Here is a 115,343-nt window from a genome sequence, read left to right on the forward strand (position 1 = left end):
ACGGGCCTGTCCGGCGAGCAGACCACCAACCTGCAGGTGTACCAGAACGGGATCTCCACGCAGGGGATCCTGTTGGCGGGCTTCATCATCGGCGCCCTCGGCGTGCTCAACGACGTCACCATCACCCAGGCGTCGGCGGTGTTCGAACTCGCCGCCGGTGGACGGAGTCGACGGGCCACGTTCGCGGCGGCCATGCGCGTGGGCCGCGACCACATCGCCAGCACCGTCTACACGCTCGTGTTCGCCTACGCGGGCAGCGCACTACCGCTGCTGCTGCTGTTCTCCGTGGCCGGGCAGTCGTTCTCGAACCTCGTCACCACCGACACCGTGGCGGTGGAGCTGGGCCGGTCGTTCGTCGGCGGGATCGCGATCGCGTTGTCGGTGCCGCTCACCACGGCCATCGCCGTCGCCCTGGTGCACCGCCACGAACGTCCCGACAACGTCCGGGCGGGCGAACCCCACGTCCCGATCCACGTCGGTCACCGCGACGAGAAGCCGGGCAGACACTCGCGCGCCGACTGACATCTGTGCGGTCCGGTACGTCCAGGGAACTGCTCAGGCCGGGGCGACCACGACGAGCCCGATCTCGCGAGCGGCCTCGGCCATCCGGAGGTCATAGGTGACCACGCAGTCGGCGCCGGTGCGGACAGCGGTGGCGAGATGGAGCGCGTCGAGCGATCGGAGACGGGTTCCCGGCAGCAACCCTGCCTCCCGGAAGAGGGTCGGCGGAACCCGGTACAGGCCGACGTCGGTCAACAGGTCCGTCACGAGTTCCTGGGTCAGCGCTGGGGCTCGCTGAGCGGCGCGGCGGAGTTCGGTCTCCAGAAGCCAACTCGCCACCAGATCGGGCCGACCGTCGTCGACGGCGCGGGCCAAGGCTTCGGACTCGGGCTCGGCGACGAGAAGTTTGAGAGCGGCAGATGTATCCAGGTACCAGCGGCTCAACGATCGCCCCGGAGGTCATCGATGATCTCGCCGGTGGACACCGGCAGGACGACTCGCTTCCGGTCGGCCCACCGATGGCGCGTGGTCGCGGGTCGGTCGCACGGGAAGTCGGTGTCGGCATCGATCGGGACGAGTCGAGCCACCGGGACGCCGCGGCGCGTGACCGTGTACGACTCCCCGTCCTCCACACCCCGAACGATCTCGGCGTTGTCGTTACGGAGCTCACGCTGGGTGATCACCTTCATGGCCCCGAATGTAGCACCACGTAGCACAACGGGCCCTCCGCGGCGGGAGCGCCGGCAGGCACGGTCAGTTCGCGGTGACCGCGACCCCGATGGTTGAACTCTTGCCCTTGAACAGGCTGCTGGCGGTGGTGGCGAAGCGGCCGACGAGACCGTACTTGCGGTTGATCGCGTCGCGGGTGCGAGCGGTACCGGCCTCGTCGAGGACGCGGGCGGTGGCCTCCATGGTGGGGCCGACGTTCTTGCCCGCGCGGTCACAGGTCGCGAGCAGGACCCGTGGAGTGTTGCGGATCCGCTTGACCTTCCACGACGACGCCTGGGTCCACATCAGGAGTTCCCCCTTGTCCAGGGCCGCCCAGATGGGGAGTGGCTTCGCCTCGCCGGACTTCGTGAACGTGGTGAGCTGCACGTACTTCGCCGTGCCGATGTCGCCGAACGGGTTCGCGCCGCCGCTGCTCATCTCCGTGCCCTACTTCTTCTCGAGCGTGGACTCTTTGTGGGCGGCCTTCGCACCGCTCTTGGCCGACTCGACGATCCAGTACGGCTCGTCGTCATCGGCCTTGAACTTCTGGCCGTCGAACTCGAATTCCTTCGTGCGCTTCTCGACGGCTTTCCCATGGGTCGGGCCCTGCGGGGTGTTCCAGGAAACCGCGTCGCCCTTGCTGATCGACATGGTCTCGAGGTTACCCGCAGGGCCCGTGGAGGAACTGCGTGTTCGGCAGGCTCAGGTCAGGCGGGTGCCTTCGTGATCGACACCGACTCGACCTTGTCGAAGTCGTGCGAGTCGACCATGTTGATCTCGTCGAACGGATCGTCACCGGCGAGAACCGACTTCACCTTGGCGTCGTCGATCGTCTTGGTCCACGTACCCACCAGCAGCGTGGCGACGGCGTTACCGGAGAAGTTGGTGACCGCGCGGGCCTCCGACATGAACCGGTCGATGCCGACGATGAGTCCCAGGCCGTCGAGCAGCTCGGGACGGTGGCTCTGCAGGCCGCCGGCGAGCGTGGCCAACCCGGCGCCGGAGACACCGGCCGCACCCTTCGAGGCGATGATCATGAACACCAGGAGGCTGATCTGCTCGCCCAGGCTCAAGGGGTTGCCCATCGCCTCGGCGACGAACAGCGACGCCATCGTCAGGTAGATCGCGGTGCCGTCGAGGTTGAACGAGTAGCCGGTCGGGACGACCACGCCGACGGTCGACTTCTGCACGCCGAGGTGCTCCATCTTCGCGATCAGGCGCGGCAGGGCCGACTCCGACGACGATGTCGCGACGATCAGCAGGTACTCCCGCGCCAGGTAGCGGACCAGCTTGAAGATCGAGACGCCGGCGACGAAGCGCAGCATCGTGCCGAGGATCCCGAACACGAACACCAGGCAGGTCAGGTAGAAGGCGACCATCAGCATCAGCAGGTGGGTGACCGCGCTCCAGCCGGTCTGGCCGACGACGTTGGCGATGGCGCCGAACGCGCCGATCGGGGCCAGCCACAGCACCATCGACAGCACCTTGAAGATGACCTTCTGGATGCTGGCGACACCGCGCAGCACAGGCTCACCCTGGGCGCCGAGGGCCTGGATCGCGAAGCCGACGAGCAGGGCCACGAACAGGGTCTGCAGCACGCTGCCCGCGGTCAGCGACGACACGAGGGTGTCGGGGATGATGCCCTGGATGAAGTCGAGCGTGCCGCCGGACTCGTGGGCCTTCTCGGCGAGATCGGCGCCCTTGCCCGCGACCTCGGGGGTGATGTTGAGGCCGTTGCCGGGCTGGATGAGGTTGCCGACCACGAGGCCGATTCCCAGTGCCGCGGTGGACATCCCGAGGAAGTAGGTGAAGGCGAGGCCGCCGACCTTGCCGACCGTGGCGGCCTTGCGGACCGAGCCGATACCCAACACGATCGTGCAGAAGATCACGGGGGAGATCATCATCTTGATCAGATCGATGAACATGGTGCCCAGGACGCCGATCTCCTTGCCGAAGGACGGCGCGAGCAGGCCGACGGCCACACCGGCGACGACGGCGACGATGACCGCGATGTAGAGCCAGTGCGTGCGATCGCGCTTCGGCTTGGTCGCGGTGTCCGCCGGCGGATCGGGGATCGTCGGGGGTCGGTCGTCGGTCGCGGTCATGGAATCCTCCAGGTGGTGATGTCGTCACGGGTGGCGCCCGGAACGGTCTGTGAGGATCATGGACTGTCGATGTGACTGGCGTCACCATTAGTTTCATTACGTTCAGGAGAGGGTGTCGGTGAAACGCTGGATCCCGCGCACTCTCGCTGGTCAGGCGTTCGTCCTGCAGATCGTCGCGATCCTGGTGCTGGTGGTCGTCGCGGGGTCGTTGGCCGCCTACGACGCCCGCCGCGACTCCGAACGCGCGGCCCGCGACCAGGTGGTGGCGATCGCCGTCGCGCTCGCCGACTCGGCCTCGACGGCCGACGCCATCACCTCGGGTTCGGCCACCGCGCGCCTGCAGCCGGTCACCGAGGCGGTGCGCGCCGACACCGATATCGCGTTCATCACGATCATGGCGCCCGACCGCACCCGCTTCACCCACACCGATCCGGCGCGCATCGGCGGGAAGTTCGTCGGCACCATCGCTCCCGCGCTGGCGGGTCGGGTGTTCACCGAGACCTACACCGGCACCCTCGGGCCCTCGATCCGCGCGGTCGCCCCCGTACGGGCCTCCGACGGTCGCATCGTCGGGCTGGTCTCGGCCGGGATCACGCTGTCGGGACTCGCCGATCGCTGGCTCGGGCAGTTGCCCACCATCGCCGTGGTCACGGTGATCGCACTGCTGCTGTCGGTGGCGGGCACCTGGGCGGTGCGCCGCCGCCTGCTGCGACAGACCCGTGGGCTGCGACCCGAGGAGTTGCGCGTGATGTACGAACACCACGACGCGGTGCTGCACGCGGTCCGGGAGGGGCTGATCGTCATCGACGACGGTCATGTCGCCCTCGTCAACGACGAGGCCCGCCGCCTGCTCGATCTCGGCGACGGCCCGGTCGCGATCGCGGATCTCCCCGAATTCGCCCGCAGTGCCGACGAATTGCGCGACGAGCTGTATCTCGCCGGGGATCGGGTGCTGGTCGTGAACCGCTCGATCGTCGATCGCGACGGTCACACCGCCGAATCGACCGAGTCGCCGGCGCCGGCGGGACCGCCGGCCGGCGCGGTGATCACCCTGCGCGACCGGACCGAACTGCAGGGCGCGATGGGGGAACTCGACTCGATGCGACTGTTCGCGGAGTCGCTGCGCAGTCAGGCACACGAATCGGCGAACCGTCTGCACACCGTGGTGGGGCTCGTCGAGATGGGCCGCGGCGACGAAGCGGTGCGGTTCGCGACCACCGAACTCGAACTGTCCCAACACCTCGTCGACCGGTTGACCGCCGCGGTCGCCGAACCCGCGCTCGTCGCACTGCTGCTCGGCAAGAGCGCGCAGGCCAACGAACGCGGGATCGAGTTCACCGTGACCGACGATTCGAGTCTGTCGGAGATCGACACGGTGCTGCGCAGCACCGAACTGGTCACGGTCGTCGGCAATCTGATCGACAATGCACTCGATGCCTGTGATCGCGACGACCCGTGGGTGGAGGTGACCGTGCACGAAGACGCCTCGGGTCTGCTGATCCGCGTCGCCGACAGCGGGCCGGGCATGGACGCCGAGGAGTTCACGCGCGCGCGACGGCGGGGGTACTCGACGAAATCGGTGGCCGAGGGTGCCGTCGATCCCGGACGTGGTCTGGGCCTGGCGCTGGTGTCGCAGACGGTGCAACGCCACGGTGGCAGCATCACCGCCGAGGTCACCTACGGATCGGTCATCACCGTGACGGTGCCGTACATGCGGGATGCGGACGGCGCGGGTCGCGACGAGACGGTCGACGCGTGACGACGCCCGATGGTGCGCAACCGATCTCGGTTCTCATCGTGGAGGACGAGCCGCTGATCGCCCAGGCGCACGAGGAGTACGTCGGCCGCATCCCCGGTTTCGAGGTCGTCGGGATGGCCGGTACCGCGCAGGCCGCCCTGCGGATCGTGGCCGGTCGCGCCGCCGACGGCGAGCCGGTCGACGTCGTGCTCCTCGACATCGGGCTCCCCGACGCCAGCGGCATCGAGTTGGCGTCGGCGCTGTCGGGTCAGCGACCCGAGCCCGACGTCATCGCGATCACCTCCGAGCGTGACCTGTCGGTGGTGCGATCGGCCGTGGCCCACGGCGTGCTGCTCTACCTGCTCAAGCCGTTCACGTTCGCCGCCTTCCGCGACAAACTCGAGCGCTATCGCGAATACCGCGAGGCGCTCCCCGCGGGGACCGACGCGGCGGGGCAGGCCGAGGTCGATCGCGCGATGGCGGTACTGCGAGGATCCGATGAGAAGGCCGCCGCGCCCGCAGGGGCGTCGGCGCACACCACCGAACAGATCGCACGACACATCCGCGACAGCGGCACCGGCCTCACCGCGGGCGAGGTGGCCGCGGCGGCGGGGGTGTCGAGGGTGACGGCGTGGCGGTATCTCGAGCGTCTTGCCGACGACCGGGTGCTCGATCGGACCACCGAATACGGCCGCGCGGGACGCCCGCAGGTGCGCTACACCTGGCCGGTCCGCGGACCTGGCTCGCGAACGCAGTGAAGTCGCTAGCCTGACACCCATGACTCCCTCGGTGGCGATGATCGACCTCAATTCCGGTACATCCATCCCACAACTGGGGCTGGGTGTGTGGCAGGCGGAGAACGACGAGACCGAGCACGCGGTCGCCCACGCGCTCGATTCGGCCGGGTACCGCCACATCGACACCGCCGCCGCCTACGGCAACGAAGAGGGTGTCGGCCGCGGCATCGCGGCGTCCGGGGTGGCGCGCGAGGAGGTGTTCCTCACCACCAAGCTGTGGAACGCCGACCAGGGATACGAGTCGGCGATCGCGGCGTGCGACACCAGCCTGGGCAAGCTCGGCGTCGAGTACGTCGACCTCTATCTCGTGCACTGGCCACTGCTCGACAGTGACCGGATGAAGCGCACCTGGGAGGCGATGGAGGCCATCGCCGAATCGGGCAAGGCGAAGGCCATCGGCGTCTGCAACTTCGAGCCGCATCACCTCGACACGATCTGCGGGCACGGGGAGACGGTGCCCGCGGTCGACCAGGTGGAGCTGCACCCGCATCTGCCGCAGCACGATCTCCGCGCGTTCGCCGTCGACCGCGACATCGCGGTCGAGTCGTGGAGCCCGCTCGGGGGCACCAGCAACTCGGGATGGGGTAAGGCGTCGAAACCCAACACCTTGCTCGACGCCCCGATCCTGGCGGCCATCGGGGAGAAGTACGGCAAGTCGATCGCACAGGTCATCATCCGGTGGCACCTGAGCAACGGGTTGATCGTGATCCCGAAATCGGTCCACGCCGAACGGATCTCGCAGAACATCGACGTGTTCGACTTCGATCTCGACGGCGACGACCTCCTGGAGATCTCGCGGCTGGCCGACCCCAACGGCCGCGTCGGTGCGCATCCCGACGAAATGAACATCGGCGCACCGGAATAGTCTGCGCCCATGTTCTCCAAGGTGTTGGTGGCAAACCGTGGCGAGATCGCGATCCGGGCGTTCCGCGCCGCCTATGAACTCGGGGTGGCGACGGTCGCGGTCTATCCGTTCGAGGACCGCAACTCGGTGCACCGGACGAAGGCCGACGAGTCGTATCAGATCGGCACCGAGGGACACCCGGTGCGGACCTATCTCTCCGTGGAGGAGATCGTCGACGCGGCCCGGCGTACCGGCGCCGACGCGATCTATCCCGGCTACGGATTCCTCTCGGAGAACCCCGATCTCGCCGGCGCGTGCGCGGATGCGGGCATCACCTTCGTGGGTCCCTCGGCCGATGTCCTGGAGCTGACGGGCAACAAGGCGCGGGCGATCGCGGCGGCGAAGGCGGCCGGGTTGCCGGTGCTGTCGTCGTCGGAACCCTCGACCGATGTCGACGAGTTGCTCGCCGCCGCGGAGTCGATGACGTTCCCCGTGTTCGTGAAGGCCGTCGCCGGTGGCGGCGGGCGCGGCATGCGCCGCGTGAGTGAACCGGGGGCATTGCGGGAGGCCATCGAGGCGGCCGCTCGCGAGGCCGAATCGGCGTTCGGCGATGCGACGGTGTTCCTCGAGCAGGCGGTGATCGAGCCCCGCCACATCGAGGTGCAGATCCTCGCCGACACCCAGGGCAACGTGATGCACCTGTTCGAGCGGGACTGTTCGGTGCAACGACGTCACCAGAAGGTCATCGAACTCGCACCGGCGCCGAACATCGATCCCGCTCTGCGCGAACGTATCTGCGCCGATGCCGTCGCGTTCGCGAAACAGATCGACTACTCGTGCGCAGGCACCGTGGAGTTCCTCGTCGACCGCGAGGGTCGGCATGTGTTCATCGAGATGAACCCGCGCATCCAGGTCGAGCACACGGTGACCGAGGAGATCACCGACGTCGATCTCGTGCAGTCGCAGCTGCGGATCGCGGCGGGGGAGTCGTTGGCCGATCTCGGTCTGCGCCAGGAGGACATGGTGATCCGCGGTGCGGCGATGCAGTGCCGCATCACCACCGAGGACCCGGCCAACGGCTTCCGTCCCGACACCGGGCGCATCACCGCCTACCGCACGCCCGGCGGTGCGGGTATCCGCCTCGACGGCGGCACCACCCTGGGCGCCGAGGTCTCGGCCTACTTCGACTCGATGCTGGTGAAGCTGACGTGTCGCGGGCGGACGTTCGAGGGTGCGGTCGCGCGAGCGCAGCGGGCACTGGCGGAGTTCCGGATCCGTGGCGTGTCGACGAACATCCCGTTCCTGCAGAGCGTCCTCGACGACCCGGATTTCCGGGCGGGGAAGGTGACGACATCGTTCATCGAGGAGCGTCCGTCGTTGCTGACCGCGCACGCCTCGAGTGACCGCGGGACGAAGATCCTCACCTACCTCGCCGATGTGACGGTGAACAAGCCACACGGGGAACGACCCTCATCGGTGTATCCGAAGGACAAGCTGCCCGACATCGATCTGTCGGTCCCGCCGCCCCCGGGCAGCAAACAGCGGCTGACCGAATTGGGTCCGGAGGGTTTCACCCGTGCGCTGCGTGAGCAGTCGGCGGTGGCGGTCACCGACACCACCTTCCGTGACGCCCATCAGTCGCTGCTCGCGACGCGGGTGCGCACCACCGGGCTGTTGGGTGTCGCAGGCCATGTCGCGCGGCTCACGCCGGAGCTGTTGTCGATCGAGGCGTGGGGTGGCGCGACCTACGATGTGGCGCTGAGGTTCCTGCACGAGGACCCCTGGGAGCGGTTGGCGGCGCTGCGCGAGGCGGTGCCGAACATCTGCCTGCAGATGCTGCTGCGGGGGCGCAACACCGTGGGCTACACCCCGTACCCCGACACCGTCGCGTCGGCGTTCGTCTCCGAGGCCGCGGCCACCGGGGTCGACATCTTCCGGATCTTCGACGCACTCAACAACATCGAGCAGATGCGTCCGGCCATCGACGCTGTGCGCGAGACCGGCACCGCGGTCGCCGAGGTCGCCATGAGCTACACCGGCGATCTCGCGAATCCGGGCGAAGATCTCTACACCCTCGACTACTACCTGCGCCTGGCCGAACAGGCCGTCGAGGCCGGCGCGCACATCCTGGCGATCAAGGACATGGCCGGCCTGTTGCGGGCACCGGCGGCGACGACGCTGGTGTCGGCGTTGCGATCTCGCTTCGACCTCCCTGTGCACGTACACACCCACGACACCCCCGGCGGACAACTCGCGACCTACCTTGCGGCGTGGCAGGCAGGTGCCGACGCCGTCGACGGCGCGAGTGCCGCGATGGCGGGCACCACCAGCCAGCCCGCGTTGTCGGCGATCGTGGCCGCCGCGGCGCACACCGACCGCGACACCGGGCTGGACCTGGCAGCGGTGTGCGACCTGGAACCGTACTGGGAGGCGCTGCGGAAGGTGTACGCGCCGTTCGAATCCGGGCTGCCGTCACCCACCGGCCGCGTGTACACCCACGAGATCCCCGGTGGGCAGTTGTCGAACCTGCGCCAACAGGCCATCGCACTGGGTCTCGGTGACAAGTTCGAACTCGTCGAATCGGCCTACGCCGACGCCGACCGCCTGCTGGGGCGGGTCATCAAGGTGACGCCGTCGTCGAAGGTGGTCGGCGATCTCGCGCTGCACCTCGTCGGCGCCGGGGTGTCGGTCGACGAGTTCGCCGCCGACCCGGGGCGCTTCGACATTCCCGACTCGGTGATCGGTTTTCTGCGCGGTGAACTCGGCACCCCCGCCGGTGGGTGGCCCGAGCCGTTCCGCACCAGGGCACTCGAGGGCCGCGGCAAGGCCCGCCCGGTGGTGGAACTCTCCGAGCACGACCAGCAACTGCTCGGCGCCGACTCGACCGGACGACGGGCCACACTGAACCGGCTGCTGTTCCCCGGACCGACGTCGGAGTTCCTCGCCCACCGCGAGCAGTACGGCGACACGTCGTCGCTCTCGGCGAACCAGTTCTTCTACGGTCTGCGCCAGGGTGAGGAGCACCGGGTGTCGCTGGAGCGCGGAGTCGAGTTGCTGATCGGTCTCGAGGCCATCTCCGAGCCCGACGAGGCCGGTATGCGCACGGTGATGTGCATCCTCAACGGCCAGTTGCGTCCGGTGTCGGTGCGGGATCGGTCCATCACCGCCGACGTCCCGACACTCGAGAAAGCCGACCGCACCGACCCGTCGCACGTCGCGGCACCGTTCTCGGGCGTGGTGACGCTGGTGGTCGGCGACGGCGACAGCGTCGAGGCCGGCGCCACGATCGCCACCATCGAGGCGATGAAGATGGAGGCCGCCATCACCGCCCCACGCGCCGGCACGGTGACCCGAGTCGCGATCAGTGGGGTCACGCAGGTCGAGGGTGGTGACCTCATCGCCGTCGTCGCGGTCGGAGACCGCACGGAGGTGTGAGGGTCGGCGACCGCACGGAGGTGTGACCCCCTCCGTCAGTTGGGCCGTCGTTTGCGCCAGTTGGGCCGTTGTTCCCGTCAGTTGGGCCGTCGTTCGCACCAGTTGGGCCATCGTTCCCGTCAGTTGGGCACGTGATGACCGCAGTTGGGCAGGTGGCGACCGCAGTTAAGCACCGTGCGGCGATAGGCTGCCCGCATGACCACGCCGACGACGTCGCCACACTTCCCCGACCAGATCCGCAACGCCGTGCGCGCCGGACTCATCTCGACCTCGGTGCTCGGCATCGTGCTCGGCGTCATCGCGCTGGTGTGGCCGGGCCCCACCCTGCTGGTGGTGGCGGTGCTGTTCGGCATCTCGCTGATCCTCACCGGCGCCTACCGGTTGTCGATCGCATTCTCCGCCAGGGGGCTACCGACCGGACTGCGTGTCGTGTTCGGTGTCGTGGGCGCGATCATCCTCATCGCGGGCGTCCTGTGCCTCTTCGACCCGGCCGAGTCGCTCGTGTTGCTCGCCATCGTGATCGGCGTCGGCTGGATCTTCCAGGGCGTGCACGACCTGATGTCGGATCGCGCGGGAACCCACAACGTGCCGCGCTGGGTGCTGGTGCTCTCGGGCATCGTCTCGATCATCGCCGGCATCGTCGTGATCACCCTGCCGGGCCTCGCCATCAGCACGTTCATCACCTTCGGCGCGATACTGCTCATCATCGTCAGCGTCGTTAATCTCCTGACCCTGCCGCGCAAGGTCTGACACAAGGGCCCAGCGGACGCGAACTACGGCCCATTTGGCGGGAACGACGGCCCAACTGCGGTCGTTAGGTGCCCAACTGACGCGAATTGCGGCCCAACTGGCGGGAACGACGGCCCAACTGGCGGGTCAGGGGTGCAGGGCAGCCCACACGCGGGCTGGGTTCATGGGGAGTTCGTACACGCGGACCCCGATGGCGTCGCGGATCGCGTTGGCCAACGCCGGGGCCACCGGGTTGTACGGCGACTCGCTCATCGATTTCGCGCCCGACGGTCCCAGTCGGTCGTGGGTGTCGGCGAAATAGACCTCGGTCTCGGGTGCATCCGACAGTCGCGGGATGTGGTAGTTCCGGAACACGCGCGTGGTCACGACACCGTCGTCGAGGAGCATCTGTTCGAACAGTGCCGAGCCGATCGCCTGTGTCGCACCACCTTCCACCTGACCCCGACACTGCGCGGGGTTGAGAACGACACCGGCGTCGGCGGACTGGATCGACTGCAGGATCCGCACGCGACCCGTGGGCAGGTGCACCGCCACCCGGAAGGCGTGCACGTTGAAGGCGACCGACCGCGGCGTGCCCTCATGCCGACCGACCGCTGACAGGCCACCGGTCACGCGTCCGATCGCGACGGGATCGTCGGCGTCGACGCCGTTCTCGTGACCGGCGGCCACCACCGCGGCCCGGAGATCGACGCATGCGCGCTGCAGTGCGGCACCGGCGACGACCGTGCCCGCCGACCCGAACGCGCCGGTGTCGTAGGCGACGACGTCGGTGTCGCCCTGGCGTACGACGATCGTTCCCGGCGGGACCCCGAGCGCCTCGGCGGCGATCTGGGTGTGCACCGTGGTGGTGCCGTTGCCGAACTCCGCCGTCCCCACCGACACCACGTAGCGTCCGTCGGCGGTGAGTTCGGCACGTACGTCGGCGAAGTGGCCACGCGGTGGGATGGTGGCGATCATCGCCGGCGCCATCCCGCATCCGACACGCCACTCGGGTTCGCCCTCGTACTCACTGCCGTTGCGGGCCGGATCGCCGGCGCCAGCGGCGGCCAGTGCCTGCTGGGCGAGATCCAGGCACTGGTCTAGGCCGTAGCTGCCGAACTCGAGGTCGGACTCCTCGACCTCCCAGCTCACGAAGTCGTCGCCGGGCACCACCACGTTTCGGCGGCGGAAGTCGAACGGATCGATCCTGAGTTCGCGGGCCAGATCGTCGAGCGCGGACTCGATCCCGAAGATCACCTGGCCCAGGCCGTACCCCCGGAAGGCACCGGACGGCAGGTTGTTGGTATACGCGCACCGGGCGTCGACACGTTTCGCGGTGCACCGATAGAGGGCCATCGACTCGCTGCAGCCGTGGAACATCACACCGGGACTGTGATTTCCGTACGCTCCGGCGTCGGAGACGACGTCGATCGCGAGCGCGGTCAGCGTGCCCGACGCATCGGCCGCGGCGGTGACCTCCACCCGCATCGGGTGACGACACGGTGCGATCGTGAACTGATCGGTACGCGACATCTCGTACACCACAGGACGTCCGGTGCGGATCACCGCCAGCAGCACCAGGTCCTCGGTGATGAGTTCCTGCTTCGCGCCGAAGGCACCGCCGATTCGCGGCGCGTACACGCGCACACGGTCGGACGGCAGGCCGAAGATGTGGCACAGCTCGTCGCGGACCAGGAACGGCACCTGCGAGCTGGACCGGATGACGTAGCGGCCGTCGTCGTCGAGACTCCCGACCGCGCCGTGGGTCTCGAGATGGGCGTGTTGCACTCGCGCGGTCTGCCACACGCCGTGCACCACCGCGCCCCCCGACGCCCGGGCCGACTCGACCGCGGCGTCGACGTCACCGACCCCACCGTGGAGTTCGGCGACGAGATTCCGGGTCGGATCGGCGATACGTGACGCGGGGCCGTCCTTGTCGCCGTGGACCGTCGGTGCGCCCTCGGCGAGCGCCTGCACCGGATCGAAGACCGCAGGAAGCTCCTCGTAGGTGACGTCGACGAGATCGATTGCGCGCCGGGCGGTACCGAGATCGTCGGCGACGACGGCGGCGACCCGCTGCCCGACGAACCGCAGCCGGGTGTCGAACACGCGGCTGTCGTCGGGGTCGTCGACGCGTTCTCGGTGCCGAGCGGTGGAGAACGCGACGCCGGGGTCGTCGAGGTGGGTGAGCACGGCGCGCACCCCCGGCAGGGCCAGCGCGCGGGTGGTGTCGATCGCCGTGATCACCGCATGCGGGTACGGACTCCCCAGGACCGCGACGTGGCCTGCGTCGGTGGGGATCTCGTCCATCGTGTAGCGCGCGGTACCGGTGGTGACAGCGGGTCCCGCGGGTGCCGGTGCGGACCGCGGGTCGCGTGTCTCGTCGTCACCGTCCTCGATCGCGGTGCGGATCGGTCGATACCCCGTGCAGCGACAGAGGTTTCCCTTGAGGGAGGAGTCGAGATCGTCGATGTCGGCGGTCTCGAACGCCGACGCGGTCACGATCATGCCTGCGGTGCAGAAGCCGCACTGGAAGCCGGCGGCGGCGACGAACCTCTCCTGCAGGGGATGGGGATCGTCGACGGTGCCGAGTCCGGCGACGGTGGTGATCTCGGCGTCGGTGGCGCGGAAGGCCGGGACGAGGCAGGAGTGCGCGACACGGCCGTCGACGACCACGGAGCACGCACCGCAGTCACCGGAGTCGCACCCCTTCTTCACCTCGACGTTGCCGTGTTCGCGCAGGTAGGTGCGCAGACACTGTCCGGGACGTGGGGTGTCGTCTATGTGGATCCCGTTCACCCTCATGCGATCACGTCTCGTACGGCCTGGGCGACGAGGTACTCGACGACCGCAACGCGCCATGTCGCCGTGCCGTGGGCATCGGTGTGGAAGTGCTCCGTCGGGATGCGTTCGAGCACGGTGCGTGCCACCCGATCGGGATCGGTGGAGGCGACAGTGACCACCTCGGGGACGATCGTGGCAGCGGTGACCGTCACGACGACCGTCTCCCCGTCGGTGCGGGCCACCACCACCGCCCCGCTGCGCCCGAGGTGGGCGTAGGAGGCCTTCCGTAGCGACACTCGCTGCGTGAGGGTCTCCGCGGGTAGATGGATCGAGCGCAGGACATCCCCCACGCCGAGGGAGTTCTCCGCGTTGCCGACCACGACCTCGGTCGTCGTGAGCAGGTCGTCGGTGCCGTCGGCACGCCACACGAGCAGGCGCGCGTCGAGGGCGGCGCACATCGCGGTCATCGCACCGGCGGGCAGTGCGAGGCACACGTTCCCGCCCACGGTGGCCGAGTACCAGATCTTGTACGACGCGAGCAGCGCACGCGCCGAGGCCTCGAACAGTGGTGTGGCGGTCCATGTCCGGGGGAGATCGGCGTGGGCGAGGGTGTCGATGGTGCAGGTCGCCGCGATCTCGAGACCCTCATCCCGGGCGATGAGGTCGGGCCAGTTCAGCACGGTCAGGTCGATCAGCCGCGTCATCCCCGGATTCGGTTCGCTCATCAGCGAGGTCCCGCCGGCGAGGACGCCGTCGCTCTCGACGATCCCGGCGAGGTCGGCGCGTGTGCGGGGCGCGACGACCTCGGTCACCCAGTGCTGGTCCATCAGCCCGTCACCGATCAGCCCTGGCCAGAAGCTGTCGGTGCGCCACCGCCACATCGCGGGCGACCGCATCGGCGTCGACGGTGACGCAGTTCCCGCCGTCGACGACGACCCGTCCATCGACCCAGGACCGGCGGATCGGCGGCTGTGCACCGAGCACGAGGGCCGCGACGGGGTCGTCGATCCCGCTGTGCGCCAGGGTGGTCAGGTCCCACAGCACCAGATCGGCCAGCTTGCCGACCTCGATCGACCCGACGTCTGCGTCGCGTCCGAGCACCCGCGCCCCGCCCATGGTGGCCAGGCGTAGTGACTGGCGGGTGGTGAGTGCGGTGGGTCCACCGGTGGCCCGGGCCATCATCACCGCCATGTGGGCCTCCTCGAGCATCCGACACGACTCGTTCGACGCCGCACCGTCCACACCGAGCCCCACGGGCACACCGGCCGCCAGGAGGTCGCGTGTGCGGGCGACACCGGCGCCGAGCCGCGCGTTCGAGGTGGGGCAGTGTGCGATCGCCGTCCCGGTACGGGCGAGGTCGGCGATCGCGTCGTCGGTGAAGTGCACCCCGTGGGCGAACCACACGTCGTCGCCCAGCCAACCCAGCTCACCCATGTACTGCAGCGGTGTGCAGCCGAAACGCTCGGCGCAGAAGGTGGTCTCGTCGTCGGTCTCGGCGAGATGGGTGTGCAGGCGTACCCCCAGCTCGCGCGCGAGTGCCGCCGAGGCCACGAGCAGATCCGACGTCACGGAGAACGGCGAGCAGGGCGCGAGGCCGATGCGCAGCATCGATCCCGGGGACGGGTCGTGCCAGCGCGAAACGGCATCCGCGCTCGCGGTGAGGATCTCGTCGATCGACTCGACCACCTCGTCGGGCGGGAGTCCGCCGTCGCGCCGACCGAGATCCATCGACCCCCGCGTGGGATGGAAGCGCAGCCCCACCTCGGCCGACGCCTCGATCTCGGCCGCGAGGAGGTCCCCGGCGCCGGTCGGGAACACGTAATGATGGTCGGTGGAGGTGGTGCACCCCGAGGATGCGAGGACCCCCAATGCGCCACGTGCGGCGGCGTTCACGCCCGCGGCATCGATACCGGCCCACACCGGATACAGCGTGGTGAGCCATTCGAACAGTGTGTGATCGGCGGCCAGACCCCGGGTGATCCACTGATAGAGGTGGTGGTGGGTGTTCACCAGGCCGGGGGTGAGCACGCAGCCGCGGCCGTCGACGTGCACGGCGTCGGGCCACGTCGTCGCGTCGACCTGACCGCTGTCGCCGACGGCCACGATCCGGTTGTCGCGCAGCACCACCGTCGCGTCGGTCCACTCGCGATCCGCGGCGTCCATCGTCACCACGTGGGCGTGGGAGATGACGGTCGGAGCACCGGACGGGTCCATCTGCTCACCGTACTTCCGATGCGTTCTCGGGGCAGGATGGATACTCATGCGAACCGAACCCGGCGTGATCCACCGGGCGCACCTGTTCCACATCGGCGGTGCGCCGACGATCGAGGCCGCGCGCGAGCACCTCGTGTCCGTGCCCGACGGCGCACTCGCGGTCGGGGCCGACGGGCGCATCGTGTACTCGGGTGGCTTCGCCGATCTGCCTGAGCCGCAACGGCAGTGGCGAATCGTCGATCACCGCGGCGGCTTCATCGTGCCGGGTTTCGTCGACACCCACATCCACTTCCCGCAGACCTACGCCACCGACGCATACGGAGGCGGCCAACTGCTCGAGTGGCTGGAGAACTGCATCTTCCCGGCCGAGGCCCGCTATCGGGATCCGGTATACGCCGAGCGCGCAGCCGGTGACTTCTGCCGTCGTCGGATCGCCGCGGGGACGACGGCGGCGATGGTGTTCGGATCGGCATTCCCCGCCGCGCAGGAGGCGTTGTTCACCGAGACCGAGCGGGTCGGTCTGCGCATGGTGTCGGGGAGGGGGATCCAGACGGTGGGGAGTGCCGCGGCCGCCGATCTCGTCACCGACATCGACACAGCCATCGAACTCAGTGTCGGGGAGATCGACCGCTGGCACGGTCGTGATCTGGTGGATGTGGCTCTGATTCCACGGTTCTCGCTGTCGGTCACACCCGACACCTTCGTGGCGCTCGGTGAGCTCTACGACGACGTCCGCGACCGCGGCGTCTACTTCCACTCGCACCTCAACGAGAACGCCCGCCCCGGCACCGGCGAGGTCGACGCCACCAAGGCCGCCTACGGCACCGACAGCTACCTCGACACCTACGACGGCCGGTTCCTGCCGGGTTCGGCCCGCGGGGGTTCGTCGTTGCTCGGACGCCGCAGCATCCTCGCGCACGCCGTGCACTGCACCGACACCGAACTGGCACGCATGGCCCAGACCGGGACCTCGATCGCGCACTGCCCCACCTCGCAACTGTTCCTGGGGTCGGGCACGATGCCGTGGCGTCGCACCATCGCGGCGGGGGTGACGGTCGCGCTCGGCACCGACATCGGCGCAGGCGACGAATGGCTGATCCCTCAGGTGGCGTCGGACTGTTTCGGGGTCCACATGTCGGAGCCGGGGGACGCGGGGGTGTCGTTGCACCCTGCCGAGCTGCTGTTCAGCGCGACCCTGGCGGGGGCGCGGGCGCTCGACCGCGAGGACACCTTCGGCAACCTCGACGCCGGCAAGGACGCCGACTTCGTTGTCATCGACCCGCAGCGGTGGGAGCCCCTGGCGTTGTCGCTCGAGCACGGGATCCGCGCCGACGACACCGAGATCGCTACCGCGCAAACGCTGTTCGCCCTGATGATGGGTGTTCGCGAACCGGCGATCTCCGAGGTGTACGTCCGCGGCCGCCGCGTCGTCGCCTGAGGTGCCCGACTGCGGTGGTCACGTGCCCAACTGGCGGGAACGATGGCCCAACTGGCGGAAACGACGGCCCAACTGGCGGGAACGACGGCCCAACTGGCGGGGTGGGGTCAGGCAGTGTGGGGGCGGCGGGGGAGTCGAGCTCAGGCGAGCCAGCCGCGCTGCATGGTCCAGGCGGGTCCGGCGTCGGGGGCGTCGTCGCGGATCACCGACGCCTGGATGAGGCCATAGGGGCGGTCGTCGGCGTGGAACACCTCGTTGTGGTTCTCGATGCCGAAACGCCCCAGGTCGTAGACGAAGTGGTGCTTGTTCGGCGCCGACAGGCGCACCTCGGCGACCTCCGGGTGCGCTTCGAGGACAGCGGTCCCCATGGCGTACAGCGTCTGCTGCAGCGCCAGGGACTGCAGGTTCGCGAACGCCGCGACCATCAGCTGTTTCACGTCGTCGTACACCGCGTCCCAGTCGACATCGGTGGTGGTGAACCGCCACTTGGCGACGAGCGACGTCGCCATCACGCGGTCGGTGGTCGGTTCGAGGATCGTGTAGCGATCGGTGGGGAAGCCGTGGAACTCCGACCCGGTCGATTTGAGGATCGTGAGGTCTTTCAGACCGCCGATCACCCACGTCCGCTGATCGGATCCCTTGCCCTCCAGGGTGATGTCGGCGGTGCGCACCTCTGTTCCGCTGCGCACCCAGGTGTGGTCGTGCTCGGCGCCGTCGACGGTCGCGCGATCCCAGCCGTACCGTTCGACCTCGATCCGGGCACCATGCACCGGGTCGTTCTCGTCGACGAAGTGGCGGCCGAGATCGAGTGCGTACTGCTCGATCGTCGCGATGCCCTTCTCCTTGGCGAAGGCGTAGCAGGTCTGTTTCTGGGTGTCGGTGGGCAGCACCGAGCCCTGGTCGCCGACGGTATGTGCGGCGGTGAAATCCCCACGCAGGGCGGTGCCCACGTTGATGTCGACGATCTCGTGGCGCGGTGTGTCGCGATAGATCCGCACCACACGGTTCTCGGCCTTCCCGTACTGGTTCTCGCCCAGGCGGATTCCCATGGTGTCCCTCTCAGCTGCCGCGGTAGGTCGAATATGCGTACGGGCTCACCAGCACCGGCACGTGGTGATGCCGGGCGGTGTCGGCGATGGTGAAGCAGATGACGATCTCGGGGTAGAAGCCGTCGACCCCCTCGGCGGCGAACCACGCGCCGGTGTCGAACGCGATCCGGTACACACCGGCGTCGAGGTCGTCGGCGAGGGTGGCGATGCGTCCGTCGGAATCGGTGACGCCCGAGGCGATCTCGTTCCCTTCGGCATCGGTGAGGGTCACCGCGACACCCGCTGCGGGCAGGCCGCGGACCGCGTCGAGGACGTGGGTGCTCAGCGTGCTCACGACAGGCTGCTCTCCGACACCGGGCTCAGCATCCTCGTCAGTCGACTCCGGTTGATCTTGGCGAGTTCCCCGCGCATCACGCGTCGTTCGGTCTCGGGATCGTTGCACAGTCGCTGCCGCAGGATGTCGAGCAGTACCTCGGCCGGACGGCCGTCGGCGAACACGAGATAGACGTGACCGAAACGGTTCTCGTACTCGGCGTTGGATGCACGAAGGTCCTCGAGAACGTCGGCGTCGGCACCGACGACCCCGGACTGCTCGCGGGTCGACGCCACACTCGTCGACCGCTCACCGATACGCGGATGGCCCTCGAGGGCCTCGTCGAGGTCGGTGTCGGTGAGTTCGGCGAGGATGAGGTCGGCCTCGTCGAGGAGGCTCTCGGCATCCGGGAACGGACGGGCGGCCGCCACCCGGATCGCCCAGATGCGCGACGAGCAGCACTCGTAGAGCGAGTGCACCGCCTGTGCCTGTGTGAGCTCGTTGAAGCTGTCGATCCCACGCCAGTTGGGTCGACGCATCCTCAGCGCACCAGTTCGTCGAACCGACTGAACCGGGCGGTGGCGATGGGGTTGGCGTCGGCCACGAGGTCGTCGAAGCGACGGTTGGCGATCTTCGCGATCTCGATCAGCGCGAAGGCGCGTTCGCCGGCCGGCGAGTTGTCCATGCGTGTCCATCCGTTCCGCAGCACCCTCTCGTACCGTTCGGCCTCGCGGGCGAAGATGACGAGCGGGAAGCCGAACTGCTCACGATAGGCGCCTGCCAGCGCGACCACGTCCGCGTGGTCGGATTCGTCGAGATGCGACAGCCCCGTGTGGTCGACGGCCATCGGATCGCCCGACTCGTCCTCGGCACCGAGATCGGGGAACGCGTTGATGAGCGCCAACTGCTCGTCGTCGCTGCCGGTCAGCATGGCCTCCTGGAACGAGGCGCGCAGTTCGTTGACCGTCTCGAACGGACGCTGTGCGTAGGCGCGGTCGACCACCCAGCCCGCCCCCTGGACCACCCCGCCGAACGTCGACCGGAACTGTTCGATGGTCATCTCGTTGACCTCGGCCAGGCGGATCGATCCGCGTCCGGCGACGGCGGGACCACGACTGCCGGTGTGGAAGAACAGGAGATTGAGCAGGATCGCGGTGATCGCACCCATGGTGATGCCCGTGCTGAACGGGATCTGCAGCAGACCGGGCACCGCCTCGTCGACACCGGGCAGGGCGGGCACGTTGACCACCTCGCCCTTCTCGAGCACCGTCGCCGGCGCCGCGGCCTGCGAGAACTGGACGTAGAGGCCCATGGCGACCGAGGTGCTCGCGATGATGAGGTTGCGGTGGTCGGTGAAGTCGACGGTAGTCAGCGTCTGGATGCCGACGATCGCCACCGTCGCGAACATGATCAGCGCCGCACCACCGAGGACCGGCGACGGGATCGACTCGACGATCTTGGCCGTCTTGGGCAGCACGCCGAGCACGATCATGATGCCGCCCGCGGCGGCGACCACCCAGCGACTCTTCACCCCGGTCAGTCGTACCAGTCCGACGTTCTCCGAGAACGCGGTGTAGGGGAACGAGTTGAACGAGCCGCCGATGATGGTGGCCAGACCGTCGGCGCGCACGGTCGCGGCGATGTCCTCCTTGCGGATCCGCTTGCCGACGATCTCGCCGGTCGCGAAGACCGAGCCCGTCGACTCGACGGCCACCACAAGCAGCACCACGATCATCGAGACGATCGCGATCACATCGAACCGCGGCCAGCCGAAGGCGAACGGGTTGGTGAAGCCGATCCAACTCGCCTCGCCGACCTTGTCGAAGTTCGTGTCGCCCACACCCCACGCGATGACGGTGCCCACGCCGAGGCCCAGCAGGATCGAGATCGTCGCCCAGAACCCGCGGAAGAACCGCTGCATCAGCACGATGATCACGATGGTGCCGATCGCATAGAGCAGCCACCGACCGTTGCCGGGGTCGGGGTTGTGGCTCGCCGGGTCGCGCGTGGCGTCGCCGGCGCCGACCGGGATGAGGCAGATGCCGATGATGGTGATGAGCGTCCCGGTCACCACCGGCGGGAAGAAGCGGATGAGTCGGGCGAAGAACGGCGCGATGAGGAACGTGAAGACGCCTGCCGAGATCACCGCGCCGTAGACGGTGAGCAGTCCGACTCGACCGCCGCCGTTGTCGTTGGCGATCTTGATGACCGGTGCGAGGGTCGCGAAGGTGATGCCCTGCAACAGTGGGAGCCGGACGCCGATCTTCCAGATCCCGACCGCCTGCAGCAGCGACGCGATGCCGCAGGTGAAGAGGTCGGCGGTGATCAGCATGGTGAGTGCCTCGCCGTCGAGATCGATCGCGTTGGCGATCAGCAGCGGCACCAGCACGGCGCCCGCGTAGAACGCGATGACGTGCTGCAGTCCGAGGGTGAACAGTTTGCCCGCGGGGGGCACCTGATCGACCGGGTGCACGCGTTTGTTGCGTGTGGCCGTCTTCGTGTCGGCACCGGATCTGCTCATGGCCGCACCTCCCGATCTCGTGACGCACCCCTGACGTCACCGTGGCTGAGGATCAGGATGGACCGAACACCGCGGTCGCGCGCGGTGGGCGGCACAATGGGTCGGCATGACGACCCGCGTGTTAACTCGCCGCGGGCCTTCTCCACGACCGTCGGTGCCGCACTGCCGGCGATGCCGCGCGGAGGCGTCGTGACCGCACACGAGGGTCGTCGTCTTGACGGGCGACGGGTCGTCGGTGTGGTGCTCGCCGCCGGCGGCGGCGCGCGCTTCGGCGGCCCGAAAGTGCTTGCTGCCCAGGGGCGATGGCTTGAAGGCGCAGTCGACGCGCTGGTCGGCGGGGGCTGCGATCGCGTGGTGGTGACCCTGGGTGCGGCGGTGGTCGACGTGCCGAGCCCGGCCGTGCCCGTGGTGGTCGACGACTGGGCCGACGGGTTGTCGGCGTCGGTGCGCGCGGGGCTCGACGCCGCCGTCGCCGAGGGTGCGCACGCCGGCGTGGTGTTACTCGTTGTTGACACCCCGGACACACGGGCCGACCACGTGCAGCGCGTGCTCGCCGCCTCGCGACGCGATCCGGGGGCGCTGGCGCGGGCGGTGTTCGGCGGGCGGCCCGGCCACCCCGTCTACCTCGGCGCGCACCATCTGGCGTCGGTGCGCGCCTCCCTCGCCGGCGACCGGGGCGCCGGCGCATTCCTCGCCGCTCGCGGTGATGTCGTCGACGTCGAATGTGGAGATCTCTCCGATGGGCGCGACGTCGATCGGTGATCGATCACCTGTCGTCGCATCACGAAGCGGGAATCCGCACCGCGGCTCACTGAATCGCGCGGCATCGATTCTGCAATTACATTCCAGTCTGTAATGAATTGTGTAACGGTTTGTGTAACGAAAATTTGGGTTGAGCAAAAGATCAACAATGGCCTCAACCGTTCAGTTGTATTGCGGTCCGAGGACTCTGGAGATGGGCCGACAAGCATTGTCGAATGCGGTCGAACGGTGGCCGCGTAAGCGATCGCGGACTCGTGCTCGACCACCGGGAAGGCCGTCGATGTCGGGTTTCACTGCAGTTCAGCGCGCTGACCAGTGCTGGACGACCCGCACGGATCACACCCGGGTAATTCATGGAACTCTGGGCGAATTTCGCCATTGTTTGCCGACTTATGGAATTTGTGGTTACGATTCTCCACAGCGAGCGTTATCGAGTCGAAATAGCGGCAGCACGATCGCAGGCGCGGCTCTTCACGCACGCTGACCCACCTTTTCCAACGGTTCACGGGGCAACCGTTCGGCTCACTCGTTCATGACGAGATGTCGAGGGTTCTTCCGATGATCCGTGCGCTTTTTATCACCTGAACAACGCACCGGGGGGAATCCGGACGCGGCGATCAGCCCTGTCCGACGTCGATGAACGGAGAACACAGTGCGACGTCGAATTCTCTCCTCGGTCCGGATGTCCCGGCTGGAACTCACGGTTCTGGTCGTGCTCGCCGCCATGGTGTGCGCCTTCACCTCGGTGGCGTTCCTCGCGAAATCGGAGACCCACTACTCGAGCATCGAGGTCGCGGCCATCAAGCAGGTGTCGACCACGGTCGGCATCTCCGACTCCGACCTGTACCTCGTGGCGCAGGATCCCGCCAAGGTCGCGAAATCCCTCGACCAGATGAAAGCGCTGGGCGTCAACGACGTTCGCATCGTCATCCCCTGGGGAACGACCGAGACCTCGGACGGGCAGTACAACTGGTCGTCCATCGACAACATGGTCAACGCCGCCAGGGCTCGGGGCATGACCATCCTCGGTGTCGTCACGACCACGCCCGCGTGGGCCCGGCCGACGACCTGGTTCGGTGACTACTACGCGCCGCCGGCCAACATCTCCGACTACGGCGACTTCATGTCGGTGCTCGCCAAGCGCTACTCCGGCCAGGTCGCGTCCTACGAGGTGTGGAACGAGCCGAACGCCGGGTCCGCCTTCGGACCCAAGCCGAATGCGGCGCTGTACACACAGATGCTCAAGGCCGGCTACACCGCGGTCAAGGCCGCCGACAAGAACGCGTCCGTGATCGGTGGCGTCGTCGGTTCGGTGATCTCGTGGGGCGACTTCACGCTCAACCCGGTCGATTTCGTCACGCAGATGTACGCCGCGGGTGCCGCGGGCTACTTCGACGCCCTGTCGTTCCACCCCTACCAGTACACGACCCCGTTCTCCCAGGGTGCGAACCTCTGGCAGTCGCCGCTCAACCAGCTCGACGCCATCCGCGCACTCATGGTCGGCAACGGTGATGCGGCGAAGAAGATCTGGGCGACCGAGTACGGCCTGCCCACCGGCACCATCAACCCGAGCATGCCGGTCGCCGAGGCCCAGCAGGCCAGCTACATCAAGGACTTCCTCGACGCCTGGAACTCGCTGTCGTACGCAGGCAAGGCCTACCTCTACACCACCGTCGACCGGTCGTCGTCGAACACCACCGACGGTGAGGCGACCTTCGGCCTCTACCGCGACGACTGGACCCTGAAGCCCGCCGCCCAGGTCGTGAAGGACTGGATCGCCGCGCACCCGACCACGCCTCCGGTCGTCACGCCCCCGGTGGTCACGCCGCCGGCGAACCCGGTCGACGCCCTCGCGGCCGCGCTGAGTGCCGCACTGCAGCAGTGGCTGCAGGCGCTCGCAGCGGCTTTCGCCGCCGCGTTCGCGCCGCCGACCGCGACCGTGGCCGCAGCACCGGCGACCACCGTGGCCGCCGCCTCGGCCAACACGGTGGCGATCGCCTCCACGACGACGCCGACCACGACCGCGACGTCCTCGTCGAGCACCCCGTCGTCGTCGACCGCACCGGCGGGTACCACCCCGTCGAGCACGACCGTTGCGGTCAGCCCCTCGACCGTGGCGACCACGGCGCAGAAGGCAGCGGTGTCGCCGACCACCACGGCGACCACGACGTCGGCGCCTCCGGCCACCTCGTCGAAGAACCCCGCACCGTCGACCACGTCGTCGGTCACCGGGACGACGACCACGGCCCCGGCGACCACGCCTTCGACGACCACGCCCTCGACGAGCGCGACGTCGACGGCACCGAAGTCGACGGCCACGACGACGCCCTCGTCGACCTCCGGAAAGGTGGCCACCACGACCCCCGCGCCGTGACCGACGCCGCGTCCTGAGGCGACGCTGTCGCCTGATCGACCGCTTTCACGACCCGGGCCTGCTCATACGTACGTGAGCAGGCCCGGGTTGTGACATATTCGATCCGTCGCGATGCATCGTTGATGTCGTGGCGTGGGCCGATGGTGGGGGAACGATGAAGCGACTCGTACGGACAGTCGGACTGGCGCTCGTCGCCCTGGCCGCGACAGTTCTCCTCGCGCTGCAGACGGTGCTCGGCGCATCCGCCGGCGCCAACACCCTGTTGGTCATGGGTGGCAACGACAACGGCAGTGGCGCCGACATGGACAAAAAGCTCAGCGGTTACTTCTCCGGTGAACCGGATTCCGCGTATCCGGGCTACACGTTCACCAAGGTCCCGTGGACGGCGACGTCGGGAGGTGTGTCCCTGCTGTTCGGCGGCAAGACCTACGACGATTCTCAGGCCGACGGCCTGGCGAAGATCACCGCAGCTCTGACCGACACCCTCGAGAAGGACGCCGAGGGCCAGATCGTGATCGTCGGCTACTCCTCGAGCGCGAACGTGGTCACCAAGCTGGTCCGCAAGCTGACGGCTGAGGGCTCCCCGAATGCCGACAGGGTCGGCTTCCTGGTGTTCGGAAACCCGAACCGCCCCAACGGCGGTCTGCTCGGCCGGTTCGCCGGAACGCAGATCCCGTTCCCGTTCGGCATCACCTTCGACGGTGAGAGTTCGCCCTCTGCGTACCAGGTCACCGACATCGCCTGGCAGTACGACGGGTACGCCGACTTCCCGAACGACACCCGCAACCTGCTCGCGGTGGTCAACGCGGTGATCGGGATCGTGACCCTGCACGGCTTCTACGACGGTGCAGACCCGTCGAACCCTGACAATATCGTCAGCGACTACACCGACGGCAACACCCGGTACGTCACGCTCAAGAGTTCGTTGCCGCTGCTCGCGGGGCTCTACGGGCTCGGCATCCCGCCGCAGCTGCTGACCGGACTCGACAGCTTCCTGCGCTCGGAGATCGAGAAGGCCTACGACCGTACGGTGCCGCAGGTCGCCACCGTGACCGCGGCGCGCCAGGTGGCGTCGGTGTCGGAGACGCCCACGTCCTCGACCACCACGTCGACGGCTGCGAAGGCGAAGAAGGCCACGCCGCCGGAGTCGGAGGACGAGACCGCCACGACCCCCAGCACGACCACCTCCACCTCGCCGTCCTCCACGTCCGAGCGTTCGACGACCACCACGAAGACCTCCGGAGCGAGCACGTCGACGTCGGGATCGAGCACCACCAGCCCGGATGCCTCGGCTCCGTCCACGTCGGGGACACCCGGCGCCGACCCGTCGACGACGGCCGACACGACCGACGAGTCGTCGAGCACGCGGACGGTCGCGCCGGCCGCCTGACAGCGCTCACCAACGACATCGACCCGGCCCGAGAACTGTTCTCGGACCGGGTCGATGCGTTGTGCGACCGTGCCCGCTCACCGGGCGCGGGGGACGGTCAGGACCGTGCCGCCACCTGCTCCTTGAGGCTGTTGGTGGCCATGTCGATGATGGTCTTCTTGCCCTTCTTCATGAGGAATCCGGGCACCGGGATCTTCGGGTCGAGACTCATCTCGAACTCGACATGCGTCTCGTCACCGGACTCGGTGAGCGAGTACTCGGCGTGCTGCGCTTTCTGCTGGGTGCCCTCCACGAGATCCCAGCTGACCCCGGTGTCCGACCACGTGTAGGCGAGCACCTGCTCGTCGTTGATACCCATCAACGACACCGTCATCCGCGCCTTGGCGGGGCGTCCGTCGTCGTCGCGCTCGAGGACCTCGACCTCCTTGTGGATCGGAGACCATGAGGGATAGGACTCGAGATCGGCTATCGCGTCGAGGATCTCGGGAATCGGGGCTGCTATGTCGATACTGCTGTGTCCACTGACCATGCGTCACCCTAACGTGACAACGTAGAGCGATACATAGCTTTCGGCGGACCTGGCTTCGTGGCGTCGTCGTGACCGGGGGAGTCGTCGGTCGGCATGCGGATCGCGAGGCACAGGGCCGCGGCGACCACACACAACCCGGCGGCCACCCAGAACGCGGGGTCGTAGTCGCCGTGGGCGTCGCGGATCGCGCCGGCGCCGAATGCTGCGACGGCAGCGCCGATCTGGTGTGCGGCGAAGATCCAGCCGAACACCACGGGCGTGGCCTCGCCGAAATACGCCCGGCAGATCGCGATGGTCGGCGGCACCGTGGCGACCCAGTCGAGTCCGTAGAAGATGATGAAGACCCAGGTGCTCGGTTCGGCGTGCGGCGACAGCAGTGCCGGCAGCAGCATCAGCGACACCCCGCGGCCCACGTAGTAGACGACGAGCAGCACCTGCGGCCGTACGCGATCGGTGAGCCAGCCCGAGAAGACGGTGCCCGCGACGTCGAAGATGCCGATGGTCGCCAACAGACCGGCGGCGACGGTGGTGGGCATGCCGTGGTCGTTCGCGGCGGGGATGAAATGCGTCCCGATGAGTCCGTTGGTGGTCATGCCGCAGATCGCGAAACTACCTGCCAGGAGCCAGAACACCGGGACACGCGCACCCCGCAGCAGACCGCCGAACGCGGCGGAGAAGCTTCCCGCCGCGAGTGGGGCAGGCGCCACGTCAGCACTCGCCCCGAGGGGACGCAGTCCGACGTCACCCGGTCGATCGCGGATGAACACCAGCACCAGCGGGACGACGGCGAGTGCGGCGCCGGTGACGATCAGCGACGCCCATCGCCACCCGAAGCGGTCGGTGGCCGCGGCGACCACCGGCAGGAAGATCAGCTGGCCGGTGGCACTCGCGGCGGTGAGGATGCCGGTGACCAGTCCACGCTTCTCGACGAACCATCGTGTGGACACCGTCGCGACGAAGCCCATCGAGATCGACCCGGTACCGAGACCGACCAGCACGCCCCACAGCAGCAGCATCTGCCAACTCGCGGTCATCAGCGTGCCGATTCCGGTACCGGTCGCGATCAGCACGAGTGCGCCGGTGAGGACCGGGCGCACACCGAGACGATCCATCAGGGCCGCCGAGAACGGCGCGGTGAGGCCGAACAGCATCATGTTCACCGACATCGCGGCACCCACGGTGGCGTGCGACCAGCCGAACTCCATGTGTAGCGGGTCCATCATCACGCTGGGGACCGCGCGGAAACCCGCTGCGCCCAGGATCGCGACGAAGCTGACCCCGGCGACGATCCACGCCCGGTGCAGGCGGGGTCGGCCGGATGCGGTCGACCGACGAGAAGTCACTGTCATCGGACAAATATGCGCCATGGCCGGCGGCCGCGCCATTGGCAGCAATGCCACAATGTGTGAAGATCGTGCCATGGCTGCCACTCCGCGAACACCGGTCCCACACCGTGTGGTGGTCCTGCTGCTCGCGCCCGCGGTCGGGTTCGACGCGACCATCCCGTCGGCCCTGTTCGGCCAGGCGGCCGACGCTTCCGGTCATCCGCTCTACGACGTGGTGACGTGCGGTCTCGACGATCGGCCGGTTGCGACCACCACCGGATACGGCCTGCTGCCGTCAGGAGGACCGGAACTGCTCGCGACCGCCGACACCGTGGTGGTCCCGGGGACCCGCTATCCCTCGGCGCGCCGAGACGGCGTGCTGTCGCCGGAACTCGATGCGGCGCTGGCTCGCATCCCGTCGACCGCTCGGATCGTGTCGATCTGCACCGGCGCGTTCGTGCTCGCCGCGGCCGGGCTTCTCGCAGGTCGCCGTGCGACCACCCACTGGCGTGCCGCCGTCGATTTCCGAGCGGTGTACCCCGACGTGGAGCTCGACGAGGCCGTCCTGTTCGTCGACGACGGTCGGGTGTTGAGCTCGGCGGGTCTCGCCGCCGGTATCGATCTCTGTCTGCACATCATCCGCACCGACCACGGGAGCACTGTCGCCAACGATGTCGCACGCTACTGCGTGGTCCCGCCGTGGCGCGAAGGTGGTCAGGCACAGTTCATCTCGGCACCGGTGCCCGATCCTGGCGATCAGGGGACCGCCGCGACGCGCGCGTGGGCCCTGGAGAACCTCACCGAACCGCTGACCGTGACCCAGCTGGCCGCGCACGCCCGGATGAGCACCCGTACCTTCAACCGGCGATTCCGCGAGGAGACCGGCGACGCACCCGGCACCTGGGTCCGCAAACGGCGGATAGACCGTGCCCGTGAACTGTTGGAGCGCAGGGACCTGTCGATCGATGCCGTCGCGACGCTGGCAGGCCTCGGGAGTGCCGACAACCTCCGCCACCACCTGCGTCGCGGGATCGGGATGTCGCCGTCGGCCTACCGGCGCACCTTCACCGGCGTCGGCTGATCAGGCGGGAGCCTGCGACGCCGTGTCCGAAACCGGTGCGGCAGCGGTGTTCGCCGAGGTCGACGCGCCCGTGGGGCTCGGGGGAGTGATGCTGAACCCCGTCGAGGTGTCGGTGTCGGGCTTGCGGTGGCTTCCCGTGGTCGACTGCGTGGTGCCCGGAGCGGTGATGGTGCCTGCCTCGGACACGGGGTTGATCGGCGTCGGCTGGACCGGTGTCGGCGCGGCCTGACCGGTGTCGGTCGACGTGGCGGAGTCGTCGGTGGAGGGTGGGTCGGTCTGGGTCTCGACCAGGGAGACACTCTGTGCCGCAGGCCTGCTCGTGGTCCGGAGGTTCGTGGTGATGGTCTGACCCGAGGACTGCTGCGCGGCCTGCTTCGTGAAGATCGGCAGGCTGGGAAGGCCGGGGATGCCGGGAAGGCCGGGGATGCCGGGGACGCCCGGGACACCCGGCAGCGAGGGGGTGAGCGTCCCGCTGCCCAGTTGCGGTGCGAGGCCGCTCTCGACGGTGATGCCGTTCGGGCCACCCACGCCGATGCGGATGAGGTCGCGCGTGAAACGCGGGATCGGGATGACGCCGTCGCCGAGGGTGAACGACGTCGGGTCGGCGATCGAGAAGTAGGTGACGGGCGAACCGGCGGCGTTGCGCTGGGTGAAGAGGAACAGCACGCTGGTGCAGCTACCCACTCCACTTGCGCTCGCCTGGCCGAACACCGCGAGGCAGCTGACGTTCGTGACCGGTGAGAGCAGTGGGACGCTCACGTGGATCGCGGTCGCGAGACCGCCGAGGGCGAACGCGTTCGTGGTGGCATCCGAGCCGGCCGCGGTGATCGCGACGCCGAGAATGCCTGTGGACGTGGCGTTCCCGCTCCCCGTGCTGATGGCGACGGCTCCGCTGAACGGATCGACCGCGGTGGCCTTCGCAGTGCCACCCGGAGGCAGCAGAAGACCCGAGAGCGTGTTCGCGGCGATCGCGAAGCCGCCGCCCTTGATCGACGCGGTGCCGTTGCCGAGCACGACGACGGCCTCGCTGTCGACGCCGATACCGAGAGCGGTGAGAACCTGCGAGACCTGCGCGGGGATCAGTTGTTTGACGAGCGTCCCGATGACAGGCGCGGTTGATCCGGAGCAGTCGACGTTCGACTTCACTTCGTTGCTGCCGGCCACGCAGTCCTGCGGGAGGAGCTGATACGACGGCGCAGCGGCGGCAGTGCCCCCTCCGGTCACGAGTCCGGCGACCATGGCCGCCGACGCCGCGGCGGTCACCGCGGTCGACTGCCTGCGAATCCGGTGGCGTCCCTTCGGTCGACGGCTCTTGCCTGCTGACTGTGACGACGCCACGTGCGCTCCCGACTGCTATGACCGGACCCCGCGTCCGATCTTCGCGGAAATGTAGCAAGTCTTTCGCGCGATTGGTGTCGACACCACGAAACGGGGGAACGGTTGTGCGCCCGGCCTTCTCGCACCGAAGCAGTGATCACGTCGATTAGCGATCGCGACTCGATGTCGCCGTTGGTGGGCGGGTATCGCCGGGTGGGCAGGCGACGCCTGCGTGTCAGGCTCTCGAGCAGCCGGTGACCGCGGGCTTGCCGGCGAAGCGATCCGACAGCCACGACAGCGCGCGCTGGAAGCCGCTGATGCCGCCGGCCACGTGCCCGAACGTCGACGCGCCGATGAGCCGCACAGGGAACGGGATCTCCTCGTACTGCAGCGACGTCGCGCCCTTCGCGCACCACTTCGAGTACAGCTCGCGCTCCTGGACGATCGGCACGGTCGGGTCGTCGGGGTTGCCCGTGAGAAGCACCGGCACAGTGGGTCTGAGGTTGCCGACGTCCTGCATGTGGACGTACTTGCTCAGGATGGGGTCCTCGGTGACGAGCTGCCCGAACGACTTGCGTGAGACGGTCCAGTCGCGGGTGCTGGGCTTGCCGCGCGCCGAGGTCAACACGATGCACTCGCCCGACAGCTGCGCCATCGTCTGCTTGCCGAAGGCGTTGAGGACGGTCGACACGCGTTCCTTGAACTCGGGGTAGCGGTAGCTCGCGCCGTTGAGTGCGTAACCGATGACGCCTCCGAGTCGGTTGCCGTCGAGGTAGTTCATCTCGCGCAGCAGGTCGGCCGGGACGCCGCCGGTGTAGATGCCGACGAGCGGCAGTTCGGGGGCGTAGGTACCGACGAGTTCGGCGGCTGCGGCGGTGGCGCCGCCACCCTGGGAGTAACCGGCGAGGGCGACCTTGGCGTCGGGGGACACCTCGGGCAGTTGCAGTGCGGCACGGGCTGCGTCGATGACGGCATGTCCCTGATCGACCCGGTTGCCGAAGGTGTGGGTGCCGGGGGTGCCGCCGCCCATGTAGTCGCTCGAGACGACGCCGTAACCGGATCGCACGAGGTTGAGGGTGACGATCTGCTCGATCTCGGCCATCGGCCCGCCGGGGAAGGAGAAGGTGACGCCCTCCTGCAGCAGCTTCGAGGCGGCGCACTGGTCGCCCTGGCCGTGCAGGCCGCCCGCGTAGGCGACGACGGGTCGTGGACCGGGCCCCTTCCACTCGCTCACGGGCTGCAGGTAGTACCCGGTGACGGCGATCGGTTCGCCGTTCGCGTCGACGCTGCGGTACATGATGCGGGTCGCCTTGGCGGGCACCGCTCCCTCGGGACTCGGGATGGTGATCGCGGTTGGGAGGTTCTCCGAGCGGATGATGTCGCCGGGCTTGCCCGCGGGCAGCGGGCTGGGCGGGGTGTAGAAGGAGTCGTTCACCGACGAGGCGGCCGGGGTGGGCGCCGGAGCCGGTGCCGCCTGGGCGGTACCCGCCACGCCTGTCGCCGTCGCGACCGCGGTCGCCGTCGCGAGGGCCAGACACGCGGTGCGTGCTCGTCGGAGCATGAGTCGATCGTTGTTCACGATGGGGTGGTCCCTCACGTCGGTCAGCGGTCTCGGATTGCGGCTGACTATAAGACAGGCTCACGGTGCATGTGTGGCCTGTCACGGAGGAGCCAATGCTGTTTCGTGGCAACGAACAGTGGTTCTCGAGATCTCTTGGTCATCGATCACAAACGACGATCCCGGCGACGACCGACGGGCGCGGGAGACACACCACGCAGGCGGACACCGCCGGGATCGGTGACGGGTCGGATCAGGGTGTCACTCGGGCACCGATGCCGACGCCGACGGTGCAGCTGCCCCCGCCTTCGACGCGGCAGGTGCGTCCGACACGGGTGCGGTCGTCGTGGAGTCGGTTGCGGCAGCGCCGCTACCGGACGCGGCCGCCGTAGCCGACTGTGTCGCAACGGGGGTCGAGGCGGTCGCGGTGCTCTCGGTGGCCTCACTCTTCGACGGTGTCGCGGACGGGGAGGTTGCCGCCGCCGAGGTCTCGGTCGTCGATGTGGCCGGGGTGGTCGCCTCGGGTGCGGCGGTGTCGGTCTCGGTCGTGGGCTCGGTCTTCGAAGCTGTCGATGCGGTTCCGGTGGGAGTGGTGGCGGCTTCGGTCGGCGCCGACGCTTCGGTCACCTGGGTGGTGGTCTCGGCGGACGGTGCGGCGGCGGCGGTGTTCGAGACGCGGAGTGTGTCGGTGGTGGTGGTGGCCGGCTTCCCGAGCTGGTTGATGGCGTTCAGGAAGTCGTCGCCCGACTGCTTGAGGGCGGCGATGACGCCGTTCTCGCCGAACAGGTCGGTGTTGCCCTGCGCCAGGATGTTCGAGATCCCGGTGGCGATGGCCCCGCCCGCCGCGCCGATGTCGCCGGCCTTCAGTCCGTCGCGGATGCCCTCGTAGATGGTGGCCACGCCTTCGCGGGCGTTGGTGAACAGCTGCAGCGCGGTCACCACGATGTTGATGGCGATGTTGGGGAACGCGTTGAAGACCGGGGCGAAGAACGGGTTCAGCTGCGACGACGCCGAGGCGATGTTGGGCAGGTCGAGCAGGCCGATCAGGACGATCGGCTGGATCAGGATGTTGGAGAACATCTGCAGCGCCGCCCGGACGTCGCCGTCGAGGAGTTGGCCGGCCGTGATGGTGAGGTTGCGCGGCGCGTCTGACAGCGCGGTACCGAGCTTGGTGATCGCGGACTGCAGGGCGGCGAGGAGGTCGGCCGTCGGGTCGGACGCGGCGGCGAGGGCAGGTCCGAGGAGGGCGCGCGACGCGGGGGCGGCGACGATGCTCGACGTGTCGGTGAGGGGAAGTGTCTTCAGCAGGGTGGGCGTCTGCGCCAGGAGTTCGGCGGCAGAGGTGACGACCGTGTTCGTCGCCGATCCGACGAGCGCCTGGGATTCGGAGACCACCTGTGAGCCAAAGCCACTGGCGGCCGACGCGGGTATCGCGGCGGGCAAGAGGATGGCGCCGGCGGCAGCCGCGGCGGCGAGGGGCAACAGGGTCGTGCGACTTCGGAGGATGGCAGACATGGGTGGGGGACCTTTCGCTCTGACCTGGGGGGCGAGCGGAACGTAGCACCGTTAGTACGGCACAGTACCTACATTGGAAAAACGGACGTATGCAGCAAATACGGCGGCGAGGCGATCGGGTTGTGCAGCTGACACCCGCAGGGAGATGGCACTCTGCGAGTCGTGACCACGAACAGTCGAGCGGTCTTCGCGACCGGGGCCGTCGCCGGTCTCGTGCTGATGGTGATCGGTGTCGCGCTCCGGGTGGCAGCCTCCCGTGAGCACCAGCGATGCCTCACGCAAGACGTCAGGGAGATCATCGGCCCCGAACCGGCGTCCGTGCTGATCTCCTGCGACGACCCGAGCGCGACGGGAATGGTCGTGGCCGTCGTCGGCGCGCTCATCTGTGTGGGCGTCGTAGTCGGCTTCGCGCTCGTACGGCGTGTGTAGATCGTCGGTGAGCCGGTTACCGCTCAGACAATCTGCGGGGCGGGAGACTTTCGGCGCGAACCTGGAGCCGATGACGGGAATCGAACCCGCGTATTCAGCTTGGGAAGCTGATGTTCTGCCATTGAACTACATCGGCGTGCGCGTCGACCGCGCAGCGAAAGCCTAGCAAAGCCCGAGGTGTGGGTCGGCGATCGCGCTGCTCAGGCGTGCGGCCCGAGCCGACTGTGGGAAGTGACAAGCGGCGTCCGTCCAAATGTGATCGGTAGTAGTTTCACCACAAAACCATTCCGAGCAGGAGTGTCCCCGTGGCTTGATGGACGAACTCAACGGCTATGGAGGAAGTGTGCGTACTCGGTTGTGCTCGGCCCTGGTGGCCGCCGTCATCTGCTCGTTCCTCGTCGCACCGGTGGCGTCGGCGCGCACGCCGGTGGTGTCGGTGGCCGGCGGCGCGGTGAGCGGCGCCCGCGCGGACGGCATCACGCAGTACCTGGGGGTGCCGTTCGCCCAGGCAGCACGTTTCGCCGCACCGCGACCCGCGGCACCGTGGCGCGGGGTGAAACGAGCCACCACGCACAGTGCGCAATGCCCACAGTCGTTGCCGGGTGGCATCCCGCCGGCGTTGTCGCCGTTCATCAACAGCGAGAACTGCCTCAGCGTCGACCTGTACGTCCCTGATTCCGCTGCGACACAACAGCTCCCGGTGATGGTGTACCTCTACGGCGGCGCCTACGTCCTTGGCTCCAACGCACAGTACGACTCACCCGCGGAGATGGCGCGCACCGGCAACGTCATCATCGCCGTGCCCAACTACCGTCTCGGCCCGTTCGGGTTCATGGCGCTGCCCGAGTTGGCGGCCGAATCCGGTGGTGCCACCGGTACATACGGCACCCAGGATCAACAGTTCGCCCTGCGTTGGGTGCGCGACAACATCGGCCGATTCGGGGGCAACCCGAACGATGTCACCCTGTTCGGCGAATCGGCGGGTGCGATGAGCGTCTGCACCCAGATCTCGGCGCCCGGTTCACGCGGGTTGTTCCAGAAGGCCATCATCGAGAGCGGGCCGTGCGTACGGAGCCCACTCGTGCCGCCTCGCAAAGAGATCGGCTATCAGCGTTCGGAGAAGTACGCAGCGAGCATGGGATGCGGAGACCCCCGAACCCGCCTGGCGTGCCTACGACAGCTGCCCGTCGACAAGCTTCTCGACTCTCCGACGACCAAGTTCGACAGCCCGCTGGCCACGTGGACGCCCTTCATCGACGACGTCGTACTGACGAAGACCCCCGACGATGCGCTGCGGGACGGCGCCGCGTCCGACATCCCCTTGATCATCGGCAGCAACGCCGACGAGGGTCGGCTGTTCGTGGCGCTCTTCGAATACGCCAACGGCCGCATCCCCACGGCGGAGAGCTTCCGCTCCACGGTGCGCAGGGTCTACCCCGATCGCGCCGACGCGGTGCTCGCGGCCTACCCGCTCACGCGGTATCGCGCACCGGCCGATGCGCTGGCCGCGGTGTACACCGACTCCCTGTTCGCCTGCGCGGCCTCGGCGACCACCGCCGCGGCACGTGCGGGTGGCGCGAAGGTGTGGCAGTACCGTTTCGCCGCGGCACCCCTCGGGCGGTCGAATCCCGTGCTGTCGGGGTCGTTCCACGCCGCGGAGATCCCGTTCCTGTTCTCTCGCCTCGGCGGCGTGCCGGTCCCGTGGACCGGGGCGTCGGCCGCCCTGGCCCGGCAGATGAAGGCGCAGTGGACGACCTTCGCCCGCACCGGCCAACCGAACGGTCCCGGTCTACCGACATGGACGTCCGACGAACGCTTCCTCTCGATCGACACCCCGGGGTCGTCGATGCGCGCCGGGTTCGACGCCCTACATCACTGCGGCGTGTGGGGGCAGTGACGCCCTGCCACGTCTGACGGCGGTGGGAGACTGGGTGCATGAGGCCCGTCTCCGATCTGACCGCCCCCATGACGCCGTACGACGCGCTCTTGCGGGTCGCGTTCCACATGGAGCGGGCCCGCGCGAGCACCTATCGCGTGGAGGCGTTCCGCAAGGCGGCCGGGATCGTGGCGCAGCTCGGGATCGACGAGACGCGCGCGCGGGTCGAGCGCCACGCGATCGGTGAGATCAGCGGCATCGGGACGTCGACGGCGACGGTGATCAACGAGGCGATCCGCGGGAAGGTGCCGGCGCGCCTGCACACCCTGCAGACCGAGGCCGCGCCCCTCGCCACGGGTGGCACCGAGCTCTACGCGGCGCTGCGCGGCGATCTCCACGCCCACTCGAACTGGAGCGACGGGGGAGCCTCGATCGACGAGATGGTCGATGCTGCAGCGGCACTCGGACAGGAATGGCTTGCGCTGACCGACCATTCACCGCGCCTGCGGGTGGCCAACGGTCTGTCGGCGGAACGGCTCACCCACCAGATCGAGGTCGTCGCAGACATCAACGCCGCCCGCGATGGCGATGTCCGCCTGCTCACCGGCATCGAGGTCGACATCCTCGACGACGGCGCCCTCGACCAGACCGACGACATGCTCGACCGCCTCGAGATCGTCACCGCATCAGTCCATTCGAACCTGAAGATGGACCGCGGACCGATGACCAGACGCATGCTCACCGCGGTGAGCGACCCGCGTGTCAACGTCCTCGGGCACTGCACCGGACGCCTCGTGACGGGCGGGCGAGGCGAGCGGCCGCAATCGCGTTTCGATCCGCACGCGGTGTTCGAGGCCTGCGCGCTGACGGGGACCGCGGTGGAGATCAACTCGCGACCCGAACGCGTCGACCCACCTGACGATCTCATCGAGATCGCCCGCGACCTCGGGTGCCTGTTCGCCATCGACTCCGACGCCCACGCGCCGGGACAACTGGATTTCAAGGCGCTGGGATGTGAACGCGCCGAGCAACACGGCATCCCTGCTGAGCGCATCGTGACCACCTGGCCTGTCGAGCGAGTGCTCGAGTGGGCCTCGGAGAGGTAATCCGCCGACAAGAGTTGTCGACAGGCCAGACAACAGTTTTCGGTCTTTGTCGGACCCCTGTTCTACATTGGGACAAGCGCTCGGGGGAGTAGCTGGATGGATGGACGGGGGTGGCGCGATGTCGGTGACGGCGATGCCATTCGTGGCGGAATCGTTGGCGGGCATGCTGTTCGCCGTCGAGGAGACCGTCGAGGAGCTGCAGGCCGGGTCGATGTCCCGCCTGACCGACAGCGAACTGCGCGAGCTCATGCACACGATCGAACGCGTGGGCCGCAAGCTCGGCGTGGTGTCACACAACGTGGTGGCCGAGATCGCCTCACGTGGTTCGTACTCCGAATGGGGGTATCGCCGAGTCACTTCCATGCTCAGCGGCGAGCTACACCTGTCGGCGACCGAGGCGAACCGACGTGTTCGGGTGGCGGCGGCCACCTGCCCCACGACGGGCATCACCGGGCAGATCCAGGAGCCGGCTCACTTCGACGTCGCGATGGGGGTCTACGACGGGTCGCTGTCGGAGCAGGCCGCCGACGCGGTGTTGTCGGTGCTGGACAAAATCCCCTCCGCGGTCGACGGTGACACGCGCGACGATGCTGAGGCGACCATGGTCCGCCTCGCGCGCGACCTGTGCCCGAAGGACGTCGGGAACGTCGGCGACCGACTGCTGGCCCACCTGGACCCCGACGGATCACTCACCGACGACGGTGACCGCGCGCGGCGTCGCGGACTGTCGCTGTCGCAGCAGGACGCGGCCCTGATGTCGAAGCTCACCGCCACCCTCGACCCCGCCACGCGAGCCATGCTCGACGTCCTCCTCGACGCCTGGGCCGCGCCCGGCATGAACAACCCCGACGACCCCGAGTCGCCGGCCGGATCGCGCACCGACCCCGGCACCGATCGAGATGTGGCCGAGGCCGCCGCGGCAGGCGACACCCGCTCGGCCCCGCAGCGTCGACACGACGCCCTCTCGGCGATGTTGTCGCGCGTGATCGCCACCGGAACCCTCGGTTCGAGCAACGGTTCGCCGGCGCAGGTGGTCGCCACGATGACCTACGACCAACTCCTCGAGATGGCCGGCCTCGCCGACACGACCACCGGAGCGCAGATGCCCGTCGACGATGTGGTCGAGCTCGCGAAGAACAACAGCGCATTCCTCGCGATCCTCGATCCGACGGGCCTACCGCTCTACCTCGGTCGCACCAGGCGCCTGGCCACGGTGGCCCAGCGCATCGCCGAATGGCTGCGGTCGCGCGGATGTACGTTCCCCGGTTGCCGCGTCGCCGTCACCCGCACCCAGGCCCATCATCTCGACGAATGGAGCTCCGGAGGCCCCACCGACCTCACCAACCTGGGCGCCGCCTGCTTCGACCACCACCCGATGGCAGGTGACGCACCCCATCAATGGCGGACCGAACTGGTCACCGAGGGCCGATACCGGGGTCGCGTCGCCTGGATCCCGCCGGCTGCGATCGATCCCACGCGCACGCCGAGGATCAACCACGCCCATCACCCCGACGAGCTCCTCGCCGAGGCGTGGGAACGCGTCTGCGACGACCGTGCGGGTCCCGCACGGCGCGACCCGTGGGTCACCTGAACCCCTGCGTTAACCTCGTGCCCATGCTGCTCTCCGACCGTGACATCCGTGCCGAACTGGACAGCGGCCGGTTGGCGCTCGCGCCGTACGACCCGGCGCTGGTGCAGCCGTCGAGCGTCGACGTGCGCCTCGACGGGTTGTTCCGGGTGTTCAACAACACCCGCTACACCCACATCGATCCCGCGCAGCGGCAGGACGAGCTGACCAGTCTCGTCGAGCCCCCCGAGGGCGAACCGTTCGTGCTGCACCCCGGCGAGTTCGTGCTCGGTTCCACCCTCGAGGTCTGCACCCTCCCCGACGACCTCGCCGGGCGCCTGGAGGGCAAGTCGTCGCTGGGTCGCCTCGGCCTGCTGACACACTCGACGGCCGGCTTCATCGATCCGGGCTTCACCGGCCACATCACCCTGGAGCTGTCGAACGTCGCCAACCTGCCCATCACCCTGTGGCCCGGCATGAAGATCGGCCAGCTGTGTCTCATCCGACTGTCGAGCCCCGCCGAGAACCCCTACGGCAGCGCCTCCGTCGGGTCCAAGTACCAGGGCCAGCGCGGTCCCACGCCATCGAAGGCGTACTTGAACTTCGGCAATTCCTGATCACCGATCTGCAGCTTCGGCAGGTGATGTCACATGTCGGTAATGCCGGTGTCGGCTGACGTTCATACGGACGTTCCACACCGCACTGTTGGGTTGGCGACCAACGAGATTCGCCTTGTAGTGTCCCCGCCATGAGGATGACTGTCTTCGGGTGCGGCTATCTCGGTGCCACCCATGCTGCCTGTATGGCCGAGTTGGGCCACGACGTGCTCGGTGTCGATGTCGACGCCGAGAAGGTGGCGATGCTCGCCCGGGGTGAGGTGCCGTTCTACGAGCCGGGGTTGCCCGAGGTGTTGGCCCGGAGCCTGGAATCGGGTCGGTTGCATTTCACGACCGACTTCGATGAGGCGGCGGCGTTCGCCGATGTGCATTTCCTGGGGGTCGGGACGCCGCAGAAGCGTGGTGAGTACGCCGCCGATCTGAAGTATGTGTTCTCGGTCGTGGACGAACTCGCGGCGCGTCTGACGGGGTCGCATCTGTTGATCGGGAAGTCGACGGTGCCGGTGGGTACGTCGGTGGAGATCAAGAAGCGGATCGCGGCGTCGGGTACCGACGCCGACATCTCCGTCGCGTGGAACCCGGAGTTCCTCCGGGAGGGTTTCGCGGTCGCCGACACCCTGCGGCCTGATCGGATCGTGTTGGGTCTCGATCCCGACGGTGATCCCGACGCGGTGGTGGCGAAGGTGGAGGAGGTCTACGCGACGATCCTCGCGGCGGAAACCCCCTTCCTGCGTACTGATCTCGCGACTGCGGAGTTGGTGAAGGTGTCGGCGAATGCGTTTTTGGCCACGAAGATCTCGTTCATCAACGCGATGAGCGAGGTGTGTGAGGCGGCCGGTGCCGATGTGTCGACGTTGGCGGATGCGATCGGGTACGACCAGCGGATCGGTCGCCGATTCCTCAATGCGGGACTGGGTTTCGGTGGTGGTTGTCTGCCGAAGGACATCCGGGCGTTCATGGCGCGTGCCGGTGAACTCGGTGCGTCGCAGGCGTTGACGTTCCTGCGTGAGGTCGATTCGATCAACATGCGTCGTCGGACGGCGATGGTGGAGTTGGCGACGGTGGCGTGTGGCGGGAGTCTGTTGGGGTCGAACATCGCGGTGTTGGGTGCGGCGTTCAAACCCGAGAGTGATGATGTGCGGGATTCGCCGGCGTTGAACGTGGCGGGTCAGCTACAGCTCAAGGGTGCGGCGGTGAGCGTGTACGACCCGAAGGCGATGGCGAACTCGCGCAAGCTGTTCCCGACCCTGGATTACACCGATTCCGCGCGGGATGCGTGTCATCTGGCCGACGCGGTGTTGGTGCTGACCGAGTGGGCCGAGTTCCTGGAACTCAAGCCGGCCGATCTGGAACCGGTGGTGCGCAAGAAGGTCATCATCGACGGCCGGCGCTGCCTCGATCCGGCGGTGTGGATGAACGCGGGCTGGGAATACCACGGACTCGGCGGCACACCGCGCGTCGTGGCGCCGCCCGCGCATACCCGCTGACGACGGATCAACTACCGAGGTAGTCCTTCAGCTCTTCCTGCAGAGTGCGGTCGAGTGCGCGGTTGAGCGCGTTGTGCGCGGTCTTCGTGGCCACCGCGCGCATCTCGGTGACGAGCACCGCGGCCCACTCCGATTCCTCGTCGCCGCGGGGGATCCACCCGTCGCCGCGTCGGGCCACGAACTCGTCGCGTGCGGCCGAGATCAGCGTCTGCGCAGCGCCGTCGAGGTTCTCGTCGAGTTTGCCGAACACCTTCACCAGCGAGTGCAGGACCAGACCCAACTCGATCAACCGGCCCATGCCGTAGACGGTGTCGCGGTCGAGCAGCACGTAGTCCTCGCCGTCGCGCTCGAGCAGTCCGAGGTCGATCATCGCCGCGTAATCGGCCGCGTCGGACGACCCCAGGATCGATTCCAACGCCTCGGCCGAGATGCGTTCGGTCTTCGTCTTCGCCCATGGTTCGGCGAGGATCTCCTCGATGCCGAGCACCTCCGCCAGACCGTCGCCGCGCTGCATCCCGCGGATGAAATCGGCGATGTGGCGTGCGGTGAAGCCACGCTTGAGGAGGTTGTTGATGAGGGTCAGTCGGGCGAGGTGGTTGTCGGTGTAGATCGCGATCCGACCACGCTTCGCGGGCCGGGGCAGCAGCCCCCGGTCCTGATACCCACGAACGTTGCGCGTGGTCGTCCCGGCGGCACGCGCCAGGTCGTCGATCCGATACTCAGTCATCAGCGCTGAAGCATACCGCCAGGTAGACCGCTGCCATCGACGTTTGTCACATGACTAAACGTTACATTGACAAGTGTAACCATCTGTGGTGGTCTCGTCGTCGTGAGAAGCTCCCTCCGATCACGTGCTCTGGTCACCTCCACCTCCCTGTGGTTGCCCCCGTTGGCCGACCGTGTCCCCGCCACCTCGCAGGGCGTGCGGTTCACCCGACGACTGGTCGCGACCACCATGCGCCTCGGCGGTCGGGTGCCCGCGGGCACCCAGGTCGACCGGGTGCGTACCGCCACCGCCGACGGCGCCCCGATCCGCGGCGAGTGGGTACGCCACCGCGGTGTCCGGGACACCCGCCGGGTCATCCTCTACGTTCACGGCTCGGCGTTCGCCATCTGCTCGGCCGCCACCCACCGGGCGTTGGTGGCCCGCCTGTCGAAGGCGTCGGGCCTCGCCGCGTTCAGCGTCGACTATCGACTCGCACCCGAGCATCTCTTCCCGGCTGCGGCCGACGACGTCGCCGCGGCCTACCGGTGGTTGCTCGCCACCGGACACGAACCCGGCGACATCGTGCTCGCGGGCGATTCCGCAGGCGGCCACCTCATCCTCGATCTGCTCGCCTGCAACGCGCGCGACGGCGCGCCCCAGCCCGGCGCGGTGGTGATGATGTCGCCGCTGTTCGACCTGACCCTGGCGCTGGCCGCCGAGCGCGAACGTGTCCGCCGTGACCCCATGATCTCCGCGCGAGCCGCGGCACGCCTGGTCGGCCACTACACGCGGGGCGCCGACCATGACGGACCGCGACTGCGACTCGACCTCGCGAAGGGCTCGGTGCTGCCGCCGATGCTGGTGCAGGCCGGTGGCGCGGAGATGTTGAGCGCCGATGCGCGCCGGGTCGCCGAGGTCGTCACCGCGGCCGGCGGGCGATGCGAACTGCAGATCTGGCCGGGACAGATGCACGTCTTCCAGGCCTTCGACCGCCTCATCCCCGAGGCCGACCGCGCGGTCGCCGCGGCCGCGGTCTTCCTCGCCGGCGCGTTGCGCCGCGACCACGCCACGACACCTGACCACACCACCAAGCGACGGAGTGCATGAATGGGACGCACCATCCCCCGGACCCGACAGGCCAAAGCGGTCGTCACCGGCGCGGGCAGCGGCATCGGCCGCGCCTTCGCCCTCGAGCTGGCCCGCCGCGGCGGTGAGGTCGTCTGCTCCGACATCGACCACGACCGCATCGCCGAGACCGTCGAGATGATCGAACGTGCCGGATCCGGGACGGCGCATGCCGTGTTCTGCGACGTCTCCCGCACCGACGACATCGACGCCCTCGCCGAGCGCGCCGAGGAACTACTCGGCGGACCGACCTCGCTGATGATCAACAATGCCGGCGTCGGGATCGGCGGCCGACCGGTGGGCGAGATCGGTCTCGAGGACTGGCAGTGGGCGCTCGGGATCAACCTCTGGGGCATGGTCTACGGCTCGGAGAAGTTCGTCCCGCAGCTGCGGCGCGCGGGTCGTGGCGGCCTGATCAACGTCGCCTCGACCGCCGCGTTCTCCGCCGCTCCCGGCATGGCCGCCTACAACGTCGGCAAGGCGGGTGTGCTGGCGCTGTCGGAGACCATCGCCGCCGAACTCGGTGGCACCGGGCTCGCGGTCACGGTGCTGTGCCCGACGTTCGTCAAGACCAACGTCGCCGTCGACGGCCGCATCACCGCGGAGGCGGGTCGCCTCGCCGGGACCCTCATGCGCTGGACCGGGTTGTCGCCCGAACGTGTCGCGCGCGGCACCCTCGACGCCCACGACCGCGGACAGCTCTACGTCGTCCCGCAGCTCGACGCGAAGGCCATCTGGGCCGCCAAACGCCATCTGCCCCGCACCTACACCGCCGGTGCGGGTCTGCTGAACCGGCTCCTGCCCGCCGTCGCCCCCACCACGGGGACGTCGCCTGGCACCGCTGCCCACACGACATCCACCACCACCGCACCAGGAGTGTGAACCGCATGGCCGACGACTCGACCACCAGTCCCCGCGATCTCGCCGACGCGCCCGTCTACGAGACCGTCATCATCGGAGCCGGTTTCGCCGGCATCGGCGCCGCCATCCGGCTGCAGCAGGCCGGCGTCGAGGAGTTCGTCCTCATCGAGCGCGACACCCGCCCCGGTGGCACCTGGCGCGACAACACCTACCCGGGCGCGGCGTGCGACATCCCGTCGCGGCTCTACTCGTTCTCGTTCGCACCGAATCCCGAGTGGTCACACACCTATTCGGGCAGCGAGGAGATCCTGCGCTACATCGACCGCATGGTCGCCGATCATGATCTCGACCGCCGCATCCGCTATCGGTCGACGGTGACCGGCGTCGTGTTCGACGAGCCCAACGGCGTGTGGGAGGTGGCGATCGAGGGCGCCGAACCGGTCTTCGCGCGCACGGTCGTCGTCGCGTCGGGCCCGCTGTCGACACCGGGTTACCCCGACATCCGGGGTATCGAGGAGTTCACCGGCAAGCGGATGCACAGCGCCGACTGGGACCACGACTACGACTTCACCGGCAAGAAGGTCGGTGTGATCGGCACCGGTGCCAGTGCTGTGCAGATCATCCCGGAACTGGTCGAGCGGGCCGCGCAGGTGTCGGTGTTCCAGCGGACCCCCGGATGGGTTCTCCCGCGCCTCAATCCGGCGGTCAGCTCCCGAACCCGCAAGGCGTACAGGCGGGTACCGCTCCTGCAGTCGGCCGCGCGCACCGCCTGGTACTGGGGCCACGAATCGGTCGCCCTGGGTGTCGTCTGGAACTCGCCCCTGACGAGGGTCGTCGAGGCGGTCTCGAAGGTGAACATGCGTGCGCAGGTGAGCGATCCGTGGATGCGGCGCCAGCTCACCCCCGACTTCCGTGCCGGGTGCAAGCGGCTGTTGATGACCAGCAAGTACTACCCGGCACTGCAGAAGGACAACTGTCGCCTCATCACCTGGCCCATCGCGCGCATCAGCGAACGCGGTGTTCGCACGGTGGAGGGTGTCGAGCACCAATTCGACTGCCTGGTGTTCGCGACCGGCTTCGAGGTGTCCAAGCAGGGATCGCCGATCCCCATCACAGGTCGCGAGGGACGGGTGCTCGGCGACGAGTTCGCGCGCGGCGCCTACGCCTACCGCAGCTTCGCCGTGTCGGGGTATCCGAACCTCTACTTCACCTTCGGCCCCAATTCGGGCCCCGGGCACAGCTCGGCACTGGTCTACATGGAGGCGCAGATCGATGCGATCGTGATGGCGGTCACCACCGTGCTGCGGCGGCGGCTCGCGGTGCTCGACGTGCGACGCGACGCCCAGGATCAGCACAACGCCGACATCCAGCGTCGACTGACGAAGACCACGTGGAACTCGGGGTGCAGCAGTTGGTATCTCACCGCTGACGGCTTCAACGCGACCATGTACCCGGGTTTCGCCACACAGTACGTCGCTCAGATGCGCAGGGTCGATCTGACCAGGGACTTCACCGCGGTGGCCCTCGACGATCGCGCATCGCACGCCCGGGTGTCCCGCGTCTGAGTGATAATCTCGAGCCCGACCGACGCCGTGGGGATGGTGGCGGTCGTGTCTCGGGGGGGAAATGTCCACTGCGCAACGCGCACCGCACTCGGGTGCGGTCATGCTCGACGAATCGTTGCTCCATGAGGTGACGCGGACGCTCGCGGCGTCCGGGGTCGAGAACTGTGCGGCGTTCGTGTTGGTCGAGCTCAACGAAGGCGGCCTTCGGACCGCCGTCGTCGACGCCTCGACCGGGGTGAGTCTGGTCGAACGCGGTGACGGGAAACTGTGCCCGCGGATGCTCGATCTGTCGATGGCCGATCACCTCGTGCGGTCGGGTCGCGTCGAGCGCCCCGCCTCGTTCGACTGGGCGACCGAGTTGATCGATCTGATGCCCGACATCCGCGCGCGGCTCATCGTCACCGACGGCGCGTTCGCGATGGGTTCGCACCATGTCTCGATGTTCCGGGTGTCGCGACGCGACTACTACGCAGGACTCCAACCGCACCTGCTCGCGGCCCAGAGTCTCTGGCAGGCAGTGGCTCTCGACTCCACCCCGCCGGTCGGCGCTTTGGTCTTCATGCCCGAGCACGAGCAGTGGCCGGGACTGTTCCCGACGCTGTCGCACCTCGCCCCGATCCCCGCCGTCGCCTTGCGCGACCCCGGCCCCGACACCGCCGTCCCGGCCGTCGGCGCCCGGCGCCACGAGTACGACGAACCCGCCGACGCCGCGCTCCTGCCCCCGACGGCGGGCCCGCCGTCGACGGCGACCGTGCCCGTACCCGCCGCGCCCCCGGTCGACTCGACCGCGCTCGTACCGGGGGCCCAGCCGTCGTCGCAGCCCGTGCCGCCGTCGATCGAGGTCCTGCCCGCGCCGTCCGGCCATCGCGGTCACGCGGCCGAACAGGGCCAGGACCGCCTGGTGGCCGACGTCGGACTGCCGACCGGGACATATCTCCCGGATCCTTCCCCGTTTGCGCCGGCCGGCGCGACGGGGGAGCAGGATGTGTACCGGCCGGCCGATCTCACCGAACGGACACCCCCCACCGTGCATGATCAGCGAGGCGTGATGCATTCTCCCGGCCCCCGGCACTACACCCCACCCGCGCATCCGACGCGTGCGTCGAGCGGCAGCACCGGCGGCGATCACCGTCGTGTTCTCGTCGGCGTCGCCACGGTCATCGGGGCGGGGGTCATCGGCGGACTCGTCGTCGGCCTGTCGTGGCTCGGCGGCGACGGCGACACCTCGAGTGCGGAGTCGACCGCCGCGCAGGGCATGGTCGCGCAGACCTCCGCGGTACCCGGGAGCCCGGCGCCCAAGTCGCGCCCACCGCTCGACACCCGCTCCGCGCAGGCCCCGCTGCTGCGCTACACCCCGCCGCCTCCGCCGCCCACCTTCGCGCAACAGCAGACCGCGCGGCCCGGGACCCCGCAGCGGCGCACGGCCCCGCCGCCGCGTCGACGCAGTATCCCCAACCCGATCCCGGGCCTGCCGCCCATCCTGCTGCCCTGATCTCGGGCGTGCGAGCACATCGCCCGCGACGCCGACCCGGCTCGGCTACAGCTCGAGCGTGAGATCGGTCCCGTCGCTGCGGGAGACGCAACTCAGCATCCAGCCCGCCGCCCGCTCGGGCTCGGTGAGGAGGGTGTCGCGGTGGTCGACCACGCCCTCGGTGACGCGCACGCGGCAGGTCCCGCAGAACCCCTGCTGGCACGAGTAGGGGACCGCGGGCCGGATCCGTCGTAGCGCGGCGAGGGTCGACTCGGTGGCCGAGACCCCGACGCGGTCCCCGGTCGAGGACAACGTCACGTCGAACGCGTTCCCATCGAGAACCGGAGGGGGACTGAAGCGTTCGAAGTGCAGTTCGGTGTCGTCGAGATCGCGCATCGCGACGCGGATCGCCTCGAGCATCGGGACCGGTCCGCAGCAGTAGACCGCGGTCTTCGGTTCGATGGGCCCGAGGAGCTCGTCGGCGGTGGGTATCCCGCCGTCATCGTCGGTGCGGATGGTGACACGGTCGCCGTGGCTGCGCAGCTGTTCGATGAAGGGCAGCGATTCAGCGCTACGCCCGGTGTAGATCATCGACCAGTCGAGATCGAGCCGGTCGGCGGCGGCCACCATGGGCAGGATCGGCGTGATGCCGATGCCGCCGGCGATGAACCGCAACCGCTGCGCGGGCGATCCACGGCCGGGCAGGGCGAGCGGGAAGGCGTTGCGCGGACCCTTGATCGCCACGGTGTCACCGACCCGCAGGGTGTCGTGCACCTCGATCGACCCCCCGCCGCCGGTCGGGATGCGGCGGACCGCGATGCGGTAGTGGGTGCGGTCGGTGGGATCGCCGCACAGCGAGTACTCGCGCATCCGCCCCGACGGCAACAGCAGGTCGAGATGGGCGCCGGGATACCAGGGGGTGAGCTCCTCGCCGTCGAGTGGGGAGAACCGCAGCGACACCACGTTCTCGTCCTCGGCGACGACCGTCCGCTCGGTGATCCGCACCGTCGTGATGCCCGATTCGGGCGGCGGGATGTGCGGGTCGCGCATGAACCGCACGAAGAACGGGTATGCGCGGCTGATGATCTCGACCGCTTTCATCGCCGGATCGTGTCGGTATCGGCCGTACAGATGCGCCGGGGTCTGCTCGAGGTCACCGACCTCCATGCGACCGGCTCGTTCCGGGGTCACCGCCCCGCGCCGCGCGCCGCCGGCGAGGCGGCGAGATAGGCGACGGCCTGTGCGGTGGAACCGATCTGGTCGGGATAGAACGTCGGCTTGAAGTAGCTGAACGTCGCGAACACGATCGACCGGAGTGTCGGCAGCACGCCGGCGCGGGCGCCACGGGCGTACTCGGTCCACATCCGTCGGTACGAATACTTCTGGTACGGGTCGCTCTTGGCGATGAAACGGCTGCCGCGGTGGATCAGCAGCAGCAGACCCGACAGCGCCATGAACATCGCACGCCCCCGACGCAGGTAGCCGTCACCGAAGTAGGCGGCCACGTCGTGGGCCACACAGCGGTGCTCGACCTCCTCGGCGCCGTGCCAGGTGAACAGGTCGGTCATCGCCGGATCGGAACCGTGTGCGCGCCAGGTGTTGTTGAGCGCGAAGTCACCGAGGATCGCGGTGTAGTGCTCGATCGCCGCGATCAACCACAGCCGCTCCACGAGATCCTTGCGCTGCGCCTCGGGGGTCCACGAGGTCTTGGGGGAGAGCACCTTGCGGAACAGCCACTGCATCTGACGCTGGAACGGACGCGGATCGAGTCCGTGGCGGTCGAGGAAGTCCCAGAGCACCTTGTCGTGTGCCTCGGCGTGCATCGCCTCCTGACCGATGAACCCGCGCATGGTGGCGGCGAGTTCCTCGTCGGCGACGAGCGGCAGCGCCTCGTTGTAGGTGGCGACGAACCACCGCTCCCCCTCGGGCAGCAGCAGGTTGAGCATGCTGATCACATTCGACGCCATGGGGTGTCCGGGAATCCAGTGCAGCGGCGTCTTCTCGAAGTCGAACGCCACGTTGCGGGCGTGCAGGGTGACGGGGCCTGGGTCGGTGTGGGGATCATGGGCGGCGGCCCGATCGTGGGTGGGCCGCATGGACAGATCGGTCATGACGAACTCCTCTAGAACAGCGATGTGCGCGCCATGCGGCGCGAGAGTGCGGGTAGGAATCGGTACACGCGGTAGCCCACCGAGGCCTCGATGGTCACCGGCACGACGGCACGGTTGCGGGTGATGGCGTCGAGGATCTCGACCGCGACGCGATCGGGGGTGAAGCCGCGGCGCCGGTACATGCCGTTCATCCGGTCGCGGAGACGTTCCTGGTTGTCACCGGAGGCGCCGGCGAACTCGGTCGCGGAGATGATGTTGGTGTCGACGATGCCGGGGCAGATCGCCGAGACACCGATGTGGTGTTCGGCGAGCTCGGCGCGCAGCGACTCGCTGAGCAGCAGCACACCCGCCTTGGTCGCGGCGTAGGCGCCGAGGCCCCGCTGGGGGGTGAACGCCGCCGCCGAGGCGAGGTTCACGATCTGGCCGCCGAGTCCGCGCGCCACCATCAGCCTGCCGAACTCGCGGCTGCCGGTGGCCACACTCACGAGGTTGATGTCGACGAGCCGTCGGATCTGGGCGTCGGTGGCGTCGAGGAGCGCTCCGGCGAGCCCGATTCCGGCGTTGTTGACGACGATGTCGGGGACGCCGTGGACCTCGGCGACGGTGGCGGCGAACCGGGCGAAGGCGTCGCTGTCGGCGACGTCGAGAGCGTAGGCGTGCGCCGTGCCACCGGAGCCGGTGATCTCGTCGGCGGTCTTCTGCGCGGCGCCGTGATCGATGTCGGCGATGACCACGTCACCACCCTCGGCGGCGAGTAGCAGCGCGGTCTCGCGGCCGATCCCGCTGCCGCCGCCGGTGATCACCGACAACGTCCCCTCGACGGCGCCGCGGGTGTCGCCGGTGACGCGCGCCCGGGCGACGGTCGCGCTGGGCTGACCGGTGATGACGGAGTCGATGAAGTCGATCGCGCTCTCCGCCAACAGCTCCGGGCGCGAGTAGGGCAGCCAGTGCCCGGTCGGCAGGTCTCGGCGCCACAGCTTGTCGGTGTAGCGCGGGGTGTTGTCGAAGATGGCGCTGCGCAGGGCGATGTCGCGTGTGTTGACGATCTCCAGGGTCGGCACCGTCGTCGACCGGGCGTCCGGGGAGAACAGGTGCGCGCGGATGTTGGCGCGGTAGTACCGCAGGCCCGAGATCATGTCGTGGTGCAGGGTGGGGCCCACGGTGACGTCGCCGGGTGCGGTGCCCTCCACGCGGTGCAGGAACTGCCGCCACACCGGCGCCCACCCCAGCGCGCCGAAGAAGAGCTTCGGCACCACCGGGAGCTGGAACATGACGGTGTAGGCCGACGACGCGACCTGCGACAGCGCCTGTCGCACCGCGGTGGGGGTGGGGCGTGCGAGCTTCTCGCGCGCCCAGGTGCCGAGATGGTCGAGGTTGGGTCCCGAGACCGACACGAACGAGGCGATCCGGTCGCCCGCCCCCGCGGTCGTCACCGCCTCCCACGTCTGCACCGAACCCCAGTCGTGGGCGACGACGTGGGCGGGCTCGTCGGAGACGGCGTCGATGACGGCGAACAGGTCGGCGGCGAGTTCGGCCAGGCGATAGGGCGCATCACCCGAGGGTGCGTCGCTCTCCCCGTACCCGCGGGTGTCGTAGGCGACCACATGGTGGCGGCGCGCCAGGATCGGCGCGACGTGGGTCCACAGGTGGTGGGTGTCGGGCCACCCGTGGACCAGCACGACGGTCGGCGCATCGACGTCGCCGGCCTCGAAGACGGCGAGCTGCACACCGTCGCGGGTGACGGTGCGACGCCGCCACAGATCACGTTCGGAGGACTCCACGAAACTGCACGTTACACCCAGTTACAGGTACCTGGGGTACGAATCGTGCCCGGAACCCCGCTATCGCGTCGCTCCGCATCGGGCCAGGAAGGCGCGCAGATCGTTGTACGCGGGCTTCGGGGTGCCGTTGGAGTAGCGGAGGCCGAAGTTCTGCTCGCGGTCGAAGGCGTTGTTCCCCGCATCGCGCAGGGAGTAGACGAACACGTTGCCGACGTAGCCGAACTGCCTGGCCCGGGCGACGCCGTGCACGATCGTCGCCGACTGCGCCGCGGGGCTCACGGCGTTGGTCCCCGCCCCGGTCGGCGCGCCGAACTCGGTGATCCAGATCGACTTGCGTGCGTCGCCGGCACCGGCCATCGTCGCGTGGATCGCGGGGATGGAGTTGAAGTAGTTGTACGGGTTCCCGGTGTCGGAAGGGTCGACGGGATAGCTGTAGGGGTGCACCGACACCACGTTCAGGAACGGTGCTGCGCCCGCGCCGTACATGGCCCGCACGAAATCCACCGGGTTCATGTTGCCGCCGCCGTTGCTCGCGCCGGTGACGCCGCCGCCGACGATCACCGCGCCGCCGTTCACGCGCCGGATGGCGGTGCTCGCCGCGGCCAGCAACCGCACATACCGTCCCGGATCGACGCGAGGCAGGAAGAAGGCCTGCAGGTTCGGCTCGTTCCAGATCTCGTACGCCGACAACGCGTTTCCGTAGTGCGAGGCGACGCGGCCGGCGAACGCGCCGAAGTCCGCCGGGTTGGCCGGTGCGACCTTGTCGGAGTCGACGGGCGACGCCGAGCGCGCCCATCTCGGCGTGTAGGCCACGATGCCGAGGACCTTGAGGCCCTGTGCGCGTGCGGCATTGACCAGTCGGTCGGTGGTCCCCCAGGTGAACACGCCGCGGTTGGCCTCGATCGAGCTCCACGCGATGTCGATACGAGTCCAGCTCGCCCCGACGGCACGCATCTGCGCGAAGGTCTGGTTCAGCTCGGCGTCGGAATAGCCGTAGATCGACGCGCCGGGTGACACCCCGACAGGGGGCACGCATCCGGCGGCGGTCGCGGCGGGGGCGGCGGCGGTGGTGGCGATTCCGACGATCGTCGCCGCGGTCAGCGCCAGTCGCGTCCACCGTGATCGAAATGTGAGCTGCATCATGTCCTCGTGTCGGTCGTGTGTGATCGCGGTGTTCAGAAGTGGTTTGCCGCTCGCGTGGTCGGCGGTCGGCGCAGATGCACGACTGGAGTGAACACCTCATTCGCCAGCGTGCAGTAGCATGTGGTCCGGCATGACCGATCGCCCTCGGGGAGGGGGCACGGGAGCAACCGCTGGGGAGGCGTGTTGCAGGGGGAGTTGATGTTCGGATGAAGCAAAACACACGCACGCCGTCGACGGGCAACGAGCCCACCGTAGATCTGCTCGGGCACGCGCGCGGACTGCTGAAGGTCGCACCCATCGCGATCGTGATCGCGATCGTGGTGGCGCTGGGCGTCTTCGGCTATCAATCGTTCGCCGCCCAGCGGTATCAGGCGTCGGTGGTCGCGCAGATCGTCACACCGGGTTCCGCGGCGAGCGGCCAGTCCGGGCCGACCTCGACCGACGCCGCGACCGCGGCCGGTCCGTTCGTCGCGCTGGCCTCCGACCAGCAGGTTCTGGCGCAGATCGCGAGGACCGCCCGTCTCGACCTGGATGCGTCGCAGCTGTCGAAGGACATCGTGGTGGCCGCCTCTACGGTGCCCGGCATCGTCGACGTCACCACCGAGGCCGACTCTGCGCAGGACGCATCGACCCTGGCCAAGGCCGTGGTGTCGACCCTCGACTCGACGTATGTGCTGCGCCAGCAGTCGGCGGCATCGCCTCCGGCCAGCAACGGCATGGGCACCGGATTGCAGTCGCTCACTTCACAACTGGAGTCCCTGACCGCCCAGCTCGACGGTGTCATCAACGCCGACGGTCCCGCCGCTGGGATCCTCGCCGCACTGCGTTCGCAGATCGACCAGCTCAAGACGCAGCAGCAGACCGCGGCGACCGCGGCGCAGCCGGTGGCCACGACCACGCAGCGATTGATCCTGCTCTCGCAGCCCGCGGGCGGTCGCAAGGACAGCAGCATCCCGCCGATCGCCATCGCCGCGGTGGCGGGCCTGCTGGCCCTGATCCTCGCGGCCGAGATCCTGGTGTTCGCGCGGTCGTACCTCGGGCGAACGGTGAACCCCGAGTGGGCGCGCCGCGTCGGTCGCCGTGCACATGCGGCCGTCGACATCCCGCGCCGCGGTGAGGAGATCTCGTCGTCGACCCTCGCTGCGGTGTCCGGCGCCTCGGGTCCGGTCCTCATCGTCGCGTCCGAGCAGGTCCGTGGCGTGGTGACCCGAATCCTCGCGCACGTGGTCGGACGCGTCGACGGACGTGACATCGACGACGACGACTGGACCCCCGACGAGCGGCATCACGCCCTCGCGGTGGTGGTGGTGCGTGACGGTCAGTCCGACCGTGCGCGGGTGGTGACCGCGCTGGAGAACCTCGCCGCATGGGACATCCCGACGATCGTGGTCGTCACCCCCGGCAAGCGTGGGACCTTCCGTCTGCCAGGCGGTCTCGCGGTCGCGTTCCGCAAGCCGGCCGACCCGTCGGGTCGCCCGGCGTCGGCCCCCGCGCCGGCTGCCGCGGACGGCGCGGCCCCCGGTCCGCAGGCCCCGGTCTCCGCGCCGGTCGCACCGATCTCTCCCGCCCCGCCGATCACCCCGAACGATCCCGCCGCGGGCTACCTGCCCTACCGGCCGCTGGTCGCCGAGGGTGCGAACGGCATGTCGACGGTCCCGAACCGCGTCGTCGCCGACGCCGGGGTGTATCCCGTTCCGACACAGCAGGTCCCTGTGCCGCAGCAGGACCCGAGCACGGAATCCGTGCAGGCGGTCGAGCCCGAGCAGGCCGAGGTGTCCGACACGACCGATGTGTCCGACACCGACGAGGCGGAGCCGGTGGAACCGGACACCGACGACGTCACGTCGGAGTCGGCCGAAGAGGTCTCGCAGGTCGCCGACACCGAGGCCGCCGAGGCCGACGAGGAAACCGCCGACGAATCAGCGCGTACCCCGCAGTCGACCCACAGCTGAGGTCGCGACACCGCCGCCGACTCAGCGGCAGTCGGTGGCGGCCCGGACCTCGGCGTAGGCCTTCTTCGGACCGAAGTCGTTGCGCAGCAACCCGAAGTTGTCCTCGGCGTCGGAGCGGTCGGTGCCGGCGTCGCGCAGGCTGTAGACGAAGAACGGACCGAAGTGCCCGCGGGATCGGGTCGACATGATCGCCGACCACAGCGAGTCGGCCTGGAGCTGCTCGGAAACCTTCTGCTTGTCGGTACCGCCCGTCGGCGCCCCGTACTCGGTGACCCACAGCTTCTTCGCGCCGTCGCCGTTGCGTCGCATGGTCGCGTAGAGCGCGGGCAACTGCGCGAAGGCGTTGAACGCCTTCGACGTCGAGTCCAGCGGTAGATACGGATAGCTGTACGGATGGATGCCCACCGCGTCCCACGCCGAGGAATCGGCGACGCGGTAGAGCGTGCTCAGGAACCTGGTGGGAGAGATGTTGCCGCCCGCATCGACCGCGGGTGAGAGCCCGGCGGTGACGATGGTGACCCCCGGCGCGGCGTTGGCGCGGATGGCGACCGACGCCGCCGACAGCATCCGGGCGTAGCGCGCGACATCGGGTGCGGGAGCGGCGAAATTGACGATGTTCGGCTCGTTCCACACCTCCCAGGCGCTGATCTTCTCGGCGTATTGCCGCGCGGCGAGGCCGGCGAAGTCGCCGAACGCGGCGGTGTCGCTCGGCAGCGAGAACTCCTTGTCGAGCGCACCCGGGAGTCGTGCCCACGTCGGTGTCGTGTCGACGATGCCGAGGACGGTCAGACCGCGAGCCCGCGCGGCGTCGACCACACGGTCGGTCGCGGCCCAGTCGTATCGGCCACGTGTGGACTCCACCGAACTCCACGGGACGTCGAAACGAATCCACCGCATGCCCCCGGCGACGGTCATGTCGAGGGTCCGGTCGAGGTCGGCGTCCGACAGCGACGTGAGTCCGCTGCCCGTGGCGACACCGATCGGGGTCTGCGGCGTGGCCGGCACGCAGGTGTGGTCGATCGCGGTGTCGTGGATGTCGAGGAACCGGGCCAGCGGTGTCGGCATCACGATGACGGTGACCGCCGCGGCGACCGCGAGAACGGTGACGAACACCAGCGCAGCGACGACGACGGTCCTTCGTCGAGAGAAGGTACGTCGTCTGATCGAGAACCGTTCGAGGACCCGGGATGCGCGCCGTGTCACAGCGTTCGAGGCGATGGATCAGGCGGGCTCACGGTGTGGTGGGCCGTCACCACGCCGGGCGGCAGCGGGGCGCGGTAGATGTCGCCGGCACCGTCGTGGCGGTCGTCAGCGTCACCGTCGGCTCGGCGGGGCGCGACGACCGTCGAGGCGGCGGCGCCGAGCAGCAGCCAGAAATAGGCGTCGTCGGGGAAGATCTCGAAGTAGGTCGAGACCAGTGCGGCGGCGGCGACGGCGACGGCGGACGCCGAGATGCCCACGCACAGATTGCGATCGACCGGGTCGGTCGCGACGCGCGCCGCGCGGACGGTGTGCAACACCGCCACGACGAGCACGCCGACGAACACCCACAGGGCCAAGGGCCCCAACTCGATCGCCACCTTGATGTAGTAGTTGTCGGGTTGGTACGGGACCGACGACGACCGGGTCGCCTTCGCCACCACCTCTGCCGCCGAACCCGTTGTCCCCAGGCCGATGCCGAAGGGATGACCGAGGATCGAGGTGATCGAGTCGCTCCACCCCGTGCCGCGCTCACCGAGGCTGTTCGAGGACAGGAACGTCGAGAGCACCGGGCCGGAGAAGACCGCGGTGATGGCGGCGGCGATCACCGCGCCGACACCGAGGCCGATCAACAACTTCCGGTAGCGGTGCAGCCCGATCCACACCAGGCCGATCAGCAATCCGAGGAACGCCGCTCGCACCACCGCGGTCGACATCGCGACGAGGTAGATCGGGGTGAGCACGAGGAACACCAGGTTGCGGGGACGCCGCGGTTGCGCGACGGCGACCGATCCGCACACCAGGAGCACGAGCATCATGAAGAGCGCGAACGGGAACGGCTGACCGAAGGTGCTGAACGATCGCAGCAACCCTCCGGCGAAACGGATGTCGGTGTTGTAGGCGAACCCCTGGGCGGCAAGGGCTTCGGCACCGATGAACTGCTGATAGATGCCGTACAGGCCGGTGCCGAGACCGAGCAGCATCATGATCGAGATCAGGTGGTCGCGATCGCCGGCGTCGAGTGGGCGCAACCAGATGATGATCGGGAACACCAGGCCGTAGAAGAACGTGATCTTGATCGGCGACAGCGCGACGTCCACCGGCAGGGTCACCAGCGCGCTGATGATCCCGATCGCGGCGAACAGGGCGAACAGATACGCCCACGGTTGGGTGAAGCGCGGCACGGCCGACCACCGGGTGCGGATCACCGCACACACCGCGGTGAAGCCCAGGAGGCCTTCCTTCCAGCCGTTGGGGAAGCCGGCGCCGAGGGCGAAGATCAGGATGTAGTGCAGCGGCGAGATCGCAGCGAACAACAGGACCCCACGCTGCGGCCGGATCAGGATCCACGCCGCGACGGCGAGTCCCACGATCCCGGCGACGCCGTATGTCGCGACGCTCACCGCGCACCGCCTGTCGGGACCGCGTCGGCGGTGTCGGCCGGGGTACGCGAGGGTGTCGGACCGACGAGCAGATCGAGCAGCGCCGGGACGGTCTCGCGGCGGTCGTGGTGTTCGGCGACATGGGCGTACGCGCGCGCGACCATGTCCGCGGTGCCGCGCGGGTCGGCGGCGATCGACGAGATCGCGTCGGCCAGGGCGACCGGATCGCCCGGGGGCACCAGCACTCCGCGGCCGTCGGCGAGGAGGGTGCGCGGGTTGCCGTGATCGGTGGCGACGACGGGCACGCCGACGGCCATCGCCTCCATCGCCGTGAGCGGGCCGGCCTCGGGCGCGATGCTCGCCGAGACGTGCACCGTCCACCGTGCGAGGGCGTCGGCGGCGCGCACCCGCCCCGGGAACGTCACGCGCCCGGCCAGATCGGGCTGTCCGGCACGCTCGTAGAGCTGCGCGGCGTACCCGACATCGCCGGGAAAGGCCTCACCCGCGACGACCGCGGTCGCGTCGTCGAGTCGGGCGATCGCCTCGAGGAACACGTCCACCCCCTTCCACGGGGTGAGCACCGACAGCGTGCCCGCCCGCAGGAGACCGGCCGGCCGTGTCCCGGTGGCGGGTGCGGTGTCGGGGACGTCGACGCCGAGACGACCGACCTCGACACGGTCGACGAGGCCTTCGAGCGCCGATGCGGTGGCCGGCGACACCGCGACCACCCGGCCGAGCACCGGACGGCCCGCGGCGATGAACGCTCGTGTCTTGCGGCTCACGACGTGGTCGTGGACCAGCCATGCGACCGACCGCGCACCGGCGAGACGCAGGGCGGGCAGGGTGTGGGCCGAGTTCGCGACGATCGGGGTGCCGCGGTGGGCGCGCAACGTGCGTGCGGCGACGACCATCGACCGCGCCATCCCCCAGGCGGCCCCGGCGCGGGTGCGACGACCGTGGTCGCGACCGAGGTGCGGGATGTCGACGTGGACGACCCACGGCGGGAACGATTCCGACAGCGGCCCCACCGGGCACGCCACCGACACCGACATCCCGCGGCGATGGCACTCGGCGGCGAGGTCGAGCATCACCGATTCGGCGCCCGAACGCTGCGGTGAGTGCGTCACGAACAGCACGCGCTGGGTCATGACCGCTCCCGACCGTCGAGGGCGACCGTGTGCAGGCACTCGGTGAGCACCGCCTCCCGGACCACCGGATGGAACCCGGGATGGTCGCCACCGGGGGCGACGTGGACCGACGGGCCCCGGCCGCTGCGGCCGACGCTGCTCAGTGCCTGGAGGCCGCGTTGGCTCAGGAAGTGCTCGTAGTCGCGGGTACCGAACACGAGATGCGTCTCGATCCCGGCCTTGGCCAGTGGACGGAGCAGGAGTCGTGGGCTCTGCATGACCCCGAGGCGGGCGACCGCGTCGAACAGCGGGTAGGGGGCGAAGCGCGCCACGAGCGGCTTGAGCCGACCGCGCAACGACGACGCCGCGTCGTCGGTCGCGCCGGTGACCTCGGGGGCCAGCGGGGCGTCGGCGCCCAGCACCGGTGCGTCGCGTCGCCAGGTGAGCTGGTTGACCAGCACGACCCGGTCGAGCTGTACGGGAGCGTCGTCGGTGCGCCGGGCGGCGAGGTCGTCGGCGACGTCGAGTGCGACCCGCGACGCCGCCCACGACCCGGAGCAGATCCCCACGTGGGTGAGCGGTCCCGGCGTGAGCGACCGCGCGAGGTCGCGGACCTCGCGGGCGTCGGTGATCGCCATCGGTGAGTGCAGCGGTGCGAAGTCGTCGGCCCGGTTGACGCGTCCGCTCTCGCCGACACCACGTCGGTCGTAGCGCACCGTGATCGCGCCGAGTCGTGCCGCCTCGACGGCGAGGTCGCGCCACAGTCGGGCGGGACCGGTGCGGACGTCGGCGGCCGTCGAGTGCACGACGAGGCCACTGTGGGCGACGCCCCGGGCCGGGCGGGTGATCCACACCAGCGGCCGGTCGGGCGCGGTGACGATCTCGGTGATGACCGAGGAGTCCGACGCGGAACCGGTCGGGTCGCCGTCGACGACGGCCCAGGACCGCGTCGGGTGATGTACGACAAGGGGTTCGGTGGGCAGCAGTTGATCGATCCAGGCGCCGATCGCGAGCACAGATTCGTGCGGCAGCTCCACCAGAAAGCTCGGTGGGGTCACGAAGGCGGTCGGGTCGACCGTCCGCACCACCTCCACGCGCCCGGCGGGACGTTCGTCGTGGAGCAGCGCGCGGGCGGGGGCCGACGCGAGATCGGCGTCGGACGTCGCGAGCAGGACAGGGCACTCGGGCAGCGACTCGAGGGTGATCGACATGGCCGACAACGCCTGCGCGGTCTGCCGGTGCCATCCGGCGCCGACGATGTCGACGACGTCGTCGGTGTGGCCGCGTAGCGACTCCCCGGCGGAATCGGCGGCGACGGCCATCCGGAACAGCTGGGTCTGGCCGCGGACGAAGGTCCGTCCCCGCAGCGCCGGATCCCACAGCACGAGGCCGGCGAGACCGTCGATGCGTTCGGCGGCGGCGGTGGCGAGCAGACCGCCGGCCCGCAGGCCGACGAGGACGACCTCGGTGACACCTGTGCTGCGCACATGGTCGACGGCGTGGACGATCCCGGCGAGCCAGTTCTCGATCGCATCGGGCGAGTCCTGTTCACCCCACGACTCGCCGGTGTGCAGATGGTCCATGCGCAGCACCACCATCCCCGACAGGGCGAGGTCCTCGGCGAGCATCCGGACCCCACGGGTGGTGTCGATCTGCTCCTTGCCCAGCGGCGGGCACATCACCACGCCCGCGCGGGCCACCCCGGACACCGGTCGGTGCACGGTGCCGAACAGCGGGGTCGCGGCCGGGCCGAAGAAGGTCGGCTCGACGACGGTCGCGGTGTCGACGATGTCGGGGCGCACGATCTGGGGGCCGGTGCCGTCGGGTCCCACGATGGCCGGGCCCGCGATGTCGGGGCCCGGAGTGTCGGGGCTGCCGTCGGGTTCGGGACCCGGGCCGGAACCGGGCCCATCCGGGTCGGTCGGGGCGGGACCGGAGAGCATGCGGCGCGGATCGAGGCTCTCGGTGATCCCGACGGCGCGTGCCGCGACCGGCAGGGCCAGTGCACCGACCGCGCCGAGCACGATGCCGAACACCGAGTCGGCGGGGGCGAGCAGGGTGACCGCGACGGTGAGCACCGCGATCAGACCGAGGAGCCCGGACATGGTGCGCCACGGGAAGAGTCCACCGATGGCCACCTCGCGCAGGACCGCGGCCCAGATCAGCACACACATGACGATCTCGGTGCCCACGGTCGCGACCGCCGACCCCTCGAACGACATCCGCGGGATGAGCACGATGTTCGCGATCACGTTGAGTGCCAACCCGAATCCGGCGATGATCGGGAACGTGCGCAGGCGTCCGGTGCTGACGAGGGTCATGACGCCCAGGAGGGTGAAGCTGCTGAGACCGGCGCCCAGCACGAGCAGGCGGGTGGCGTTGTCGGCGTCGGCGTAGTCGGTGCCGTAGAGCAGTCGGATCAGGGGTGCCGCGGCCGGCCAGATGCCGATGACGGCCATTCCGCCGAGCAGGGTGGTGAGGACGGCGGCGTCGCGCATGCGGCCGCGGAACTCGTCGAGGCGTTCGGGCCAGCTGGCGACCAGCACCGTCACCAGTGGGGTGGTCACCGCGATGCCGATCATCGAGACGAGGTCGGAGAACTTGTAGGCGATGGCGTAGTGCCCGACGGCGTCGAACGAGTCGAGTTTCGACAGCAGCGGGATGTCGATCTTGGTCAGCAGCACGGTCAGCGCGAAGCCGATGCTGAGCGGGAACGCCTCGCGCAGCATCTCCGACCACCGCCAGACCTCGATGCGTTTCGCGGGGCGGAACCCGAGTCCACCGCGGTGCAGGACGACGCCCTTGGAGACGAGGGAGACCAGCTCGAACAGGACGGCCGGGATGACGACCACGAGCAGGACCGGCGCCACGACGACCGCGATGACGGTCGCCGCGAGCTGCACGATCTGGCTCAGTGATTCGATGACCGAGACGACGGTCAGTTTCAGACGGCTCTGGTAGAGCACGGTGAGCGAGTGGCTCGGCGTCGCGATGACCACGACGAGTCCCGCGATGGCGGTGGCGGTGACGACCACGCCGGGGTAGTTCGCGAGCACGACGAACCCGACCGCCGCGACGTACCCGATGAGACCCAGCCCGAGGCGCAGCGCGATGAACGAGCTCGCGACGAGACGTGTCTCGCTCTCGCTGTCGCCGACGAGGCGGCTGAGCACGACACGACCGACCCCGAGGTCGGTGATCACGCTGAGCACCCCGAGCAGGCCGAACACGAACGAGTACTGACCCCACTCCTCGCTGCCCAGCGATCGGGCGATGGCGATGCTGCCCGCCCAGCCGAGCGCGGCGACGAAGAAGCGGCCCAACAACATCGAGCCGATGTTGCGGGCGATGGAGCCCTTCGGGGTGGGGGTACCCGACCCCGGCCCCGCCGGATCCGCGGCGGTCGCCTGCGCCGGTCCGGTGGTCCCCGGGCGGGTGTCGACGGCCGAGGTCACCGGGTGCTCTCGTAGACCTCGAGTGTCGCGGCGGCGGTGGCCTCCCAGCTCAGCGCGCCGGCCGCGATCGGGCCCCGCTCACGCAGATGTGCGTTCATCTCCGGTGCCGCGGCCTCGCGCAGGGTGCGGGCCCACGCGAGGGGGCCGTGGCCGGCCACCAGCAGCGCACCGTCGTCGACGACGTCGGGGAGAGCGCCCACCGCGCTGGCGACCACCGCGCCGCCGCACGCCATCGCCTCGACCGGCGGGAGGCCGAAACCCTCGTAGCGCGAGCAGTACGCGGTGACGGTGGCCGCCGCGTACAGCGCGGGCAGATCGTCGGTCGCGACGTAGCCGAGGCCGTGGGCCGATGCCGGTGCGTCCGGCCCGGTGGAGCCCGCGCCGGCCAGCACCAGCGGGATGTCCGCCTCGGCACAGGCCTCGGCGAGCAGTGCGACGTCCTTGCGCGGTTCGACGGTCCCGACCTGCAGGACGAAGCGCTCGGGCAGGTCGAGGCGGGTGCGGACCTCGGCGACCGCCTCGGCGCTCGGCGGGGTCGCCCACGACGCGGGCGCCAGCGGGATGACATGTGCTCCGCGGCCGAAGATGTCGGCGATCCGCTCGGCGGTGAACGACGACACCGCGATCAGCACGTCGGCGCGGTTCAGCGCCCGCCACAGCAGTGCCCGCTCGCCGCGTGCCCGCAGCGCCGACGACGCCCACGGCGTGTCGAACACCGACAGGTCGTGCACCGTCGACACGGTGATCCCGTCGCGGAGCAGCGGCAGGTCGACGTCGAGGGAGTGGAAGACCCGCCCTGGCGTGTGCACCGGACGCAGGCCCGAGAACGCCCGCCGGACACCGGAACTGACCTTGCGGGTCAGCGGCTCGACCGTGACGGGCAGTTCACCGGTGGCGTCGGACTGGATCACCGCGGCCATCGACAACTCCGGCGCGAGGGTGGCCGCCGCCGCGACGAGCTCACGGGCGTAGGTCTGCACCCCGCTGCCGCCGGGTCGCAGCGCGAGCGCACCGAACACCACGTCGTGGGTGTCGGTCGCTCGGTGCGCCGGGGTGGACACCCCGGGTCGGACGGGTGTCTGACTGGAGGGCGTCGGTGTGGAGGACGTCTGGGTCGACGTCGTCGCTGTCGGTGTGATCGGGGCAGAAGTCATGGCGGTGGTGGTCATTTCGGCCGGGGTCGCGTCGATGCGCGACTCGAACTGGGAATCGGTCACTGGCGTCTCGAGCAGGGACGGGTACGGGTCAGCCGAGCAGGCCGCGCTGCTGCGCGGGCCAGGCGGACACGTCGAGACCGTGTGTGGCGAACATCGCGAGCGCGATGCGCTCCATCCCGAAACCGACGCAGGCGCTGTGCGCGACCTCTCCGTCGGCGGTCGCGATCGTGAACGTCTCCCCGAAGTGGTCTCGGTGGCAGTTGCACGACACCACGGCCGTCCCGTCGTCGAGATCGCCGTAGAGCGACACCACGAGTTCGGTCTTGAGGTTCTCGTCGAGTTGGTTGGCGGCCAGCATCTTTCCGGCACGCCCGAAGAACGGGTCGTTGGCCGGGACGTCGCGGGCGGCGAGGCCCAGCTGGTCGAGAACGGCGAGACCGCGGGGTACCCAGCTGTCGCGGTGGTCCTCGGCCTGCTGCGGCGAACCCACGATCACGAACTCGTGCATGCGGAACGCCTGCATGCGCGCGGGATCGACGGCGGGCTCGTGACGGAAGCAGTAGCCGTAGACGTCCATCAGCACGCCACCGTCGGGCAGGGTGCCGGTGAGGGTGGAGTAGCTCGGATGGCAGGCGGCGGAGACGAGCATCGTTCCCGCCGAGGCGAGATGGTGATCCCAATCGGCACCCGACTCCCGGTCGGCGAGCAACGCGCGATGCGCGCGGTTGTCACCGGTGAACGTCGAGATGGCGCCGGTCAGGTTCGGGAACGACGCGATGTAGTCGGTCTTCTCGAACGACTCCCGCGGGAACACCGGTGGGAACCGCAGCCGGCGTGGCGCGTCGGCGTGGGCGGCGCGACCCGCGGCCACGACGACCTCGTCGATCGCGTCGATGACGTCCTCGAACATCGCTCCGCGCCCGTAGAGGCCGTCGATGCCCGAGGGCACCAGCAGTCCGGCGTCGATGAGATCGTCACGGAACTGAGCGCGTGCGCGGTCGAGTTCGGTTGTGGCGGTTGTGTGTGGGGCTGTTGTCTGTGGGGTGGCGGTCTGGGTGGGTTCGACGGTTCCCGGTGTGGTCGTCACAGTCATGTCCGTCACCCCCGGTAGGCCAGCACGAGCTGGGCGTTGTTGGCGCGGATGCGGTCGTTGGACACCATCAGCTGCGGGCCGAACGCGTCACGGAGCAACCGCCCCATCGACGCCGGGTGGTCCTCGCGGTACCCGCTGATGCCGCAGAGCTGCAGGGCACCGATGACGACCTCGACGATGGTGGTGGACGCGTCGAGCTTGAGATTGTTCATCGCGAGGGTGAAGCCGACCGTGGTGTGCTCCTCCCCGCTGGCGAGAAACGCCTCGTAGCGCTCGATCTCGCGGGCCACCGACGACACGAAGCGCTGATGCACCACGGTGAGATCGGCGAACTTCACCGCCTGCGGGGGCGGCGAGCCGGCGGGAGCCTTGCGGGCGGCCGAGCGGACCTGGGCGCGGGCCTTCGCCATCGCGGCGTCGGCGATGCCGAGCCACACCGAGGCCCACAGGGTGTGCGAGGCGGGAAGCATGGTGTGCGCGGAGATGGTGGCGTAGTCGGTCGGCAGCACGTGGGCGGCCGAGGTCTGCGCGTGCAGCTGGAAACCGGGGCTGCAGGTGCCACGGAAGCCGAGGACGTCCCAGGTGCCGGTCTTCTCGAGCCGGGTGTCGGCGCGCGGACACGCGACGAGGACCTGGTCGTTGCTGGGGCTGTCGGGGGTGCGCCGCGCGGTCGCGAAGACGTAGTCGGCGTACTCGCCGTAGGAGATGACCGGCGCGTTCTTGTCGAGGACGACGGTGTCCCCATCGACGATCACCGCGCAGGTGGAGCTGCCGACGTCGCCGCCGGTGGTGATCTCGGTGGTCGCCGAGGCGAGAAGCGCGTCGGACTCGGCGATCTGACGGGTGAGTTCGGCGGCCGCACCCGACGTCGCGTGGAAGCGCAGCGACAGTGCCTGGGTGTGGTGCATCGCGAAGATCATCGCCGTGGAGCTGCAGACCGCGCCGAGCTTGCGGCCGATGGCGCAGAGGTCGGTGATCGACGTGGAGCGTCCACCGAGTTCGGCGGGCAGCGAACAGGACAGCAGTCCCGACGAGCGCATCTCGTCGACGGCCTCGAACGGGAAACGTGCGTGGCGATCGACGTCGTCGGCGTGGGCGGCGGCGACCGCGACCGTGCTGGTCGGATCGGGTGCCTCGACGGCTTCGGACGTGCGTACAGCGGTGATTGTCACCGAACTTACCCCCCCGGGTGATCGGAAATATTGATCTGTGGGCCGTGCACATCGGCGACATCGGCTGTCGACCTCGGCGATAGTGAACGTCTCCCCAGCGCGCGTGGACCCGACGCGTGGTGCTGCGGTACGTTCCCGGGTACGGTATCGCAAAGGTCGAGGTTTGACGAGTTGCAGATCCCTCATCGAGGGTGAGGCGATCAGCACATTGCGCGACCCGAACGACGTCACACGGGACGGGGGAGTCCCGACGTCACACTGCACCGGCCGGAAAACCCGGCCGGACAACTGCTTTCGCGGCAGCAACTCTTCTAGGGGGAAGAACACGATGCAAGACCAGATCCGTCGTATTCTCGTGTCGCACGGGAAGATGTCCGTCGACGCCATGTCGGTCGACAGCTCTGTCGATCTCTATGAGCTGGGTCTCACCTCGCACGCGAGTGTGAACGTGATGCTCGCGCTCGAGGACGAGTTCGACATCGAGTTCCCCGACACCGATCTCAAGAAGTCGACATTCGCGACCGTGGACAACCTCGCCGCGGTCGTCGGGAGGCTGGTACCGGCATGACCGCCGCGCCGATGGTCATGTCGGCGGGGCTCGCCGAACCGGAAGATCATGTGGCGCACCGGATCCACACCGACGCCGAACGGATCTGGCCGGAGACCAACTGCTACGTGGACCTCTGGGTCGAGACCCTGCACCTGCTCGGTCACGACCCGGTGCCCTCGTTGATCTCGGTGTTCGCCGCCGACCACGACGGCGGACAGTGGACGTTCATCAAACCCGAGCAGTACGACCTGCGCGTCCTCTACGGCATCGAGGTCACCGAGGAGGCCCTGTGGCGTCCGGTGCTCGACACCGTCGAGAGCGGTCCGGCCCGCGGGTTGATGCACACCGTGGAGGTGGACAGCTGGTGGCTGCCCGACACCGCGGGCAGTGACTACCGCAGCGGTCACGTGAAGACGACGATCGTGCCGCTGTCGGTCGACCGTGACGCGCGAGAGATGGTGTACCTGCACAACGCCGGAGCCTTCCGGCTCGCGGGTGAGGACTTCGACGGCGTGTTCGGTCTCGGATCGGGCGTGCATCCCGAGTTGCCGCCCTACACCGAGCAGATCCGCCGCACCGTCACCCCGGCCGCGCCCGACCGCGCGCTCGAACTCGTTCGTGCCCATCTCGATCGGCGCGCGCCGGGCAACCCGGTCGACCGGCTCGCCGACTCGGTCCGCGACGCGGTCGGGTGGCTGCCCGACGCCGGCCTCGAGACCTTCCACCGGTGGGCGTTCGCGACCCTGCGGCAGTGCGGCGCGACCGCCGAACTCGCCGCCGACGTGGTCGTGTGGCTCGAGTCGCAGGGTGCCGCGGGCGCCGCCGCGGCGCGGGAACCGTTCCTGGAGGTGGCATCCGGGGCCAAGTCGGTGCAGTTCCGGATGGCGCGTGCCGCCCGCGGCCGCGCCGCCGATCCGAGCGAGACGCTCACCGCGATGGCCGAGGCGTGGGGCGCGGCACTCCACATCGTCGACACCTCCCTGGGGTGAGCGCCGTCGCGCCGACGGTGCCCGACGGTCTGCTGGTGGCGACCGCCGCCGGTGCCGTCACCGAACCCACCGGCCTCACCGACGACGTCCTCGCCGCGGGGGTGCCGATGTCGCCCCCGACGGTGGTCGACGCCGTCGACGGATGGCGGACGATGTGCCCCGCGGCCACCGGAATCGACGACCTCGACTGGTGGTTCGTCACCGACGCCGAGTTCGGCGCGGACACACGGATCGTGTTCGAGGGACTGAGCTTTCCGGCGTCGGTGTTCGTCGACGACGTCGAGGTGGCGACCGTCGCGTCGATGTTCCTGCCCGTCACGGCGACGGTCGGTCCGGGTCGGCACCGCATAGCGGTGCGATTCGGATCGATCACCGCGTGGGCGTCGAGCCGGCGTCCCCGCGGACGGTGGCGGTCGTCGCTCGTGGCGACCCAGGGGCTGCGGTGGGCGCGCACCACGTTGCTCGGCCGCGCGAAGGTCTACGGCGATGTGCCTGCACCCGTGGGGTTCTGGCGCGGCATGACCCTCTTCGACGCTCCGGCGGTCGCCGGTGTCGACGTCCACGCCGACCCGGAGACCGGTGTCGTCACCGTGACGGGCCGCTGCCTCGACACCGGCGGGGGCGATGTCGACGCGGCCGCGGTGACCGTACGTCTCACCGATCCCGACGGCCAGACGATCGAGACGACGGTCGAGGTGACCGACGGCAGGTTCGTCACCGCTCTCACCGTGACGCGTCCCCAGCTCTGGTGGCCGCATGGGTACGGCGGGCAACCGCTGTACCGGCTGACGGTGGGCACCAGCGACGGGCCTGCGCTCACGAGGACCGTCGGCTTCCGGACCCTGACCGTCGACACCGCCGACGACGGGTTCACCCTCGTCGTCAACGGTGTCCCCGTCTTCGCCCGCGGCGCGGTGTGGACCCCGGTGCGTCCCGGGGCTGTCGCCGACGTGTCCGCCGCGATCACGCGACGCCTGCGACTGCTCGCCGATGCAGGCGCGACGATGGTGCGGATCCCGGGGGGACTGCTCCCCGAGGGCGACGAGTTCGCCGACGCCTGCGCCGAGAGGGGACTGCTGATCTGGCAGGACGCCATGCTCGCCACCTTCGACCCGCCCACCGATCTCGACGACACCGTGGTCGCCGAACTCGAGGCGATGGTGCGTGCGGTGTCGGGCAACCCGGCGATCGCCGTCGTCAGCGGAGGCAGCGAGACCGTGCAGCAACCGGTGATGCTCGGCCTCCCGCGTGAGGGACGGACGATGCCCCTGATCGAGACCACGTTGGCGGCGCGTGCCGCCGAGTACGGTCTGCCCTATGTCGAGTCGTCGCCCAGCGCCCCGCCGGGCAGCGACGCGTTCCCGCTACGACCCGACGCCGGTGTCAGTCACTGGTTCGGGGTCGGCGGGTACCGTCGCCCGGTCTCCGATGTCGTCGGTGCCGACGTACGTTTCGCCGCAGAGTGTCTGGCTTTCGCCATCCCACCCTCGCCCGCGGCGGTCGAGCGGCACTTCGGCGCCGCGGCGGCCGCAGGGCACACCCCGGAGTGGAAGGCCGCGGTCCCCCGCGACCGCGGATCGGCCTGGGATTTCGAGGATGTCCGCGACCACTACGTCGCCGCGCTGTTCGACGTCGAGCCGACCGCGGTCCGCAGCCGTGACCCCGAGCGCTATCTGCAGCTCGGGCGTATCGCGGTCGCCGAGGCCATGGCCGCCTGCCATGCGCACTGGCGCCTCGATCCCCGCTGCGGCGGTGCACTCGTGTTGACCGCCGCCGACACCGTGCCCGGCGCGGGGTGGGGGCTCATCGATGCCGACGGCGACCCCAAACTGCCGCTGTCGGTGCTGAGCCGGGTGTGGGCGCCTGTCGCGGTGGTGTTGCGCGACGCCGGACTCGCGGGCATCACGGTCGACGTCGTCAACGACACCGGCCTGCCACTGGTCGGGGAGCTGTCGCTGTGTGCGACCACCGATGGCGGTTCGGTCGTCGCCGAGGGCGTCCGTGCGGTCACGGTCGACGCGCACGGTTCGGTGCGGTTCGTCGACAGCGAGATCACCGGTGTCTTCCGCGACCTGTCCGATGCGCACCGTTTCGGTCGGCGCACCGCCGACGCCGTGGAGGTCGTCCTGAGCGTCGACGGGACGCCGCGGTGTCGGGAGGTGTTCGTGGTGCGCCCGGCCGCGGAGAACGTCGTGGTCCCCGCCGGGGCCCTCGAGGTGTCGGCTCACCTCGTCGAGGGTGAGTGGTCCCTGCGCCTGGAGTCGTCGGTCACCGCGCGGTGGGTCGAGATCGACTGCCCCGGATGGACGCCGGCCGACTCGGTGTTTCATCTCGCCGCCGGCCGCCCGTATGACGTCGCGCTCACCGCCGCGTCCGACGCCGATCTCGATCGAGGTCCGCGGGGCCGCGTGCACAGCCTCGACCTCTCGGCGCCGGTGTCGGTGGGCCCGTGAGCGGGTCCCGGATCGCGCTGGTCCACGAGCGGCTCACCGAGATCGCGGGCAGCGAACACGTCGTCGAGCAACTCGCGGTGGAGTGGCCCGAAGCGCACCTGCGGGTGCCGATCGCCGACCCCGACGCCGTCGTCGACGTCCTCAGGGGCCGAGTCGACGTGTCGCGTCTCGATGTGCTGCACAGGGCGATCCGCCGTCGTACGTATGCACCGCTGCTACCGCTCGTGCCGACAGCACTGCGCCGCAGCGACTTCGGTGACGTCGATGCCGTCGTCATCAGCCACCACGCGTTCGCCGTGTCGGCCGCCCACGCCGCCGGGGACATCCCCACCGTCGCCTACGTCCACTCCCCGGCCCGATGGGCATGGGACCGTGAGATGCGCGCCGGTGAGGCCTCGGGTCCCGCCGGGCGGGCAGCGCTGGCGGCCCTCGCGGCGGTGGCGCGACGCGCGGAATCCGGTGCGGCACCCGAGCTGACGGCCGTCGTCGCGAACAGTACCGAGGTCGCCGACCGCATCGAGAGGTGGTGGGGCCGCGAGGCGGTGGTGATCCATCCGCCCGTCGACACCGAACGCTTCACGCTCGACCCCGGCGCGACACGGGAGGACTTCTTCCTGCTCGCCGGCCGTCTCGTGCCCTACAAGCGCCCTGATCTCGCCGTCCGCGCCGCCCGCCTCGCCGGTGTGCGCCTCGTCGTTGCCGGGTCGGGTCGGTGGCAGACGTTGTGTGAGCGCCTCGCCGGACCCGAGACCACCTTCCTCGGCCGTGTCGACGACGCGGAGATGACCCGGTTGCAGCAGACCGCACGCGCGCTGGTGATGCCCGGCGTCGAGGACTTCGGCATCGTGCCGGTGGAGGCCATGGCCTGCGGCACCCCGGTGATCGCCGTCGCCGAAGGCGGTGCGCTCGACACGGTCGTCCCCGGCGTCTCGGGGACCCTCGTGCCGAACGGCTCCGACGACGAGGTCGTCGCGCACCTCGCCGAGGCGATGGCGTCGTTCGACGACGGCGCCCTCGAACCGGCCGGCATCGCCCGTCATGCGGACACGTTCTCGCGCAGCGCCTTCCGGCGGTCTATGCGCACACTGGTCGACTCGGTGGCGCGGTGAGTCACGCACTCGGATGCGACCTGGTGGCACTGTCCGACATCGCCGGGTCGGTGGAGGCCTTCGGTGAGCGTTTCCTCACGCGTGTGTTCACCCCGGACGAGATCGCCGCATCCCACGGTGACACGGCCCGACTCGCGGCGCGGTTCGCGGCGAAGGAGGCGGTGATCAAGGCGCTGGCCATCACCGACGAGGCGACGGTGCCGACCGAGATCGAGGTCGTCGGTGCCGGCGCCGTGCCTACGCTACGACTGCACGGGGAGATGGCACGCCGAGCGCGGACGCTGGGGTGGGGCGAGACGGTGCTCACCCTGTCGCACACCGACTGTCACGCGATGGCGGTCGTGCTCGCCGAGATCGGCTGACCGCGCTGCGCGACCCGCCGGCGTCAGGAGCCGGTGCCGCGCAGCATCGCCTTGAAGGTCAGCAGGATGATCTTGGCGTCGAGCCAGATGCTCCAGTTCTCGATGTAGAAGTTGTCGTAGATCGCACGATCGTCGATGCTCGTGTCGCCGCGCAGGCCGTTGATCGCGGCCCAGCCGGTGAGACCGACGTTGACGCGGTGTCGGTGCTGGTACGACGGCACGGTGCTCTCGAACTGCTCGACGAAATGCGGCCGTTCGGGGCGCGGACCGACCAGAGACATGTCGCCGCGCACCACATTCCACAGCTGCGGCAGCTCGTCGATCGAGGTCTTGCGCAGGAGACGTCCGATGGCGGTGAGCCGCTGTGATCGGTCGGGACTCCAGTCGACGTCGGAGGTCGCCGCCGACACCGGTCGCATCGACCGGAACTTGTACAGGTTGAACAGGGTCCCGTTGCGGCCGGTGCGTTGCTGTTTGAAGATGACCGGACCACTGCGGTCGGTCACCGCGATGACGAGCGCGCACGCGAGCAGGACCGGCGACACCAGCAGCAGCATCAGTGACGAGACCACGAGATCGACAAGACGTTTGGCGTGCCAACACCATGCGCGCTGTGCACTGCGACGGACGTGGACGAGCGGGACGGTGTGGACCCGGTCCATGTCGTTGGTGAGGTGCACGAACTCGAACAGACGCGGGACGATGAAGATCTCGCAATCGAGGTCGTCGCACTGGCGCAGCGGGGCCACGTAGCTCTGGTCGGTGGTGCGGCTGAACGCGACGATCACCGTCTCGACGTCGTGGCGTAACACGATCTCGCGCAGGTTCTCGACACCGTTCGTGACGGGCGTGCCCCACTCGACGATCTCGGGCAGAGGATCTTTGTCGACCACGATGACCGGTTCGAGCCCGAACTCGGGGTGTTGCTCGAGGTTCTGCAGGATCTTCGAGGCGACCATGCCGCCGCCGACGATCGCGGTACGCGAGCGCATGGCGGGGCTGCCGCGGCGGCGCGCGCGGACGATCCCGTAGTAGACGACCCGCACGACGAACAGCACCGATGCGACGCCGAGGGCCTCGGCGCCGGCGCGCAGGATGGGTGTCGTGGGATCGAACACCACGACCACGGCGAGGGTGGCGAGCACGCAGAACCCCGCGAGACGCGGAAGTACCTCCAGCGCTGAGGCGTTGAGGCGCGAGCGGTAGAGCCCGCCGGTGCCCAGCAGGGCGATGAAGACCGCGGCCTCGGGTACGGGCCATCGCTGCTGCGTCGCGACCGCGAGCAGGAGGCCGACGATGATCAACTCGCAGACCACCAGGACCGCATCGATGCGTTGTCGGCCGAAACCGACCCGACGTACGCGCCGTGGCGGTGTTGTGACCTCGGTCACGCCACGAAAATTCCTGACGCTCATGAATCCCCCAAAACATGGACTGCGTGACCCGACGAGGCGGGCCACCTTCCCCCTGGAACGCACGTGTCCCCACACGAACCGCGTTGCCGGTTACATCTTGTCACAGATTCACTAGTGAGAATGTCCAGTGTGGAGTGAAGTGCATGACTCGCCACAGGAGTACGAACACACCACAGTCGTTCCCGACGTCCGATTTATCCGATACCGTTGCGTACCCTCCCGTCCTCGACACCTCGGAGAGCTGCGATGTTCCGCCGACACCCGACCGTCCCACCTGCGATCAGGGCCTACACGCCCGACGACGTCGACATGGTTGTCGCCCCGGTCAATCCGGCGTGGATACGGTCGGGGTCACCCGTCGCACGTGAGGCCCGGTGCGACGCGAGCCGCGACGGGAGCACCACCACCTGGGTGTGGGACTGCACGGCTGGGGTCTTCGACTGGTACTTCCCGGCCGACGAGACGGTGCACATCATCGATGGCGCGGTACGGGTCTCGGCTCCCGGCTGCGCATCCCGCGTGCTGCACCCCGGCGATTCGGCGGTGTTCGCCGCGGGAACCTGGGCGCTGTGGGAGATCCCGGTCTACGTGCGCAAACATGCCGTTCTGCGGCAACACATCCCGGCGCCGATCCGGTTCGTCATGCGCGTCCACGGACGCCTGACCCGCCGCGATCCGGGATCGCCGCCCGGGCTACTGCCGGTAGCCGGAGAGAAAGTTGCCCAGTCGTTCGACGGCGTCGACGAGATCACGCGACCACGGCAGCGTCACGATCCGCAGATGATCGGGCGTCGGCCAGTTGAACCCGGTGCCCTGCACGACCAGGATCTTCTCGCGTAACAACAGATCCTGCACCAAGAGTTCGTCATCGTGGATGTCGTAGTACTCGCGGTCGATCTTCGGGAACGCGTACAGCGCACCCATCGGCTTCACACACGACACCCCGGGGATCTCGTTGAGCTTCTGCCACGTCACGTTCCGCTGTTCGAGCAACCGGCCACCGGGTTTCACGAGGTCGTCGATGCTCTGATAGCCGCCGAGCGCGACCTGGATGGCGTGCTGGGCGGGCACATTCGAGCAGAGTCGGGTCGACGCGAGCAGCGACAGCCCTTCGATGAACCCCTTCGCGTGGTCCTTGGGTCCGGTGATCGCCACCCATCCCGCGCGGTACCCGCACACCCGGTACGCCTTCGACAGGCCGTTGAACGTGAGACACAACAGATCCGGGGCCAGTGACGCGATGTTGATGTGTTCGGCGTCGTCGTAGAGGATCTTGTCGTAGATCTCGTCGGCGAGCACCAGCAGCGAGTGCTTGCGTGCGAGATCGACGAGTTGCGTGAGGATCTCACGCGAATACACCGCGCCGGTCGGGTTGTTCGGGTTGATGACGACCAGGGCCTTGGTGCGGCTGGTGATCTTCGCCTCGATGTCGGCGATGTCGGGATTCCAGTCGTTCGCCTCATCGCACAGATAGTGCACCGGCTTTCCGCCACCGAGCGCGGTCATGGCCGTCCACAGCGGGTAGTCCGGCGCCGGGATGAGGACCTCGTCGCCGTCGTCGAGCAGCGCCTGCATGGTCATCGTGATGAGCTCGGAGACGCCGTTGCCGAGGAAGACGTCGTCGACGTCGAAGTAGGGGAAATCGGGGATGGTCTCGTAGCGGGTGACCACGGCGCGACGGGCCGAGAGGACGCCGGCCGATTCGGAGTAACCCTGCGAGTAGGGCATCGCGTGGATCATGTCGCGCATGATGACGTCGGGTGCGGCGAAACCGAACAGGGCCGGGTTGCCGATGTTGAGCTTGAGGATGCGGTGTCCCTCGGCCTCGAGGCGTGCCGCGTGGGCGTGTACCGGGCCACGGATCTCGTAGCAGACGTCGCGGAGTTTCGCGGACTGCTCGAGCGGCTTGAGGGTGGTGGTGACGTGGGGTACGCGCGGTCTGCTCACCGATCCATGATCGCACCCCACGCAACGCGATAAACGCCGTGGGCGTCGACCCTGCTCGGTCAGGGGAGTGCGTCGGGCGGGGTGATCGATCGAGCCGGCTCGGGTCGGCCGAACAGGTATCCCTGCGCGTGGGTGAACCCGACCTCTCGCAGCAGCGTCACCTGGGAGCGGTCCTCGACCCCCTCGGCGACGCTGATGATGCCGAGTTCCTCGGACAGTCGGCAGACCGTCTCGACGATGCTCCGTTTGGTCGGGTCGCCCATGTCGGCGACCAGCGACCTGTCGATCTTCGCGACGCTGATCGGGTGGTCGACCATGTATCGCAGCGCGGCGTATCCCGTGCCGAGGTCGTCGACGCAGATGATGCAGCCCAGCGCCGCGAGTTCGTGGATGGTCGTCGACGCGGGGGAGTCGGTGGTGATCATGTCGCGTTCGGTCACCTCGATCCACAGGGTCCCGGCGGCGACGGAATGCTGGGCGAGGAGGCCCGAGACATGGGCGGCGAGATCGCGGTCGAACAATTGCTGGGAGGAGAAGTTCACCGACATGAACAGCCCGGGATTGTCGCTCTCGGTCTGCCAGACGGCGAGCTGTCGGATGGCCTCGGCGACACCCCACCGTCCGATCGGCACGATCAGCGACGTCTCCTCGGCGGCGTCGAGGAAGGTCCCCGGCAGGCGGACGTGGTTGTCGACGGTCCACCGCAACAGTGATTCGTAGCCGACGACCTCGAGGCCGTCGACGGTGACGATCGGCTGATAGTGCAGCGTGAACGCCTCGCCGACGGCGGTCGCGAGCTCGGCGGCCAGTTCGACCTCGCGCTGCAGATTCGCGATCGACACCTCGGAGGCGTACGCCAGGTGGGCGCCGCGGGTGAACGCCGAGTGCACTGCCGCGATCGCCGCCTGCATGAGGTCGTCGGCCCGGTGGCCACCGGTCGGATCGGTGGTGGATGCGAGCGGGACGTCGCCGGGGAGTGCGACGCCGATGTGGGTCTGGACGAAGTATGCGACGTCGTCGACGTCGATGGTGGTGGCCAGTCGCCGGCTCAGTGCCTTCACCAGATCGTCGAGGTCGGCGCTGGAGGAGCCGAGGAGGATCGCGACGTGATCGGGCGTCGCCCGCACCACCGTGCCCCGGGCGCCGACGAGTTCGGTGAGCGCGGCCATCGTGGCGCCACGTACCGCCGATCCGGTGCCGGGACCGAACGCGGCCGCGATGCGGTCGGCGGCCTCCATCCGGATCGCGACGACGGCGAGGTGCTCATCGGGGATCGCTGCGGCCGAACGCCGCAGACCGGCGCCGAGCGGGCTGGAGCCCGACTCGGGTGAACCGGGCACGCCGTGCTGCGCTGACACGCCGCACCCCTCTCGTCAGCCGATCGCGATGACGACAGCGACGCCTCGCTGCCGATCGTACGTACCGCGAAATCTTAGCCACGTGTGTCGGGACGCGGCCCAACGGAAATGTGCAGATCGACGCAACCAGGTGGGAGTGAGGCCGTGTCGGGCCGCTGCGTTCTGTGCAGTCGGGTGCGAGTTCGTGGCGGGTGGCGACTGCGCGGGCGTCCACGCGGACAGTCGGGATCGATGACGTGACAGGGATCCCGGAAGCGTTGAGCCGCAGACGTTCACGGCGGGTGAGCCGGTCGCCCGCGGTGGTCCTGGTCATCGTCGGGAGGGGTCGCGGCCGGACAGAAGACGAGACCGGTCGGTGCACACTCTCGTGTGCACCGACCGGTCTCGGCTGCTAGGCGATGAACCACTACCCAGGCTCACCTTTTGGTGTTACTCACAACACGGCAGTCGTGGCGTGATCGGGGATCTCAGGCGCCGGGACGCTTCTTCCCCGCTGCGATGCCGAACCCGGCCGACTTCGACGCACCGGTCTCGGTGATGACCTTGGCGTCATCGGCACTGCTGCCGTTCCCGTTCGCCCCGGATCCGTTGGAGTCGGCAGTGCCGTTCGAATCCGCGGTGCCGTTGGTCTCCGCGGTGCCGTTGGACTCGGCGGTGCTCGGCTCGGCCTTCTCGGGTTCGGCCTTCTCGGGTTCCGGCGACGTGGCCGGCGCCTCGGATGTCGCCGGAGCCGAGGCCTTCGCCGCCTGACCCGGGCGCTTGGCCGCGCCCATCCCGAAGCCCTTGGCCTTCGGTTCCGGTGCCGGTGCCGGTGCAGCGGTCTCGGTCTCGGTCTCGGTCGAGGCGGAAGCGGCCTCGCTCGTCGGCTCGGCCTTCGTGGCGGGCTCGGCCTCGGCGGCCGGCGCGGCCTTGGCGGCCTGACCGGGCCGTTTGATCCCACCGGCCATACCGAAGCCCTTGGCCTTGGGCTCCGGAGCCGCGGCAGGCTCGGACTTGTCCGATGCGGTCGCGGCGGGCTCCGCCTTGTCCTCGGCGGGTGCCTTGGGCTCGGCGGCCGGTGCGGCCTTGGCGGCCTGTCCCGGTCGCTTCATGCCGCCGGCCATGCCGAAGCCCTTGGCCTTCGGCTCGGTCGCGGCCACCGCCGACGCCGTCTGGGTGGCCTCGGCCGACTCCGACGACGCAGGCTCGGCCTTCGACGGCGCGGAGGTGTCCTTGGCGGGTGCGCCGGCCTTCGCGGCCTGGCCGGGACGCTTCATCCCACCGCCCATGCCGAGCCCGACCTTGGGCTTCTCCTTCACCGCGGTGCCGGTCGCCTCCGCGGCGGCCTCGGCGGGTTCTGCCGCGGTCGTCACCTCGGTCACCGTCTTGGCCTTCGCATCGGTCTCGTCGAGCGTCGCGGTACCGACGGCAACCGGGCCCAGGAAGCGGCCGCCGCGCTTGATCTCGGCGGCGCCGCGGGTCACCGATTCGAGCAGCAGCTGCGCCACGTCGACGACCTCGACCTTGTTCTCGAGGTCGGTGCCGCTGGTCTTGGCGGTGGTGCCGTCGCTGAGCATCACCTTGCAGAACGGGCAGCCGGTCGCGATCTTCTGGTTCTTCTCACCCGAACCGTCGAGGGTCTCGAGCGCCTCGTCCACGCGGTCGAGGTTGATGCGCTTACCGATCGACTCCTCCATCCACATGCGGGCGCCACCGGCGCCACAGCACATGGAACGTTCGCCGTGGCGCGGCATCTCCCGCAGCGCCGAACCCGAGGCCGCCATCAGCTCGCGGGGCTCGGAGTAGACCTTGTTGTGGCGGCCGAGGAAGCAGGGGTCGTGGTAGGTGACGTCCTCGGCGACGGGTGCGACGGGGATGAGCCGCTTGTCGCGCACGAGCCGGTTCAGCAGCTGCGTGTGGTGGACGACCTCGAACTTGCCCGGCTGCCCGTCTTCACCGGTCACCTGCGGGTACTCGTTGCCGAGTGCGTTGAAGCAGTGCGCACAGGTGACGACGATCTTCTTGGGCTGCGCCGGGGCCGTGGAGAACAGCTCGTCGAGGGTGCCGATGTTCTGCTGGGCCAGCATCTGGAACAGGAACTCGTTGCCCGATCGACGTGCCGAGTCGCCGGTGCAGGTCTCGCCTTCACCGAGCACGAGGAAGTTCACCGCGGCGATGTCGAGGAGCTCGGCGACGGCTTTGGTGGTCTTCTTCGCGCGGTCTTCGTAGGCGCCGGCGCAACCGACCCAGAAGAGGTACTCGAAGCCCTCGAAGGTGTCGACGTCCTTGCCGTAGACGGGGATCTCGATGTCGATCTCGTTGATCCAGTTGGTGCGGTCCTTGGAGTTCTGGCCCCAGGGGTTGCCCTTGTTCTCGAGGTTCTTGAACAGCCCCGCGAGCTCGGACGGGAAGTCCGACTCGATGAGCACCTGGTAGCGGCGCATGTCGATGATGTGGTCGACGTGCTCGATGTCGACGGGGCACTGCTCGACGCAGGCGCCGCAGTTGGTGCAGCTCCACAGGGTGTCGGTGTCGATGACGCCGCCGGCGCCCTCGCCCTCGCTGGGGCCGACGAGCGGACGCGCGGCCTCGGCGCGTGCGGCGGCGGGGATCTTGTCGAGCCGAGCCTGGTCGACGTTGCCGTCGGCGTCGACGAGTCCGACCTCGTCGCCGGCGGCGTCGGTGCGGCCACCGGCCAGGAGGTAGGGCGCCTTGGCGTAGCCATGGTCACGCAGCGAGGTGATCAGCAGCTTGGGCGACAACGGCTTACCGGTGTTCCACGCCGGGCACTGGCTCTGGCAGCGCCCACACTCGGTACACGTGGTGAAGTCGAGCCAGCCCTTCCAGGTGAAGTCCTCGATCTTGCCCGCGCCGAAGGCGTCGACATCGGGGTCGGCCTCTTCCATCACCAGCAGCTCGCCGCGCGACATCATCGGCTTGGCCGCACCGAGGGCGACGCCGCCGTCGTCCTCACGCTTGAAGTAGATGTTGAAGAACGCCGAGAAGCGGTGCCACGCAACGCCCCACGTGATGCGACGGCCGACCACGGCCAGCCACACCATGCCCGACAGCAGCTTGATGGCGGCGAAGATCGACACCAGCAGCGGGCTCTCCGGGAGGAGCTTCGCGACCTGCATCGTGAAGAAGTCCGAACCGACGTGGCTGTGGTGGTAGGTCGCGATCTTGCCGGCCTTCACGAAGATCATGCCCAGGCCCTCGAGCAGCACGACGGCCTCGACGAAGTAGGCGGCGCCGAAGTTCGAGCCGCTGAAACGCGACAGCCGCTCGGGGGTGCGCGGGTGGTTGAGCTGGCGGATGATGATCAGCGTGACGATGCCGACGACGGTGCCGATGCCGAGCAGCTCGTCGAGCAGGTGCCACACGAAGGTGTCGCCGAACAGCGGCCAGTGGAACTCCGGGTTGAACGTCTGGCCGTAGGCCTCGAACCACAGCAGTGAGCCGACGACGAAGCCCATCATAACCAGCCAGTGCGCCCAGCCGACGGTGCGGAACTTGACCATTCGCGTGTGGGCGACGAACTCGACCATCATCTGCGTGAAACGGGGGATGACCGGCGTCAGCCGGGTGGTGTCGCGCTGTCCCTGGGCGATGGTGCGGATCATCTTCCACACACCCGAGAAGAACAGAGCCCAGCAGCCGAGGCTGATGAGTGCGGCGATGGAGCCGATCGTGATCGTCGTGGCGCTCAAGGCGAGGGGCCTTTCTCTCCAGGGCGATCGCGGCCGATGCCCAGGTGTCCTTGCCTAAACGTTAAGGCCTGTCGGCCGGTGTGCGCAGCGAAGGTTCACCTAAGTTCTCACCTGGGGTGATGTCGGTTACCCGCGAGTAGGTTCGAGCGTTCGCTCGGTACTCTGTCGGTCCGGGCCCACCCACGCCTGATCGCGGCGAAACGGGATTCTCGGACGTCCCGTCAGATACAGCGCGAACGGCATGCGACGCAGCCCCTCGGCGACGACGAGGGTGATCGCGACGGTCAACACATAGACCACGATCGTGGCCCACGGCACGCCCAGGTGCTGCTCGAACCATCCCTTCGAGGTCACGTCGAGGCGCGGCAGGATCAGCAGCTGCAGCACGAGGACGTGGGCGAGGAAGATCGCGAACGATCGGTTCGAGGCGTAGGCGACGACGCGGTTGAGCCGTGGGGTGCGGTCGCGACGATCCGACCAGCGCACGGCCACGCTGTAGAGCGCGGTGATGGCGAAGAAGATGAAGGGCTGCAGCGTCGGGTTGAGCGCGAAACCCGCGTCGACGGGGCTCATCCCGCTCTCGACGCGCCGGTCGAAGGTGACGTAGGCGAACACCGCGCTCGCGACGAGACCGGCGACGATCCACCAGCCGTGGGCCCGTACCCAGGCGTCGACCCGTTCGCGGTGCACTGCCGCGACACCGCCGAGGAACACGAAGAACTGGTACGGGATGAAGGTCGAGTACGCGTGCCACCAGTTCGTGTGGAGCCAGCTGCCCTCCGGGGCGCTGAGATGGTTGAGCGACCACAGGACGGCGATCTGCACGGCACCGCTGACCGCCAGCAGGGCGAGGTGGTGGCCCCGTGTCGCCCGGACGATGGCCAGGATCACCGGGAACAGCACGTAGAACTGCATGATCACGAACAGGAAGTAGAGGTGGAAGCCGGCGGTGCCCCACGCCAGGCCGCTCAGGAGCGAGTCGAGGGAGAACGGCAGCTGCGACCAGCCGCTCGCCGCGACGACGGAGAACGTCCAGTAGACGACCGACCAGATCACGTACGGGATGGCGACGAGCTTGAGGCGGCGGCGCCAGAACCGGATCGACGCGAAATCGGCCTTGTCGTAGTTGCCGAACATGAGCACGAAGCCGGTGAGGAAGAAGAAGGCGTTGCGTGTGAAGTGCCCCCACATGCCGAGCGCGTTCGTCGCGAACGAGGTGTCGGACGCGTTCGTGTTGGTCAACACGTGACAGAAGATGACCAGCAGGAATGTGCTGCCGCGCAGAAAATCGAGCTGGTGGAGATGTCCCCGACGCGGGCGCGGCGTCGACCCGACGACCGGTGCGGTCGCCCGTCGTCTCGTGGCGTCGGCGAGCGTCGACGTCATCGAACTGCTCGCGCGGGTGGGGTGAGCATCGCCGCGACGCTACCAGTGGCATCGAAAGCGGCCCAGAATCGTGATCTGGGCCACGCGCGCATCCGGTCGGCGGTGTCGTCGGCAGGTGTCATGGACCCCAGGATGGCGGGTGGACCTGTGAGTGAGCTGTCAGACCGGTGCCCGGTTGCTGGCGTCAGGGTGTGGCGCGTGCGGCCGAGACGATGAGGTCGACGACCCGCGGGAACGCCGACGACGTCGAGGTGACCAGCGCGGAGTGGCTCTGCTTCGGAAGCAACAGCAGCCGCGGACGACCGCCGGCGCGGGTGAGGGCCTCGACGTAGCTCCTCGACTGAACGGGTCGCACGACGGTGTCGGCGGTGCCGTGCACCACGGTGATCGACGCCGTCGGGTCGAGGTTCTCGATGGGGTCGACGGCACGGTAGCGGTCGGGCACCTGGCTCGGGGTGCCCCCGAGCGCGCGGATCACGCGGCGGTCGCCGGTGTCGGCCGCGTCCCGCATGTCGAGGGGGCCGGCCAGCGAGATGATGCGGGTCGGGCGCCAGATGGGACGAGCCGGTGACGGTTGCGTGGGAGTCGGACGGCGGGTCCCCGCCCAGACCGCGAGCTGTGCGCCGGCCGAGTGCCCGACGAGGGTGCTGTCGGCGGTGTCGATGGCCGGGTTGTCGGCGAGCACGGTCGGGACGAAGTCGATGCCGGCGGCGACGTCGGTGAAGGTGGTCGGCCACCCGCCCCCGGACCCCAGCCTGCGGTACTCGAGGTTGTAGACCGCGAGTCCGCGTGCGGCGAGGGTGCGCGCGAACGGGCCGAACGATCCCGCCCCGTACCGCGAGTTCCATCCACCGCCGTGGACCAGCACCACGAGAGGGAGTGATCCGCGGGCGTGCGGTCCGGGAGGGAGGAACAGGTCGCCGTAGTCCTGGCGCGGGTCGCCGACCGGGGCGTCGAGGTAGACGTACCTCCGCACGACGACCGCCTGCATCGCCGCGAGAGCGGGCGCGGCCGCGGTACGCGAGGAGTCCTGCGATGTCTCCGTGGCCTCGTTCGCCCGCCCGCCTCCGGCCGTCAGCGGCAGCGTGGCGGCGACGACGACCGCGGTCACCAGGACGACGAGGCCGCACAGTGCGACGATGCCGCGCGGATCGACGATCGACCGGCGGCTGCGGGGGCGGGGACCGGTCATCGGCGCCGACGATACCGCCGTGTGGTGGGAGGTGCCGGGAACAGAATCCGGGTTCACGCCGTTGGACTCCTCGAAACCTGAGTGCGATCGACTCAATGAAGTTGACGACCCGTTCGACGACGGGTAGTAGTTGAGTCATCCGCGCTGAGGTTCACAACGCAGCTATCGGAGAAAGCAACGTCGCGCCCCGCGCGGCATCGTCAAGGAGGCAACAAACATGGCACGTGCTGTCGGTATCGACCTCGGCACCACCAACTCGGTGGTGGCCGTCCTCGAAGGTGGAGAACCCACCGTCATCGCCAACGCCGAGGGCTCGCGGACCACGCCGTCGGTGGTGGCCTTCGCGCGCAACGGCGAGGTCCTCGTGGGTCAGCCCGCGAAGAACCAGGCCGTCACCAACGTCGACCGCACCATCCGCTCGGTCAAGCGCCACATGGGCGAGGGCGACTGGTCGCAGAAGATCGACGACAAGGACTACACACCGCAGGAGATCAGCGCCCGCACGCTGATGAAGCTCAAGCGCGACGCGGAGAGCTACCTCGGCGACGAGGTGACCGAGGCGGTCATCACCGTCCCCGCGTACTTCAACGACTCGCAGCGTCAGGCGACCAAGGAAGCCGGTCAGATCGCCGGCCTCAACGTGCTGCGCATCGTCAACGAGCCCACCGCGGCCGCACTCGCATACGGCCTCGACAAGGGGCAGTCCGAGCAGACCATCCTCGTCTTCGACCTCGGTGGCGGCACGTTCGACGTCTCGCTGCTCGAGATCGGCGACGGTGTCGTCGAGGTCCGCGCGACCTCCGGTGACAACAACCTCGGTGGTGACGACTGGGACCAGCGCATCGTCGACTGGCTCGTCGAGAAGTTCAAGGCGCAGAACGGCATCGACCTGACGAAGGACAAGATGGCGCTGCAGCGTCTGCGTGAGGCGGCCGAGAAGGCGAAGATCGAACTGTCGTCCGGTCAGAGCACCTCGATCAACCTGCCCTACATCACCGTTGACTCCGACAAGAACCCGCTGTTCCTCGACGAGCAGTTGAGCCGCAGCGAGTTCCAGAAGATCACCTCGGACCTGCTCGAGCGCACCCGTGCGCCGTTCCAGGCCGTCATCAAGGATGCGGGAGTCGCGGTTGGCGACATCGACCACGTCGTGCTCGTCGGCGGTTCCACCCGTATGCCCGCGGTCAGCGAGCTGGTCAAGGAGCTCACCGGTGGACAGGAGCCCAACAAGGGCGTCAACCCCGACGAGGTCGTCGCCGTGGGTGCCGCACTGCAGGCCGGTGTGCTTCGCGGTGAGGTGAAAGACGTTCTGCTGCTCGATGTCACGCCCCTGAGCCTCGGTATCGAGACCAAGGGTGGCGTGATGCACAAGCTGATCGAGCGCAACACCACCATCCCGACCAAGCGCAGCGAGACCTACACCACGGCCGAGGATTCGCAGCCGTCGGTGCAGATCCAGGTGTATCAGGGTGAGCGTGAGATCGCCTCGCACAACAAGCTGCTCGGCTCGTTCGAGCTGGCCGGTATCGCGCCTGCGCCGCAGGGTGTCCCGCAGATCGAGGTGACCTTCGACATCGACGCCAACGGCATCGTGCACGTCACCGCGAAGGACAAGGGCACCGGCAAGGAGAACACCATCCGGATCCAGGACGGCTCGGGCCTGTCGAAGGACGAGATCGACCGCATGATCAAGGATGCCGAGGCGCACGCCGACGAGGACCGCAAGCGCAAGGAAGAGGCTGAGACCCGCAACCAGGCGGAGTCGTTGGTGAACCAGACCGAGAAGTTCTTGAAGGAGAACGAGGACAAGGTTCCCGCCGACGCCAAGGAGAAGGTCGAAGCCGCCATCACCGGCGCCAACGAGGCGCTCAAGGGCAACGATCTCGCCGCGATCAAGTCCGCTGTGGAGACGCTGTCGACCGAGTCGCAGGCCCTGGGCCAGGCGATCTACGCCAACGCCGCGGCCGAGGGTGGAGCCGAGGGTGGCAGTGCCACCGCCGGTGGCGCCGACGACGTCGTCGACGCCGAGGTGGTGGACGAGCCCACCGACGCCGATTCGGGTGAGAAGAAGTGACGGCGGATCAGCCGGGCACACCCGAGACGCCGGGCGATCCGGTCGACCTCGGTGAGGTGAACCCGGAGGACGTGTCGGCAGCGGCCGAGGCGGCGGCGAACGCCGATCCCGCCGAGGCGGCGGCTCCGGATGCGGCCGGTGACGACGGCGCGGCCGAGCTCACGCCCGAGGAAGCGCAATCGGAGAAGGAGGCCGAGTTGTTGGCCGACCTGCAGCGACTGCAGGCCGAATACGCCAACTACCGGCGCCGGGCCGAGCGGGAGCGTCAGGGTGCGGTCGAGCAGGGCAAGGCGTCGTTGATCAACGCGCTGCTGCCGACACTCGACGACCTCGACCGGGCCCGCGCGCATGGCGACCTCGAGTCGGGACCGCTCAAGGGTGTGGCCGACAAGATCGCCGACACCCTGAAGGCGCAGGGGCTCAATGCCTTCGGCGCCGAGGGCGATGCCTTCGATCCGGCGCTGCACGAGGCCGTTCAGCACGACGGTGACGGCGCGAGCCCGGTGATCGGGGCGGTCTACCGGCAGGGGTATCGCCTCGGCGATCGCCTGCTCCGGACCGCGATGGTCACCGTGACCGACGGCGCACCGGCCGACGCCTCCGGCGCCTGACCCTCATGTCCCACACCGAACCTCGCATCGTCTCCGCGGTGCGAGGTTCGGCGTAGGGGCACACCATGAACCAACACAGAAAGAGGAGGTGACGCCCTATGGCTCCGCAGAGGGAATGGCTCGAACACGACTTCTACAAGGATCTGGGCGTCGCTTCGGACGCTTCGGCCGACGCCATCAAGAAGGCGTACCGCAAGCTGGCCCGGGAGTTGCACCCCGACGCCAACCCTGGCGACGCCGCGGCGGAGGAGCGATTCAAGCGGGTGTCGGAGGCGCACAGCGTGCTGTCGGATCCCGCGAAGCGCAAGGAGTACGACGAGACGCGACGCGCGTTCGCCGGCGGCCGTTTCCGCGGCAACGGCGCGGGCGGCGGGTTCCCCGGTGGCTTCAGCGGTGGCGGTCGGACCACACCCGGTGCGGGCGCGGACTTCAACGTCGGTGACCTGTTCGGCAACGCCGGTACCACCGCCGGCGGTGACGGCGCGTTCGGTGACCTGTTCGGCGGGCTGTTCAACCGGGCACCCCGGACCGCGACGCGCCCGCGGCGGGGCAACGACCTCGAGACCCAGACGACGCTGTCGTTCCGCGACGCCGCACTCGGCACGACGGTGTCGTTGTCGCTGACGTCGCCGTCACCGTGCACGACATGTCATGGCAGCGGCGCGAAACCCGGCACCAGCCCGAAGGTCTGCTCGACCTGCAACGGTGCCGGCGTGGTCAGCCGTAACCAGGGTGCGTTCGGGTTCAGTGAGCCCTGCACCGATTGCCAGGGGACGGGCTCGAGGATCGACGAGCCGTGCTCGGACTGCTCGGGCAACGGTGTGACCGTGCGGACCCGCACCATCAACGTGCGCATCCCGGTCGGCGTCGAGGACGGGCAACGCATCCGTCTCGCCGGGCAGGGTGAGGCCGGGCTGCGTGGAGCGCCCTCGGGTGATCTGTACGTCACCGTCACGGTGCGTCCCGACCCGGTGTTCACCCGTGTCGGCAACGACCTCAAGGTCGAGCTGCCGGTCAGCTTCGGCGAACTGGTGCTCGGCGCCACGGTGTCGGTGCCGACGCTCGAGGGGACGGTCGGGGTGAAGATCCCGCCGAACACCTCCGACGGCAGGACGCTGCGGGTCCGTGGCCGAGGTGTCACGAAGCGGGCCGGCGGTGCCGGTGACCTGTTGGTGACGGTGAAGGTCGCGGTGCCGAAGAAGCTCGACGACGCCGCCGTCGAGAAGCTCCGCGAGTACTCCGACGCCGAGCGCGCCAGCGGATTCCGACCGAGGGACGGATGGGGTGATCAGTGATGACTCGATCAGGCAGCGGCGTCGGCAGTGGCGGTGACGGGGAGGTCTTCATGATCTCCGTCGCCGCCGAGCTCGCGGGTATGCACGCCCAGACCCTGCGGACCTACGACCGCCTCGGGCTGGTGCGCCCACAGCGCGCCGCCGGCGGCGGTCGCCGCTACTCGACGCGTGACGTGGAACTGCTCCGCGAGGTGCAGCGCCTCTCGCAGGACGAGGGTGTCAACCTCGAGGGCATCAAACGCATCATCGACCTGACCAACCACGTCGACGCCCTGGCCCAGCGAGTGCGCGAACTCGAGAGCGAACTCGCCTCGGCCCGAAACGATCTGCGTCATCGCGGTCACGGAGGCGAACTCGTCCCCGTACCGCGCACCAGCGCACTCGTGGTCTGGCAACCCCGAAGCAAACGCACGCGCTGATTGCACGGTCACGCGGCGTCGAGCAGTGCCCGGAGCCGTCGTTCTATGGGGCTCACGGGGTGATCGTGGTGGCCTGGTGGTGCTGGCGCTCTGGAGGCATGGCTGTGCCCGGTGGGTGTGGTGATGGTCGCGGTGTGTCTCGCGATGTCGGTGCCGTCGCTGGTGATGACCCGCCAGCCGGCGTTCTGTTTGGCTCGGTTGTGACCGAGACACATTCCGCCGCCGTTGCCTGCCGAGGTGGCGCCGCCTGTGGCGTGGGGGTCGGCGTGGTCGTATTCGGCGATCGGCGCGTCGCAGTACGGGATCCAGCACGTCTGGTCGCGGAGGTCGAGGAACGTCTTGAGGCCGGTCGGGAACAGGCGTGCCGTGGATTCCATCGCCATCAAGGCTCCGCTGGACGGTGCAGCGTAGATACGCCGCAGCGTGGCCGCGGTGTCGGCGTCCAGCGCGGTGTTCACCATCGCGCGGGCGGCGTCAGCCGGGATTGGGCCGTAGCCGGTGACGTGCGCGGCGGCGGTGCTGTCCCCGAGGAGCACCTCATCGGAGAGGACGAGGTTCACCGCGACCGGCATCGCGTCCGCGCTGGCGGCGCCGGTGACGCGCTCGACGAGGGTGTCGGCCATGACCTGGGCGTGGGTGCGATCATCGCCACCGACGGCGGCGTCAGCGTGCTTCTTCAGCGAGGCGTACACCGAGATCCCGGACGTGAGCGGCAGCAACGCGGACAGCCGCACCATCCCGTCGGGGGCGGGACGGGTCGACACTCGGCGGTCGGACTTCGCGAGGGCGTGGCGGTCGACGACGGCCTGTGGGTCGAGTTCGTAGGCGAGGCGTTTGACCTCAGCGTCCAACGCACGGTCACCCACACCGTTGAGTGCAGAAAGATCCGCGCAGATCCGGCGGTCGATCTCGCCGCGGTCGCGTGGGGTGAGGTGCGCGGTCTCGCGTACCAGGATCGTCGCCCGCCACTCCGTCAGCGCCCCTGATGCCAACGCGGCGCGGGTGTGGGGCATCTCGCGCATCAACGCGCGAGCGAACCCGAGATACCGACCACCAGACGACCCTGACGCTTTCCTGGCCAACGCGACCTCCGAGGCCAACCCGCGACCTTGACGACTCTTCGGCACCCCAGCGGCGGTCTCGGCCTCGACACGCAGCTCTTCGAGCCGCATCGTCTCGACTGCCTGCGCCGCAGCACATCCCGCCTTGATCGCCTCCAGAGTGGCGATTCGATCGACGGCCGCGGACTCCGAGTTCGCGGCGTCGAGATCGGCGAGGGACGACAGGAACGACTGCAGCGCAACTGTTGTCGCGTCTTGCACTGTATCCATGATCCCCCCGAATCGTCTCTCGAACTCATCTTCGACTGTACATGTGCCCACCGACAACGGCTACGACATTCAGGCGCGATGTGGATACGATGCCGAAAAGCAAACGTGCGCAGGGACTCAGGTGCTCGATGCGGTGGCGCCGTAGCCGGCGGCTCGCAGTGTCGAGAGCAGCTCGGAACGCGACGACGAGCCGAGGCGCCGGCGGATGCGCGCGACATGGTGCTCCACGGTTTTCGCCGAGATGAACAGCGCTGCACCGATCTCACGGTAGGTGAGGCCCAGCACCAGCTTTTCGGCGATCTCGGCCTCCCGCTCGGAGAGGGTCGCCACACCGGTCGCGCCGGGCGCGGGGACGGCAGGGGTGTCGGGGTCGTTCGAGGAAGCGGCCGACGGTGTACCGCCGATGGTGCGCGCGGTCTGCAGCAGCGCGGTGGCCGATCGGGTGTCGGCGACCCGCAGTGCGCCTTCCGCGGCGAGTCGGGCGCCGTCGAATCCGTGACCGATCCGATGCAGTTCGTGTGCGGCGAGGTCGATCTCGTCTCCCGACAGCGGGGGATCGGCGGCGTCACCCTGCAGCACCCGCAGCCACACCCGCCCTGCCCGTGCGAGGACTGCGGCGTAGGGGTGGGTGTCGGCGGCCGTGCCGAGCGCTCTGGCGTGTGGCACCAACGCATCCGGGGTGCCCGCGAGGATGGCCGCCAGCACGCCGTACCAGTGCCAGGCCGCGGCCCAGACCGGCGGATCACCCAGTGCCGTGAGCAGTCGATCGACCTCGGAGGCCAGGTGCGCGATGCGGTCGGCGTCCCCGCAGCGTGCCGCGGCCAGCCGCAACTCACCCAGCGGCAGCAGCGCGAACAGATCGGCCTCGGACTCCGCGACCGTCGACTGCGCGTCGCGCCACGCGCTGGCCAGCGCGCCCGAATCGCCTCGACGACGGGCGATACCGGCCCGCAGAGCGTGCGCGAGGAGGCGCTCTCGATGGCACCCCACGGTCACCGACGACGCGAGCGCGGCGGCACGGTTGAGGTCGCCGGCCGCCATGGCGGTCCACGCGTCGAGCAGGAGCAGTCGGGGGCTGCCGGACCCGTCGGTTCCTGTGGCGCGCCGGGCGAGCACCGATGTCGCACCGCCCAGGTCGCCGGTGTGCAGCATCAACAGGATCGCGACGACGGCCGCGGATTCGGGTTCGACGCGAGAGCGTTCGGCCGAGGTCGACGTCGATCGGAGCACTGCGCCGACCGCGGCCGCGGACGAATCCGTCAGCGACGTCATGAGGCCGGTGGCCAGTTGCGCGGCCGCGGTGTTGTCCGTGGTGGGCGGGGCGTGCTCGGCGACGGCGAGGAAGTCCCCGGCCGAGGTCCGGTCGCCGGCTGCGATCAGGGCGACGGCGCCGGCCGCCGCATCTGTTCCGGCGCGTTCGGATCCCAGCCAGCGGAAGAGTTGCGCAGCGCGCGAATAGGTTCCCCGGCGGGCGGCCACCGACGCCGCGATGACGACACCGGTCGCCACCGTGACCTGTTCGTCGGCGCCGAGGGCCTCGTCGGCGATGCGATCGGCCACGTCGAGGTCGTCGGATTCCAGTGCCGCGTGGGCCAGTGGCCGATCGCAGATCGACCTGTCGGCGCCGGCGGCACGTGCGGCCGACCAGATCGTGACCGCGCGGTGACCGCGTGCGGCACGCGCGTGACCGACCAGTGTCTCGGCGAGCGCAGCGTCGACCATCCCGTCGGCCGCGGCCGACAACGCCTGTTCGAGGGGAAGTGTGTTGTGGGCCAGCAGCACCCGGACCAGGGCCGTGCGGGTCGTGGCGATCTGGTGTGCCCCCACGACCGCGGTCAGCGCCGGTGTGGCCTCGGTGAGAAAGGTGTCGGAGTCGCCGAGGAAACCCGATCCGCGCGCGGCGTCGATCGCCGCCGTCGCGACAGCGGGATCGAGACCGCAGGTCTGGACGACGGTGTCCGGGTCGAGTGTGGAACCGACGGCGGCGACGGTCAGCACCCCCAGGGTGGCTCCGTCGAGTCGACGCAGCGTGCGGTGGTGGTGGGCCGAAACGGCCTCGGCGGCCGTCTCGATCGCCGATCGCGCCTCGGTGTGGACCCCGTCGGGCGCGGTGACCGCAGAGATGGCGGCGTCGATCGCCGCGCGGTTTCCGCCGCTCATCCTCGCGATGGCGGTGGCCGCGGCGGGCGACAGCCGACGACCGGATCGTTCGACGACCCCGGTCGAGGTCAGGGGTGGCAGACGAAGGAGACGGCCGTGAGAACCGATCGCGGCGAACAGGTCTCGCAGCAGGGCGCGATGATCACGCGGCTCGGCCGCGACGGCGACGGGAACCTCGCCGGTCGCGACGATCGAGGCCAGTCGCGCGAGCGTTGTGTCGTCGAGTTCGTGGGCGTTGTCGATGACCACCGCGGTCCCGGCTTCGGGCACGGCGGGCACCGACGTCACCACCACTGTGCCGGCGTGGCGGTGGACGTCGGCGATCGCGGTCATCAGGAGGCTCTTCCCGCTCCCGGCGGTGGCACTGATCCCGACGTGCGCGATCCGCTCAGCGCCGACGACCGCCGACAGGAGGGCCTGCGCATCGGGCATGCCCGCGAGGGCGACGCCGGACACGGCGTGATCGATCATCGGCAGGGACGGGTCAGGGCAGACCGGGGATGTTCGGGAGGTTCGGCAGCTTCGGGAGCGTGATCTTCGGTACGTCGAGCGGGTCCGGTCCGGTACCGCGTCCGGTGGGCACAACGGTCTGCGGGTTGCTGGGCACCGGGTTCGGCGCAACGGTGGACGGTGCCGCGGTGGCTGCCGGGGCCGCGGTCTGCGCCGGGGCGGCGTTCCCGCCGCGGGCCTGTGCCTGGGCCTGCGCTTGAGCCTGGGCCTGGGCCTGCGCCTGAGCTTGGGCTTGGGCCCGGGCTTGCGCCTGTGCCTGGGCGCCGGCATCGGTTCGTCCGGCCGACGGTGTGGTGGTGATCCGCGACTCGACGACGGTGGGGACCCCTGCGGTGCGGGAGGCCGAGGCCGAGGTGCTCGCATCGGCGAGCGGGTTGATCGCGGTGGCGACTGCGTCGTCGGCCGGATCGGACCCCGAGTTCAGCGACGCGGCGACCGCGAGTCCGCCCGCGGAGAGCAGGGCGACGGTGACGAAGGCACCGATGAGCGCCAACCTCTTTCGTCGACCGGAGTTCTCGACCGCGTCGACAGCGCTGGGCGCCGGGGTCGCGGCCGCGACGGTGCTGATGCGACTCGCCATCGCCGCGCCGCCGGCGGCGGCAGCCTTGGCGGGCACCGCTGTCGCACCCGATCCCTGCGCAAGGATCGCCGCGCCGTAGGCCGAGGTGGTGGCGGGGTCGGAATCGACGACCACGGGCACGCGAAGCACTCCCGCGAGCATCGCGGCGACGACGGGCATCGCGGCGCCACCACCGGTGAGAAGCAGGGCGCCCACGTCGCGGAAGCGATGCCCGGACGCGGTGACGGCCTCGCGCAACATCGTCATCGAGGCGAACATCTGGTTCTGGACCAGGGATTCGAGCTCCGAGCGACTCAGCGTCGCCGTGGCGGCGGCGCCGGGCAGATCGACGGCGATCGATGCGTCGGTCTCGGTCGAGAGCGACTCCTTCGCCGCCGTGGCGTTCGCGCGGAGGTCGGACATCGCGGCGACCATGGTCGGATCGGACGCATCGACCGCACCGGCACCCGTCGACGCGAGCACGTGGTCGACCACGAGCTGATCGATCGCGTCCCCGCTGATCTCCTGCGACCTCGCGGGCGTACCGACGATCTGCGGGTCCGCGCCTGTCTCGACGACGGCGATGTCGAGCGCGGAGGCACCGAGGTCGTAGACGACGACCAGGGAACCGTCGGACACATGATCGAGTTCGCCGCCCGCTGCGGTGGCGGCGGCCAAACTGGCAAGGGCCTCGGGGACGACGCGGACGTCGGACAGTCCGTTCGCCGCGACCGCGTCACGCAGCGCGTCGTTGTCCGACTGCTGCCATTCGTTGGGCCCGGCGACGACGACGTCGGTCGCGGTGGAGCCCGACTCGTCGGCCAGGGCGACGAGAGCGGAGGCGTACGAGTCGTGGCCTGCGGCCGAATCGGCGGCCGTCGGGCGGACGAGTGCATCGTAGGAACCCGTCGGTGTCGCCGACACCGCGACCGAGCTCGTCGTGCCGATCTTCAGTCCGAGGCCAGCAGCCATGGGGGTCGCTCCGTCCGATTGGGGAGCCCGATCCGACGACGACCCCCCGGCCGGTCGTGACTCCACGGTCAACTTCCTTGTCGCCATCGAACACCCTTCCGTTACCGCTCGCCACCGATTGCGGCGAGTTCGCCGCGGCACAGCAGGTCTCGTTCGGCGCCGAGCGCCGAACGCGGGGTGTCGATACGCGCTCAGCGGCCGAACAGCCCGCCGAGGCCGGGCACGGTGGGCAACGAGGGAACGCTGGGGATCGGGTTGAAGGTCTGCTCGGGAACGGTGTCGCCGCCCGAACCGGTGTCGCCGGATCCCGAACCTCCGCCTGTGGAGCCCGATCCGCCGGTGGACCCGCCGCTCGTCGCCCCGCCGTTCGAACCGCCTCCGGTCGAACCACTGCCGTTCGTGCCCCCACCTGAACCGCCGCTCGACGTGCCCCCGGTCGAGCCGCCGGTCGTCCCGCCGCCCGAACGGGTCCCACCCGTACCCGAGCCGGTCGAACCCGAGCCGGAGCCGCGAGAGGTCCCGTCGGAGGCGCCGTTCGATCCCGCGTCGCCTGCTGCGGATGTCGACCCGGCCGACGCGGGCGTACCCGATCGTGGTGCCGCGGACGACGGAGCTGCCGACCGCGACGAGGCCGAGGGGGATGCTGCCGAGGTCGTGGGCGCAGCGGCCGGACTCTCCGAGGAACTCAGCGCGGTGCCGACCGACAACCCGCCCGCGGTGATGAGCGCTATCGCCACCGCGACCCCGCCGATGATCGCGAGCCGACGTGTACGACCCGACGTCGATGTCGTGGCCACCGGGGTACGTGGCGCGGCCGAGATCGTGCGGGACACCACCGTCTCGGCGGACGCGGGAGCAGAGCCGTTCGACGCTGCGCCGGCGACCTCGGCGGCAGCTGCAGCGGCGTTGGCGGGCATCGCGTCGAGGACAGCGGGTGCGCCGTCGATCTCCGCGGCGAGGATGGCGGCACCGAACGCCGACGTGGTGGCGGGATCGGCGTCGACGACGACCGGGATCCGCAGGACACCGGAGAGCATCTCGGTCACCAGCGGCATCGCCGCCCCGCCACCGGTGAGCAGCAGCGCGCCCACGTCGCGCAGGCTGTGGCCCGACGCGGTGACCGCGTCGCGCAGCAGCGACACCGCCGCGAACATCTGATCGTGCAGCAGCGACTCGATCTCCGACCGCACCAGCCGGGTCTCGGTGTGCAGCCCGGGCAGATCCACGGTGAGAGTGGTGTCGGTGTCGACCGACAGCGTCTCCTTCGCGACCGTGCACCGCCGACGCAGTACGGTCAGCGCCTCGATGGTCGCCGGATCGAACGGCTCGATCGAGTCGACGGCGTCGACCGACTGCAGCACGTGGGCCAGCAGCAGCTGGTCGAACGCGTCGCCGCTGATCTCTTCCGAGCGCGTCGGACGGCCCAGGATCTGCGACTCGTCGCCGGTCCGGACCACGCTGATGTCGAGGGCCGACCCGCCGAGGTCGAACACGACGACGACGTCGGACGGGAGGTCGCGGCCGGTGGCCTGCGCCGCCGCGACGCTCGCGATGGCCTCGGGTACGAAGGTGATGTCGGACAGACCGTGCGCTGCGGCGGCGGTACGCACCGCGTCGATGGCATGGGGCTGCCAACCGTTCGGGCAGGTCACGACGATGCTGGTGGCATCCGAGCGTGACTCGGTGGCCAGGCACGCCAGTGCGGTCGCGTACAGGTCCTCGCCGCTGAAGCGTCGACCGTCGTCGGCGACGAGTGCCACCGGGTCACCCACACGCTCGGTGAAGCCGGACAGTCGGGCCGAGCCCGCACTGTCGGCGTCCTGGCGTGCCGACGCGAGCACCGGTTCGCGTCCGGGCGCGACATCGAGGGCGGTGGGCCGGACCAGCGCGTCATAGGTGCCCGAGGGCGTGGAGGAGACGGCGACCGACATCGTGGCGCCGACCTTCATGCCCAGGCCCGACGGCCGGCGGGTGTCCGCTGCCGCGGCGGGCGTGTGCCGGCCTCCGGCACCGTGATCGTGGTGGCCTCCGGCCATGGGGTCGACTCCCGTTCGCTCACTGGAGTGGAGTTCGACACCGGGCGCCTGAGCGCACCTCGACCCGAATCCACCGGTTCTCTTTCCGGCATGTCGTCATCGGGCATCGCCGCGTTACCGCACGTCGCACCCCCTCGACAGGTTGCGGGGGCATCCCCTAACGCCCCCGATCCGACAGGGGGCTTCACCCCGTTGGCCCGGCCCCCGGGCGTCCCTAGCGTGGTCAGCAGTCAGGTGACGCCCATCGCGCCGCCTCGAGTTCCCCAGGAGCACCGATGCCCACGAACGCCGTTCTCGACTTCATCCTCAACCTGCTGCGCGACGACAAGGCCGCCGCGGCGTACCTCCGTGATCCGCAGTGCGCCCTCGACACCGCGGGCCTGACCGACCTCTGCCCGGCCGACATCGTCGCTGCGGCGCCGGCCGTCGCCGAGTCGGGACTGTTCCCGGGCGGATCGCGACTGGCCTCGATCGTCGGTGCGGGCACCCCCGCCGCCGGCGGTCTCGGTGGCCTGGGCGGCGGTCTCGGTGGGGTGAACGTGGGTGGTCTCGGCCTGGGCGGGGCGGCGCTGGGCGGACTCGGCGGTGTCGCGGTCGGTCTGGGCGGCGTGAACCTCGGTGGGATCAACCTGGGTGGCATCAACCTGGGCAGCTTCGGCGGCCTGAACCTCGGTGGCATCGACTTCGGGTCGCTGTCGTTGGGCAACATCGATCTCGGCGGGATCGCGCTGGGTGGCATCGACCTCGGCAACCTCATCTCGGCGAACAACCTCATCAGCCTCGGCCTGGGAAGCCTGTCGCTCGGCAGCCTGGCCCTGGGTGACCTGGCCATCGGCACGCAGCTGTCGGCTGCCTTGGCCGCCGCACTCGCCGGTGCGCTCACCGTCGGCGGCGACATCGCGGCCGGCCTCGGTGTCGCGCTCGGTGCCCTCGTCGACGCGGCCCTGGCCGTCGGCGGCGGCCTTGGCGCCGTGTTCGACGCGAACGGACTGCTGAACATCGGCGCCACCATCGCCGGCGTGTTCACCGGCGGACTCGGACTGGCCGCCGGACTCGGCGTGCAGCTGGCCGGCACGATCAACGCGGCGCTGGGTGCTGCCGGTGTCGTGGTCGCCGGTGGCACCGCCACCGTCGGCGCGGTCCTCGGTGGTGCGCTCGCGGTCGGTGGATCGCTGGCCGCCAACGTCGGTGCCGCCCTCGGTGCGGCGGTCGGCGGCGCCGTCGGTGTCGGTGGCGTACTCGCCGCCGACCTCGCCGGTGCCCTCTCGGCCGGCCTCGGGGTCGCGGGCTCGCTCGCCGCGGTCCTCGGTGGAGGCCTCGGACTCGGCGCGAACCTGCTCGGCGGCGTCGTCGCACAACTCGGCGGTGCCCTCGGATCGGCCCTGGGCGTCACCGCCGGTCTCGGTGGCGCGCTGACCGGACTGCTCGACGCCTCGGTCGTCGCGGGACTCGTCGGCGGACTCACCACCACGCTGCAGGGCGCGCTGTCGGCGGCGCTGGGCGCAGGTGGCGCGATCGGCGCCGACCTCGGTCTGGCCCTCGGAGCGGCGCTCGGCGCGGTGACCGACGTCTCTGGTCTGCTCGACCTCGGTGCGGTCCTTGGCGCCGGTGGTGCGCTGGCCGCCGCGTTCACCGGCGCGCTCGGACTCGGTGGCGGCATCACCGCCGCCCTGGCCGCCTCCCTCGACGCCGCGCTGGGTGCGGCCGGCGGCATCGACCTCGGCGCGATCCTCGCCGGCGGCGGCGACCTCGGCCTGGCGCTCGGCACCGCGCTGTCGGGTGTCCTCGGCGCCGGCGGTGCCGTCGCGGCGAACCTCGGCCTCGCCCTCGGCTCGGTGCTCGGCGGAACCCTCAGCGGTGCGGCCGGTCTCGGCGGCGCTCTCGGGGCACAGCTGTCCGGCCTGCTCGCCGGCGGTGTCGGCCTCGGCGCCGCCCTCTCGACCGTTCTCGGTGGGGCGCTCGGCCTCTCGTCGGCCCTCAATCTCTCCTCCGTGATCGACCTCTCCGGTGCCCTCGATCTCGGCGGCTCGCTCGCCGCGGCCCTCGGCGCCGGCGGCCTGCTCACCGGCACCCTCACGACGCTCCTCGACGCCGGTCTCGCGACGCAGCTCTCCGGCGCGCTCGGAGCCGTCCTCGGCGCCGGTGGTGCGGTCGCCGCCGACGTCGGCGGCGCACTCGGTGGTGCCCTGGGCGGCCTCCTCACCGTCGGCGGCCTGCTCGACGGTGGCATCGCCCTGTCGGCCGGTGCCGCACTGGCCGGGCAGCTCGGCGCCGCCCTGGGTCTCGACGGACTCCTCGTCGGACAGCTGGGCGGCGCACTCGACGCCCTGCTGGGTGCCGGTGTCGACGTGGCCGGCGTGCTCGCGGGCACCACGAACCTCGCCGCCGTACTCGGCGGGGCGGTGGGACTCGGCGGTGCGGCCGCGGCCGATCTCGGCGCGACCCTGGGAGCGGTGCTGGGCACCGGCCTCACCGGCGTCCTCGGCGCCCAGCTCTCCGGCCTGCTCGCCGGCGGTGTCGGACTCGACGCCGCCCTGTCGACCGTCCTCGGCGGCGCGCTGGGTCTCGGGGGTGCGCTGGGTCTCGGTGGCGGGCTTGATCTCGGTGGTGCACTCGCCTCGGCCCTCGGCGCCGGCGGTGTGCTGTCGACCGATCTTGCCGCCGCCCTCGGCGGCGACATCGCCGCCCAGCTCTCCGGTGCCCTCGGCGCCGCGCTGTCGGCAGGTGGAACCCTCGGCGCCGGTCTCGGTGCCTCGCTCGGCTCGGTGCTGACCGCGGCCGCCGGTCTCGGTGGCCTCGCCGCCGTCAACCCCGCGCTCGCGCTCGGCCTCGGTGGGACGCTCGCCGCGAACCTCGGTGCCGCGCTCGGTGTCGACGGCCTCGTCGTCGGCCAGCTCGGCGGCGCCCTCGACGCGATCCTGGGTGGTGGCGTCGACCTCGCGGGCGTGCTCTCCGGCACCACCGACCTCTCGGCGATCCTCGCCGGCGCGGTGGGCGCCGGTGGCGCACTCGGCGCCGGCCTCGGTGCATCGTTCGGCGCCGTCCTGGGCACCGCGCTCTCCGGCTCGCTCGGCGCGCAGGTCTCGGGCCTCCTCGCCGGCGGCCTCGATCTCGGGACGGCCCTGTCGACCGTGCTCGGTGCCGCGGTCGGCCTCGACGCGACCGGCGCGCTGGGCCTCGACACGGCCGCGGCGCTGGGGACCGACCTGGTCGCCGCACTCGGCGTCGGCGGCCTCGCGACCACCGACCTCACCGCGCTGGTCTCGGGCGGACTCGCCGCCGACCTGTCCGGTTCGCTCGCCACCGCGTTCGGTGCCGGCGGCTCGGCAGTCGCAGGACTGGGCACCGCGATCGGTGGCGCGGTCACGACGGCCCTGGCGGCCGGCACCATCGCCCCGGCACTGGGTCTCGATGTCGGCTCGGTGCTCGCCGGCGGCCTCACCGCGGGACTCGGCGTCGACCCGGCGCTCGTGTCGCAGCTCGGCGCGGCCTTCACCACCGTCCTCGGCGGCGACATCGATCTCGCCGGTGTGCTCGGCGGCACCGCCGACATCGGCGGCGCGCTCGGTGCGGCCCTCGGACTCGGCGGCGACGGCGCCGCCGCCCTCGGGGCATCGCTCGGCGCGGTCGCCGGATCGGCTCTCGATCTCGGATCCCTCGGGGGGCCGCTCGGCGGCTCGCTCGCCGGTGGCCTGGGCACAAACCTCCTGGCCGGCCTCGGTGGCGGACTCGACGCGGGCAGCGTCCTCGGTTCGGCGTTCGGCGGTGCACTGTCGCTCGACGGCAACGCCGCGGGCGGCCTCGGGACCGCGTTCACCACGGCTCTCGCCGCGGGCGGCGATCTCGGCGGCGGGGTCACCGGCCTCGCCGGTGCAGGCGCCGGACTCGGCGGCGTGGCATCGCTCGGGACCGGCCTCGCCGGATCACTGGGCACCGGACTCGGCGGCACCCTGGGCACCGGCCTGGCCGGATCCCTCGGAACCGGATCGGGACTGGCAGCGCCGGACCCCGCGACGACGCTGGGCGCGGCCACGACGGGTCTGCACGGACTCACCGAGGCGGGCACGTCGCTCACCGGTGGGCTGGGGCTCGGGTCGGGTGTCCACAGCGCTCTCGGCGGCGACGCCACCGCGAACCTGCAGGGCGCGCTCGACTCGGTGCATTCGGTGTCGGCCGGTGGCGCGACGACCGGAGCCGCGGGGCTCGCCGGCGACGTATCCGGCGCGGCTGCGGGGACCGGCGACGTCACCGGCGCGCTGCACGGTGTCACCGACGCCACAGCCGGTCTCGCCGGCAGCGGCGCGGCGGGACTCGCGGGCGGCGTCACGTCGCACCAGGGCTGGTCGGGGCTCGACGCCGACCACACCTTCGGCGCCACGACCACGTCGTCCACCGCCGCCGACGGCAGCGCCCACGGATCGGCCCTGCACGACTCGGGTCTCACCGGCGGACTGACCGACGGCCTCTCGACCGGGCTCGGCGGCACCGCCGACACCGCGTCGCACACCGATGCGGCCGCCACACAGAACCACCATCTGGACCTCGGACACGGGCTGCTGCCCTGATCGAGATCACCGCGAGCTCGTCACCGACGGTGGGTGGTTGCCCCGAACTGCCGCCCACGACCGTGTGACAGCGTCGGCCCCGTACGCTTGCGTGCGGGGCCGATGCGGTTCGCGGACCCGGATACATCCCAAACGCCCAGTTCAGACAGGCCATCGCGCGGTCGGCGCCGCCGGTGGACGCGACAGGTTGAGGTCGTCGACTCCCCATGCACGTCATCCCGACCGGATCCGACGGATCATCGGCACAGCAGGCGGCGTCGGGGTCGCAGCTCGGTGACCTCCTCGGGCAGATGGCCCAGATCGCGGTCGGGGTCGACCGCCACGACCTCGCCGACCGCCTCGCGGGCGCCCGCACCCGCGTCACCGACCCCAGGCTGCGGATCGTCGTCGTCGGACCCCTCAAACAGGGCAAGAGCCAGTTCGTGAACTCGCTTCTCGGCGTCGACGTCTGCTCGGTCGGCGACGACGAGACCACCGCCGTGCCCACGCTGGTGTCGTACGCGGCGCAGCCGTCGGCACAACTGGTCCTCGACAGCGGGACCGACGAACCGATCCGGGTGCCCGTCCCCCTCGACGACATCCACGCGGTGACACCGCGCAGCCCGCTGGCCGGTGGCCGCACCGTCCTGCGCCTCGAGATCGCGGCGCCGAGCGCACTGCTCGCCGACGGCCTCGTCCTCGTCGACACCCCCGGGGTCGGCGGTCACGGGAACCCGCATGCCGCATCGACCCTCGGTCTCATCCCCACCGCCGACGCGGTGTTCGTGCTCTCCGACGCCAGTCAGGAGTTCACCGAACCCGAGGTCGCCTTCCTGCGACAGGTCACCGCCCTGTGCCCCACGGTGGCCTGCCTCATCAGCAAGACCGATCTCTACCCGCACTGGCGGGCCGTCGTCGACGCCGACCGCGCACACCTCGAACGCGAGGGCATCGACGTCCCGCTGCTGCCGATCTCGTCGGTGTTGCGTTCACATGCGTTGCGCCGCAACGACGATGCGCTCAACGCCGAATCCGGCTTCGCGGCCCTCTACGCGTACCTGCGCGAGAAGGTCGTCGCGCACGCCGACACCATGACCCGGGCCTCGGTCGCATCCGACCTGCGGTCGGTGTCGGAACACCTTGCGCTGACCCTCGGGAGCGAACTCGCCGCGCTGCGCGATCCCGAGACCGCAGCCGCCGCGGTCGCCGGACTGCAGCGGGCCCAGGCCGCGGCAGCGCAGATGCAGACCACCTCGGCGCTGTGGCAGCAGACCCTCGCCGACGGGATCGGCGACCTCGCCGCCGACATCGACCACGATCTGCGCGACCGGCTGCGCGCGGTGACCCGTGAGGCCGAGAAGGCCGTCGAGGAGGGCGATCCCGGCAAGGACTGGCCACAGCTCAGTGACTGGCTCGCCGACCAGATCGGTCTCGCGGTCGGCGACAACTTCGTGTGGGCGCAACAGCGGACCGTCTGGCTCGCACAGCGCGTCGCCGACCATTTCGCCGCCGCCGGCGAGGTGGTGTTGCCCGACCTCGACATCTCCGACCTCGACGGCGTCTTCGACACCGTCACCGAACTCTCCGACCTCGAGTCGGGCCGCATCGGCATCGGTCAGAAGATGCTCATCGGCATGCGCGGGTCGTACGGCGGTGTGCTCATGTTCGGCCTGCTGACCACCGTCGTCGGGCTCACCCTCATCAACCCCATCTCGGTCGGCGCCGGAGTCCTGTTGGGCACCAAGGCCTATCGCGACGAGAAGGAGGGGCGCATCGAGGGGCGGCGGGCGAAGGCGCGTCAGGCCATCGGCAAGTTCACCGACGACGTCAGCTTCCAGGTCGGCAAGGAGTCGCGCGATCGGCTGCGCCACACCCAGCGCGCGCTGCGCGATCACTTCGCCGCGGTCGCCGATCAGACCGCTCGATCGGTCAACGACTCGCTGCGGTCTGCGCAGGAGGCCGCCTCGGCCCAGAGTGCGCACCGCACCACGCGGATGGCCGAGCTGGAGGCGCAACTGCACGCCGTCGGTGCACTGCGCACCGTCGCCGATCAGCTCGAGCCGCCGGCCGGTGCGATCCCGGTCGAGCGCGTCGCCACGCCCGAACCGGTCGAGCACGCGCCCGTACCCACCCGATCGATCGCGCGGCACCGGAAGCAGTGAGCACCTCCGATAGGACGCGCGCACTGATCGAGGCCGCTCGCGTCGCCCACCACGACGACCCGTGGGTCGACCGCATGCTCACCGAGTGCGCCGACCGGCTCGACGAGCCGCTGCGGTTGGCCCTGGCCGGCTCGCTGAAGGCGGGGAAGTCGACGTTGCTCAACGCCCTTGTCGGCCAGGACATCGCACCCACCGACGCGACCGAGTGCACGCGCGTCGTCACCTGGTACCGCCGCGGCACCACCCCGACGGTCACCGCGACCTACGACGGCGATCAGCGTGTCGACATCCCCGTGTTGCGGCCGGCCGGTCGGCTGACCTTCGATTTCGGGTCGCTCACCGCCGACCGCGTCGACCGTCTCGACGTCTCCTGGCCCGCCCGCACCCTGCAGTCGACCACCATCATCGACACGCCGGGAACGGCGTCGCTGTCGCGGCGGGTGTCGAGACAGACCGTCGAGATGCTCACCCCCGACAACGGCGAGTCCGGCGCCGACGCCGTCGTGTACCTGCTGCGGTCGCTCACCCACACCGACACCGCCATGCTGGGGCGTATCGGGCAGGCCATCGGCCGCGAATCGGGGCCGCTGGGCGTGGTGGGTGTGGTGTCACGGGCCGACGAGATCGGTGCCGGCCGGGTGGACGCGATGATGTCGGCGCGCGACGTCGCGGCCCGTTTCGCCTCCGAACTCGAACGCACCGGACTGTGCCAGGCCGTCGTGCCGGTGGCCGGTCTGCTGGCTCTCGGCGCCCGCACCCTGCGCGAGGTGGAATACCGCGCACTGGTCGCGCTCGCCGCGGTGCCACCCGACGACCTCGCCCTGGCGATGCTGTCGGCCGACCGCTTCTCGGCGCCGACCACCGATCTCCCGGTCGCGCCGCAGACGCGTGCGGAACTGCTCGATCGGTTCGGTGTCTTCGGTGTCCGGATGGCCGTCACCTTGATCCGCCTGGGCAGCCCCGACAGCCCCACGCTGGCCGCCGAACTGATCGAGCGCAGCGGGCTCGACGAGCTCCGCTCGGTGATCGATGTGCAGTTCGGGCAGCGCACCGACCAGCTCAAGAGTCACACCGCGCTGGTCACGCTCGGGCGGATCCTCGACGAGAGTGACGCGCCGGGTTCGCAGGCCATCGCCGCCGACGTCCATCGGATGCTCGCCGACGTCCACGGTTTCACCGAGCTGCGTCTGCTCGGACGGATGCGTGCCGGCGTCATCCATCTCCCCGGGGACCACCTCGACGAACTGACCCGCATCGTCGGCGGTGTCGGCATCGACCCGATGGTGCGGCTCGGTCTCGATCCCGACGCCGGCACCGACGCCGTGCGCACCGCGGCGCTCGATGCGATCCGGATGTGGCGGGCACGCGCCGCGCACCCGCTGCTCGACCGACCCACCTCGTTGGCGTGCGGGGTCGCGGCACGCAGCGCCGAAGGTGTGCTCGCCGCACTGCCCGCTGATCGCTGATCTCTGGAGAGTGGTTCAGCGCTTCGGCGCGGCCTTCAGCCAGCGGGTGACGTCGCCGGTGAACATCACCCCGGTCGCGACGGCGGCGAGAACGGCCACCACGAACGGCAGGATAGACACGGCCGGGTTCAGCACGTCCCGCGCGGGTGACAGCACGGTCCAGAACGCGATCGACCCGACGACGGTGACGACACCCATCGTGGTGAGCGTCCCGCGGCCACCGATCACGCGGTCGCGCAGGCGGATCGCCCCATAGATCACCAGCAGCAGCACGATCACGCAGACACCGCCTGCGGCGACCATCGCGATGTCGACGGTGTTGGCGATGTCGCGCGGCGCGGTCGTCGGGTTGTCCGACGCCAGAGACCTGCGGATCGCGGAGCGGGCCGACCCCTGGTCCAGGGCGACGAGACCGGCGGTGGCGGCCAGGGCGACGAGCGCGAACACCCACACCGCGATGCCGAGGTCGATCACGCGGGGACGGCGGTCGTCGACGGGGGCGCGCATCGGCGTGACGGCGACCCGGGGGCGTTGTGGGCGGGGCGCGTCGGCCCCGTGGGATCCCGCCCCGCCCGATCCGGCGCGGGTCGCCGGACGGACGGCGGGCCGGCGGTCGTCGGACGGCGTCGGCGGGTCGGGCTCATCACGGACGTCGGACATCACCCGAGCGTAACGACGGCCCTGATGTGCCCGGGCCGCGACACGGCACCACGATAGGGTCTGCGCAGGAAAGCACCGTCGGCGCGACGACGGCGGTGATGTCACCGACGAGAACGAGGTACCCCGGTCATGGCTCAGGTGTTGGGAGTCTCGGTCACCGATCTCCAGATCGCCTCGGTGGTCATGGAGGTCTCCACCGGCAACGTGTTGGCGCGCAACGTGGTGGATCTCGCCGACGACTCGCCCGAGTCGGTGTTCGACGCGATCTCGCAGCTCGTCGAGACCGCACCGTTCGAGGTCGAGTCGATCACCGTCGCCTGCGCGCGCCGCAGCATGCAGGTCGCCCTGCACAACACCATCACCGGCCCCGCCGCGGGCGCCCCGGACTGGTACGCCCGCACCACCATCACCGACACCCCTTTCGCCTTCGCCAATGTCGCTGCAGCACAGTCGGATCAGCGCGGCGTGGTCGTGGTGATCGACCTGGCCGAGAACGCGATCCCGTTCAACGAGCTGTCGATCGCCGCCGTCGACACCGAGTCGGCCAGCGTGGTCGGTGCCGTCCAGTTGCCCGCGGGGGGTGAGCGCGAACCGGTCACCGAGCCGACCGGCGCGGCCACCGTGGCCGCGGCGTTCGATCTGCTGCCCACCACCGACGCCGGCCGGCGCGGGGTGTTCGTGGTGGGGCCGGGGGCGTCGCTCGCCGGGGTCGGTCCCGCTCTCGAATACGAGACCCAGCTCCCCGTGCAGATCGCCGACGAGCCGACCTTCTCCGCCGCACACGGTGCGGCCCTGCACGGACGCTCTCGCGGCGGCGCGACGGGCGCCCGCAACCGGTGGCTCATCCTTGGCGCGGCGGCAGCCGCGGCCGCGGTCCTCGCCGCGGTCGTGGTGGCCATCGTGTTCCTCTCCGGTGGCGACGACTCGCCCACACCGGCCGTGGTGAGCACGACGGTGAGCGCACCCACCACCACGTCCTCGACGCCGAGCAGCACCTCACGTCGGCCCTCGAGCACCACCACGACCCCCGAGGCGCCGGTGGAACAGGTCCCCGAGACCGCCGAGCAGGCACCGCCTCCGCGGGACACGGTCACCGTCACCCAACCCCCGCGCACCATCACCCGCACCACGACGCCGCCGACCACGACCACCACGACCTCGCCGCCCAGTTCCGCGGCTTCGGAGCCGAAACCGTCGGCCGTCGCCGACCCCTCGGCCAACTAGAGGCGAGCTCAGACCGGGTCGTGATCGATCATGCGTCCGGGCACCCCGGCGATGATCAGGGTGCGACGGGTGTTGTCGATCATCGGCGCCGATCCGGCGATCACCACCTGCGCGTCGGGGGCCGTGCCCGCATCGAGGGCGGCGCCGACCTCCGACCCGACGATCTCGTCGAGCCGGCCGATGCGGTGGCGGATGTGCAGGGCCTCGGCGTCGACGGTGCGGGTCAGCCACCACGGGTTGGTGTCCTCCTCCGACACCACCGTCACCGACAGCCATGGATTGGACCCGGCCAGGCGCGCGAGAACCGGCGCCTCGTACAGCTCGCCGGGATAGCGGGCGCCGTAGTACAGCCGCGCCGGTCGGGTGTCGGCGCGACGGGCCATCTGCAGCAGCAACGCGCGGATCGGCGCGATGCCGGTGCCGCCGGCGACGAGCACCGACTCGCGGGTCGGGTCGATCGACAACGTGCCGTGGTTCTGCGCGAACCGCCACACGTCGCCCACCGCGGTCTCGCCGACGATCGCCGAGCTGACCGTCCCACCCGGGATCGCCCGCACGTGGAACTCCAGCTCGCCGAGCGGGTTCGGCGGGATCGACGGCGACAGATGGCGCCACACCCGCGGCCACTGCGGTATCGACACCTCCAGATACTGACCGGCCGCGTGCGGTAGCGGGTGATCGGAGACGAGCCGGATCACCGCGAGGTCGCGGGACATACGGAACTTCTCGACCACCCGTGCGTCCCAGGTGGCAGGCCCCGGCGCGGTCTGCGCCGCCCCGCGCATCACGCCGGTGGTGAGCATCATCGCCTGGGTGGTGATGGTGGCGAGCTCGTGGTCGTAGTCGTCGCCCATCGTCGCCGAGATCTCGGCGAGCATCGCGTTGCAGAACACGTCGAAGTCGGCGGGCGTCACGCCGTACTTGCGGTGGTCGCGGCCCAACTGCGCGAGCAGGTCGACGAGGTCGGGGTGCGAGGCGGTGTCGGGGAACGCCTCGAGCACATGATCGAGCACGCCGAACAGGGCGGCCCGCTGATGGGCCATGGTCGCCCCGAAGAGATCACGCAGAGCCGGGCGGATCGTGAACAGTCGGGTGTAGAAGTCGGCGACGAAGCGGTCGGGGTCCTCGGCGATCCGCGCTCGCACCAGCGCCAGCCCGCGGCGCGTGTGACCACCCATCGCAGAACTCGCCCTCCGTCGTCGCCCGCTCGAACTCGATGCGCCCACCACGGGTGGACCGGCCCCACGTTAGTACAGTCACATCATGGAGCCATCCGACGACGACGCCGATCGCGTGCACAGCGGATCGGAACCCTTTGCGTCGGTGGATGATTACGCGGCGGTGACCTCGGGCCGCGGCGCCCTGGCCGGCGTCGTCGAGGGGATCGTCGACGCCCACATGCACCAGTGGGACCCGCTCACCACCCCGCGGGAGAGCAGTCGCGCCGCGCGGGTGTACCGCTTCGCGCCGGCGGTCGGCGACCGGGTCTTCCGGCTGACCAACCAGTCCGACCGCGAGATGGCGCTGACCCCGCGGTTCCTGCTGCGGCCCTATCTACCCGAGCACTATCGGCGCGACGTCGCCGACGTGGAGGCGACCGCGGGCGCACCGATCTCCTCGGCGGTCCACATCGAGGCGTCGTGGCACGGATCGGATCCGATGGCCCCGGCCGGGGAGACCCGCTGGATCGACGCACTGCCGTTCGGCGTCGGCGGCGCCCCGGCACTCGCCGCCATCGTCGGTCACGTGCAACCCCGTGACTCCCACCTCGGTGCGCTGTTGTCGATGCACGAACGGGCGGCGCAGCGGGCGCCGTTCCGCGGTGTCCGCACGATGGCGTCGCATCATCCCGATCCCAAGGTGCGCGACTGGACCGACACCCCGCACCTGCTCGCGTCGCGCGATTTCCTCCACGGGTTCGCGCGGGTCGCCGAGCGCGGACTCACCTTCGAGGCCTGGGTGTACTCGCATCAACTGCACGATGTCGCGGTGCTGGCGCGTGAGTACCCGGACGCGACGATCGTCCTCGACCACTACGCGACCCCGGTCGGGGTCTTCGGGCCCATGGGTGCCCGTACCGGTCACACCGCGGCGGCGCGCGCCGACATCCTCGCGCGGTGGCGCGACGGCATGGCCGAGGTCGCCGCCTGCGCCAACGTGGTCGCGAAACATTCCGGTCTCGCGTTCTCGTTCCTGGGCTACGGCCACCAACCGTCGGGGAACATCGGCAGCCAGGCGACGCTGACCGACATGATGGGTCCGCTCATCTCCCACACCACCGACCTCTTCGGCCCCGACCGCCTCGTGTTCGGGTCGAACTTCCCCATCGACAAACCCAACGCGAGCGTGGCCACCATCGTCGGCACCCTCCTCGACGTCCTGGCCCCTCGTGGGCCGGAACTGCTGCGCAAGGTGTTCCACGACAACGCTGTTCGCGTGTACCGCCTCGACGAGGAGTCCTCCGACCCACGCTGAGCGCAACCATGGCGCTCGCCGCCCGGTGTCGCGACCATGAAGCGAGGTCTGTCTATCGAGGAGCCATCTGTGCCGCGTCCCATCCGTTTCAACGCCTTCGACATGAACTGTGTCGCCCACCAGTCGCCCGGTCTGTGGCGTCATCCGCAGGACCGCTCGTGGGACTACAACACCCTCGACTACTGGGTGGAGCTGGCGAAGCTGCTCGAGACCGGCGGCTTCGACGGCCTGTTCATCGCCGATGTGTTGGGCACCTACGACGTGTACGCGGGCACCGACGAGGCCGCCATCCGCCAGGGCGCGCAGACCCCGGTGAACGATCCGCTGCTGCTGGTGTCGGCGATGGCGTACGCGACCGAGCACCTCGGGTTCGGCATCACCACCGGCACGGGTTTCGAGCACCCGGTCCCGTTCGCGCGCCGCATGTCGACCCTCGACCACCTGACGAAGGGGCGGATCGGCTGGAACGTCGTCACCGGCTACCTGCCGTCGGCCGCACGCAACATGGGCGAGACCGATCAGCTCGCCCACGACGCGCGCTACGACCACGCCGACGAGTACCTCGAGGTGCTCTACAAGCTGTGGGAGGGCTCGTGGGAGCGCGACGCCGTGCGACGTGACCGCGAGGCCGGGGTGTTCGCCGACCCCGCGAAGGTCCACCACATCGGCCACCACGGCGAGCACTTCTCCGTCCCCGGCATCCACGTCTCCGAACCGTCGCCGCAGGGCTCGCCGGTCATCTACCAGGCCGGCGCCTCGCCCCGTGGACTCGCCTTCGCCGCGGGCAATGCCGAGGCCATCTTCGTCGCCGCACCCACCAAACCACTGCTGCGCGAGACGGTCTCGAGGGTCCGCGCCGCACTCGTCGACGCCGGACGCAAGCCGTACGACGCCCGCGTCTACACGCTGCTGACGATCATCACCGACGCCACCGAGGAGGCCGCGCAGGCCAAGGCCGCCGAGTACCGCAGCTACGCCAGTGCCGAGGGGTCACTGGTGTTCATGTCGGGCTGGATGGGTATCGACCTGTCGGCCTACGACCTCGACGAGCCGATCGGCAACGTGGAGTCGAACGCGATCCAGTCGGCGGTCGCCTCGTTCCAGCAGGCGTCCGACACCGGCAAGGAGTGGACCGTCGGCGACATCGCGGCCTGGGGTGGCATCGGCGGTATGGGTCCCGTGCTCGTCGGGTCGGGGGACAGCATCGCCGATCAGCTGCAGAGTTGGGTCGACGAGACCGATGTCGACGGTTTCAACCTCGCCTACGCCGTCACCCCGGGCACGTTCGCCGATGTCATCGACCACGTCATCCCGGCGTTGGAACGCCGTGGTGCCTATGAGCGCGGGTACACGCCGGGCACCCTGCGACACAAGCTGTTCGGTGAGGGCGATCGACTTCCCGACCGGCACCGCGGCGCGACCTACCGGGTCGGAGGCGTCAACTCCACCATCGACGACTCGGTGCGCGACGGGGTCGGCGTCGGGCGCTAGTAATTCACCAGTCCTACCGGACCTCGACCGGTGGTGACGAACTCCGGGGTGGTTCTACCCACGGCCGTGCATCGGTAGGGCGTTCGCGGTACCCGTTTCCTGACCGTGGTGCGCGTCGGTGCACGAAGGGTGATCCGTAGCCTCGGTGGGGAGCGTGTGGCACCCGTCGACGAGGAGTGGCGATGACCGATCCTGCAGTGTCCGACCTGTCGATCGAGGAGAAGGCGTCCCTCGGCAGCGGCGCCGACTTCTGGACCACCAAGGCGGTCGGGCCGATTCCGTCGCTGATGCTGACCGACGGCCCGCACGGCGTGCGCAAGCAGACCGGCGCCAGCGATCACCTGGGGCTGGCGGGCAGCGAACCCGCGACGTGTTTCCCGCCCGCCGTCGGGCTCGGCCAGTGCTGGGACCCCGAGTTGGTGCAGCGGGTGGGGGAGGCGTTGGGCCGTGAGGCGCAGGCGCTCGACGTCGACGTGCTGCTGGGGCCGGGGGTCAACATCAAGCGCGACCCGCGCTGCGGACGGAACTTCGAGTACCTGTCCGAGGATCCCGTGGTCGCCGGCGTGCTCGGTGCAGCGTGGGTGACGGGAGTGCAGAGCGTCGGGGTCGGGACGTCGCTGAAGCACTTCGCCCTCAACAACGCCGAGACCGATCGGATGCGCTCGAGTTCCGACGTCGACCCCCGGCCGATGCACGAGATCTACCTCCGTGCCTTCGCGCACATCGTCGTGACCGCACGCCCGTGGACGGTGATGTGCTCCTACAACCGCATCAACGGCGTCTACGCCGCCGAGAACCATTGGCTGCTCACCGAACTCCTCCGCGAGACATGGGGATTCGACGGTGCGGTGGTGAGCGACTGGGGTGCGGTGCGTAACCGGGTCGCCGCGGTCCGCGCCGGTCTCGACCTGGAGATGCCGGGCGTGGGCACCGCAGCCGACACGGAGGTGATCGACGCCGTACGCGCCGGTGACCTGTCGCAGGACGCGGTCGATCGTGCCGCCGGCGCCGTGGCCGGATTGGCGCGCCGGGTGCAGTCCGGACGGGATAACGCCGCCGGCGCCGACCTCGACGCGCACCACGCCCTGGCTCGCGAGGCCGCGGCCCGCAGCATCGTGCTGCTCACCAACGACGACCACCTGTTGCCGCTGCAGCCGGGTATCGCGATCGCGGTCATCGGCGCGTTCGCGCAAACGCCCCGCTACCAGGGCGGCGGGAGCTCGCACGTCAACCCGACCCGGCTCGACATCCCACTCGACGAGATCCGTGCGCAGGCCGGCTCCGGCACCGTGACCTTCGCGCCCGGTTTCACCACCGACGGGTCCGGCGACGCGGCGGCGCTCCGCGACGAGGCGGTACGCACCGCGGCCGCCGCCGAGGTGGCCGTGCTGTTCCTGGGGCTGGGGGATGACCAGGAGTCCGAAGGCTTCGACCGCGAACACATCGAGATCCCGACCGACCAGCTCGATCTCGCGTCCGCGGTGGTCCGCGAGCAGCCACGGACCGTCGTGGTCCTCGCCCACGGTGGAGTGCTGCGCCTGGCACCGGTCTCCGATGCGGTCCCGGCGATTCTCGACGGCGCCCTGCTCGGTCAGGCCGGTGGCGGCGCCATCGCCGACGTGCTGTTCGGAGCGGTCAACCCGTCCGGGCGCCTCACCGAGACGGTGCCCGTGCGTCTGCAGGACTGCCCGTCGTACCTCGACTTCCCCGGCGAGAACTCTCACGTCCGGTACGGCGAGGGCATCCACGTCGGCTATCGGGGATACGACGCCCGCGGGCTCGACGTCACCTTCCCCTTCGGGCACGGGTTGTCCTACACCGATTTCCAGTATCGCGATCTGTCGGTCACCGCCGACGCGACCGGCGTCGACGTCGAGGTCACCGTCACCAACACCGGTGCGCGGGCCGGACGCGAGGTGGTGCAGGTCTACGTCACGAAGCCCGACTCGCGCGTCACCCGGCCGCCCCAGGAGCTGAAAGGCTTTGCCACCACGTCGGTTCTCGAGCCCGCCGCCTCCGAGACGGTGTCGATCCGTGTTGCCCGATCCGACCTCGCCTTCTGGGATGTGCGGCGCGGCGACTGGACCGTCGAGGACGGGGTCCATGTCGTGGCGGTGGGTGCGTCGAGCCGCGACATCCGCGTCACCGACACCGTCGAGGTGGCCGGCGACGACGACTCGGTTCCGATCACCTGGCAAACCACCCTCGCCGAGGCCCTTGCCGATCCGGTGATCGGGAAGGCCCTCGCCGAGATGGTGCCCGGCGGTGGGTCGGACGGTGGTGACGCCCTCGGTACCGACATCGTGAAGATCATGGGTTCGATGCCGCTCGACCGGCTGAAACGCTTCGGCATGGGATCCGGCGCGCTTGACGATCTGCTCCCCACCGACTGATCCCGACCCACCGCGAACCGGGGATCGGTCAGCGGTTCTCGCCCGCGCGCCGGATGAAGTCGATCTGCTCGGGAGTCGGTCCACCGAAGTTCTTCTGGATCTCCTCGGTGTTCTCCTCCTGCATCCGGTACATCCCGTCCCGCAGGCCCGGGTCGCCGCCGTGGAACTGTTCGAGCAGCCCCATCCACTCGGCCGCGAGGGCGCCGGCCTCCTCGGACGCGGGGTCCATCCCCGCGGCGATCGCCGCATCGACCTCGGCGATCAGCGACGGCCAGCGGTTCTCGACCGCACGGATCTGCTCCTCGCCCAACTCTTCTCGACGAACTGCCAGCGCGGCCAGCTGCTCGGGGTCGAAATAGTCCTCCACTCGTGCATCCACTGTCATCACCCTTCTGATGAGGTCGAGGAGGTCGGTGTCGGTCGGCCGATCCCGTTGACGCACCGTCGCCAGGACGGTCGCCATATGGGCCTGCAGCCTCTGCATCGCCACGAGCTGCGCATCGACGTGATCGGCATGCGCGACGAGCATCGCCTCCAGCGAGGTCTCGCCGGTGACGGCACCGGCGACCTGTTCCTGCGACAGCCCGAGCTGCCGCAGGGCCAGGATCTCGTAGAGGCGTGTCACGTCGTCGCCGGCGTAGAGCCGGTAGCCGGCGCCGCTGCGCCGCGACGGGCTCAACAGTCCGATGTCGTCGTAGTGATGCAGAGTCCGCACCGTGAGACCGGTGAGCTCCGCCAGTTGTCCTACCCGGTAGAGCTTCTCGGGCCCATCCATGCCGTCACCACTTCCTCTGTGACCATCTCTTCTCGTCGGTCACGAGGTGTGGCCGACGAAGAGGACGCTAGAGCCGCACGCTACGTGAGGGTCAACATCAGGGACGAGGAACGTTGCGCAGGTTCGACTTCGCCATCTTCACGGCCTCACCCATCCCACCGTTGAGCACCACCTTGCTCATCGCGAGGGCGAACCCCTTGAGCTGGGTACCGGTGAGCTTGGGCGGCACCGACAGCGCCAACGGGTCGGTGACGAGCTGCACCAATGCCGGTCCGTCGTGGGCAAACGCCTCGGACATCGCCGCGGCGATGTCGCCGGGTTCGGTGACCCGCCGACCGTGGATCCCGGCGGCGTCGGCGATCGCGGCGTAGTCCACCGGTGCGACATCGACGCCGAAATCGGCTAGTCCGTCGACGAGCATCTCCGCCTTCACCATGCCGAGGGTGGCGTTGTCGAACAGCATGATCTTCACCGGCAGCTTGTACATCGCGACGGTGAGGATCTCCGACAGCAGCATCGACAACCCGCCGTCACCGGAGACCGAGATGACCTGTCGCCCTGGCTGCGCCGACTGCGCGCCGATGGCGTGGGGGAGCGCGTTGGCCATGGACCCGTGCAGCATCGAGGCGATGAACTTCCGGCGACCGGTGGGGTTGATGAAGCGCGCGGTCCACACGTTGCACATGCCGGTGTCGGTGGTGAAGATCGCGTCGTCGGCGGCGAGGTCGTCGAGGATCGACGCGGCGTATTCGGGGTGGATGGGGGTCAGCTTCTCGGCGTTGCTCGCGTACGCGCCGACGACCTTGTTCATGAGCGTGTCGTGTTTGTCCAGCCACGTGTCGAGGTAGCGACGATCGGTCTTGCGGTGCACCAGCGGCTCGAGTGCGCGCACCGTTGCTCCGACGTCGCCGTGTACGGGCAGCTCGACCGCGGTGCGTCGGCCGATCTTCGTGGCGTCGATGTCGACCTGAGCCGTGGTGACCTCGGGCAGGAACTGCGAGTACGGGAAGTCGGTACCCAGCAGGAGCAGCAGGTCGGCGTCGTGGATGCCGGCGTGGGCGGCGCCGTAGCCGAGAAGGCCGGTCATCCCGACGTCGAAGGGGTTGTCGTACTGGATGAACTCCTTGCCGCGCAACGAATGTCCGATGGGTGCGCTGATCTTCTCGGCCAGCGCGACGACGTCGTCGTGGGCCCCCTTGACGCCGTATCCGGCGAAGATGGCGACCTTCTCCGCGGAGTTGATGGCTTCGGCCAGCTTCTCGACGACCGTGGCGGGCGGGGTGACGATCGGCGCCTCGGGGATTGACAGGGGATCCATTGCCGCGGTGGCGGATTCCTCGGCGATGTCGCCGGGCAGGGTGATCACCGCGACGCCGTTGCCGGTGATGGCGGAGTGGATGGCCGCACGGAACATCCGCGGCGCCTGATCGGCGGTGGAGATCAGCTCGTTGAACAGCGAACACTCCCCGAACAGTCTGTCGGGGTGGGTTTCCTGGAAGTATCCCGAACCGATCTCGCTGCTCGGGATGTGCGACGCGATCGCGAGTACGGGTGCCCCGGAGCGGTGCGCGTCGTAGAGGCCGTTGATGAGGTGGAGGTTGCCGGGCCCACACGACCCGGCACAGACGGCGAGGCGCCCGGTGGTCTGTGCGTCGGCGGCCGCGGCGAATGCTGCGGCCTCCTCGTGGCGCACGTGGATCCAGTCGATTCCGCCCTTGGCGGCGCCGCCGGACCGTCGGACGGCGTCGACCACGGGGTTCAGACTGTCACCGACGATGCCGTAGATGCGGGTGACGCCGGCATCGATGAGGCCGCGGATGAGTTGATCGGCAATGGTTGTCGCCATGGGGAGTCTCCTGGTGAGAGGTGGGATGGGAGCTCGCCCCGGGGTGTGGGGAAGGGGCTCGGCGGAACCCACGCTAGTCGCGCCGCGGCGCGGCACGGGCGACGAGAGCGGCATCGTACGGTCGGCGCCTCGTGCCACGACGATGGCGGCCGGAGGGATCCCGACCGCCATCGGTCGCTCGTCGTCGCGGACTGCGGTCGCCTGAGCGACCCTCTCGAGAGGCGATCTAGCCGATCAATTTGCCGGTCTCGGTGGCGCAGTAGAGCGGTACCGCGGTGCGGACGAAGTTGAGCGCCTTACCGGCGTCGTCGTTGTACTTGTCCTTCACGCTGTCGGCGGCCTCGGTGGCGCTCTTGCCGCCCTGGAGGTCCTCGCACACGTCCTTGGCCTCGTCCACCATGTCGTCGTCGCTGCCGAACTTCAGGTTCGCGACGCCCAGTGCGGCGACGAACCCGGCGTCGCGGGTGTTCGATGCGGCGTTGCCCGCCGAGTCGGCAGCTTTGGAGGCGGCGCTGCCGATGTCGTCGGCGGCGCTGGTCGCTGCGTTCGAGGCCGAGTCGCTCGAGTTCTGGGTGTCGGAGTCCGAACACCCGGCCAGGACCAGCGCGCTCGCGGCGATCGCGGCCAGGATCAGCTTCTTCATGTGTGCCCCACATCTGTTGTCGCCGTCGGATCTCGACGGCGGCCATCAGTATCGCCCAGCGGTCCGGCGGCCTCCGCGAATGCGACAAATCCGTTACCCGTCCGGGCCATGTGTAGGTTCGTGATCAGCGCGATCCCCGCCGATCAGGAGGCTGCCATGAAGCTGACCAAACACACCCACGCCTGCGTGGTCGTCGAGTCGGGATCGGCGACGATCCTCGTCGACCCCGGCGCGTTCGGGTCGGAATCGGCCGACCTGCTCGCGAGCGCCGACGCGGTGCTGATCACCCACGAGCACTTCGACCACCTCGATGTGGAGAAGATCGGCGATGCCCTCGGCGCGCGTCCCGATCTGCCGCTCTACGGCCCGCCGTCGATCGCCGGCGTGATCGAGGGTCATGCCGACCGCATCACCACGGTCACCGCGGGCGACTCGTTCTCCGTCGGCGACATCGACGTCACCGTCCACGGCGAGCGCCATGCCGTCATCCATGCCGACATCCCGGTCGTCGACAACGTCGGCTATCTCTTCGGCGGGCGGGTGTTCCACCCCGGCGACTCCTACGAGGTCCCCGACGCCGATGTCGAGGTGCTGCTGGTCCCCATCAGCGGGCCGTGGATGAAGATCGGCGAGGCGGCCGATTTCATTCGCGCGGTGGCCCCGCGCCGGTCCATCGCGATCCACGAGATGTTGCTCTCCGACGTCGGCAAGAGCCTCGCCGACAACTTCCTCGGCACCGACGGTCTCACCGAGGTGACGCTCGAGCAGCCGACGCCGGGAACGGTCATCGAGATCTGAGTTCTGGGGACGCGCCCCCAACTGTGGACAACCCGACTCCGTCGACGCCGTCGGAACGCGATCGGTCGGTGCCCGTTGCGACGCTGTCGTGCATGGGAATTCGCTACTACGCATATCCGGTCGACGGTGCCCTCATCGAGCAGGCGCGTGCAGAGCCGCTGATGTTCTTGTCCCCGGATCCGCTGATGGACGCATGGGGAGGTGCAGGGGACGGCTGGGCGCGGTCCCACGGCGAGCCTCGAGCGAGCACGTTCACGATCGGTGAGGTGCCGGAGTCGGAACGGCCTCGGATGCTGTATCTCGACAAGGCCTATCCCGTGCTCCAACGACTCTTCCGCGATCGTCCGTCGTACCACCTCGTCGCGGGCGCGGTGAGACCGTGCGGCATGGGATGGGATCCGTGGATCGAGGTGCTCGGCCCGGGAGAGGTCGCAGACATCGCTCGCGACGTGGTCCTCGTCGATCCCGTCGCCGAGGGTGACGTCGCGCTCGGTGGCCCGATGAACTGGGATGCGGAGACGATCAACTCGTATGTGGTTCGCGCGCAACAGTTCGTGGCCGAACTCGCCGCGGAGGGCAAGGGCCTCGTCTACATGATCGGCTGACAGGCAGGTCTCAGTTCAGGATGTTGATCGCGCGGGCGAGCACCATCGCCACCGTCGCGAGCGCGATCACCGACTGGATCATCATCGCGAGCTTCGCCCACCGACTGAGCGGCATGGTGTCGGTGGGGCTGAAGGCGGTGGCGTTGGTGAACGACACGTAGAGGTAGTCGGCGAAGCGTGGCTCCCAGTCGGGGTCGGACACGTCGGGCGTCGTCATCTGGGGGAACAGGAAGTCCGGATACTGCCGGGTGCCCGCCGCGCGGGTGGCCGGTCCGCCGCGGTCGAGATCCCAGTACCAGAGTCCGAAGATGATGACGTTGGTGAGATACACGGCGCCGCCGGTGGCGAGAAGCGCAGCGGCAGAGACCTTGTGGTCCCCGGACACGATGTCGGTGACCAGTCGCACCGCCGCATAGGCGTTGGCGATGCTGGCCACCGCGATCAACGTCAGGCTCGCCGCCCGCAGTGGACGCGACACCCGGCTGATCCGCAGCGGGTTCGCGATGACCAGCATCACCAGCAGAACCAGCTCGATCGCCGGCAGGAGGTATCGCGACGAGAGGTTGAGTCGGTCGGGCAGCGACAGCTGCAAGGCGATCACCGCGATGATCGCCAACGCGGCAGCCCACCGCGGCTCGCCCTCGGTGATGCGGCGCCAGGCGGGGAGGGCCTCGGCCTCGAGGCGTCGGCTGAGGTGGCGGTCTCCGCCGTCGCGATCGGTCATGTCGGCGATTGTGCGCCCCGGGTGGCCGGATGAGTCGGCGGTGTCGGCGAAGACCGATATAGTATGCGCGCATACTATTCGTCGGAGTGGGGAGTTGCCATGTGGAGTGTCGAGATCACCGGTGAGAGCACGGCGTCCCCGTGCGCGCTGTACGCACGATGGGTCGATGTCGGTACCTGGTCGGAATGGAACGACGGTGTCGAGAGCATCGAGATGACCGACGCGTTCGCCCCCGGGGCGCGGGCGCGGATGACGTTCCCGGACGGCTCATCACTACCGTTCGAGATCACCTGGGTCGATCCCGGTCGGGGATACGAGGATCTGACCGAGGTTCCCGACGCCGGCGTCGTGGTGCGGGTTCGGCACGTGGCCGAGGCCGACGGCGACCGGACGCGGATCACCTACCGCTGCGAGGTCACCGGCGCCGACGACGACACCTGTGCTGCCGTCGGGTCCGGGGTGTCGGAGGATTTCGGTGCGGTGATCGCCGGTCTCGCGCGCATCGCCGAGGCCAGATGATCGCGAGTCTCCCGCCCGCGGAGAGTCCGGGACTGCTGCTGTGGAGGGTCACGCTCGCCTGGCAGCGCGCGATCACCGCGGCGCTCAAACCTCTCGGCCTCACCCACGTGCAGTTCGTGCTGTTGGCGAGCACCTGGTGGCTCACCGACAACGACACGGTGCCACCCACCCAGCGACGCATCGCCGACCACGCGGGCACCGACGCGATGATGACGTCGCAGGTGCTGCGCCTACTCGAGACCAAGGGGCTCGTCGAGCGCCGCCCCGACCCGGTCGATGCCCGGGCGCGGTCGGTGCGCCCCACCGCCGCCGGTGCTCGACTGGCGCAGCAGGCCGTCGTCGTGGTCGAAGACGTCGATCACGACTTCTTCACCCCGGTCGGCAGCCGTGCCGCGATCGCGATGCTGACCCGGTTGGCGCCAAGCGACGCGGAGCGCGATCGAGGTCGGAGTTGAGGACCGCCGCTGTCCGCAATTGCTGTGAGGCTGTTCTCATGACCACCACCGAGACACAGGGAGCCACCATGAACACCACCACCGCCGCGCCGGCCACCGACGAGCGCAGCGAACTGCTCGCCGAACTGGCGCAGGCGCGGGGCTTCCTCATCGGCACGGTCGACGGCCTCACCGACGAACAGCTCGCCGCCCGGCCGACGGCAAGCGCCCTGTGTCTCGGCGGGTTGATCAAGCACGTCGCCTCGACGGAGGCCGACTGGATGCGCTTCGTCGTCGAGGGCACGGCGGCGACCGCGCTCGACCTTCCCGACGGGGTGAGCTGGGACGACATCATGTCGGGTACAGCGCACACCTGGCCGCAGTGGGCCATCGACCGTCAGAACGACTTCCAGATGCTGCCCGGCGACACCCTCGGGTCGGTGCTGTCGCACTACGCGGACGTCGCGGCGCACACCGAGGAGGTCATCGGTTCGGCCGGTGATCTGTCCCGGACGACCCCGCTGCCCGAGGCGCCGTGGAACACCCCCGGCGCGTCGTGGAGCGTGCGGCGCGTCCTGATCCACCTGGTGTCGGAGACCGCCCAGCATGCCGGGCACGCCGAGATCATCCGCGAGAGCATCGACGGCCGCACCACCATGTGACCGCTCGGTCCCCGGCGGCGCCGGATCAGCAGTGCAGAAGTGGCCGGGAAGACCAGAACGGACATCGGTGTTGCACGACACCATGACCTCCCCAT

The 115,343-nt window shown here is 69.5% G+C and carries 89 protein-coding genes, 1 tRNA gene and 1 pseudogene (2 of these 91 only partly in view); 45 read left to right on the top strand and 46 right to left on the bottom strand.

The window, feature by feature from the left end:
* Positions 1 to 522, top strand: the 3' end of a protein-coding gene (locus ACLBW1_RS04050) for a YibE/F family protein (RefSeq protein WP_447811134.1). 816 nt of this gene lie to the left of the window's left edge; the window shows 522 of its 1,338 coding nt (coding positions 817-1,338); its start codon lies beyond the left edge, outside the window; the stop codon is at positions 520 to 522.
* Positions 523 to 555: 33 nt separating this feature from the next.
* On the opposite strand, the gene ACLBW1_RS04055 is transcribed toward ACLBW1_RS04050, so the two are convergent.
* The 5 genes from ACLBW1_RS04055 to ACLBW1_RS04075 all read right to left on the bottom strand — a co-directional run bounded on the left by ACLBW1_RS04055 (position 556) and on the right by ACLBW1_RS04075 (position 3,314).
* On the bottom strand, positions 556 to 945 hold the full coding sequence (locus ACLBW1_RS04055) for a type II toxin-antitoxin system VapC family toxin (protein ID WP_447810230.1): 390 nt from the start codon (positions 943 to 945) through the stop codon (positions 556 to 558).
* Positions 942 to 1,190, bottom strand: coding sequence for a type II toxin-antitoxin system Phd/YefM family antitoxin (locus ACLBW1_RS04060; RefSeq protein ID WP_447810231.1), 249 nt, complete (start codon positions 1,188 to 1,190; stop codon positions 942 to 944). The genes ACLBW1_RS04055 and ACLBW1_RS04060 overlap by 4 nt, the downstream gene beginning before the upstream one ends.
* 64 nt (positions 1,191 to 1,254) lie before the next feature.
* Positions 1,255 to 1,647 carry a PPOX class F420-dependent oxidoreductase gene (locus ACLBW1_RS04065; protein WP_447810232.1) on the bottom strand — a complete coding sequence of 131 codons (393 nt, stop codon included), beginning with the start codon at positions 1,645 to 1,647 and terminating at the stop codon, positions 1,255 to 1,257.
* A gap of 9 nt (positions 1,648 to 1,656) precedes the next feature.
* On the bottom strand, positions 1,657 to 1,860 hold the full coding sequence (locus ACLBW1_RS04070; protein WP_447810233.1) for a DUF2945 domain-containing protein: 204 nt from the start codon (positions 1,858 to 1,860) through the stop codon (positions 1,657 to 1,659).
* Positions 1,861 to 1,916: 56 nt separating this feature from the next.
* Positions 1,917 to 3,314: a cation:dicarboxylate symporter family transporter gene (locus tag ACLBW1_RS04075; RefSeq protein ID WP_447810234.1), complete on the bottom strand. Its 1,398-nt coding sequence runs from the start codon at positions 3,312 to 3,314 to the stop codon at positions 1,917 to 1,919.
* Between the two features lie 118 nt (positions 3,315 to 3,432).
* Between ACLBW1_RS04075 and ACLBW1_RS04080 the strand changes: the two genes are divergently transcribed.
* From ACLBW1_RS04080 to ACLBW1_RS04100, 5 genes are all read left to right on the top strand, one after another.
* Positions 3,433 to 5,073, top strand: a complete 1,641-nt coding sequence (locus ACLBW1_RS04080) for a sensor histidine kinase (RefSeq protein WP_447810235.1) — start codon at positions 3,433 to 3,435, stop codon at positions 5,071 to 5,073.
* The gene (locus ACLBW1_RS04085) at positions 5,070 to 5,810 is read left to right on the top strand and encodes a response regulator (RefSeq protein ID WP_447810237.1); all 741 of its coding nucleotides are present in this window, start codon (positions 5,070 to 5,072) and stop codon (positions 5,808 to 5,810) included. The genes ACLBW1_RS04080 and ACLBW1_RS04085 overlap by 4 nt, the downstream gene beginning before the upstream one ends.
* A 19-nt stretch (positions 5,811 to 5,829) precedes the next feature.
* On the top strand, positions 5,830 to 6,714 hold the full coding sequence (locus ACLBW1_RS04090; protein ID WP_447810238.1) for an aldo/keto reductase: 885 nt from the start codon (positions 5,830 to 5,832) through the stop codon (positions 6,712 to 6,714).
* Between the two features lie 9 nt (positions 6,715 to 6,723).
* Positions 6,724 to 10,128: a pyruvate carboxylase gene (locus tag ACLBW1_RS04095; RefSeq protein WP_447810239.1), complete on the top strand. Its 3,405-nt coding sequence runs from the start codon at positions 6,724 to 6,726 to the stop codon at positions 10,126 to 10,128.
* Positions 10,129 to 10,323: 195 nt separating this feature from the next.
* A complete protein-coding gene (locus tag ACLBW1_RS04100) occupies positions 10,324 to 10,878 on the top strand; it encodes an HdeD family acid-resistance protein (RefSeq protein ID WP_447810241.1) in 555 nt (184 codons plus the stop codon).
* A gap of 126 nt (positions 10,879 to 11,004) precedes the next feature.
* Here the strand turns inward: ACLBW1_RS04100 and ACLBW1_RS04105 are convergent, their stop codons facing one another.
* The 3 genes from ACLBW1_RS04105 to ACLBW1_RS04115 are packed head-to-tail and all read right to left on the bottom strand — an operon-like array spanning position 11,005 to position 15,855.
* Entirely contained in the window at positions 11,005 to 13,662 is a 2,658-nt protein-coding gene (locus tag ACLBW1_RS04105) for a molybdopterin-dependent oxidoreductase (RefSeq protein ID WP_447810243.1), read from the bottom strand.
* On the bottom strand, positions 13,659 to 14,468 hold the full coding sequence (locus ACLBW1_RS04110; protein ID WP_447811136.1) for an FAD binding domain-containing protein: 810 nt from the start codon (positions 14,466 to 14,468) through the stop codon (positions 13,659 to 13,661). The genes ACLBW1_RS04105 and ACLBW1_RS04110 overlap by 4 nt, the downstream gene beginning before the upstream one ends.
* A gap of 7 nt (positions 14,469 to 14,475) precedes the next feature.
* Positions 14,476 to 15,855, bottom strand: coding sequence for an 8-oxoguanine deaminase (locus ACLBW1_RS04115; protein WP_447810245.1), 1,380 nt, complete (start codon positions 15,853 to 15,855; stop codon positions 14,476 to 14,478).
* Between the two features lie 67 nt (positions 15,856 to 15,922).
* Between ACLBW1_RS04115 and ACLBW1_RS04120 the strand changes: the two genes are divergently transcribed.
* Positions 15,923 to 17,293, top strand: a complete 1,371-nt coding sequence (locus ACLBW1_RS04120) for a guanine deaminase (protein WP_447811137.1) — start codon at positions 15,923 to 15,925, stop codon at positions 17,291 to 17,293.
* A gap of 140 nt (positions 17,294 to 17,433) precedes the next feature.
* Here the strand turns inward: ACLBW1_RS04120 and pucL are convergent, their stop codons facing one another.
* The 4 genes from pucL to ACLBW1_RS04140 are packed head-to-tail and all read right to left on the bottom strand — an operon-like array spanning position 17,434 to position 21,176.
* Complete coding sequence (pucL, locus tag ACLBW1_RS04125; protein ID WP_447810246.1) at positions 17,434 to 18,342, bottom strand: factor-independent urate hydroxylase; 909 nt, start codon at positions 18,340 to 18,342, stop codon at positions 17,434 to 17,436.
* Between the two features lie 10 nt (positions 18,343 to 18,352).
* Positions 18,353 to 18,676: a hydroxyisourate hydrolase gene (uraH, locus tag ACLBW1_RS04130; RefSeq protein ID WP_447810247.1), complete on the bottom strand. Its 324-nt coding sequence runs from the start codon at positions 18,674 to 18,676 to the stop codon at positions 18,353 to 18,355.
* The gene (uraD, locus tag ACLBW1_RS04135; RefSeq protein WP_447810248.1) at positions 18,673 to 19,194 is read right to left on the bottom strand and encodes a 2-oxo-4-hydroxy-4-carboxy-5-ureidoimidazoline decarboxylase; all 522 of its coding nucleotides are present in this window, start codon (positions 19,192 to 19,194) and stop codon (positions 18,673 to 18,675) included. The genes uraH and uraD overlap by 4 nt, the downstream gene beginning before the upstream one ends.
* A gap of 2 nt (positions 19,195 to 19,196) precedes the next feature.
* Positions 19,197 to 21,176, bottom strand: a complete 1,980-nt coding sequence (locus tag ACLBW1_RS04140; RefSeq protein WP_447810249.1) for a solute carrier family 23 protein — start codon at positions 21,174 to 21,176, stop codon at positions 19,197 to 19,199.
* Positions 21,177 to 21,347: 171 nt separating this feature from the next.
* Here ACLBW1_RS04140 and ACLBW1_RS04145 point away from each other — a divergent pair, with 171 nt between their 5' ends.
* From ACLBW1_RS04145 to ACLBW1_RS04155, 3 genes are all read left to right on the top strand, one after another.
* The gene (locus ACLBW1_RS04145) at positions 21,348 to 21,938 is read left to right on the top strand and encodes a nucleotidyltransferase family protein (protein ID WP_447811138.1); all 591 of its coding nucleotides are present in this window, start codon (positions 21,348 to 21,350) and stop codon (positions 21,936 to 21,938) included.
* 652 nt (positions 21,939 to 22,590) lie between these two features.
* Positions 22,591 to 24,312, top strand: a complete 1,722-nt coding sequence (locus ACLBW1_RS04150; protein ID WP_447810251.1) for a cellulase family glycosylhydrolase — start codon at positions 22,591 to 22,593, stop codon at positions 24,310 to 24,312.
* Between the two features lie 154 nt (positions 24,313 to 24,466).
* Entirely contained in the window at positions 24,467 to 25,702 is a 1,236-nt protein-coding gene (locus ACLBW1_RS04155) for a PE-PPE domain-containing protein (RefSeq protein ID WP_447810252.1), read from the top strand.
* Positions 25,703 to 25,799: 97 nt separating this feature from the next.
* On the opposite strand, the gene ACLBW1_RS04160 is transcribed toward ACLBW1_RS04155, so the two are convergent.
* Together ACLBW1_RS04160 and ACLBW1_RS04165 are read right to left on the bottom strand one after the other, a co-directional pair.
* Complete coding sequence (locus ACLBW1_RS04160) at positions 25,800 to 26,231, bottom strand: SRPBCC family protein (RefSeq protein WP_447810253.1); 432 nt, start codon at positions 26,229 to 26,231, stop codon at positions 25,800 to 25,802.
* An 8-nt stretch (positions 26,232 to 26,239) separates the two neighbouring features.
* Positions 26,240 to 27,580, bottom strand: a complete 1,341-nt coding sequence (locus ACLBW1_RS04165; RefSeq protein WP_447810255.1) for an MFS transporter — start codon at positions 27,578 to 27,580, stop codon at positions 26,240 to 26,242.
* A 70-nt stretch (positions 27,581 to 27,650) separates the two neighbouring features.
* Between ACLBW1_RS04165 and ACLBW1_RS04170 the strand changes: the two genes are divergently transcribed.
* Positions 27,651 to 28,637 carry a GlxA family transcriptional regulator gene (locus tag ACLBW1_RS04170; protein ID WP_447810256.1) on the top strand — a complete coding sequence of 329 codons (987 nt, stop codon included), beginning with the start codon at positions 27,651 to 27,653 and terminating at the stop codon, positions 28,635 to 28,637.
* Here ACLBW1_RS04170 and ACLBW1_RS04175 read toward each other — a convergent pair whose 3' ends face one another.
* From ACLBW1_RS04175 to ACLBW1_RS04185, 3 genes are all read right to left on the bottom strand, one after another.
* Complete coding sequence (locus tag ACLBW1_RS04175) at positions 28,638 to 29,975, bottom strand: hypothetical protein (protein ID WP_447810257.1); 1,338 nt, start codon at positions 29,973 to 29,975, stop codon at positions 28,638 to 28,640. It abuts the gene before it with no gap.
* Positions 29,976 to 30,189: 214 nt separating this feature from the next.
* Positions 30,190 to 31,515, bottom strand: a complete 1,326-nt coding sequence (locus ACLBW1_RS04180) for a lipase family protein (protein ID WP_447810258.1) — start codon at positions 31,513 to 31,515, stop codon at positions 30,190 to 30,192.
* 258 nt (positions 31,516 to 31,773) lie between these two features.
* Positions 31,774 to 33,027, bottom strand: a complete 1,254-nt coding sequence (locus tag ACLBW1_RS04185; protein WP_447810259.1) for a hypothetical protein — start codon at positions 33,025 to 33,027, stop codon at positions 31,774 to 31,776.
* A gap of 162 nt (positions 33,028 to 33,189) precedes the next feature.
* Here ACLBW1_RS04185 and ACLBW1_RS04190 point away from each other — a divergent pair, with 162 nt between their 5' ends.
* Entirely contained in the window at positions 33,190 to 33,456 is a 267-nt protein-coding gene (locus ACLBW1_RS04190; RefSeq protein WP_447810260.1) for a hypothetical protein, read from the top strand.
* Between the two features lie 62 nt (positions 33,457 to 33,518).
* Here the strand turns inward: ACLBW1_RS04190 and ACLBW1_RS04195 are convergent.
* A tRNA-Gly gene (locus tag ACLBW1_RS04195) sits at positions 33,519 to 33,592 on the bottom strand.
* A gap of 207 nt (positions 33,593 to 33,799) precedes the next feature.
* Between ACLBW1_RS04195 and ACLBW1_RS04200 the strand changes: the two genes are divergently transcribed.
* The 5 genes from ACLBW1_RS04200 to ACLBW1_RS04220 all read left to right on the top strand — a co-directional run bounded on the left by ACLBW1_RS04200 (position 33,800) and on the right by ACLBW1_RS04220 (position 40,109).
* On the top strand, positions 33,800 to 35,353 hold the full coding sequence (locus tag ACLBW1_RS04200; protein WP_447810261.1) for a carboxylesterase/lipase family protein: 1,554 nt from the start codon (positions 33,800 to 33,802) through the stop codon (positions 35,351 to 35,353).
* A gap of 38 nt (positions 35,354 to 35,391) precedes the next feature.
* Positions 35,392 to 36,438, top strand: coding sequence for a PHP domain-containing protein (locus tag ACLBW1_RS04205; protein WP_447810262.1), 1,047 nt, complete (start codon positions 35,392 to 35,394; stop codon positions 36,436 to 36,438).
* 133 nt (positions 36,439 to 36,571) lie between these two features.
* A complete protein-coding gene (locus tag ACLBW1_RS04210) occupies positions 36,572 to 38,029 on the top strand; it encodes a DUF222 domain-containing protein (protein WP_447810263.1) in 1,458 nt (485 codons plus the stop codon).
* Positions 38,030 to 38,052: 23 nt separating this feature from the next.
* Positions 38,053 to 38,622 carry a dCTP deaminase gene (gene dcd, locus ACLBW1_RS04215; protein WP_045821360.1) on the top strand — a complete coding sequence of 190 codons (570 nt, stop codon included), beginning with the start codon at positions 38,053 to 38,055 and terminating at the stop codon, positions 38,620 to 38,622.
* Positions 38,623 to 38,753: 131 nt separating this feature from the next.
* A complete protein-coding gene (locus ACLBW1_RS04220; protein WP_447810265.1) occupies positions 38,754 to 40,109 on the top strand; it encodes a UDP-glucose dehydrogenase family protein in 1,356 nt (451 codons plus the stop codon).
* Between the two features lie 7 nt (positions 40,110 to 40,116).
* Here ACLBW1_RS04220 and ACLBW1_RS04225 read toward each other — a convergent pair whose 3' ends face one another.
* On the bottom strand, positions 40,117 to 40,836 hold the full coding sequence (locus ACLBW1_RS04225; protein ID WP_447810266.1) for a MerR family transcriptional regulator: 720 nt from the start codon (positions 40,834 to 40,836) through the stop codon (positions 40,117 to 40,119).
* 102 nt (positions 40,837 to 40,938) lie between these two features.
* On the opposite strand from ACLBW1_RS04225, the gene ACLBW1_RS04230 reads away from it, so the two are divergent.
* From ACLBW1_RS04230 to ACLBW1_RS04245, 4 genes are all read left to right on the top strand, one after another.
* Positions 40,939 to 41,922, top strand: coding sequence for an alpha/beta hydrolase fold domain-containing protein (locus tag ACLBW1_RS04230; RefSeq protein ID WP_447810268.1), 984 nt, complete (start codon positions 40,939 to 40,941; stop codon positions 41,920 to 41,922).
* Positions 41,923 to 42,822 carry an SDR family NAD(P)-dependent oxidoreductase gene (locus ACLBW1_RS04235; protein WP_447810269.1) on the top strand — a complete coding sequence of 300 codons (900 nt, stop codon included), beginning with the start codon at positions 41,923 to 41,925 and terminating at the stop codon, positions 42,820 to 42,822.
* A 5-nt stretch (positions 42,823 to 42,827) separates the two neighbouring features.
* Entirely contained in the window at positions 42,828 to 44,366 is a 1,539-nt protein-coding gene (locus tag ACLBW1_RS04240; protein WP_447810270.1) for a flavin-containing monooxygenase, read from the top strand.
* A gap of 100 nt (positions 44,367 to 44,466) precedes the next feature.
* Positions 44,467 to 45,858, top strand: coding sequence for a hypothetical protein (locus ACLBW1_RS04245; RefSeq protein WP_447810271.1), 1,392 nt, complete (start codon positions 44,467 to 44,469; stop codon positions 45,856 to 45,858).
* 45 nt (positions 45,859 to 45,903) lie between these two features.
* Here the strand turns inward: ACLBW1_RS04245 and ACLBW1_RS04250 are convergent, their stop codons facing one another.
* Genes ACLBW1_RS04250 through ACLBW1_RS04265 form a run of 4 tightly spaced genes read right to left on the bottom strand, consistent with a single transcriptional unit; the run spans position 45,904 to position 50,869 of the window.
* On the bottom strand, positions 45,904 to 47,004 hold the full coding sequence (locus tag ACLBW1_RS04250) for a PDR/VanB family oxidoreductase (protein ID WP_447810272.1): 1,101 nt from the start codon (positions 47,002 to 47,004) through the stop codon (positions 45,904 to 45,906).
* Positions 47,005 to 47,024: 20 nt separating this feature from the next.
* Positions 47,025 to 47,948: a metal-dependent hydrolase gene (locus ACLBW1_RS04255; RefSeq protein ID WP_447810273.1), complete on the bottom strand. Its 924-nt coding sequence runs from the start codon at positions 47,946 to 47,948 to the stop codon at positions 47,025 to 47,027.
* A gap of 11 nt (positions 47,949 to 47,959) precedes the next feature.
* Positions 47,960 to 49,729 (bottom strand): SDR family oxidoreductase, encoded by a 1,770-nt coding sequence (locus tag ACLBW1_RS04260; protein ID WP_447810274.1) that lies wholly within the window; start codon positions 49,727 to 49,729, stop codon positions 47,960 to 47,962.
* A gap of 60 nt (positions 49,730 to 49,789) precedes the next feature.
* Positions 49,790 to 50,869 (bottom strand): cellulase family glycosylhydrolase, encoded by a 1,080-nt coding sequence (locus ACLBW1_RS04265; RefSeq protein ID WP_447810275.1) that lies wholly within the window; start codon positions 50,867 to 50,869, stop codon positions 49,790 to 49,792.
* Between the two features lie 209 nt (positions 50,870 to 51,078).
* Between ACLBW1_RS04265 and ACLBW1_RS04270 the strand changes: the two genes are divergently transcribed.
* Positions 51,079 to 52,824 (top strand): hypothetical protein, encoded by a 1,746-nt coding sequence (locus ACLBW1_RS04270; RefSeq protein WP_447810277.1) that lies wholly within the window; start codon positions 51,079 to 51,081, stop codon positions 52,822 to 52,824.
* A gap of 21 nt (positions 52,825 to 52,845) precedes the next feature.
* Here the strand turns inward: ACLBW1_RS04270 and ACLBW1_RS04275 are convergent, their stop codons facing one another.
* The 7 genes from ACLBW1_RS04275 to ACLBW1_RS04305 form a co-directional block, all read right to left on the bottom strand.
* A complete protein-coding gene (locus ACLBW1_RS04275; protein WP_447810278.1) occupies positions 52,846 to 53,937 on the bottom strand; it encodes a beta-xylosidase in 1,092 nt (363 codons plus the stop codon).
* 86 nt (positions 53,938 to 54,023) lie between these two features.
* Complete coding sequence (locus tag ACLBW1_RS04280; protein ID WP_447810279.1) at positions 54,024 to 55,427, bottom strand: O-antigen ligase family protein; 1,404 nt, start codon at positions 55,425 to 55,427, stop codon at positions 54,024 to 54,026.
* A complete protein-coding gene (locus ACLBW1_RS04285; protein ID WP_447810280.1) occupies positions 55,424 to 56,554 on the bottom strand; it encodes a glycosyltransferase family 4 protein in 1,131 nt (376 codons plus the stop codon). The genes ACLBW1_RS04280 and ACLBW1_RS04285 overlap by 4 nt, the downstream gene beginning before the upstream one ends.
* A complete protein-coding gene (locus ACLBW1_RS04290) occupies positions 56,551 to 59,988 on the bottom strand; it encodes an oligosaccharide flippase family protein (RefSeq protein WP_447810281.1) in 3,438 nt (1,145 codons plus the stop codon). The genes ACLBW1_RS04285 and ACLBW1_RS04290 overlap by 4 nt, the downstream gene beginning before the upstream one ends.
* Positions 59,985 to 60,908: a glycosyltransferase family 4 protein gene (locus tag ACLBW1_RS04295; protein ID WP_447811139.1), complete on the bottom strand. Its 924-nt coding sequence runs from the start codon at positions 60,906 to 60,908 to the stop codon at positions 59,985 to 59,987. The genes ACLBW1_RS04290 and ACLBW1_RS04295 overlap by 4 nt, the downstream gene beginning before the upstream one ends.
* A 325-nt stretch (positions 60,909 to 61,233) precedes the next feature.
* Positions 61,234 to 62,238, bottom strand: a complete 1,005-nt coding sequence (locus ACLBW1_RS04300) for an amino acid--[acyl-carrier-protein] ligase (protein ID WP_447810282.1) — start codon at positions 62,236 to 62,238, stop codon at positions 61,234 to 61,236.
* A 5-nt stretch (positions 62,239 to 62,243) separates the two neighbouring features.
* A complete protein-coding gene (locus tag ACLBW1_RS04305) occupies positions 62,244 to 63,410 on the bottom strand; it encodes an acyl-CoA dehydrogenase family protein (RefSeq protein ID WP_447810284.1) in 1,167 nt (388 codons plus the stop codon).
* Positions 63,411 to 63,738: 328 nt separating this feature from the next.
* Between ACLBW1_RS04305 and ACLBW1_RS04310 the strand changes: the two genes are divergently transcribed.
* Genes ACLBW1_RS04310 through ACLBW1_RS04330 form a run of 5 tightly spaced genes read left to right on the top strand, consistent with a single transcriptional unit; the run spans position 63,739 to position 68,873 of the window.
* On the top strand, positions 63,739 to 63,978 hold the full coding sequence (locus tag ACLBW1_RS04310) for an acyl carrier protein (protein WP_045824496.1): 240 nt from the start codon (positions 63,739 to 63,741) through the stop codon (positions 63,976 to 63,978).
* Positions 63,975 to 64,949, top strand: coding sequence for a DUF1839 family protein (locus ACLBW1_RS04315; protein ID WP_447810285.1), 975 nt, complete (start codon positions 63,975 to 63,977; stop codon positions 64,947 to 64,949). Before ACLBW1_RS04310 ends, ACLBW1_RS04315 begins: the two co-directional genes overlap by 4 nt.
* A complete protein-coding gene (locus tag ACLBW1_RS04320; RefSeq protein ID WP_447810286.1) occupies positions 64,946 to 67,402 on the top strand; it encodes a glycosyl hydrolase in 2,457 nt (818 codons plus the stop codon). Before ACLBW1_RS04315 ends, ACLBW1_RS04320 begins: the two co-directional genes overlap by 4 nt.
* Positions 67,399 to 68,511: a glycosyltransferase gene (locus ACLBW1_RS04325; RefSeq protein WP_447810287.1), complete on the top strand. Its 1,113-nt coding sequence runs from the start codon at positions 67,399 to 67,401 to the stop codon at positions 68,509 to 68,511. The genes ACLBW1_RS04320 and ACLBW1_RS04325 overlap by 4 nt, the downstream gene beginning before the upstream one ends.
* On the top strand, positions 68,508 to 68,873 hold the full coding sequence (locus tag ACLBW1_RS04330; protein WP_447810288.1) for a holo-ACP synthase: 366 nt from the start codon (positions 68,508 to 68,510) through the stop codon (positions 68,871 to 68,873). Before ACLBW1_RS04325 ends, ACLBW1_RS04330 begins: the two co-directional genes overlap by 4 nt.
* 23 nt (positions 68,874 to 68,896) lie before the next feature.
* Here the strand turns inward: ACLBW1_RS04330 and ACLBW1_RS04335 are convergent, their stop codons facing one another.
* A complete protein-coding gene (locus ACLBW1_RS04335) occupies positions 68,897 to 70,264 on the bottom strand; it encodes a sugar transferase (RefSeq protein WP_447810290.1) in 1,368 nt (455 codons plus the stop codon).
* Positions 70,265 to 70,699: 435 nt separating this feature from the next.
* On the opposite strand from ACLBW1_RS04335, the pseudogene ACLBW1_RS04340 reads away from it, so the two are divergent.
* A pseudogene (locus ACLBW1_RS04340) lies at positions 70,700 to 70,828 on the top strand (cupin domain-containing protein); the annotation flags it as partial.
* A 153-nt stretch (positions 70,829 to 70,981) separates the two neighbouring features.
* On the opposite strand, the gene ACLBW1_RS04345 reads toward ACLBW1_RS04340, so the two are convergent.
* The 5 genes from ACLBW1_RS04345 to ACLBW1_RS04365 all read right to left on the bottom strand — a co-directional run bounded on the left by ACLBW1_RS04345 (position 70,982) and on the right by ACLBW1_RS04365 (position 79,860).
* Complete coding sequence (locus ACLBW1_RS04345; protein WP_447810291.1) at positions 70,982 to 72,235, bottom strand: pyridoxal phosphate-dependent aminotransferase; 1,254 nt, start codon at positions 72,233 to 72,235, stop codon at positions 70,982 to 70,984.
* A 59-nt stretch (positions 72,236 to 72,294) separates the two neighbouring features.
* Positions 72,295 to 73,593, bottom strand: coding sequence for an EAL domain-containing protein (locus tag ACLBW1_RS04350; protein ID WP_447810292.1), 1,299 nt, complete (start codon positions 73,591 to 73,593; stop codon positions 72,295 to 72,297).
* Between the two features lie 467 nt (positions 73,594 to 74,060).
* Entirely contained in the window at positions 74,061 to 77,282 is a 3,222-nt protein-coding gene (locus ACLBW1_RS04355; RefSeq protein WP_447810293.1) for a heterodisulfide reductase-related iron-sulfur binding cluster, read from the bottom strand.
* Between the two features lie 126 nt (positions 77,283 to 77,408).
* Complete coding sequence (locus ACLBW1_RS04360) at positions 77,409 to 78,668, bottom strand: acyltransferase (RefSeq protein ID WP_447810295.1); 1,260 nt, start codon at positions 78,666 to 78,668, stop codon at positions 77,409 to 77,411.
* Positions 78,669 to 78,852: 184 nt separating this feature from the next.
* Entirely contained in the window at positions 78,853 to 79,860 is a 1,008-nt protein-coding gene (locus ACLBW1_RS04365; RefSeq protein ID WP_447810296.1) for an alpha/beta hydrolase family protein, read from the bottom strand.
* 217 nt (positions 79,861 to 80,077) lie between these two features.
* On the opposite strand from ACLBW1_RS04365, the gene dnaK reads away from it, so the two are divergent.
* From dnaK to ACLBW1_RS04385, 4 genes are all read left to right on the top strand, one after another.
* On the top strand, positions 80,078 to 81,934 hold the full coding sequence (gene dnaK / locus ACLBW1_RS04370) for a molecular chaperone DnaK (protein ID WP_447810297.1): 1,857 nt from the start codon (positions 80,078 to 80,080) through the stop codon (positions 81,932 to 81,934).
* Positions 81,931 to 82,545 carry a nucleotide exchange factor GrpE gene (grpE, locus tag ACLBW1_RS04375; protein WP_447810299.1) on the top strand — a complete coding sequence of 205 codons (615 nt, stop codon included), beginning with the start codon at positions 81,931 to 81,933 and terminating at the stop codon, positions 82,543 to 82,545. Before dnaK ends, grpE begins: the two co-directional genes overlap by 4 nt.
* Before the next feature lie 98 nt (positions 82,546 to 82,643).
* Positions 82,644 to 83,840, top strand: coding sequence for a molecular chaperone DnaJ (dnaJ, locus tag ACLBW1_RS04380; protein ID WP_447810300.1), 1,197 nt, complete (start codon positions 82,644 to 82,646; stop codon positions 83,838 to 83,840).
* On the top strand, positions 83,840 to 84,259 hold the full coding sequence (locus tag ACLBW1_RS04385; RefSeq protein WP_447810301.1) for a heat shock protein transcriptional repressor HspR: 420 nt from the start codon (positions 83,840 to 83,842) through the stop codon (positions 84,257 to 84,259). The genes dnaJ and ACLBW1_RS04385 overlap by 1 nt, the downstream gene beginning before the upstream one ends.
* A gap of 8 nt (positions 84,260 to 84,267) precedes the next feature.
* On the opposite strand, the gene ACLBW1_RS04390 is transcribed toward ACLBW1_RS04385, so the two are convergent.
* The 4 genes from ACLBW1_RS04390 to ACLBW1_RS04405 all read right to left on the bottom strand — a co-directional run bounded on the left by ACLBW1_RS04390 (position 84,268) and on the right by ACLBW1_RS04405 (position 91,827).
* Positions 84,268 to 85,590 carry an HNH endonuclease gene (locus ACLBW1_RS04390; RefSeq protein WP_447810302.1) on the bottom strand — a complete coding sequence of 441 codons (1,323 nt, stop codon included), beginning with the start codon at positions 85,588 to 85,590 and terminating at the stop codon, positions 84,268 to 84,270.
* A 117-nt stretch (positions 85,591 to 85,707) separates the two neighbouring features.
* Positions 85,708 to 88,221: a LuxR C-terminal-related transcriptional regulator gene (locus tag ACLBW1_RS04395; RefSeq protein WP_447810303.1), complete on the bottom strand. Its 2,514-nt coding sequence runs from the start codon at positions 88,219 to 88,221 to the stop codon at positions 85,708 to 85,710.
* A gap of 13 nt (positions 88,222 to 88,234) precedes the next feature.
* A complete protein-coding gene (locus tag ACLBW1_RS04400) occupies positions 88,235 to 89,791 on the bottom strand; it encodes an Hsp70 family protein (protein WP_447810304.1) in 1,557 nt (518 codons plus the stop codon).
* Between the two features lie 191 nt (positions 89,792 to 89,982).
* Positions 89,983 to 91,827: an Hsp70 family protein gene (locus ACLBW1_RS04405; protein ID WP_447810306.1), complete on the bottom strand. Its 1,845-nt coding sequence runs from the start codon at positions 91,825 to 91,827 to the stop codon at positions 89,983 to 89,985.
* A 275-nt stretch (positions 91,828 to 92,102) separates the two neighbouring features.
* Between ACLBW1_RS04405 and ACLBW1_RS04410 the strand changes: the two genes are divergently transcribed.
* The 3 genes from ACLBW1_RS04410 to ACLBW1_RS04420 all read left to right on the top strand — a co-directional run bounded on the left by ACLBW1_RS04410 (position 92,103) and on the right by ACLBW1_RS04420 (position 99,999).
* On the top strand, positions 92,103 to 96,392 hold the full coding sequence (locus tag ACLBW1_RS04410) for an IniB N-terminal domain-containing protein (protein ID WP_447810307.1): 4,290 nt from the start codon (positions 92,103 to 92,105) through the stop codon (positions 96,390 to 96,392).
* A gap of 206 nt (positions 96,393 to 96,598) precedes the next feature.
* Complete coding sequence (locus ACLBW1_RS04415; protein WP_447810308.1) at positions 96,599 to 98,533, top strand: dynamin family protein; 1,935 nt, start codon at positions 96,599 to 96,601, stop codon at positions 98,531 to 98,533.
* A complete protein-coding gene (locus ACLBW1_RS04420; RefSeq protein ID WP_447810309.1) occupies positions 98,530 to 99,999 on the top strand; it encodes a dynamin family protein in 1,470 nt (489 codons plus the stop codon). Before ACLBW1_RS04415 ends, ACLBW1_RS04420 begins: the two co-directional genes overlap by 4 nt.
* A 15-nt stretch (positions 100,000 to 100,014) precedes the next feature.
* On the opposite strand, the gene ACLBW1_RS04425 is transcribed toward ACLBW1_RS04420, so the two are convergent.
* Positions 100,015 to 100,659: a hypothetical protein gene (locus ACLBW1_RS04425; protein ID WP_447810311.1), complete on the bottom strand. Its 645-nt coding sequence runs from the start codon at positions 100,657 to 100,659 to the stop codon at positions 100,015 to 100,017.
* A 129-nt stretch (positions 100,660 to 100,788) separates the two neighbouring features.
* Here ACLBW1_RS04425 and ACLBW1_RS04430 point away from each other — a divergent pair, with 129 nt between their 5' ends.
* Positions 100,789 to 101,883 (top strand): hypothetical protein, encoded by a 1,095-nt coding sequence (locus ACLBW1_RS04430; protein ID WP_447810312.1) that lies wholly within the window; start codon positions 100,789 to 100,791, stop codon positions 101,881 to 101,883.
* Between the two features lie 8 nt (positions 101,884 to 101,891).
* Here the strand turns inward: ACLBW1_RS04430 and ACLBW1_RS04435 are convergent, their stop codons facing one another.
* On the bottom strand, positions 101,892 to 103,061 hold the full coding sequence (locus ACLBW1_RS04435; RefSeq protein WP_447810313.1) for an FAD-binding oxidoreductase: 1,170 nt from the start codon (positions 103,059 to 103,061) through the stop codon (positions 101,892 to 101,894).
* Between the two features lie 85 nt (positions 103,062 to 103,146).
* Here ACLBW1_RS04435 and ACLBW1_RS04440 point away from each other — a divergent pair, with 85 nt between their 5' ends.
* From ACLBW1_RS04440 to ACLBW1_RS04450, 3 genes are all read left to right on the top strand, one after another.
* Positions 103,147 to 104,358, top strand: coding sequence for an amidohydrolase family protein (locus tag ACLBW1_RS04440; RefSeq protein ID WP_447810314.1), 1,212 nt, complete (start codon positions 103,147 to 103,149; stop codon positions 104,356 to 104,358).
* Between the two features lie 36 nt (positions 104,359 to 104,394).
* Positions 104,395 to 105,849, top strand: coding sequence for an LLM class flavin-dependent oxidoreductase (locus tag ACLBW1_RS04445; RefSeq protein WP_447810315.1), 1,455 nt, complete (start codon positions 104,395 to 104,397; stop codon positions 105,847 to 105,849).
* Between the two features lie 182 nt (positions 105,850 to 106,031).
* Entirely contained in the window at positions 106,032 to 108,242 is a 2,211-nt protein-coding gene (locus ACLBW1_RS04450) for a glycoside hydrolase family 3 C-terminal domain-containing protein (RefSeq protein ID WP_447810316.1), read from the top strand.
* Between the two features lie 28 nt (positions 108,243 to 108,270).
* On the opposite strand, the gene ACLBW1_RS04455 is transcribed toward ACLBW1_RS04450, so the two are convergent.
* The 3 genes from ACLBW1_RS04455 to ACLBW1_RS04465 all read right to left on the bottom strand — a co-directional run bounded on the left by ACLBW1_RS04455 (position 108,271) and on the right by ACLBW1_RS04465 (position 111,506).
* The gene (locus ACLBW1_RS04455; protein ID WP_447810317.1) at positions 108,271 to 109,017 is read right to left on the bottom strand and encodes a MerR family transcriptional regulator; all 747 of its coding nucleotides are present in this window, start codon (positions 109,015 to 109,017) and stop codon (positions 108,271 to 108,273) included.
* A 97-nt stretch (positions 109,018 to 109,114) separates the two neighbouring features.
* Positions 109,115 to 110,863, bottom strand: coding sequence for a pyruvate dehydrogenase (locus ACLBW1_RS04460; RefSeq protein WP_447810318.1), 1,749 nt, complete (start codon positions 110,861 to 110,863; stop codon positions 109,115 to 109,117).
* 226 nt (positions 110,864 to 111,089) lie between these two features.
* Positions 111,090 to 111,506 (bottom strand): DUF732 domain-containing protein, encoded by a 417-nt coding sequence (locus ACLBW1_RS04465; RefSeq protein WP_447810319.1) that lies wholly within the window; start codon positions 111,504 to 111,506, stop codon positions 111,090 to 111,092.
* A 156-nt stretch (positions 111,507 to 111,662) separates the two neighbouring features.
* Between ACLBW1_RS04465 and ACLBW1_RS04470 the strand changes: the two genes are divergently transcribed.
* Positions 111,663 to 112,304 (top strand): MBL fold metallo-hydrolase, encoded by a 642-nt coding sequence (locus tag ACLBW1_RS04470; RefSeq protein ID WP_447810321.1) that lies wholly within the window; start codon positions 111,663 to 111,665, stop codon positions 112,302 to 112,304.
* Positions 112,305 to 112,396: 92 nt separating this feature from the next.
* A complete protein-coding gene (locus ACLBW1_RS04475) occupies positions 112,397 to 112,909 on the top strand; it encodes a hypothetical protein (RefSeq protein ID WP_447810322.1) in 513 nt (170 codons plus the stop codon).
* Positions 112,910 to 112,919: 10 nt separating this feature from the next.
* Here ACLBW1_RS04475 and ACLBW1_RS04480 read toward each other — a convergent pair whose 3' ends face one another.
* Complete coding sequence (locus tag ACLBW1_RS04480) at positions 112,920 to 113,633, bottom strand: hypothetical protein (protein WP_447810323.1); 714 nt, start codon at positions 113,631 to 113,633, stop codon at positions 112,920 to 112,922.
* A 99-nt stretch (positions 113,634 to 113,732) separates the two neighbouring features.
* Here ACLBW1_RS04480 and ACLBW1_RS04485 point away from each other — a divergent pair, with 99 nt between their 5' ends.
* The 4 genes from ACLBW1_RS04485 to ACLBW1_RS04500 form a co-directional block, all read left to right on the top strand.
* Positions 113,733 to 114,152 (top strand): hypothetical protein, encoded by a 420-nt coding sequence (locus ACLBW1_RS04485; RefSeq protein WP_447810325.1) that lies wholly within the window; start codon positions 113,733 to 113,735, stop codon positions 114,150 to 114,152.
* The gene (locus tag ACLBW1_RS04490) at positions 114,149 to 114,607 is read left to right on the top strand and encodes a MarR family winged helix-turn-helix transcriptional regulator (protein WP_447810327.1); all 459 of its coding nucleotides are present in this window, start codon (positions 114,149 to 114,151) and stop codon (positions 114,605 to 114,607) included. Before ACLBW1_RS04485 ends, ACLBW1_RS04490 begins: the two co-directional genes overlap by 4 nt.
* Positions 114,608 to 114,645: 38 nt before the next feature.
* Positions 114,646 to 115,248, top strand: coding sequence for a DinB family protein (locus ACLBW1_RS04495; RefSeq protein WP_447810328.1), 603 nt, complete (start codon positions 114,646 to 114,648; stop codon positions 115,246 to 115,248).
* Positions 115,249 to 115,330: 82 nt separating this feature from the next.
* Positions 115,331 to 115,343, top strand: the start of a protein-coding gene (locus tag ACLBW1_RS04500; protein WP_447810329.1) for an MFS transporter. The gene runs 1,454 nt beyond the window's last position; the window shows 13 of its 1,467 coding nt (coding positions 1-13); its start codon is at positions 115,331 to 115,333; its stop codon lies beyond the right edge, outside the window.

The organism is Williamsia sp. M5A3_1d (assembly GCF_053345315.1).

What these genes read in the sequence shown, in the direction of transcription:
- ACLBW1_RS04065 (WP_447810232.1), bottom strand. Translation starts at nt 1,647, where the DNA reads ATGAGCAGCGGCGGCGCGAACCCGTTCGGCGACATCGGCACGGCGAAG.
- ACLBW1_RS04245 (WP_447810271.1), top strand. Translation starts at nt 44,467, where the DNA reads ATGCTCGACGAATCGTTGCTCCATGAGGTGACGCGGACGCTCGCGGCG.
- ACLBW1_RS04365 (WP_447810296.1), bottom strand. Translation starts at nt 79,860, where the DNA reads ATGACCGGTCCCCGCCCCCGCAGCCGCCGGTCGATCGTCGATCCGCGC.
- ACLBW1_RS04185 (WP_447810259.1), bottom strand. Translation starts at nt 33,027, where the DNA reads ATGTCTGCCATCCTCCGAAGTCGCACGACCCTGTTGCCCCTCGCCGCC.
- dcd (WP_045821360.1), top strand. Translation starts at nt 38,053, where the DNA reads ATGCTGCTCTCCGACCGTGACATCCGTGCCGAACTGGACAGCGGCCGG.
- ACLBW1_RS04115 (WP_447810245.1), bottom strand. Translation starts at nt 15,855, where the DNA reads ATGGACCCGTCCGGTGCTCCGACCGTCATCTCCCACGCCCACGTGGTG.
- ACLBW1_RS04155 (WP_447810252.1), top strand. Translation starts at nt 24,467, where the DNA reads ATGAAGCGACTCGTACGGACAGTCGGACTGGCGCTCGTCGCCCTGGCC.
- ACLBW1_RS04250 (WP_447810272.1), bottom strand. Translation starts at nt 47,004, where the DNA reads ATGGAGGTCGGTGACCTCGAGCAGACCCCGGCGCATCTGTACGGCCGA.
- uraD (WP_447810248.1), bottom strand. Translation starts at nt 19,194, where the DNA reads ATGCGTCGACCCAACTGGCGTGGGATCGACAGCTTCAACGAGCTCACA.
- ACLBW1_RS04095 (WP_447810239.1), top strand. Translation starts at nt 6,724, where the DNA reads ATGTTCTCCAAGGTGTTGGTGGCAAACCGTGGCGAGATCGCGATCCGG.
- ACLBW1_RS04300 (WP_447810282.1), bottom strand. Translation starts at nt 62,238, where the DNA reads ATGACTGTGACGACCACACCGGGAACCGTCGAACCCACCCAGACCGCC.
- ACLBW1_RS04255 (WP_447810273.1), bottom strand. Translation starts at nt 47,948, where the DNA reads ATGACCGATCTGTCCATGCGGCCCACCCACGATCGGGCCGCCGCCCAT.
- ACLBW1_RS04490 (WP_447810327.1), top strand. Translation starts at nt 114,149, where the DNA reads ATGATCGCGAGTCTCCCGCCCGCGGAGAGTCCGGGACTGCTGCTGTGG.
- ACLBW1_RS04220 (WP_447810265.1), top strand. Translation starts at nt 38,754, where the DNA reads ATGAGGATGACTGTCTTCGGGTGCGGCTATCTCGGTGCCACCCATGCT.
- ACLBW1_RS04445 (WP_447810315.1), top strand. Translation starts at nt 104,395, where the DNA reads ATGAAGCGAGGTCTGTCTATCGAGGAGCCATCTGTGCCGCGTCCCATC.
- ACLBW1_RS04210 (WP_447810263.1), top strand. Translation starts at nt 36,572, where the DNA reads ATGCCATTCGTGGCGGAATCGTTGGCGGGCATGCTGTTCGCCGTCGAG.
- pucL (WP_447810246.1), bottom strand. Translation starts at nt 18,342, where the DNA reads ATGGGAATCCGCCTGGGCGAGAACCAGTACGGGAAGGCCGAGAACCGT.
- ACLBW1_RS04450 (WP_447810316.1), top strand. Translation starts at nt 106,032, where the DNA reads ATGACCGATCCTGCAGTGTCCGACCTGTCGATCGAGGAGAAGGCGTCC.
- ACLBW1_RS04480 (WP_447810323.1), bottom strand. Translation starts at nt 113,633, where the DNA reads ATGACCGATCGCGACGGCGGAGACCGCCACCTCAGCCGACGCCTCGAG.
- ACLBW1_RS04310 (WP_045824496.1), top strand. Translation starts at nt 63,739, where the DNA reads ATGCAAGACCAGATCCGTCGTATTCTCGTGTCGCACGGGAAGATGTCC.
- ACLBW1_RS04410 (WP_447810307.1), top strand. Translation starts at nt 92,103, where the DNA reads ATGCCCACGAACGCCGTTCTCGACTTCATCCTCAACCTGCTGCGCGAC.
- ACLBW1_RS04075 (WP_447810234.1), bottom strand. Translation starts at nt 3,314, where the DNA reads ATGACCGCGACCGACGACCGACCCCCGACGATCCCCGATCCGCCGGCG.
- ACLBW1_RS04315 (WP_447810285.1), top strand. Translation starts at nt 63,975, where the DNA reads ATGACCGCCGCGCCGATGGTCATGTCGGCGGGGCTCGCCGAACCGGAA.
- ACLBW1_RS04235 (WP_447810269.1), top strand. Translation starts at nt 41,923, where the DNA reads ATGGGACGCACCATCCCCCGGACCCGACAGGCCAAAGCGGTCGTCACC.
- ACLBW1_RS04105 (WP_447810243.1), bottom strand. Translation starts at nt 13,662, where the DNA reads ATGAGGGTGAACGGGATCCACATAGACGACACCCCACGTCCCGGACAG.
- ACLBW1_RS04470 (WP_447810321.1), top strand. Translation starts at nt 111,663, where the DNA reads ATGAAGCTGACCAAACACACCCACGCCTGCGTGGTCGTCGAGTCGGGA.
- dnaK (WP_447810297.1), top strand. Translation starts at nt 80,078, where the DNA reads ATGGCACGTGCTGTCGGTATCGACCTCGGCACCACCAACTCGGTGGTG.
- ACLBW1_RS04240 (WP_447810270.1), top strand. Translation starts at nt 42,828, where the DNA reads ATGGCCGACGACTCGACCACCAGTCCCCGCGATCTCGCCGACGCGCCC.
- ACLBW1_RS04495 (WP_447810328.1), top strand. Translation starts at nt 114,646, where the DNA reads ATGACCACCACCGAGACACAGGGAGCCACCATGAACACCACCACCGCC.
- ACLBW1_RS04205 (WP_447810262.1), top strand. Translation starts at nt 35,392, where the DNA reads ATGAGGCCCGTCTCCGATCTGACCGCCCCCATGACGCCGTACGACGCG.
- ACLBW1_RS04295 (WP_447811139.1), bottom strand. Translation starts at nt 60,908, where the DNA reads ATGGCCGCGGTGATCCAGTCCGACGCCACCGGTGAACTGCCCGTCACG.
- ACLBW1_RS04285 (WP_447810280.1), bottom strand. Translation starts at nt 56,554, where the DNA reads ATGACCCAGCGCGTGCTGTTCGTGACGCACTCACCGCAGCGTTCGGGC.
- ACLBW1_RS04485 (WP_447810325.1), top strand. Translation starts at nt 113,733, where the DNA reads ATGTGGAGTGTCGAGATCACCGGTGAGAGCACGGCGTCCCCGTGCGCG.
- ACLBW1_RS04415 (WP_447810308.1), top strand. Translation starts at nt 96,599, where the DNA reads ATGCACGTCATCCCGACCGGATCCGACGGATCATCGGCACAGCAGGCG.
- ACLBW1_RS04390 (WP_447810302.1), bottom strand. Translation starts at nt 85,590, where the DNA reads ATGGATACAGTGCAAGACGCGACAACAGTTGCGCTGCAGTCGTTCCTG.
- ACLBW1_RS04385 (WP_447810301.1), top strand. Translation starts at nt 83,840, where the DNA reads ATGACTCGATCAGGCAGCGGCGTCGGCAGTGGCGGTGACGGGGAGGTC.
- dnaJ (WP_447810300.1), top strand. Translation starts at nt 82,644, where the DNA reads ATGGCTCCGCAGAGGGAATGGCTCGAACACGACTTCTACAAGGATCTG.
- ACLBW1_RS04180 (WP_447810258.1), bottom strand. Translation starts at nt 31,515, where the DNA reads ATGCTCCGACGAGCACGCACCGCGTGTCTGGCCCTCGCGACGGCGACC.
- ACLBW1_RS04140 (WP_447810249.1), bottom strand. Translation starts at nt 21,176, where the DNA reads ATGAGCAGATCCGGTGCCGACACGAAGACGGCCACACGCAACAAACGC.
- ACLBW1_RS04090 (WP_447810238.1), top strand. Translation starts at nt 5,830, where the DNA reads ATGACTCCCTCGGTGGCGATGATCGACCTCAATTCCGGTACATCCATC.
- ACLBW1_RS04360 (WP_447810295.1), bottom strand. Translation starts at nt 78,668, where the DNA reads ATGACGTCGACGCTCGCCGACGCCACGAGACGACGGGCGACCGCACCG.
- ACLBW1_RS04425 (WP_447810311.1), bottom strand. Translation starts at nt 100,659, where the DNA reads ATGTCCGACGTCCGTGATGAGCCCGACCCGCCGACGCCGTCCGACGAC.
- ACLBW1_RS04145 (WP_447811138.1), top strand. Translation starts at nt 21,348, where the DNA reads ATGCCGCGCGGAGGCGTCGTGACCGCACACGAGGGTCGTCGTCTTGAC.
- ACLBW1_RS04400 (WP_447810304.1), bottom strand. Translation starts at nt 89,791, where the DNA reads ATGGCTGCTGGCCTCGGACTGAAGATCGGCACGACGAGCTCGGTCGCG.
- ACLBW1_RS04395 (WP_447810303.1), bottom strand. Translation starts at nt 88,221, where the DNA reads ATGATCGATCACGCCGTGTCCGGCGTCGCCCTCGCGGGCATGCCCGAT.
- ACLBW1_RS04070 (WP_447810233.1), bottom strand. Translation starts at nt 1,860, where the DNA reads ATGTCGATCAGCAAGGGCGACGCGGTTTCCTGGAACACCCCGCAGGGC.
- ACLBW1_RS04225 (WP_447810266.1), bottom strand. Translation starts at nt 40,836, where the DNA reads ATGACTGAGTATCGGATCGACGACCTGGCGCGTGCCGCCGGGACGACC.
- ACLBW1_RS04100 (WP_447810241.1), top strand. Translation starts at nt 10,324, where the DNA reads ATGACCACGCCGACGACGTCGCCACACTTCCCCGACCAGATCCGCAAC.
- ACLBW1_RS04440 (WP_447810314.1), top strand. Translation starts at nt 103,147, where the DNA reads ATGGAGCCATCCGACGACGACGCCGATCGCGTGCACAGCGGATCGGAA.
- ACLBW1_RS04435 (WP_447810313.1), bottom strand. Translation starts at nt 103,061, where the DNA reads ATGGGTGGTCACACGCGCCGCGGGCTGGCGCTGGTGCGAGCGCGGATC.
- ACLBW1_RS04265 (WP_447810275.1), bottom strand. Translation starts at nt 50,869, where the DNA reads ATGCAGCTCACATTTCGATCACGGTGGACGCGACTGGCGCTGACCGCG.
- ACLBW1_RS04270 (WP_447810277.1), top strand. Translation starts at nt 51,079, where the DNA reads ATGAAGCAAAACACACGCACGCCGTCGACGGGCAACGAGCCCACCGTA.
- ACLBW1_RS04165 (WP_447810255.1), bottom strand. Translation starts at nt 27,580, where the DNA reads ATGACAGTGACTTCTCGTCGGTCGACCGCATCCGGCCGACCCCGCCTG.
- ACLBW1_RS04170 (WP_447810256.1), top strand. Translation starts at nt 27,651, where the DNA reads ATGGCTGCCACTCCGCGAACACCGGTCCCACACCGTGTGGTGGTCCTG.
- ACLBW1_RS04110 (WP_447811136.1), bottom strand. Translation starts at nt 14,468, where the DNA reads ATGGACCAGCACTGGGTGACCGAGGTCGTCGCGCCCCGCACACGCGCC.
- ACLBW1_RS04460 (WP_447810318.1), bottom strand. Translation starts at nt 110,863, where the DNA reads ATGGCGACAACCATTGCCGATCAACTCATCCGCGGCCTCATCGATGCC.
- ACLBW1_RS04430 (WP_447810312.1), top strand. Translation starts at nt 100,789, where the DNA reads ATGGCTCAGGTGTTGGGAGTCTCGGTCACCGATCTCCAGATCGCCTCG.
- ACLBW1_RS04455 (WP_447810317.1), bottom strand. Translation starts at nt 109,017, where the DNA reads ATGGATGGGCCCGAGAAGCTCTACCGGGTAGGACAACTGGCGGAGCTC.
- ACLBW1_RS04060 (WP_447810231.1), bottom strand. Translation starts at nt 1,190, where the DNA reads ATGAAGGTGATCACCCAGCGTGAGCTCCGTAACGACAACGCCGAGATC.
- ACLBW1_RS04465 (WP_447810319.1), bottom strand. Translation starts at nt 111,506, where the DNA reads ATGAAGAAGCTGATCCTGGCCGCGATCGCCGCGAGCGCGCTGGTCCTG.
- ACLBW1_RS04475 (WP_447810322.1), top strand. Translation starts at nt 112,397, where the DNA reads ATGGGAATTCGCTACTACGCATATCCGGTCGACGGTGCCCTCATCGAG.
- ACLBW1_RS04405 (WP_447810306.1), bottom strand. Translation starts at nt 91,827, where the DNA reads ATGGCCGGAGGCCACCACGATCACGGTGCCGGAGGCCGGCACACGCCC.
- ACLBW1_RS04160 (WP_447810253.1), bottom strand. Translation starts at nt 26,231, where the DNA reads ATGGTCAGTGGACACAGCAGTATCGACATAGCAGCCCCGATTCCCGAG.